Origin of the sequence: Salinigranum salinum, from assembly GCF_009176545.1 — an archaeon.
GTDB classification, from domain to species: domain Archaea; phylum Halobacteriota; class Halobacteria; order Halobacteriales; family Haloferacaceae; genus Salinigranum; species Salinigranum salinum.
Map to the genome: position 1 here is coordinate 281,558 of NZ_VTOJ01000001.1, position 113,451 is coordinate 395,008.

Sequence of the window (113,451 nt, forward strand, 5' to 3'; positions counted from 1 at the left end):
GCCTGTCGGAACCAGTCGAACGACTTCGGAAGCGGGTCGGGGTCGGTCACGTACGCCTCTGCCGAGGCCGGCCAGTACGCGGAGAGGTACATCCCGTGGACGGTCCCCGTGAGGTGGTGTTGCGAGACGGCCACGGCCTGTTTGTCGTCGTGTGTTCCCGAGAGGAAGTCGGGATCACCGATCATCGCCGACGTGTCGTCGACGGCGTAGACGAACGGGAGGCCCGCATCCCACACCCGAACGGCGTCTGCGACACCGGCGAACCGACGCTTGTTCGCCCCGGCGTCGTCGTTCGTGTCCGCTTCGCCCAGCAACACGAAGACGAGCAAGTCACGGTCGACGGCGGCTCGGAGGTCCGCTTCGATGTCGGGGAAGACGGGTTCGGGGACGGCGACGAATATCTCGTGCTCGGCCCCCGAGATGGCGCGATGGAGGCGTTTTCGGGCCGTCTCACGCGACTTCACGATCTGTATCTCCGGCTCCCGTGGGGCCGCCGCTTCGAACCGGTCTTCCAGCGACGGTGCGAGGGATTCGAGCCGCTCCGAGAGCGACGCGATGGCCTCCCGCGGTGGAACCGCGCGGACCGTCTTCGGCGAGGCGTACTCCCGGACCTGGACGAGCCCGCGCCGTTCGAGGCGGTCGGCGATGTTGTAGACCGCCTGCTGTGTGACGCCCGCGTCCTCTGCGACTGTCCGCGTGGTCGCCTCCCCGTGGGGGAGGAGAGCGAGATACGTGTCGACCTCCGCGTCGGAGAGCCCGAAGAGACTCAACTCCGCTCTGAGCGTCGCGTCGTCCGGCGACTCTGTGTCCGTCATCGATGCCCGTCCCTTGTCGGTCAGTGGTGATAGTTCGTACCGGTCATCCGCGCGGCACCAGGGGTCGATCCTCGACCGATCGGCCAGCCGGTTGATCTGCCGAGGGACGCCGCGGTTAAACGGCGAGTTGTCCCCACGCAGCCGTCTCGATCCATCCGTCGCATGGCACTTTCCCCTCGAGTCTAAAATCTTATTAAATCTCTTGTTTAAGATTTTTACATTCAAGTGGATAGCCCCCGTCGAGTGAGCCAGACGAGGATCGAACGTCCTCGAACACCACCATGAACGACATACGAACGACCGCACCGCGGCCGACCGACCGACCCAGGAGGAGCGACGACGGGTGAGCCGAGCACTCGGGACGACGGCTCGGGAAGAACGCACCTGGTGGAAGGAGGCGGTGGTCTACCAGATCTACCCACGCAGCTTCAACGACTCGAACGGCGACGGGGTCGGCGACATTCCGGGCATCACCGAGAACGTCGACTACCTCGACTCGCTGGGGGTCGACGTCGTCTGGCTCTGTCCGGTGTACGACTCCCCGAACGTGGACAACGGCTACGACATCCGCGACTACCGCGCGATCCTGGACGAGTTCGGGACGATGGCCGACTGGGAGGAGTTGCTGTCGGCGTTGCACGCGCGTGACATCCGACTCGTCATGGATCTCGTAGTGAACCACACCTCCGACGAACACGAGTGGTTCCAAAAGTCGCGCCGTCGAAAAGACGGCTACGAGGAGTACTACTACTGGCGCGACGGCGCCCCCGACGAGCCACCGAACAACTGGGAGTCCATCTTCGGCGGGTCGGCGTGGTCCTACGACGAGGTGCGCGAGCAGTGGTACCTCCACCTCTTCGACGAGCACCAGCCGGACCTGAACTGGCGGAATCCGGACGTCCGAGACGAGGTGAAGGAGCTGGTCATGTGGTGGCTCGAGAAGGGAATCGACGGCTTCCGGATGGACGCGATCAACTTCCTCTCGAAGGCAGACGGGTTGCCGGACGGGGACCCGGAGCGCCAACTCGTCGGTTCCGAACACTACCACCACGGCCCACACATCCACGAGTACCTTCAGGAACTGCACGACGAGACGCTCGCACGGTACGACGTCATGACCGTCGGCGAGATGGGTGGAACGAGCATCGAGGAGGCCGCCGACTACCTCGCCGACGGCGGTGGGAGACTGGACATGGTGTTCCAGTTCAACCACCTGACCGTCGACTGGGGAGCCGACGGCCAGTGGAGCCTCGACGGCTGGGGGGAGTGGGATCTCACGACGTTCAAGAAGGTCGTCACCCGGAGCCAGAACGACCTGGCCGGGGAGTTCTGGGACGCGCTGTTCCTCGGAAACCACGACCTCCCGCGAATCGTCTCCCGGTTCGGTGACGACGGTGCCTTCCGTCGAGAGAGCGCGACGCTCATCGCCACGTTCCTGTTGACGCTCCGTGGCACGCCGTACCTCTACCAGGGAGACGAACTCGGGATGACGAACACGGCGTTCGACAGCCTCGACGAGGTCGACGATCCCATGACGACCGGCATCGTCGAGGAACTCCTCGCCGAGGACGCCGTCGACTCCTTCGACGAGGTCACGGATCTCGTCGATTACATGAGCCGCGATCACGCCCGGACCCCGATGCAGTGGTCGGGGGACGAGAACGCCGGGTTCACCGATGGCGAACCGTGGTTCGCGGTCAACGAAAACTACCCCGACATCAACGCCGAGACCGCGATGGCGGACGAGGAGTCAGTCTGGCACCACTACCGAGAGCTGATACAGCTCAGACACGACGAGGAGACGCTCGTCTACGGCGAGTACGACCTCCTCCTGCCCGACGACGAGCAGTTCTACGCCTACACGCGTTCGCACGTGAGGGAGACGCTGCTCGTCGTCCTCAACTGGTCGACGGAGTCGGCGCGCTTCGACTGCCCCGGTCTGGATACGGACGGCGCAGAACTGTTGGTCAGCAACGATCCGGACACGCCGGCGAACCCCGTCGAACGCGAGTTCCGTCCCTACGAGGCGGCCGTGTACCGGCTCGACGGAGGTGAGTCGTGAACGGCCGCACGGAACGCGGCTGACACTCCCATACTGACGGCGACCATCCGGCGCCACGGACGAATCGGACGATCGAACACACGACACACGACACGAGCTCATGACGCACGACAACAACAGTACACGGAAGAACAGCACCAACGGCACCACCAGCACTCACTCGGTTTCGCGGCGGCACTTCGTCAAGGCGGCGGGCGCGTCGGCGACAGCGGTCGGTCTCACCGGATGCGTCAGCACCGGTGGGTCGAGCGGCTCCTCCGCGGGGAGTGCGGGCACGGACGAACCAGTCGACACCAGCGAACCGACCGAGACGGTCACGGTCTCGTGGGCGGTCGGCCCGCGCGAGAAGAACCGGAGAGACGCGGTGGTGGCGGCACTTCGAAGCGCGGGCCTCTCGGAGAACATCGAGCTCGAGATGCTCGCCGGGTCGAACCTCACGGACAACCGGCAGTCGCGCTACACGCAGTGGCTCTCCTCGGGCCGCGAGAAGCCAGACCTCCTCCAGTTCGACAGCGGGTGGACCATCCCGTTCATCCAGCGCGAACAGCTGGCGAACCTCTCGAACGTCCTGCCCGAGGAGATGCTGATGGACGTCCGGGAGAACTACTTCGACGCCTCCCTTCGGACGGCCTCACACCCACAGACGGGTGACCTCTACGGCGTGCCGCTGTTCCCGGACTTCCCGACGGTACAGTACCGCAAGGACCTGCTCCGCGAGGCCGGCTACGGCGAGTCGGACTTCAGCACGTGGGCCACGGAGTCGATGTCGTGGGCCGAGTTCTCGCAAGTAACGAAGCAGGCGATGGAGGCCAACCCCGACGTCCAGTACGGGTTCTCGTTCCAGGCGAACGCCTACGAGGGGCTGTCGTGCTGTGACTTCAACGAGTTCATGACCTCCTGGGGTGGTGCGTACTTCGGCAACCCCGAGGAGAACCTGTTCGGCCCTATCGGCGAACGGCCCGTGACGGTCGACGAACAACCCGTCGTCGACTCCATTCGGATGATCCGCACGTTCATCCACGGTGCGGACGACCCCGAGGCACTCTCGAGCGACGACTTCGCGGGCAACATCGCCCCCGAGGCGGTCCTCCAGTGGACAGAAGAGTCCTCTCGCAAGCCGTTTACCAACGGCGACGCCATCATGCACCGCAACTGGCCGTACTCCATCGGCATCAACGGCGCGGAGGACGCCTTCGGCGAGGATCTCGGTGTCATGCCGATCCCGTACGGAGTGCCCGCCAGCGAGGCGAAGTACCCACAGACCGGAGGGCCGGTCGCGGCACTGGGTGGCTGGCACAACGCGCTGAACCCCAACTCACAGAACAAGTCCGCCGCCGTGCAGGTGATGCGGACGATGATGAAACCGGAGTTCCAGCTCGAGATGTTCGACCTGCTGGGGTACACCCCACCCAGAACCGAGCTGTTCGGCTCCGACCGTGCCCGGGAGGTCGCCCCCTACGGTCGGTACATGGAACAACTCCGGATTGCAGGAGAGAACGCGATCCCACGACCAGTGACGACCATCTGGCCGACCCAGTCCATCCGCATCTCCAGGCGTGTCAACGAGAGCTACGCGCAGGAACGGGCGCCAGCTGCGGCGATGAGCCAACTAAAAGAGGAACTGGTGGGAACCGAAGAATCGGCTTGAACACGGACCGGCTCACGAGACGTGGCGGACTTTCCCTCTCTCCTGCACACCGACCACCCTCCGGTCCACCACGTGTGAAACGCTACAACGGTCCCCTCGACACCCGTCAGGGGCCGTCCTCGCGTGCGACCCGGTCGAGCGCCACGTCGACGCCGGCGAGGACGCTCCCGACGACCGCGCCGACGAGGAGGGCGGCGACGCCGCCCACGACGAGGAGTAGTGCGGCGAAGAACGGGTTCGTGACGACCAGCGCTGCGACGACGACACAGGCCAACAGTGGAAGACCGGTCACGGCACCCCACCGTGCGCCCACGCGGATCGTCGCCGCCACGTCTTCGAAGTCACTCGTCGCCAGGTACCGCCGGTTCGACCACCACGTCGACCCCCACAGCACCGAGTAGAGGCCCACCCCGACGAGCGTGTCGAGTCTCCCCAGCACGCCGCCGAGCGCGACCGGCGCGACGGCGTGTACCAGCGCCAGCGGGACGACGATGAGGACCGCGGCGTGGAACGACGCGAGCGCCCACGCGAACAGGGGGTCGATGCCGGGGTCGTCGTCAACGGACGATTCGACCGGCACCTCCGATGCTTCTGACGCCTCGGACGCTTCCGACGACTCATCCATGCGCCAACACCGCCGCGAGTGTGAGCAGGGCGACGAGACCAACCGCGGTCGCGCCGTACGCGCGCCGAAGCGTCCACTTCGTGGCCGGATCGGGCGACGGCGGGAGGCGAGCGAGGAGGCGGAGCCGGACGACGGAGGCGACGAGCACGACGACGAACAGCCCGAGCTTCACGTCGAGCGTGGTCCGCCAGCGGCCGCCCGGCAGCGTCGGTGCGAACGCGCCGAGGTTTCCGACCCCGGTCATCACGAGCGTCCCGACCGCCGCCCAGAAGAGCCACTCGTAGGTGCGAGCGACGGTCACGACGGCTGGCGGCGCGTCCGGTGGCCCGGGACTGCCGAGGTCGATCCGGAGGAGCACCCACGTCAGGACGCTCCCTCCGACGGCGACCGTCGCCGCGAGGACGTGGAGCCACCGGACGGCGAGGCTGGTGAGAGTGAGCGGGGACGCGGTCAGAGCGACGCCCGTCGGGTCCGGTGGCAGCGGGGACTGACCGCCGGGGAGGAGGGCGTGGAGGGGGAGCGGCTGGACGAGGGTGAGACCCATACTCGGGGCTACTCGGCGGGACGTGATGAGTGTCGGGGTCGCGACACGATCGGCGTGACCGACGCGACCGGACGCCGGCTTTTTTACGCGCTCGGCGCGCGCGACCGGGTATGAAGACGACCGGCGGGAGCGACGAGGCGAAACGACGCGCGGGCGACTCCGCCGCTGCGCTCGTCGAGGGAGGGACGACCGTCGGCCTCGGCACGGGGAGTACGGCGGCCCACGCCATCCGTCGGCTCGGCGAACGGGTCGCCGACGGCGTCGACGTCGTCGGCGTCCCGACGTCGTTCCAGTCGCGCGAACTCGCCCGGAACGTGGGCATCCCGCTCCGCGCGCTGGACGAGGTCGACCGGATCGACATCGCGATCGACGGTGCCGATCAGGTGGCCGGCTTCGACCTCGTGAAGGGTGGTGGCGCGGCGCACGCCCACGAGAAGGTGATCGATTCGTTCGCCGAGCGGTTCGTCGTCGTCGTCGACCCCTCGAAACGCGTCGACGTCCTCTCGCACCCGGTGCCGGTGGAGGTGCTTCCGGCCGCCCACACCGTCGTCGCGCGGTCGGTCGCGGACGCGGGCGGCGAGGCGACACTCCGACGCGCCGAGCGCAAGGACGGCCCGGTCGTGACCGACAACGGCAACCTCGTGTTGGACTGTGACTTCGGGTCGATCCCCGACCCCGACGCGCTCGCGACGACCCTCGACGCCGTGCCGGGCGTCGTCGAACACGGCCTCTTCGTCGGGCTGGCCGACGAACTCCACGTCGGCACCGAGACGGGCGTGACGGTTCACGAACGCTGACGGCGGAGTCCCCCGGGGTGTCCTCACCCCGTCCCCTCGCCGGACGTGCCGAGGGACGGGATCTCCTCCTCGATGACGTCGCGCTCGAAGTAGAGGAGTTCGACGCCGAGCACGACCGCGGCAACGACCAGGACGGTGTAGAACGTGTTCCGTTCGGCGCTGTACAGGTGGAGGAACATGAGGCCGAAGAAGAGCGTGGCTCCGACGGTGCCGACCGCGGGCCACAGCGCGTCGATCCCCTCGGCGTCCCGCTGCGTGAACGCGAGATAGCTCGTCCCGCCGAAGACGACGATGAACGCGAGCGACGCGAACGAGGTGATCGCCGAGAGGCTCCCGGCGGCGCTGAACGCCGCGGTGACGACGCCGAGGAGCAGTACCGTGCGCGTCGGGACGCCGCTCTCGCTCGTGTCGCCGACCCGGTCGGGCAGGAGGTCGTCCGAGAGCAGCCCCTTGGCGAAGTAGCCCGTCGAGAACAGCGTCGCGTTGATCGCGCTACCCGTCGAGAACAGCGCCGACAGTGAGATGACGACGCCACCGACGGACGCCAGACCGACCGCGCCGGTCATTGTCGAGGCCGCCCGCGCCAGCGCCGTGTGCGGATGTGACTGGAGCGCCTGCGGCGCGAGGTTGTACGTCGCCACGGCCACGACGACGTAGATCGCGATCGCGACCGGGATCGAGATGTACACCGCCGTCGGAATCTGTTCCCGCGGGGACTCGAAGCTCTCCTGGTCGTAGAAGAGGAGCTGCCACCCCTGGAAGGCGACGAACGCCACGGCCGCCGCCATGATCGGGCTGAACGACGCGATCTGCGACGTGCCGACCTGGACGGGCTCGGACGTGGCGAGGAGCGCGTACGCCACTCCGCCGACGCCGAACGCCACGAGCACGACGACCTTCACCGCGACGAGGACGTTCTCTGCCGACCCGGTCGCGCGTGTGCCGAGGAGGTTCAGGCCGACGAAGCCCGCCACCGCGAGCACCGACACCACTGGTCGGAGTGACAGCCCTGCGACCGACTCGGGGACGAGCGGCAGCGCCACGGTGAACTCGCCGAACGCGAACGCGTACATCGCCATCGACCCGACGTAGCCGACCAGCAGCGTCCACCCGGCCATCCCGGCGAGCGTCGAGTTGCCAGTGAACGACTGGACGAACGTCACGGCACCGCCACCGCCGCCCTCGTCCCCGTCGGCGGCGACGAGTTCGTTCAGCCGCACGAACGAGTAGCCGGCACAGACCGCGACGACGCCCGCCAGGACGAAGGCGAACCATGTCGCCGCGCCCGTGACTCGGCTCACGACACCGAGTACGGCGTAGATACCGCCACCGATCATCCCGCCGAGACCGATCGAGACGGCCTCCACCAGTCCGAACTCACCTTCGCTCATCGGTCACCCGTTCCGGCTCGAGCACACAGTGTGTCTCCCTTGCAGGCGCAAGCGGTCGTACACGCCGCTCACGCGGGTTTCCTCGCCGGTCGGCGCGGTCGTCGGACCCCGATCCGTCGGTCGTCGAGGTGACGGCCGTCGCTGGACGGTTGTGCTCGAAAAAATCGAAGACGCCGCGCTGGTCGGTCTACAGGTCGCGCGGCTGGACCGTCTTGCGGTCGTTCTCTTCGGCTCGGCGGGCGGCGTCTTCGAGCAGTTCCTTCACTTCCGCGTCCAGCGCGTCGTAGAAGTCCGAGGCTACGTTCTTGTCGCTAAGCGCTTCCTTGACGGCTGCCTTGACGATGAGGTCTGCCATACAACATACCATACTAGCCCCTTATTAATAAGATTTCCCCAAATGACGCTCTCTGCCGGTGTATCGGTCGAATATGGCTTTTGCAGGGGCTGGATTTATATATGATGCCGGCGAACGGCCTCATCAAGCGGGATTGGACCGCGATATCACGCCCGGCTCACCCCTCTCTCGAGTCCCGACTATCACATTCGTTACAGTAACTCGCCGCCACTCACACCCTCGACGGTCGCTGGCTGCGCGCCGCGACACGCGACAGCCGTCAGTGTCAGCGTCGCCGTCGACGGGGAACGACACATATGTGCCGGACGAGCGCCGACCATCGGATATGCGAGACATACTCGATGCAGTCGCGGCCGGCGATCTCTCGCCGGCGGCGGCGGAGGCACGGCTGCGCGGGTACGCGACGACGGAGGCGGGCCGCTTCGACGCGGCCCGCGAGACCCGGCGCGGCGTTCCCGAGGCGATCCTCGGTGAGGGCAAGTCCCCCGTAGAAGTCGCTGATCTGGCCGCGACGGCGGTCGAGACGACCGGTCGCGCCATCGTCACCCGCGTCGACGACGAGACGGCGACGGCCGTCGACGACGGCCTGCCCTCTCACGTCGCCGTCGAGCGTGACGAGCGCGCTCGGACGGTCGTCGCGCACACCTCCAACTTCGATCCCCCGTCGCTCGCCGCCACCGTCGCGGTCGTCACGGCGGGCACCTCCGACGCCCCCGTCGCCGGCGAGGCGGCCGTCATCGCGCGAGAGATGGGCGCGACCGTCGAGTGGATCGAGGACGTCGGCGTCGCGCATCTGGGGCGGATCGTCGACGTCCTCGAACCGATCCGTGCCGCGGACGTCGTCGTCGTCGCCGCCGGTCGCGAGGGGGCGCTCCCGACGGTCGTCGCGGGACTCGTCGACACACCGGTGATCGGTCTCCCCGTCTCGACGGGGTACGGCTTCGGCGGGGACGGCGAGGCAGCCCTCGGCGGGATGCTCCAGTCGTGTACCGTCCTCTCGGTCGTGAACGTCGACGCCGGCTTCGTCGCGGGGGCGCAGGCCGGCCTGGTCGCCCGCGCGGTCGACGGCGGGCGTTCGGGGTAGTCGATCCACGGGTGTCTGCCCGACCGCGCCGGTCACGGGCCAGTTCTGTACGCCTATCGAGAAAGTCTCGATGCAACTGGACGTTCGTAGCCTCCTCGCGCGTGCGCGCGAAGCCCTAATACAGTGGACTCCTAACGCGATACACCGGCACTGGTGGTTGCCGGGCGCGAGCAATGCCAACCTGCGACCACTGCGGGTCGCACGTCTCCGAGCGCTTCGCACGCGTGTTCGCCGACGAAGTCGGGCGAGTCCTCGCCTGTCCAAACTGTTCGGCGAACGCGGGAATCGCGGAAGTCGCGCGGAACCGGACCCGCAACGCATGACCGCTGAGTCGTGGACGACCACCACGCGAAGCCACTTCTTCCGGGCGAAGGATTGACCACTCCCCCGCCCGCCCGTTCCGTCGTGCACTACGCGTACCTCCTGGCCTGTGCGGACGGCACGTACTACGCGGGGTATACGACCGATCCACGGCGGCGCGTCGACGAGCACAACGACGAGGTTGGCGCGAAGTACACTCGTGGGCGGACCCCCGTGGAGCTGGTCCACGTCGAGCGGTTCGACTCCCGGTCGGCGGCGATGTCGCGGGAGTACGAACTCAAGCAGCTCTCGCACGACGCGAAGGCGCGACTCGCGGCCGGGACGGACGTCGCGGCGGTTCTCGACCACGACGACCGGGAGCGGGGCTGATCGGACGTTCGACCGTCGTCGCTCCATCGACCAGCGGTCGAACGGACGAACCGAACGAGTCTTGCGCCGCCGCCACCAAGGGAGATCGATGCTCGGCCTGCGTTACTACGCGTGCGATCGGTGCGACGCGGTCCACGCCAGCCCTGCCGTCCCCCCGTGGTGTAGCCGGTGCGACGGCCGCTCGCTCCGCGAGATCACCCGCGACCTGCAGGCCGACGCGTACTTCTGGCGACCGGTCACGGACGACCGGCCGTCGCCGGTCGACGACGACCCCTGACCCGCCGAACGTCGGCCCGAGGAGAGGAACACGTCCCGCTGCACGGCGGTGAAGCCGGTCGACTGGCATACTTTTTATTCCGGTCGTGCGCAAGGTGCGGTATGGACGCTATCTCCTTCGGCACTGACGGCTGGCGGGCCACACTCGACACGTTCACCGACGACCGCGTGCGGATCGTCGGACAGGCCGTCGCGGACTACCTCCGCGACGAGGGGTTCGACGACCCAGTCGTCATCGGCTACGACGCGCGGGAGTCGTCACCCGGCTTCGCCGACTCGCTCGCCGAGGTCATGTCGGGCAACGGGTTCGACGTGATCCTGCCCGAACGCGACTGTCCCACCCCCGTCGCCGCGTACACCATCGTCGACCGGGGTGCGTCGGGCGCGCTCATGCTGACCGCCTCGCACAACCCGCCGGAGTACAACGGCGTGAAGTTCATCCCGAGCGACGGCGCGCCCGCGCTCCCCGAGGTGACGGAGCGGATCGAAGCCAACCTCCGCGAACCCGACCTCCTGCCCCCCGAGGAACACGGCACGGTCAGCCGCGAGGACCTCGTCACCGTCCACGCCGACCACGCACGAGAGCTCGTCGACGCCGACCTCTCCGGCGTGACGGTGGTGTACGACGCGATCCACGGCTCCGGCCGCGGCGTCACGGACGCGCTTTTGGAGTCGGCCGGTGTCGAGGTGATCCGTCACCGCTGCGAGGACGACCCTACTTTTGGAGGAGCCCACCCAGAGCCGAGTCCGGAGAACCTCCGCGAACTCGAATCGCTGGTTCGCGAACACGACGCCGACCTCGGTGTGGCCAACGACGGGGACGCCGACCGGGTCGCGTTCGTCACGCCCGAACGCGGCAAACTCGACGAGAACCTCTTCTACGCCGCCCTGTACGACTACCTCCTCGAATCCGACTCGGGTCCCGCAGTCCGGACGGTGTCGACGACGTTCCTCATCGACCGCATCGCCGAGGCACACGGCGAGGAGGTGTTCGAGACCCCCGTGGGGTTCAAGTGGGTCGCCCAGGGCATGCAGGAACACGACGCGCTCGTGGGCGGTGAGGAGTCCGGCGGCTTCTCCATCCGTGGACACATCCGGGAGAAGGACGGCGTCCTCATGGGGCTTCTCGGGGCGGCGATCGCCAGCGAGGAGCCGTTCGACGCCCGCGTCGACCGCCTCCTCGACGAACACGGCGACATCGTCGCCGACAAGATCTCGGTCGACTGCCCCGACGCCGAGAAGGAGCGTGTGCTCTCGGACCTCGAGCGCGAGCTGCCCGAGACCGTCGCCGGCCGCGAGATCGCGAAGGTCGTCACGCTCGACGGCTTCAAACTCCTGCTCGACGACGGCTCGTGGCTCCTCGTCCGCCCCTCGGGGACCGAGCCCGTGCTCAGAGTGTACGCCGAAGCGTCGAGCGAGGAGCGCATCGAGGCGCTCCTCGACGCGGGCCGCGATCTGGTCGAGCCGCTGGTGTAGGCTTCGTCCGCGGTGTCGATCCCGCGCCCGCTTCCGGTGTCGATCCCGCGCCCCCTCCGAGTTTCGGTCGGTCGTCCCGCCCGTCCTCCCATCTACGAGACACCACGCCGAGAAACGTATTTACCGGCCAGTGTCGTATCCAGGGTCGGTCTCCTCCGCCGATGACTCCCGCTTCCTTCGACGGTCGCCACGGACCTGTTCACCCGTTCCCGAGAGCGTTCGTCGGAGTCACCACTGGTTCGTTGCCGACCGGCGTCGCCGGACGCGTGGTCGACGGACTCCCGATCGATCTCCGACGCGAGTACGCGGGTGGTCGCCGATGAGTTCACCGTTCGGAACGACGTCGGCCGACGCGGCTCCGATCCGCGTGCTCCACGTCGACGACGACCCGGCGTTCGTGGAGACGGCCGCCGAGTTCGTGCAGTTGGCGGACGACCGCATCACCGTCGAGACGGCGGACAGCGCGGGGACGGGGCTAGCTCGACTCGCCGAAGGCGGCTTCGACTGCGTCGTCTCCGACTACGACATGCCCGGCACGAACGGGATCGAGTTCCTCGAGGCCGTCCGTGCCGACTATCCCGATCTCCCGTTCGTCCTGTTCACCGGTCACGGCAGCGAGGCGGTTGCCGGCGACGCCATCTCCGCGGGCGTCACCGACTACCTGCAGAAGGCACACGGGATCGACCAGTACACCATCCTGGCTCACCGAATCGCGAACGCGGTGGCGGCCACCCGGTCCACGCTCGACGCCGAACGGTCCCGACGCCAGCTCGACCACATCCTCAGAACCGTCCCCGCCTGCGTCGTCTACCTGGACACGGCGGGCCGGTTCGTCTTCGCGAACCAGCGCGCCACGGCGGTGCTCGGTCTGGAACGCGCCGAGGTGACCGAGCGCACGTACGACGCCCCCGAGTGGGACAACAGAGACCTCGACGGCGACCCGATCCCGGACGAGGAGCTCCCGTTTCGACGGGTACTCGACTCGGGCGAACCGCTCTACGGCTTCGAGCAGAGCATCCGGTCGCCCGACGGAACCCGCAAGGTGTTGCTGATAAACGGCGTCCCGCTGTTCGACGACGCCGGCGCCGTCGAAGGCGTCCTGTTCGCGCTGACCGACGTGACGGCGCGTCACGAACTCGAATCCGAACTGGCGACGCGGGCCGACCAGTACCGGACGCTCGTCGAACACTTCCCCGGCGGCGGCGTCTTCCTCTACAACGAGGCGTTCGAGTGTGTACGTGCGGGCGGCCGCGGACTCTCGGAGGTCGGACTCTCCCCGGCCGATATCGAAGGCGACCGGCCACGCGACCGGTACCCACCGGCGATCGCCGACGAGATCGAGGAACACCTCGGTGACGCGTTCGAGGGTCGGGAGAGCGACTTCGAACAGTCGTACAGGGGTCGGCAGTACCGCGTCCGGACTCTGCCAGTCAGGGACGCCGACGGCCGCATCGAGCAGGTGATGGCCGTCTCACAGGACGTGACCGAACAGCGACGTCGCGAACGGGAACTCTCCCGACAGAACGAGCGCCTCGACGACTTCGCCGACGTCGTGAGCCACGATCTCAAGGGGCCGCTGGGCGTCGTTGCGGGGCGGCTGGAACTCGCGCGGAACGACTGTGACAGCGAGCATCTGGACCACGCGATGGGCGCGCTCGATCGGAGCCGGCTTCTGATCGACGACCTGCTCGCGCTCGCCCGGGAGCGCGACGGCGTGAGCGAGGTGGAGCCGGTCGAACTGACGACGCTCGCTCGCTCCTGCTGGGACCACGTCGAGACGGACGGCGCGACGCTGGTGATCGAGACGACCCGGACGGTCCGTGCCGACCCGACTCGGCTCCGACAGCTGCTGACGAACCTGTTCCGGAACTGCGTGGAACACGGTTCCACAGACAGTCGGCTGGAAGCCGACGACCTCGCCGAGCACGGGTCCAGCGACGGTCAGCAACCGGCTGGCGGCGCGGTCGAACGCACCGGGGGAGCGGTGACAGTCACGCTCGGCGACCTCGAGGGCGGGTTCTACGTCGAGGACGACGGGCCGGGAATCCCGGCGGCCGAACGCGAGCGCGTGTTCGAACGCGGCTACTCGCGGAAAGTCGACGGAACGGGATTCGGGCTGAGCATCGTGCGAGACGTCGTCGCCAGTCACGGCTGGCAGGTCGCCGTCACCGACGGCGTGGCTGGCGGGGCACGGTTCGAGTTCAGCGACGTCACGGTCGTCTGACTGCGCCGCGTCGAGCGACCGGTGATCGGCCACGCCTGCCGATCACCGAAATCGCTTCTTGAGTGCCTCGATCTCGACCCCCCGTGACTCGTCGAACGGCCGCACCGCCTCGCGGAACGCCGCCGTGAGCCGCCCGGTCTCGTCCAGTGCCACCTCGACCAACGTCCGTCCGATCCCCGTGCCACGCCGGTCGGGGTGGACCGCGATCGCCTCGACGTGGTCGCCGTCGCGGACGAGTGCGCCGACGACCCGTCCGTCGCGCCCGGCGACGAGCACCTCGTCGGATTCGGTCCACCGGCGGATCTGGTTCGCGCCGACGTCCACCGTCATCCGCTTGAGTATCCGGGGGACGCGGAAGCCAGCAGTAACGCGCGGATCGAGGCGTTCCTCGACCCGGTCGAGCCGCTGGCCCGAGACTCCCTCGTCTCGCCGCCTTCTGCCACGCCCGAGGTTGCGCCGACTGAGTCCGTGTCCGCGCCTCCACGACGGCGTCGTTCGACACGCCCACGCGTCAGCAGACGGAGACTCGTCGGCTGTCTCGGTCCCGGGCGTCGTCGACCACTCAGGAGAGCCGCGAAACGATGGCCCGAACGATCGGGAGGACGACTAGCTGGAGCGTCGGAATCGCCGACGCGATGGCCAGTTTACCGACGGATTCGATGTCGGAGGGCCAGGTACGGATGCTTCTCGTCGCGTCGTGTAGCCGGTCGAGCCGATCCAGTTCGACCGTCACGTCAGGCCCTCGTCCGGGGTCGTCACGCCAGCTGCGGACGGCCTCGTCGTACTGCTCTTCGACCTCGATCAGCCGTTCGCGCTTCGTGGTCTTCAGCTTCGTGTGAACCATCCAGATCGGGGCGAAAAACATCGCGAAGCCGACGACCGTGAACAGCACGACCGTCGACAGATACCCGGACGGGTCCGGATAGAACGGAACGTTGGGTGGCGATTCGACCAGCCGCAACGCGACGTCGAGTACGGCGACGGATACGAAGCTCCCGTCGCCCGACTCGACGGACGGAATCAGGACCAGATAGTAGAGGTAGACCAAGTAGAGCGTCACGAGCGCGAACCACCCGGTCGATGCCCTCGTCCCGAACCGCATGAGGGGGTCGAACGTTCGAGCTGCGGAGTGGACGCTCCGTAGCTCCAGTCGCAGCACCGATCGCACGAGCAGGAGGTGTACAATCACGAAGTATACGATCACTGTCGTCGCTAACACGACCGCGGCGTTTATGACGAAGAACAGGGAGTGAGAGCCGCTGGTGAACGGGTCGAGTTTGTGAACCCAGAACGGGATCGTGAGGTTGTAGGCGGCGAAGAGTACCAGCACCGGTCTGAAGTCGCGCTGCCAGCCGAGCCACCGGTTGATCCGTCGCCGAGCGGCCGTCTCGTCCGCGAAACACGTGGCAACCTGGTCCCACGAGGTCCGGCCGTTCGCGATCCAGTGTGCGATGACGACGAGTTCGATCACGAGCATGACACTGAAGAAGTACGCTGCGCTCCCCAGCACCGCCGTCGGGTCGGCGTACTCGGTCTGGAGACCGAACAGGACGGAGACGAGATAGAGGAACGCGAACCACAGAACGGTGGCGACGACAGAGAGCGCCGCCAACGTCCCGAAGTCGCCGGCAGCGACCTTCGAACCGAACTGCGCCGTCACCGACTGCGCGTTCGGACGCCGACGTACTGGGTCCGTCTCCGGCTGCTCCTCCTCGGATCGTGGGACCACGACAGTAAAACGTCACGAACTGTAATAGCTTGCGCGGCACCCCGTCAGCAACGGCCGCGCGCGTCCGTGCCAGGCGCTCCCGTGGGGAGCGGCTCTCCCTCGCTGGCTCCGTTCTCGGACGTCTCATCCGCCACTCTCTGCGTCCAGCGTCCCGGTCGGTCGTGTCGAATCTGCACGCTCTCCTTCGTGACCACCGCGTCCGCTCGTGCGATATTGTGTTCACTCGATCCGCTCGCCCCAGAGTCGCTCGTCGCGCTCCTCGACGTCGAACCCGAGTCTCTCGTAGAACGGCCGCACCTCCTCGCGGAACGCCGCCGTGAGCCGCCCGGTCTCGTCCAGTGCCGCCTCGACCAACGTCCGTCCGATCCCCGTGCCACGCCGGTCGGGGTGGACCGCGATCGCCTCGACGTGGTCGCCGTCGCGGACGAGTGCGCCGACGACCCGTCCGTCGCGCTCGGCGACGAGCACTTCTTCCGATTCGGTCCGCTGGCGGATCTGGTTCGCGCCGACGTCCAGCATCGCCCCCTCGAGTACCCGGAGGACAGCGAGCAGGTCACGTTCGGTGCCGTTGCGGATCGTCGGACTGCCTCCGTCGCAGGTACGCCCGTCCCTCTCGTCGGTACGCCCGCCCCGCTCGCCGGCATCTCTCGCTCCGCGTCCGTCGTTCGCGTCGGTCATGACTCGGCGTCGTCGGCTCTCCGACCGCTGGCGACGAACAGCGTCCCGTCGGTGAACTCCCGGACGTCGACGTCGACGAACCGGTCGCGGACGGCCGCCGGGACGTTCGCCTCGGGCTCCCAGTTCGTGGTCGCCCTGAACAGGGGGACGAGCACGAGGTTCAGCAGTTTCATCGGCCAGTGCTGGAACGGCTGGGCGTCCAGCACGGCGAGCTGCCCCCCCGGTCGGAGCGCGTCGTGGGCCGCCGTCACGCCCCCGACGGGGTGGGGCATCGCGCTGAGCGACATCGCGGCGTACACTGCGTCGAACTGCTGGCCGATCACTGGGGGTCGCGTCGCGTCCCCCCGGATGGCGTGGACGTTCTCCCACCCGTGAGCTCGGATTCGATCCGTCGCCCGCTGCGTCATCCCCGCGCTGGCGTCGACGCCCACCACCACCCCCCCGTTCCCGACGCGGTCGTGGAGTTCGGCGAACGCGTTCCCGGGTCCGGAGCCGAGTTCGAGCACGCGATCGCCGGGTGAGAGGTCGAGCGCCTCGACCGCACGCCGCCGTATCGACGCCTCCCGACCGGCGAAGACGACGGTGTAGAAGGCGTCCAGCAGTCGCGGGTGGCGACTCCACCAGTCGTACACCCCTCCTCCGTGCCCACTGTCGGTCGGCCGGTCGGTCATCACCACGACTTCGACCGCGCGACTGAAATACCCGTGGTGGTCCCCGGTCGGGGGGCGAGGCTGCCACGGCGACGGCTGCCGCCGTCAGCTCGGGGTTCCAGTAAACACTATCAGGGCTCCAGCACGACGCGGAACCGGGCCTCGTTCGCCATCATCCGGTCGTAGGCCGTGTCGACCGCGTCCAGCGGGTAGGTCTCGATCTCCGGGGTGACGTCCCGGAGCGCGCTGAATTCGAGAGTGTCCTGCGAGTCGCGGGCGTGCCCCGAAGCCCACCCACTGACCGCTCCCCGGGTCATCACGAGGTGCTGGACGTCGACGCCCGCGGGTTCGTGCGGGACGCCGACCACCACGAGTTCCCCGTCGGTGCCGAGGCCGCCGACCACGCTCTCGACGGCGGCCGCCGACGGTGCGGTGCCGAGGATTACGCGCGCACCGCCGAGCCCCTGCAACGCCGCGGCGGGGTCCTCCTCGGAGGCGTCGACGAAGTGGTCCGCGCCGAGTTCGAAGGCGAGGTCGCGCTTGTCGGGGCTGCGCGAGAGCGCGACCGTCTCGAACCCCGCGGCGTGGGCGTACTGGATTCCCAGGTGACCCAGGCCGCCGATGCCCTGGACGGCGACGAGGTCGCCGGGGCGGGCACCGCTGTTCCGCAGCGCGTTGAACGTCGTGATGCCGGCACAGAGCAGCGGCGCGGCGTCCACACTGTCGAGCTCGTCGGGGATGCGCGCGAGCGCCTCGGCGGGAACCGCGGCGTACTCCGCGTAACCGCCGTCGAAGGTGAGACCGGTGATCTCCCCGTTCTCGCACTGCTGGAAGTCCCCGCGCCGACAGGGGTCGCACGTGAAGCAGTGGCCGCCGTGCCACCCCGCTCCCACGCGATCGCCCTCCTCCCAGGCCGTGACGTTCTCGCCGACGCTGTCGACGCGGCCGGCGATCTCGTGGCCCGGGACACGGGGGTAGTCGATGCCCGGGAAACTGCCCTCCTTCACGTAGCTGTCGCTGTAACAGATGCCGCAGGCGTCGACGACGACTCGGACCTCCTCCGGCCCCGGGTCGGGAACGGGTCGCTCGACGAGTTCGAACGATCCACCTGGCTCGGAGACGACGACCGCCCGCATGGTGTCGGACATACGTCTCTCACTGGGACCGACGGCTCAAGTCTCGTTCGGTGGGTCGTGTGTCCCGCACGGCCGTCCCGCCGTGGATCATCTCGTGCGGCGGTAGGTACATGACCACCCCGCCACTACCGTCCACCGATGCGACGCCGTTCGCTGCTCCGTGCCCTCCTCGCGACCGGCGGTTCGAGCGCGTTAGCCGGCTGTAACGGGCTGTTCGATCCCACGTCGTCACGGCCGACGCCGATCCCCCCGTCGAGTCGGACCCCTGGAGACGAGCGTGGACGGACGACGACCCCTCCATCATCAACGCCGTACCGTGCGCCGGATGCGTCCGCCGACGCCGTCCTCGAGCGGCCACGCGGCGTCCACCTGCGCAATCTCACTTCGACCGACCGGTTCCTCACGGTCGTCGTCACCGATGGCGACCGGGAGGTGTTCGTCGACAGCACGACGGTCCCTGCACTCGATTCCGTGTCGTTCCCCGACCTGGTCGCGACGGCGACCCGCTACGAGGTGCTCGTTGAGGTCGCCGGGGGCGACCGCCGTCGGTACGACTGGACGGTGCGCGCCGACCTCGACGACCTCTGGGTGGATCTGACCCCGGACGTCGACTTCCACCGTCCCCTGCTCTGTCTCGGCGACTGCGCGTTCGCCACCGCCGACGACGAGCGGACCCTCGCCTACGACCTCCCCCCGAACGTCGGGGTCGGCGAGGCGCTGGGGTCGACGCCCGCGCTCGCGCTCGACAACGACACGCCCGAACGGCGACGAGCGACGCTCCGCGTCTGGAACCGCGGCGAACTTCGGTTCGCGTCGAGCTACGACCTCCCGCCGGACGTCCGGGTCCTCGTCCCGGTCCTCCCGGCCAGTCTACGGTACGACGTCCTCCTCCGGACGGACGACGGCGAGACGACGTACGACTGGCAGCCGAGCGTCCGGAACACGCTCTACGCGTCGCTTGCCGACGGGCCGGCGTTCCGGTGTGGGTACGCGAACCACGACCTCCGCGTCCGGAACGAGACCGACACCGCTCGCCGGATCGCCGTCCGGGCGTTCACCGGCGAGGAGGCGCTGTTCGAGCGGACGTTCGCTCTCGACGCGAACGACGTGCGGACGGTTCCGTCGGCGATCGATCCGGCCGGACCGCTCCGGTTCGAGATCGAGACCGCCGACGGACGCTCCGAGGAGTACAACTGGCTCCGGTGTGCCCCGAACGGACCGATCACGGTCGCGGTGAGCGACGACGGCGTCTACGTCTCCGTCCGGCCGACGCGGGGGTCGTCGTGACGCGGTCGTGATGCGGGGGTCGTCGTGACGCGGTCGGTGGAGCGCAGTCGGTCGCCGGAAGCGGCCCGCACCGACCCTTCAGGCGAGTTCGGCCGTGACGTCGGTCGACGACACCATCCCGACGTAGTCGTCGCCGTCGACGACCGGCAGGTGTTTGATGCCGAAGCTGGTCATCATCGCGGCGATCTCCTCGATGAGCAGGTCGGGCGGCACCGACTCGACGCCGGACGTCATCACCTCCCGGACGGTCGTCTCGTCCGGGTCCAGCCCCTGGGCGACGGTGTCGAGCACGTCCGTGCTGGTGACGATCGCGGGTGGACTGCTCGTCACGACGAGCGCGCTGATGTTGTGGTCGCGCATCGCCACGGCGGCGTCGGTAACGGACGCCGACGGCGAGATGGTCTCCAGCGGCGTCGACATCACGTCCTTGACGCGCGTTCGTTTGTCGCGTTTCATACCGGTCGCACGAGGGCCGCCGGTATTGGTTTTGCGTTCGGCCCCGGCGCGGTCACCGCTCCCCGCCTTTCACCAGCCGGAGCACCCGGACGTCCTCCCGTTCGGCGTCGACGGGCCGATCCTCGGGGACGGGCCGTCCGTCGACGAGCACCGTCACCTCGTGGACGCTGTAGCCCACCGCGCGGACGAGGTCGGCGTACGTCGCGTCGGGGGCGAGCTCGACCTCTCGAGGGTCCTCGCCCACGACGTCGACCGTGACGTGCATACCGGACGGTGGGCATCGAGGTCGAAAGCCGCTTCGCTTCCCGCCGTCTCGGGGAGTTTATGAGGCGAGGTCCCCCTCCATCTCACATGAGCGAGGCCTCTCGGGATTCGGGTTCGAGATCGTCACCGGGCCGCGAGATCTGGATCGAGAAGTACCGGCCCCAGTCGCTGGCGGAGATCCACGGCCAGGAGGACACCATCCAGCGCCTGCAGTCGTACGTCGACCGCGACGACCTCCCCCACCTCATGTTCGCCGGGCCGGCCGGCGTCGGGAAGACCACCGCGGCCACGGCCATCGCCCGCGCGCTGTACGGCGACGACTGGCGCGGGAACTTCCTCGAACTCAACGCGTCGGACGAGCGCGGCATCGACGTGGTCCGCGACCGCATCAAGAGCTTCGCACGGTCGTCGTTCGGCAACTACGACTACCGGCTGATCTTCCTCGACGAGGCCGACTCGCTGACGAGCGACGCACAGTCGGCACTCCGCCGGACGATGGAGCAGTTCTCCGACAACACCCGGTTCATCCTCTCGTGTAACTACTCCTCGAAGATCATCGACCCCATCCAGTCGCGGTGTGCCGTCTTCCGCTTCTCCCCGCTGTCGGACGCGGCCGTCCGCGCACAGATCGAGGAGATCGCCGCCGCGGAGGGGATCGAGACGACGGACGCCGGAGTCGACGCGCTTGTCTACGCCGCCGACGGCGACATGCGCCGCGCGATCAACGCGCTGCAGGCCGCGGCGACGACGGGCGAGGTCGTCGACGAGGAGAACGTGTTCACCGTCACCTCGACCGCCAGACCCGAGGACGTCCGCGAGATGGTCGAGGCCGCGGTCGACGGCGACTTCCCCACCGCGCGGGCGAAGCTCGCGACTCTCCTCGAGGACGTCGGGATGGCCGGCGGTGACATCATCGACCAGCTCCACCGGTCCGTCTGGGAGTTCGACCTCTCCGACCGGAAGGCCGCGCGGCTGATGGACCGCATCGGCGAGGCCGACTACCGCATCGCCGAGGGTGCCAACGAACAGGTCCAGCTCGAGGCGCTCCTGGCCTCGCTCGCGCTCGACGACTGACGGATCACTCACTGCCGATCCGACGCGGACGGTGACTGCCGGTGTTCAGCCGTTCGGCCGCCACAGTCCGCCCAGCTCCCCGCGCTGGAAGTCCATGAACTCGCCGTCCTCGAAGACGGTCACCCGGCCGGTCTCCTCCGAGAGCGTCACCGCTGCGAGCACCTCCTCGCGGACCGAGGATTCGACCGCACTCAGGTGTTTGGTGCCCATCCAGTCGGCGTACTCGATCTCGTCTCCGTCGTCGATCGTCCCGGGCCCCGGGCTCTTGATCCGGACCATCTGTTTCTGGATGGTCCCGTCCGCGCTGACGATGACGGCGCCGTCGCGCTCGAACGCGACCGACTCCGCCGCGGCGACGAACGAGTCGAGGTCCTCCGTGACGACCCGGCAGACGTCGACCGGCCACGTGTTCTCGCCCAGCGGGTCGGCGTACTCGCGCGCGTGAGTCCCCGAGACGATGACGAAGTAGAGGCTCGGCCCGCGGACGTACGGCTCGTCCCACCGGTCGAAGCCGAGGCTGATGCTCTCGACGATGTAGGTGACGAGTTCGATGAGTTTCGGAACCGTCGCGTAGTCGACGTGGAGCGACTTCGGGGCCATATTCTACTCACCTGTGGGGCCACGGACAGTTAAAAACGCTCGTCCCCACACGCTCACGCGGTGTCGACGCCCGTCAGCTCGAACCGCGCGCCGCCGGCGGTACCGTCCGTGATCGTGAGCGCCCAGCCGTGTTCGGCGGCGATCTCCTCGACGATTCCCAGTCCGAACCCGATCCCGTCGTCGGCCCTCGAGTAGCCCACCTCGAGCACCCGCTCGCGTTCGGCCGCGGGGATCCCTGGTCCGTCGTCCTCGACGTAGAATCCCCCCTCGAGGTCGCCGACGGTCACCGTGACGGCCACCTCGGCTGGCGATCCGTCGGTGAGAGGGTCGTCAGTCGTCGCCCCGCCGTTCGTGGACTTCGGTCGGCCGCGTGTCTCGCGATCCGGCGCGGACGAGCCAGTCCCCCCGCTCTCGCCGGCAGTGTCGGCTTCCAGCCGACTGTTCGTGGAACCGTGTTCCACGCTGTCATCGCGAGCGTGCGAGCGGTGAGTCGTCGAGCCATGCTCGACGGCATTCCGAAACAGGTTCTCCAGCACCTGTCGGAGCCGGCTCTCGTCGGCCAGCACGACGCGGTCGGTGTCGACGACGAGCCGCGCGCGTGGCGTCTCGACGGTCCGCCACGACGCCCTGGCCGCCGCCGCGAGATCGACGGCTGTCGCCTCGGCCACCGTCTCGCCACCTCGTGCCAGCCGCAGGAGGCTCTCGACGAGTTCGTAGATCCGGTCGTGTGCGACCTCGATGCTGTCGAGGTGGTCGGGCTGGTTCGTCTCGCGTGCGAGCCGCAGGTGTCCGGCGGCGACGTTCAGCGGGCTGCGGAGGTCGTGTGAGACGATGTCCACGAACCGGGACAGCCGTTTGTTCTGCCGTTCGAGCCGGTGTTCGCGTCGGCGCAGTCGCTGTTCCCGCTCGACGCGGTCCATGGCCGCCCCGAGCGAGTCGACCAGGATGTCGACGAGCGCCCGGTCGGTCTCGTCGTACGCGTTCGGCTCGGGCGCCGAGACGACGAACACCCCGTGGTCGCCTACCGTGTGGATCAGCACGCTCCCCGCCGGCGTCGACTCGTCAAGCGGTTCGTACGCGTCCGTGTCGGGGATGTGGAGCGACACGCCGCGCTCGAACGCCTCCCAGACGACGGCGGCGCGGCTGCCCGGTTCGGCGTCCTTCGGATACGACGGAGGAGCCTCGAACAGGTCGTCGACCGACTCCGCCATGACGCCCGGCTCGAGCGCGTCGCCGGCCTCGTTCAGCACGTGGAACCCGCTGAGCGGTGCGCCGATGATCTCGCTCGCGGCGTCGACGGCGATCCGTGCGGTCTCGTCCATCGTCGTCGTGTGCATCAGCGCTCGCGACCGCTGGCGGAGCTGGTCGAGCTTCCGCTCGTGCTCGATCCGCTCGGTGACGTTCTGCGCGACGGACATCCCGGTGGTGACCTCCCCATCGGCGTCCCGGAGCGGGACCGTCTGGACGTGGTAGTGGCTCCCCTCCCACTCGTACTCGAACGACCGTGCCTCGCCGTCGAGCGTTGCCCGGTAGTGCGGTTCGAGGGGCTCGATCCCGTCCGGTGAGAGCACCTCGTAGATCGTCCGACCTTCGAGTTCGGCGGGATCCCAGCCGGCGCGCTCCAGTTCGGCCCCGCCCGCGGCGCTGATCCGCAGGTCGTGATCGAAGCGGAAGACGCCGCCGGGGAAGTTGTCGACGAGCGTCCGGTACCGCTCTCTGCGCTGCTGTAGTTCGCGCTCGCGCTCGACCCGCTCCGTAATGTTCTGCGCGACGGCCATCCCGGAGATGACGTCGCCGTCGACGTTCCGGAGCGGGATCGTCTGGACGTGGTAGTGGCTCCCCTGCCAGGCGTCCTCGAACGAGCGTTTCTCCCCGGCGAGCGCCGCGCGGTAGTGCGGCTCCAGCGTGGCGGCGTTCTCCGGCGGGAACACCTGTCTAGGTGTCTTTCCCACCATCGCCTCCGGCGACAGCCCGACGCTCGCGAGTTCGTCGCCGCCGACGGTCGTGTACCGCAGGTCGTCGTCGAAGAGGAACACGCCGCCGTTGGGGAAGTGATCGACGAGCGCCCGGTACCGCTCGCGCGAGCGCTGGAGCTGCCGCTCACGCTCGTTCCGTTCGGTGACGTCGCGCGCGAACCCCTGGACGAGCGCGACCTCGTCGGCCCGGCGGACGGGGCTGGCGCTCACCTCCACGTCGAACGGTTCGCCGTCCGCGTCGACGAGCGTAAGCGCCAGCCCGCGGACGATCTCACCGCCGACGACGCGCCCGATCCCCTCGGCCGCCGTCTCGACGCTCTCGGCCGCGACCAGCCGGTCGAACCGCGACCCGACGAGCTCGTCGGCAGAACGACCGAGCAGCGCCTCGCTCGCGGGCGACACGTACGTGAACACCCCGTCCGTGTCCGTCCGGAAGATCCCGTCGGGGCTGAGTTCGGCGATCTCGCGGAACCGCGCCTCGCTCTCGCGCACTCGCTCCTCGGCGTTCCGCCGGTGGATCGCGGCCCCCAGTACGTTCGCCACGCTCCGGACGAACGTGACGTCGTGGTCGGTGAACTCCCGACGATCGGTCGAGTGCGCCCCCAGCACCCCCCACGGGTCGTCCGCCGAGCCGACGACGACGCTGATCCCGCTTTCGATCCCGTGGTCGACGAGGAGTTTCGGGCCATCGAACCGCGTCTCCGTCTCGAGGTCCGTGACGACGACCGGGTCGGTGCTCGTCAGCGTGTACCCCGCCTGTGAGTCCGCCCCCGCCGACACCGTCGCAGTGCCCACCAGCCCCTCGTCCCACCCGACGCCCGCGACCAGCGCGAGTTCGCCGCCCTCCTCGGAGCGTTCGAGCAGTTTCGCGTAGCCGGTCCCGAGTCGGTCGGCGACCAGTCGGACCGCCTCGTCGAACAGCGCTGCGAGGTCGGCCGTCTCGAGCGCCCGCTGGCCGAGCGTGGCGACCGCCCCGTGCTGGTCCGTCCGGCGTTCGAGGTCGGCTTCGGCCCAGTGTCTCTCGGTGACGTTCACGATCCGATTGGCGAGGATGGTGTACTGGTCGGTCCCGTGTTCCTTCTGGAGGTAGTCGGTCACGCCCGCCGAGACCGCGTCGCTGGCGATCTCCTCGCTGCCCTTCCCGGTGAAGAGGATGAACGGGAGGTCGGGGTAGTCGGCGCGGACGGCCTCGAGGAACTCGATCCCGTTCGTGCCGGGCATGTCGTAGTCGGAGACGACGCAGTCGATGTCGTCCGTCGCGAGCCGTTCGAGCCCGTCGCTGGCGCTCGTCTCCGCGACGACGCTGATCCGTGACTCGTTGAGTTCGAGGAACTCGGCCGTCAACTCGCCGAACGCCGGGTCGTCGTCGACGTGGAGCGTCCGGATCGTGGTCTGTGACGCGACGGTCGACGACGCACCCGTCCTCGCCGTCATCTCGTCCACCCCCCCGCACCACCGGCTCTCCGACGTCCCACACGGTCGGCGTGGTCGATTCCCCACCCTTCGAACTGAGCCCCTGTCATGTGGTCGTTCCGCGTCCCCTTCCTGCGCCGACGATCCCGAACGGCTACCGCACGTCCGGTTCTTCGACGCCCCCTCTTCTCTGCCCCGACGTCAGGTCACTGCGGGAGTCGCGTCTCCCGATACAGAAGCAACTCGCCAGTAAATAGCTGTCGTCACCCCGACCCGACGCTGTCCGCGGTCGTCTCTCGTCGAACCGCGGCCCCGCTCGATCCGGGGCTGTCTCAGAAACGGACCTCGAATCGAGCGCCGCCGTCGTGCCCCTCTGTGACCGCGAGCGACCAGCCGTGGGCCTCGACGATGCCCTTCACGATGGCCAGCCCGTAGCCGATTCCGTCGTCACTCGTCGTCTCCCCGGCCGCCAACACCGCCGTCCGCTCGTCCGGTTCGATTCCGGGCCCGTCGTCCGAGACGGCGACCCCCGTGACCGTGTCGCCCTCGGCGTCGTCGGCCGACTCGAGCGCCTCGACGCGAACCGTTACGTCCGTGCCGCCGTGTTCGACGGCGTTCCGGAACAGGTTCTCGAACAGGGCGAGCAGTCGACTCTCGTCCCCGTCCGCGGGCAACGATTCGGGCAGGTCGAGCGTCGCGTCCGCCGTCTCGACGCCCGCCCACGCCTGTTTCGCGACCGTGGCGAGGTCGAGCGCCGTCGTCTCGCCCACGACCTGTCCCTTCCGGGCCAGCGACAGGAGGTCCTCGACGAGTCGGTCCATCCGGTCGAGCGACTCCGCGACCCGCTCGAACGCCTCGGGGTCGCCGCTCTCGGCCGCGAGCTCGAGGTAGCCCGAGGCGATCGACAGCGGGTTGCGGAGGTCGTGCGAGACGATGTTGGCGAACTCCTCGAGCCGTTCGTTCTGTCGACGCAGCTCCCGTTCGCGCTCCCGACGCGCCGTGATATCGGTGTAGATGGCGAAGCCGGCGACGTTCTCGCGACCGAGTTCGAGCGGGACCACCTGCAGAATGAACGCCCGGACGCCGTCGGTGGTCCGCCGTCGACACTCGGTTCGGATGCTCTCTCCCCGCTTGAGACGGGTGTTCAGCGCCGCGGCGTTCCGCTCGGTCTCGTCGTCTGGCGGGACGATGTACTCGTCGAGGTTCTCGCCGACGAGTTCCGCCTCGTCGAAGCCGAAGACGCGCTCGAACGCCGGGTTCACCGCCCGGACGTACGGTTCGTCGTCGACCAGTTCGTACGAGACGGCGGCGTCGGGGACGTTCTCGAACAGGGCACCGAGCCGGTCTCGCTCCTCGCGCAGTTCCGTCTCGGCGCGGAGGCGCTCGCGGGTCGCCGTGACGTGCGAGGCGAGCAGTTCGGCGAGCTCGAGGTCGAACTCGTCGAACGTGTCGGCGTCGCGGGACACAGCCTGGAAGACGGCGTCGTCGCCCAGGGGGACGCTGATCCCTCCCCCGGAGACCGACTGCGTCGGCTCGGCGCGGTCGTCCGCCTCGAAGTTCCTGACGAGGAACGACTCGCCGGTCCGGTACGTCTCGCTCGCGACGCCGTGGTCCAGCGGGAGGGAGTCGACGGGGGCGTGGTCGGGGTGGGTCGCCTGGGCGGCCGGGACGAACCGGTCGCCCTCGACGACGAGGACGTACGCCGTGTCGAATCCGAGGACGGCGCGGGCGGTCTCGACGCTCTCCTCGTACAGCGCCGCGACGTCGTGACAGCGGACCAGCTGGACCGTGTGTGCGTGGAGCCGCGCGACCCGCTCGCGCTGGTCGCCGAGGTCGGCCTCCGCCCGGAGCCGGGAGAACGTCTCGGTGACGTGGCCTGCGAGCAGCTCGGCGAGTTCGAGGTCGTCCGCGTCGAACGCGCCCTCCTCTTCGGAGACGGCCTGGAAGACGCCGTACTCGCCGAGCGGGACGCTGATACCCGACCGGTACGCCGGGTGTGACGGGGTGGCGTTAGACCCCTCGACCCGTTCGAGGAGCCGTGACTCGCCCGTCCGGATCGTCTCCCCGGCCAGCCCCTCGGAGACGTCCATCGATCGGACCGCGTCCGGTGGTGCGCCCGACGACACCGCGTACGGGACGACGGTGTCACCCTCGCGGACGCCGACGTAGCAGGTGTCGAACGAGAGGATTCGCTCGGCGAGTTCGACCGCCACCTCGGCCGCGTCGCTCGTGGTCTGGACCGCCGCGAGCGCGGCCGTCCCCTCGTGGAGGCTCTCGACGAGGTCGCGTCGCTCCGCGATCGCGGCGGCCGAACGGATGCGCGCGAGCGTCCCCTCCGCGTACCGGACGAGCAGTTCCGCCAGGTCGCGGTCGCGCCCGGTGAACGCGTTCGGCTCGTCCGCGATGACGACGAAGACGCCCTCGCCGCCGAGCGCGACGGCGACGCCCGAGCGGTGGGTCGGACGGACCGGGTCCGCGCGTGGCTCCGCGGCCGTGTCGCGGACGAGATACGTCGTCCCCGTCTGGTACGTCTGCCCGACGATCCCGTGGTCGATCGGCAACGCCTCGTCGGTCACGTCGCCGACGCCCGCGCGCTTGACCAGCAGACCGTCCTCGGCGACGGCGATGTAACAGCTGTCGAAGTCGAGCAGGTGGCTCGCGATGTCGACCGTCCGCTCGAACAGCTCCGCCTCCGTCTCCACCTCGATGAGACTCACGGTCCCCCGGTGGAGCGTTCCCAGCCGGTCGTCCGCGGTCGTCCCCGTCCGATCGTGCGCGGTCGTTCGATCGTCCGCCACCGTCTCCGCCGTCTCTGCCGTCTCCGCCGTCTCCGCCTCGTCGCTCTCGAAATCCCGGTCACGCCGTCCGACGTGCCAGCGGATCTGGTCGCACAGCGCCTCGACGTCGCCGGCCCGGGCGTAGCCCGCGAACCCCGCTCGGTCGTTCGCCACGTTGGGACTGGCCGCGTAGAGGATCACGGGCACGGTCCCTCCGGTCGACGCCGTGCTCGTGGTGTCGTCCTCCCGTGCGGCGTCCGCTCCGACGACGAGACAGTCGACGTCGCCGGCCGGCCGCGAGCCGTCCACGACGGTGAAGCCGCGGCTGGCGAGCGACTCGGCGGCCTCGGTCGGTTCCGATCCCAGGAGCCGAACGCGACACGGCTCGGGGTCGGGGGTCGTCGGTTGGTCTGTTTCGTTCGACACTGGTCCTCGGTGCACCCCGGTCACGGCCCGGCGGCTTCGCCCTCGTTCGCGTGTTCACGCCACGTTCGCCCAGCGTGCTCACGCCGTGTTCGGGTGGGGATTCTCCCGTGGACGGTATAGCCGTATCGCCCCTTTATCGCGCGTGAGAACCCGACGTAGCGCCGGTCTCCGTGGTTCGTTCACTGGTCCCGGAACTGTTTTACCCGGTCCTCGGCCAAGGGAAGGACAATGAGCGAACTCGAAGAGGAGTACCGCCTCGACTACTTCGAGGAGGAGGGCTTCTACCGGAAACAGTGCCCGGTGACGGGTGTCTGGTTCTGGACCCGCGACCCCGACCGCGAGACGTGCGGGGAGCCGCCGGCGGACGACTACTCGTTCATCGACAACCCGGGGTTCGACGAGGAGTACACGCTGGAGGAGATGCGCGAGGTGTTCCTCTCCTTCTTCGAAGAACGGGGCCACGAACGCATCGACCCGTACCCCGTGGCGGCCAACCGCTGGCGTGACGACGTCCTCCTGACGCAGGCGTCGATCTACGACTTCCAGCCGCTGGTGACGTCGGGGCAGACACCACCGCCCGCCAACCCCCTCACGATCAGCCAGCCCTGCATCCGGATGCAGGACATCGACAACGTGGGCAAGACCGGGCGGCACACGATGGCGTTCGAGATGATGGCCCACCACGCGTTCAACACGCGCGAGGAGGCCGCCGACGACTACGCCTACGAGGGCGAGGTGTACTGGAAGAACGAGACGGTCCAGTACTGCGACGAGTTCTTCGAGTCGCTGGGGGCGAACCTCGAGGAGATCACCTACATCGAAGATCCGTGGGTCGGCGGCGGCAACGCCGGCCCCGCCATCGAGGTCCTCTATCGAGGCGCGGAGCTCGCCACGCTCGTCTTCATGTCGATGGAGCAGGACCCCGACGGCGAGTACGAGATGAAAGACGGCAACCGGTACTCGAAGATGGACACGTACATCGTCGACACCGGCTACGGCCTCGAACGCTGGACGTGGGTGTCGCAGGGCACTCCCACCGTGTACGAGGCGGTCTACCCCGAGATGATCGAGTTCCTCAAGGAGAACGCCGGGATCTCGCTCACCGCCGAAGAGGAGGAACTCGTCCACCGCGCCGCCAAACTGTCGGGGTATCTGGACATCGACGAGATCGACGACCTCCGGGGGGCCCGTGCCGACGTGGCCGACGAACTCGGCGTCGACGCCGACGAACTCACTGCGCTGTTGAAACCGCTCGAGGAGGTGTACGCCATCGCCGACCACTGCCGCGCGCTCGCCTACATGTTCGGCGACGGCATCGTCCCCTCGAACGTCGGGACGGGCTACCTCGCGCGGATGGTGCTCCGCCGGACGAAACGCCTGGTCGATTCGGTGGGCGTGGACGCCCCGCTCGACGAACTGGTCGACATGCAGGCCGAGCGGCTCGGCTACCGGAACCGCGACACGATCCGCGACATCGTCCGCACCGAGGAGCGCAAGTACCGGGAGACGCTCGAACGTGGCTCCCGGAAGGTGCAGCAGCTGGCCGACGAGTACGCCGGGAGCGACGAACCGATCCCGACGGCGGCACTGATCGAACTGTACGACTCCCACGGCATCCAGCCCGACATGGTACGGGAGATCGCCGAGGAACGCGGCGCGTCGGTCGCGGTCCCCGACGACTTCTACTCGCTCGTCGCCGAGCGCCACGAGGGTGCCGGCGACGCCGAGGCTGCCACGGGGCACGACGACCGCGTCGCGAACCTCCCCGAGACGGAGAAGCTCTACTACGAGGACCAGGATCGGACCGAGTTCGAGGCGGTCGTCCTCGACGTGTTCGAGCGCGAGTCGGGCTACGACGTCGTGCTCGACCAGACGATGTTCTACCCCGAGGGCGGCGGGCAGCCCGCGGACCACGGGACGCTCTCGACCGACGACGTCACCGTCGAGGTCGAGGACGTCCAGGTCCACGACGGCGTCGTACTCCACCGAACCGACGAGGACCCGGGCAAGGGCGAGTTCGTCCGTGGCCAGCTCGACGTCGACCGCCGTCGCCGGCTGATGCGCCACCACACTGCGACGCACGTCGTCGGCTTCGCCGCCCGGCAGGTGCTGGGCGAACACGTCCGGCAGGCCGGCGCCCAGAAGGGGACACGCCGCGCCCGGCTCGACGTCCGCCACTACGAGCGCATCACACGCGAGGAGGTCAAGGAGATCGAGCAGGTGGCGAACGACATCGTGATCCGGAACCTGAAGGTGAAACAGGAGTGGCCCGACCGTCACGAGGCCGAGGAGAAACACGGGTTCGACCTCTACCAGGGGGGGATCCCACCGGGGAAGAACATCCGGCTCATCCACGTCGGCGACGACGTGCAGGCCTGCGGCGGCACGCACGTGAACCGCACGGGCGACATCGGTGCGATCAAGATCCTGACCACCGAGCCGGTCCAGGACGGCGTCGAACGCCTCGTCTTCGCGGCCGGCGACGCCGCCATCGAGGCGACCCAGCGGACGGAGGACGCCCTCTACGAGGCCGCCGACGTGCTCGATGTCTCCCCGCCGGACGTCCCCGACACGGCCGAACGGTTCTTCGAGGAGTGGAAGGCTCGCGGCAAGACGATCGACCGGCTGAAGCGCGAACTCGCCGAGGCGCGCGCCGCCGCCGGGAGCGAGGAGATCGACATCGGCGGGACTCCGGTCGTGGTCCAGCGGCTCGACGGCGACGCCGACGAACTCCGTGCGACCGCCAACGCCCTCGTCGACGAGGGGAAAGTCGCCGTGCTCGGCTCTTCCGCCGGAGGAAGCGCCCAGTTCGTCGTCGGCGTCCCCGACAGCGTGGGCGTCAACGCCGGCGAGGTCGTCGGCGAACTCGCCGCGAAGGTCGGTGGTGGTGGCGGCGGGCCGCCGGACTTCGCGCAGGGCGGCGGTCCCGACGTGGACAGCCTCGACGACGCCCTCGACGACGCGCCGGACGTCCTCAAGAAGGTCCTCGACGCCTGAACGGTCCCGTCCACGGACTCGACGGCTTTCGGACGCGAGCGAACTGATATCACTCTTCAGGCCGACTATATGTAGTATCGGGTATATATCTCAGGAGGAGATATCAAATGAGTAATCTGACTGAGATCGGCTCGACCTCGCGACGGACGTTCCTTCGAAACGGTGTCCTGATCACGGGCACCCTGGCCATCGGGATTCCCACACTGTCGGGAACAGCGGTTGCGAAGCCGCCCCGCAGCCCGGGATCCGTCCCGGTGTTCCCGTCAGATATCGACGGCGACGACGCCGTGTTCTACCGCGTCGCACAGGACGGAGCCGCCGCCGACGAGTTCGTCAAGGGACCGGACAAGGCCCCCTTCGGATCGGGGAGCGTCGAGTTCACGACGACCGGTCCCGCCGATCGCCTGTTCTTCTACAACTACGACTGGGGAACGTTCGACGTCGGAGCCGGCACCGAGTCGAACGAGGGAGTCGCGCTCGCGGACGTCACGGAACTCGAGTACAGCACGTACACGAACGACGACACGCTGGTCCCGGCGCTGAAGATGGAGATCGATCCCGACGGCCCGGACGCGTCGGGCGTCGACGACTACGCGACGCTCAACTTCGAGCCGTACTACAACAACGATGTCACGCCCGACGAGTGGCAGACGTGGGACGTCCTCACGGCGGACGCGGGCCTGTGGCTCACTGGCGTCTCGGGCGAGGGCAGCATCTCGGACCCGGTGACCTGGGACCGCCTCCTCGAACTCTACCCGGACGCGACCATCCGCTTCGGGTTCGGTGTCGGCGTCGGCTCCGGGTGGGACGCTCCGTCGTTCGCCGGCAACGTCGACGACCTGCGGATCGGTGTCGACGGCAAGACGACCCGCTACAACTTCGAGGCGCGCGGCAACAGCGGGAAGTAGCCACTCCACGCGATACACCCGCCAGACGGGTCGATAGTGGCGGACCGGCCGTCGGCACCGGTTCGGGCCGGCGCTTCTCGCCGCCGGTCGACTCCTCGATTCCACTCACTGCACCGGGTCACCCCGTCGGTTCCCCGTACACGACGCCGAACACGTCACCGCTCACGAGGCCGGCCCGCCGTCGAGCCGAGCACGTCGCCGTTCGAACTCCTCGTCGTCGACCTCCCCGCGCGCGTACCGTCGTCGGAGGACGTCGAGTGCGCCGTCGTCGTCGTCACCACCGCCGTCGCCGGCACGCACGTGGCGCAGGAGGACCACCGCGGCGGCGACGACAGCGACGAGGAGCGCCAGGATCAGGAGCCACCACAGGAGACCGAGGCCGGTGCCGCCAGTGCCCCAGGGCATCATCCCGGCACCGGACCAGCCGCTCGGACCCATCGGTCCCTGTGGACCCATCGGACCGTGCGGTCCCCGGTGAGGCCCCCACTGCAGCAGAAGTTCGGGTAGATGTGTCATCGTATCACCTCTATCTCACGTATCGGTGGCATCCGTCGTAAACACTGAAACCGATTCCAAGCGGCTGAGAAACGGGTCGCTCATCGACCACCGCCGACACGCCGTCCCGCTGGTCGTCCCTCTCGGACCGTCTTCGTCCGCTCGGATCGTTCTCGCCGCCCGAGCAGTCGCTCTCACCGTCCGGACTGGGCGCTTGTCACACCCCCGACACGCCGTCACACATAAGTCGGCTCCAGTCCGTACCTTGTCCTCGAGGAGCCAGTCCAGCGCATGGTCGGAGAGACGGAGGAACTCACGGAGACGATTCCGAAGACGTGCCCTCGGTGTGGGTGCGAAGCGCTCGCCGTCGTCCACGACACGGGGAAGGCCGCGGCCGTCTACGAGGTCCACGGAACGTACTGCACCGTCGACGGGAACGAGGTCGACACGGCGCTCGTGCGCGACCGACTGTTCTACGTCCACGACTGAGCCTTCTACGTCCACGACTGACCCGCCCACCGGCCGCCGTCGACCGGAACCGAGAGGGGTATCGAGCGCGTCCGACCGGATATGCCCTTCGCGACGAACGGCGACGTCTCCCTCTACTACGAGTCGACGGGGACGGCCGCGGACACGGTGGTCTTCGTCGGCGACATCGGCTTCGGAGCCTGGCAGTGGGCGTGGCAACACCGCGCCGTCGCCGGCCCCTTCCGGACCGTGGTATTCGACCACCGCGGCGTGGGCCGATCCGACGCGGTCGACGGCCCGTGCTCCGTCGCGGCACTCGCGGACGACGTCGCGGCAGTTCTCGCCGCGGCCGACGTCTCTCGCGCGCATCTGGTCGGTGCGGGCCTCGGCGGTCTCGTCGCCCTCGCGCTCACACACGAGTCGGGCCGCGTCCGGAGCCTGACGCTCCTCGGGAGCGGCCTCGGGGAGGCGGACCCGATGGCGGGATTCGCACCCCGCGACGATGCGACGGCGCTCCGAACCTCGACCGAACGGCTCCTCTCGGCGGCGTTCCGCGACGAACAGCCCGAGGTGGTCGAGCAGGTCGTCGCGTGGCGGGGCGACGAGGACGCGCCCCGCCACGTCTGGGAGGCACACACGGCCGCCGTCGACGGCTTCGACCCCCCGCCGCCGTACGAGGTGACGACGCCGGCGCTCGTCGTCCACGGCGGACGCGACGACCAGTGGCCCGTCGAGGGTGCGCGCGCCCTCGCCGCCGACCTCCCGCGCGGGGCGTTCCTCGCGCTCGACGGCGCGGCCCACCTCGTCGGCGTCGAACGCTCGCGGATCGTCAACGACCGGCTCATCGGTCTCGTCGAGTCGGCGTCGGGCGAGTCGTGATCGGCGTCGGACGAGTCGTGATCGGCGTCGGACGAGTCGTGATCGGCGTCGGACGAGTCGTGATCGGCGTCGCCACGACCGAGTTCTCGTGACGAGCCGCGACCGAGAGCGCGGCAAAGTCTCGTCGGAGCACAACGTCTTTGTGACTCCCTCTCTTTCAGAGAGGTGATAGATGGATAGAACCCGTTTCGCACTGCTGGACGCCTCTCACGGCTCGCTGCACACCCCCCGGAACTTCCGACGCGAACTGGACGCCAGCCTCGCGGAGTTCGACGTCACCCAGGGTGAGCTCCCGGAGACGTTCGACTACGACGGCGTCGTCATCACCGGGTCGCGCGCGTCGGTCTACTGGGACGAGCCGTGGATCCGCTCGCTCGTCGACTGGACTGCCGACGCCGCCGCCCGGGGCCTCCCGACGCTGGGCGTCTGTTACGGCCACCAGGTGCTCGCGGAGGCGCTGGGCGGCCGCGTCGCCGCCCTGGGCGAGTACGAGATCGGCTACCGGACGGTCGAGCAGACGCGCACGGACGCCGACCTCTTCGGGGGTGTGCCCGAGGCGTTCACCGCGTTCACGACGCACTCCGACCACGTCGTGGATCTGCCACCGGGGGCGACCCTGCTCGCGGAGAACGAGTACGGCGTCCACGCCTTCAGGAAGGGTCACGCGTTCGGCGTACAGTTCCACCCCGAGTACGACCCCGAGACCGCCGCGACGGTCACCCGCGGGAAGGACGATCAGCTCTCCGACGAGCGCATCCAGCGCGTGCTCGACGGGATCACCGACGAGCAGTACGCGGCGGCGTGCGAGACGAAACGGCTGTTCGGCAACTTCGTCGACTACGCGCGGCGCGTCCGCGACGGTCCGGCGGCGGCGGCCGACTGACGCTCGTCCCCGGTAGCGGCAACGCTTGCGAAGGCTTTTGACGCGGCACTTCTCACTCCCTCCATGCTCGACTTCGTGGGCCTCGAGGACGATCTCGACGAGGAGGAGCGGATGATTCGCGACACGGCTCGCCGGTTCGTCGACGAACAGGTGCGCCCGGACATCGGCGACCACTTCGAGGCGGGGACGTTCCCCCTGGAGCTCATCCCCGAGATGGGCGAACTCGGTTTCTTCGCGCCCAACCTGGAGGGGTACGGCCTCCCGGGCGTGAGCGAGACGGCGTACGGCCTCCTGATGCAGGAACTCGAAGCCGGCGACTCCGGCGTGCGCTCGGCGGCGAGCGTCCAGGGCGCGCTCGTGATGTACCCGATCCACGCGTTCGGCTCCGACGAGCAGAAAGAGCGGTGGCTTCCGGATCTGGGCAGAGGCGAGGCGGTCGGCTGTTTCGGTCTCACGGAGCCCGAGCACGGCTCCGACCCGGCGAGCATGGAGACCCGCGCGGAACGCGACGGCGACGGCTACCGGCTGCAGGGGTCGAAGACGTGGATCACGAACTCGCCGATCGCCGACGTCGCCGTCGTGTGGGCCCGCGACACGTCTTCGGAGGGCAAGCCCGTCCGTGGCTTCCTCGTCGAGACCGACCGCGACGGCGTCACGACCAACGAGATCAAAGAGAAGCTCTCGATGCGCGCCTCCGTGACGGGCGAGATCGGGCTCTCGAACGTCTGGGTCCCCGAAGAGGACGTCCTCCCGGGCGTCGAGGGGATGAAAGGACCGCTGTCGTGTCTGACACAAGCCCGCTACGGCATCGCCTGGGGCGTGGTCGGCGCGGCCCGCGACTGCTTCGAGACCGCCCGCGAATACGCGCTCGACCGCGAGCAGTTCGGCGGCCCGATCGCCCGGTTCCAGCTCCAGCAGGAGAAGCTCGCCGACATGGCCACCGAGATCACGACCGCACAACTGCTCGCTCACCGCCTGAGTGAGCTGAAAGAACGGGGCGACCTCACCCCACAGCAGGTGTCGATGGCCAAGCGGAACAACGTCGCGATGACCCGCGACGTCTCGCGAACGGCGCGGGAGATGCTCGGCGGCAACGGCATCACCACCGACTACTCGCCGATGCGTCACCTGGCGAACATCGAGACGGTGTACACGTACGAGGGAACCCACGACATCCACTCGCTGATCGTCGGTCAGGAACTCACCGGGATTCCAGCCTTCGAGTGACTGGGGTCGCTCGTCCGGTGGACTCGCGGTGAGGAACACCGGGATTCCGGCCTTCGTGTCGTGATGACCCGCCCCGCGCGGTTTCGGCCGTCCCGCCCTGCGGACGTCCGAACGGCTCCCTGTGACCCAGTACGTGACCAACAGCGTGACTCGGCTCTGTTCTCAGTTCCGCTCCGTGTGCGTTCGTGCCGTCAACCCATTCGTCTCACTGTCACGTTTCGGTCACGAGATCGGTGGACGAAGGCGGCGCAACCCCCCGATACCGAAACATAATTATGTCAGATGTCCGTAGGAGTAGCCGAGGAACTGCGTCGTTACTCCCCTCTCCCCCCCACGCCGTGGTTCCTCCCTTTTGTGCACCGGACGTCGTGGACGGAGAGCGCCGCAGCGGCGCGAGTCGGCCCCAGCGCAAGTGGCCCCAGCGCGTATCCCTCGCGCGGCGAACACGCTCCGACGGTGGGGTCAGTCGTCGCTCGACAGCGCCGGCCGTCGACACCGACTAGGTAGTCACGAAGGCTTCCGGGTCGGGAGTTCGGCGGCCTCTCACACGTGGGACGAACCAGCGGGGCCATCGACCCGGCGTGGGGGCGCATCCGGAGTGAGCCGTCGGACCGCGCGGACTCACCCGATTCGGGCCGCCAGCCGTCGCCTGGATCGCGGGACGACGTCCTACAACGCGTACACCAGTCGCTCGCCGACCTCCAGCCCGTTTCGGAGCGCGGCGTGGAGCCGCGCCTCGCCGGCGACCCAGTCGCCGACGCAGTAGATACCGGCCTCCCGTGCGCGCTGGAGCGGCCCGGCGACCGCGCCCGTCTCCGCGAGCGCGTACCGCCACCCCTGGTGGTCGGTCCAGTCGGGATCGGTGAGCCGTTCGTCGTTCATTATCGCTGCTGTCGCCTCGGCGAGCGCGGCCACGTTCTCGTCGGCGGGGTCGTCGTAGCGGTCGACGGCCCACTCGTGGTTCGACTGGACGACGAGGAGGCTCTCGCCGTCGGGCACGTGGCCCGGCTTGCACTCCTCGCGGGAGATCCAGCCGACGTCGTGTTCCTTGTCCGTGTTGACGAGGGCGTAGTAGGGGCGGTCAATCTCGAACGGGTAGTGGAGGACGGCCGTCCAGACGGTGCGGTAGTCGACGCCCGCGACCGCCTCCACGAGGGTGTCGCGGCGGTCGTCGTCCCACGCGGCCGAGCGGAGCAACTCGGCCGTCTGCGGCGCCGGGGGGTTCAAGACGACCGCGTCGAACGGTCCCCACGTCTCCCCGTCCGTGTCCGTCAGGTGCCACGTTCCGTCTTCGCCCCCGGTCCCTGGCGGGTCGCGGGCGAGGTGGTCGACGCGGGTGCGGCGGTGGACCGTCGCGTCGGTCGCGCCGAACAGCCGCTTCGCCACCTGCGTCAGCCCCGACTCGTAGCTCCACTTGTGTTCGTCGGCGTCGCGTCCCGGCGAGACGGCTCCTTCGCGGTCGAACGTGTACACCGGCTCGGTCACGTCGACGAGGCCGTCGGTGCCGAGCACCTCGTGGACGAGGTCGTTCACCCGTTCGTCGTCGGACTTCAGATAGTTCGCGCCGTAGTCGTACGTCACCTCGCCGTGTCGTCGGGTGGCCGCCCGGCCGCAGACGCCGCCGGACTTCTCCAGCACGGTCACCGTCGCTCCCGGGAGCGCCCCGTCGAGCACGTACGTGAGCGCCGCCGCGGCCGCCCCGGCCCCGACGACTGCGACTCGTGTCACGGCCGGAAGTCGGGAATCCAACGGTGTGAAGTCTCCGGCCGCGACTCGCGGCAGTCGCGGTCGTCACCAGCCACGGGGGATCACGCTCCCACATCGACGACAGCGCCACCCGTCGTCCACCCGGTCGAAGGCGACGCCTCGCTGGGGGATTCCACACTCGAACCACTCGTGACCACAGCGTGGGCAGGCGCGCAACGGGCGTCGCTCGGCCCGCGGCAGCACCGGGTGGTCGTCCCGATCCGTCTCGCACGCGTCCGGTCGTACTGCCATCGCTCGTCGGTACGGGACGGTGCCGGAACGGTGTGGGGGCGTGATGGTGCGGTGTTTCAAGTGCGCTCGGGCTCGCGGGACGCCCCTCACGGGGCGAGGAACTCGTCGACGAGTTTCGCCTGGGCGTTCGCGAGGTGTTCGGCGAACGTCGAGTCGGCGATATCCAGCGCCGCCGCGACCTCGCTCGCGTTCGCGCCGCCGCGGTACTCGAAGTAGCCGTGTTCGTACGCCACCCGGAGCACCTCGCGCTGCCTCGGCGTCAGCCGTCCGCCGTCGACGACGGTCGCACCCGGTTCCCCGCCGTCCCCCGGCGTCTCGGTGACGCTGCGGACGAGACAGCGGACCTCGACCCGTTCACCCAGCGCGTCGAGTTCGGCCACGACCTCGCGGAGTCGCTCGACGTCCGCGAGGTGGAGCGTGAGCACCAGCGTCCCGTCGACAGCGTGGACGTCGGCGATGGGACAGCCGGGCCGTTCGACCGCCTCGCAGACGCACGCACCGTCGGCCGCGTCGACGTCCTCGTCGCCGGTCCCCGGTGAGTCGCGGGTGAACTGATAGACGCGTTCGTCTCCGAGCGTCATCACCGGATCGGCCTCCGCGAGCGCCCCAGAGTCGGCGGTCGTGACGGTCTCGTCGACGCGGATCTCCTCGACGACCCGTCCGCCGGCCCCCCGCGTCCACGTCACGTCCCTGATCGGTGGCGTCTCCGGATCCACGCTCTCCGCCGCGTCGGCGGCCGAGAGCGCGGCGACCGGACACTCCGCCGGTGCGTGAACCGCCAGCGTCGCGCGCACGCCCTCGCTCATCGGGCTCACCTTGGCCTTCCACGGCAAGTCTCCTGTGGTTCCGGGCGCGTCTCCGGCCACCGGGACGCTCGTCTCGCTTCGATCGGTCGTCACCGCGCTCTCGGGCGTCTCGTGGTCGCTTCCGCCTGTGGACGATCCGCGCCGCGACCGATGTCGCTCTCCACCGAGACGTTCACAAGACTGCTTCGGTCGTGTGCACGCTCCCCGTCAGCCGCGAACAAGCATTTACCCTCGAAGCCCCTCCGTAGAAGTGGAGGCATCCCCATGACCACCCCAACCCACAACCGCCCTGCGTCGTTCGATCTCTCCCGCGAGGAGGCGTGGGTGCTCCACACTGCCCTCACCTCGGCCCTCGACCGGGCGCTCGACGCCGGCGAGACGCCCCGCTACGCCCGCGCGCTCGTCCTCCAGCTCGAATCGGGCGAGACGGAGTTCGACCTCACCGCCCGTCGGTTCGTCGCGGACGCCCTCGCGACCTACCTCGAGGACGTCCCGGACCGCGACGCGGCGATCGCCGCGCGACTCCTCGATCGGCTTCGCGACACGCTCTGACCCGTCCCGTCCGTGCCCTCTCCCGTGTCACTCCTCGTCGCGCCAGTAGTCGACGGTCGCGTCCCTCGGGAAGTAGCCGTCGACGACGCGGTCCTCGGAGTCGCCCCCCGGCGGTGAGCCCGCGTAGACGCCGATCTTCCCGGAGTCGGGGTAGACCGTGACGTCGGGGTCGCGCATCGTCGACACCACGAGGAACCGGAGCGGCTCGTCGCCGTCGTTCTCGACGCGGTGGGCGCTCTCGGGCCCCGCCGGGAGCGCCACGTAGTCACCGGCGCGGAGCGGGTGACGTTCGTCGGCTGTATCCCTCTCTCCGTCGCCGACGCGAAGCGTCCCCTCGCCCGAGACGACGTAGATGGCCTCCTCGTTGCCCGTGTGGTAGTGGTACGGCCACGACTTCCCGCCTGAAGGGAGCTCGTAGAGGCTCGCCCCGAGCCGTTCCCCACCGGCAGCGTCGGCGAGGCGTTTCCGGCGGAAGTGGGTCGGTCCACGCTCGGTTTCGGTCCACTCCAGTGACGACTCGTTGACTGGTCCCATGGTCGACCGTGCTCGGTGGTGACGTATAGAGTCACCGGCGGTTCGACACTCGTCCCCTCACCCTCTCGTGACTGTCTCCGCCGTCCGGAACTCCCCGCACCTGCCGCCGTCCGTAGCTTCATGTCGTCTCGGGACGACTTCCCGGATATGTCCGAAGAGGTCACTCGCCTCCTGCGCAAGGCGTACCAGGACGAACACGAGACCGTGATGAACTACATGACCAACGCGATCGTCCTCGACGGCGTCCGCGCCGAGGAGATCAAGGAGTCGCTCCAGACCGACATCCAGGAGGAACTCGGCCACGCCGAACAGCTGGGCCAGCGGCTGAAGCAGCTCGACGAACGACCGCCCGCCTCGGGCGAGTTCGAGGCGCACCAGCACTCGCTGCAGCCCCCCGAGGACTCGACGGACGTCCTCTCCGTGATCGACGGCGTGCTCGACGCCGAGGAGGACGCCATCGCCACCTACCGCGCGCTCATCGACGCCGCGGAGGAGGCGAACGACCCCGTGACGGAGGATCTGGCGGTGACGATCCTCGCCGACGAGGAGGCCCACCGGACGGAGTTCCGCGGCTTCAAGAAGGAGTACCAGCGCGACTGAGCGGCCGTCACGACCCGCGTTCTCGGGGACGTCGTCTCCTCACCCCTGTCGAAGGACGACGTTCTCCACCGCTGATCGTTTCGGTCGTCTCAACTGTCTGTAATGTAAACGAGAATATGTAATTATTTGTTGCCTGCAGGATGACATTACACTGCCATGCAGGCAGTGGTACTCGAGGAGTTCAAGGAACCGCTGGAAGTACAGGACGTCGACCGCCCCGAACCGGAACCCGACGGGGCGGTCGCCGAAGTGATCGGCTGTGGCGTCTGCCGCTCTGACTGGCACTGCTGGCAGGGTGACTGGGACTGGTTCGGCTACCGGCCCGACCCGCCGCACATCCTGGGCCACGAACCGACCGGTCGCGTCGTCGCCGTCGGGGAGGAGGTCGAGCACGTCGAGGAGGGCCAGGAGATCGCCATCCCGTTCAACTTCGCCTGCGGCACCTGCGACCTCTGTCGCAACGGACGCGAGAACATCTGTGAGAACCACGTCGGGCTCGGCTTCATGAACCGGGCGCCCGGCGCGTTCGCCGAGGAGGTCCACATCCCCAACGCGGACATCAACGCCGTGCCCCTGCCCGACAGCATCGACGCCGGGGCCGCCGCCGGCTGTGGCTGTCGGTTCATGACCTCCTTCCACGCGATGGCTCACCGCGCGCCCGTCACCGCCGGCGACGACGTCGTCATCCACGGCTGTGGGGGTATCGGGCTCTCCGCGGTCCACATCGCGAACGCGCTCGGCGGCAACGTCATCGGCGTCGATCTGATGGACGAGAAACTCGAGAAGGCCGAGGAACTCGGCGCGGTCGCGACGGTCAACGCCCGCGAGGTCGACGACCCCGCCAAGGAGGTGCGCGACATCACGAACGGCGGGGCGGACGTCTCCGCCGACGCGCTCGGCATCGCGGTGACGTGTCAGAACGCGGTGAACAGCCTGAAGAAGGGCGGCACGCACGTCCAGATCGGCCTGACGACGAGCGAGGAGAAGGGGATGGTGTCGCTGCCGACCGACGAGTTCGTCGCCAAGGAGATCGACTTCAAGGGGTCGCTCGGTCTCCAGCCGTCGCGGTACAGCGAGATGCTCGACATGATCGAGTCCAGCAAGCTCGACCCGACGGCGCTCGTGGAGGACACCATCGACATCCACCAGGTGCCCGACGAACTCGCGGCCATGAGCGACTACGACACGATCGGCATCCCGGTCTGCACCGACTTCTCGGGCTGAGCGGCCGCACCCCCCCGGCTCTCGCGCCGTCGTGAGTCGCTCGCTGTCGGGTCGATTCCCGACCGCTCCCCACGTACGATAGCGCGGAGGGACAAGACTGATGCCGCTGTTGTCGCCACTGCCACCCGTGCCCTCCCGACGGACGGTCGTGTCTAGCGCTGCCGCCGCGGGCGTCACCTCGCTCGCGGGCTGTCTCGACGACGTCCGCCGCGTCGGCGGCCTCGACGCCGTCGGTGATACGACCGTCGAGTCGTGGTCCCCGCAGGCTGGAACGTGGCCGCTCGACCGCTACGACCTCGCTGGCACCGCGCACGACCCACACGCCTCGCCACCCGACGACCCGCGGATCGCGTGGGCAGAGACGGTGGCACCGGACCCGGTGTCGACGCTCGTCGTGAGCGACGACTCGGTCGCCGCCGCCGGTTCCGATCGGGTCGCGCTAGTCTCGACCGACGGGGCGATCCGGTGGCAGCAGTCGATCGGTGGCGAGGCAGGGGCGTGGTACGACGGCGTCCTCTACCTCGCCGGAACGGGTCGCGTAGCCGCGCTCACCGCCGACGGGAGCGCCGCGTGGGGAGCGCCGACGTCGCTCGACGGCGACGGTCGCGGGTACGGTGTCGTCCCGACCGCCGACGGCGTCTACGCGGGGGTACACGGTCGCGCGGTCGCCCTCGACCGCGACTCGGGGGCGCTGCGGTGGACACGATCGTTCCCGAACGGCTTCGGGCGGAACGGCGTCTGCGTCGCCGACGGCCGCGTGTTCCACGCCGGGACGAGTGGCCTCGCCGCGTACGCGTCCCGGCCCGTCGACGCGGCGACCCGACACCTCGGCCCCCGCGTGGTCTGGTCTACGACCAGCGCGGTCCCCTCGTTCCCGTCGAGTCCGACGGTCGCCGGGGAGACGCTCTCCGTCACCGAATCCGGATCCGACCCCGGGGGACGCGTGTACGCTTTCTCGACCGCCGACGGCTCGCTCCAGTGGCGGACCGAGCCGCTCGGTCGGTACGGGGAGGCGCCGGCTATCGCGGGCGACCACGGGTTCGTGGGCGTGGCACGTGGCGGGGACGCGGAGATCGGCTCCGTCGTCGCACTCGTGCTCGACGACGGTGCTGTCGCGTGGCGACACGACTTCCCCGCCGAGTCGTGGGTTGGCGACGTCGTCGTCGGGGGCGACGTGGTCCTCGCCGCAGCGAGAACGTCCACCGGCTCCGACGGCCAGCGCGGCCGCGTCGTGGCACTCGACCCCCTGGCTGGAGAGACACGGTGGACCGTCGACTTCGACGCCCCCGTGGGATCTCTCGCAGCCGTCGACGATCGGGTGTACGTCGGCGGCGACGGGTTCGTCGCGGCACTCGCACCCCCCTGAGTCGCCGACTCAGGCCACGTCCCGTTCGTCGGTATGGTCGGACGTCCCACCACCGCCCTCGTCGTCGCTCTCGGCGGTGTCAGCCGTCCCACCACCGCCCTCGTCGTCGCTCTCGGCGGTGTCAGCCGTCCCACCATCGCTCCCGTCGTCGCTCTCGTCGTCGCTCTCGGCCTCGTCCGTTCCCGTCGGCTCGCCCGACGTCTCGACCGTCGCTGGGGTGAACGCCGCCGGCGTCGGTACCGGAACGAGTCGCGCGGAGACCTTCGCCGTCGTATCGATCGTGCCGTAGTACCGTCGCTGGTGGTGGGCCTCGCTCGTGTCGACGCGGAGCCGTGACTTCCGCGTCTCGTCTTCCGTCTCGGTCTCGCTGACGCCGAAGGAGAGGTCGAACTCCACGTCGACGGTCGCCTCGCTGAACTGGTAGCGCGTCGGCGTGAGCCCGAGGTCGAGCAGCGACCGTTCCTCCGTCTCCGCCGGCGTGTGAGTGACGGTTCCGTCGTCCTCGATGGTCCGTGTGACCCGCGGCACGACGTCGACCTTCGTCTCGGCGAACTCGACCATCGACGCCGCCAGGTTCCGGTCGAGTTCGGACTGCGCGCTGGCGACGCTCGCCGCCGTCCCGTAGATGAGGTCGCGGAAGTCGATCTCGTCCATCCGACGGACGAGTTCGCGGCCGGCGTCGCCGTCGTCGTCCCCGCCGTTCTCTCCGGTCGACATCAGTTACTCACGGCCCGTGACCGGCCGTGACCGGCGTTTCTGGCTCACGAGTCGTTCCCATCGTCCTGTTCCTCGCCGGCGGGTGTCGGATTGGTGGGGTTGCCGTCCTCGTCCGTCGTCGTTCGCTGGTCGTCGGTGTACACCTCCGGTTCGATGCGCTCCGGCGGCGGCACCGGGACGAGTTTCGTCACGAGGTGGCTGGTCCCGTTGACCTCCTTGCCGAACTTGCGGTTGTGCTCGACGTCCGTCCTGATGCTGGCGCTGTACAGCCCCCACCCGGCCTTCGCCTCGGCACCGACTTTGACACTGGTGTCGGTCTGTGACGTCGTCTTGATGTCCATCTTCACGTCGATCGTCGCCTCGCTGAACTGGTAGAACGTCGGCATCAGCCCCATCTGGAGCGGGCTCATCTCCGCGGTGTACGACGCGTACGTGACCCCGTCGTCCGTGATCGTCCGCTGGATCGCCGTGATCACCTCGACGTCGTCGGCGTCGTTCAGCGCCTTCAGCGTCTCGATCGAGTTGTCGTCGAGCGCGCGCTGTGCGTCCGCGATACCCAGTCCGAGTTTGGCGACCATCGACGGCAACGGGACGTCGAGAAGCTCTTGTCCGACTGACATTATTTGTTACCTCGCTGTCTGTATGTCAGGTGTACACATATCTGTTTGTATGACATACGAGAAGATACGTATTTTCGAAGTATCATGTGTCCGGGGATCGCGCTCGGCGATCGGGTGCGACGGACGGGTCGGTCACTGCCGGCGGTCGGTCTCGTCTCGGTCGGTCTCGTCGCGGACGGTGACCGTCGGCGTCGGCAGTCGCGCCGGATCGACCGACACGCCCCCCACGTGGTCGACCATCGGGTGCGTGCGGAGCGACTGGGCGGTCTCGTACGCCGTCGCGACGACGACGAACCCGCCCGGAGCGTCGAGCTGGACGTACTCCGGCCCGCCGATGGCCGTCGCCACGGTCCGTCGGAACGCCGCGTGGTCGACCGACGGGTGACGGCGTACGAAGAAGAGGCCGACCTCGCCGGCTCCGAGCGAGACGTCGACGGTCGCGCCGAACCGGTCGGCGAACTCCATCTACGACTCCTCCTCGCCGTCGACGATGATCACCACGCTCGACCCTCTCGGGGCGACGGCGAACGCCCGTGGCCACTGTTCGACGACCGTCCCGTCGTCGTCGCCGTCACTGTGGACGCCGAACCCTTCCTCGCGGAGTTCCGTCTCGGCCTCGTCGGCCGACAGTCCGAGCACGTTCGGCACCTCGACGGGTGGACCGCTCGGCGGTTCCGCCGTCTCGGTCGTTCCTTCCGGAGCCCCGGTCGGTGGTGTCCCCGTCTGAAGCACCCCGCCGCCCGGTGTCAACGAATCCGGTCGCCCGCGGTGACGGAGCCGTCCACGCCGGCCGACGCTGAACGAGACAGTACTCAGTCGGTCGGCGTCGATCTCCTCGTCCGGGTCGACGAGCCGGAGGTCCAGCCCGTCCTGCGTCCCTCCACCCGAGACGTCCGCGCGGAGCGTGACGTCGAGGTCGCCGACGACGACGTTGCTCCCCGCGAGGTCGTCGTTGGCCTGCTGGAACGACCGGCCGACGCTCGCGAGCAACGCGTCGAACGCGAACTGCCGTCGTTTGAACGCCTCGTTCTCCGAACTGAGCTCCTGCCTCTTCGAGTCCAGTTCGTCGACCCGACGCTGGAGTCGCTCGACCTCGTCTTCTAGCTCGCTCTTGTCGCGTTCGGCCTGCTTGAGCTGTCGTCTGAGCGACTGGATCCGCTCGTCCCGCCCGGGGAACAGCCGGGAGAACCACCCGCCGCCACCGCGGTCGTCGGCACTCTCGTCGTCCTCACCGCCGTCGGTCCGTGGCCCCGTTCGGTGGCCGAGCGAGTCGTGGCTGCTCATTCAGTCCCCGTGTTCTGCGCTCTGGTGTCTCCGTCGGTCGCGTCTCTCCGCGTGGTGGCCGGCGGCGTGACGGGGACGATGCGGAAGTGGATCCGGCTCGATCCACCCATCTCCCGCTCGGAGAACGTCGATCCGGACGGGGCTGCCGGGGTGGCGACCAGGCCGTACCGGGCGGTCGACTGCGAGACGTTCCCCCGCTCTTCGGCGATCCGTCGTGCCCGATCCGATGCCTGATTCGTGAGGTCCTCCCGTTCCTCGAGCGTGTGGAACTGTAGCTGCAGGTCGACCTCGACCTCCGCGAAACGGTACCACGGGGTCTCCCAGTCCAGTAGTCCGTCGTCACCCTCCCGCCGATACACCTTGTGCAACTCCTCGTCGAGGTCCTGTTGACCCTGCGCGACCGCCAGGCCCACGTCACGAATGACGTCCCCGAGCGGGCGCGTGATCCGTTCCACGTCGTCCCCGTCGCTGTTCGGCATGTCAACTGAATTCAACGTGATCGGAGATAACCCTACCGTCGGTGTGTTTTGGATCGATTAGGGACTCGTGAGATCCGCGTGCGGGTTCCACGCCACCTCCCACAGGTGACCGTCGGGGTCGGCGACGTAGCCCGAGTAGCCGCCCCAGTCGGTCTCTCGCGCCGGCTGGGTCAGATCGCCGCCGGCCGCGACGAGTTCGTCGAGGACCGCATCGACGTCCTCGGGGGAGGCGACGTTGTGCGCGAGCGTGACGCCGTCGAACCGAGCAGGGGAGGGATCGACACCGGCGTCGGCGGCGAGCGCCTCCCGTGGGAAGACGGAGAGCCACGCGCCGTCGAGTTCGAAGAAGGCGGCGTCGCCCCAGCGTTCGACGGGGAAGCCCAGTGCCCGATAGAACGCGACCGCGCGGTCGACGTCGGCGACGCCGAGGGTGACGAGGCTGATGCGGGGGTCCATGGAGTCGGGACGCCTCTCGTGAACAAACCCGTTGCGCCGCGACCGTTCACGCCTCGTCGGCGAGGTCGACAATCCACGTCTCCACGGAAACCGTCACCCGCACCTCGGCCGGGATCGCACCCACGTTCTCGCAGAGGACGACCCACTCGCCCGCCGGGATCTGACTCACGGTCCGACGTCGCTCGTCGTCGAGCCACGTCGCGAACGCGTGTTCGTCGCTCTCGGGGACCGGTTCGCCGGCCGCGTACGCCTCGTACCCCGCCGGAGTGAGCGTGGTACACCGGGCGTCACCCGCACGCTCTTCGAGGTCGAGCCACCCCCGCCGGTCGTGGTCGAGCGCGAACCGCCACGCGGCGTGGTCGTCGACCGGAACGGTGGCCGTCGCGTCGACCGGGCGGCGAACCCGGGGCTCGACCACGCCCGCGTTACAGCCCGCGAGTGCGCCGGCTCCGGCGACGAGACACGCGAGAACGGAACGACGACCGAGGGGAGCCGACACGGGAAATCCGGCAGAGGGAGAGGGCATCGAACGACGGTACGAGACGGACGAGGAAGAGCCTTCTCGGAGCGTCAGTCCGCCGCCGTCGGCGACGTCCCCGCCGTCTCGGTTCTCGCACCGGCGTCGAGCGCCTCCACCACGAGTTCGCTCACGTCGACGATCTCGAGGTCGTCCTCGAAGCCGCCGGTCTTGCGGCCGTCCTCGTACATGGTCGCACACATCGGGCAGGCGACGACGAACTGTTCCGGCATCCGAGTGGTGTCCTCCGTGGCCTCTCTGAGGCGCTCCTCGCTGGGTTTGGTGTGCTCGTCGTGGTCCAGCCAGAGGCCGCCGCCGCCGCCGCCACAGCAGAACGAGTCGTCGCGGTTGCGCGGCATCTCCACCAGGTCCGCGCCGGTCGCCTCGACGACCGCGCGCGGCGTCTCGAACACTTGGTTGTACCGACCGAGGTGACACGGATCGTGGTAGGTGACCGTTCTGTCCACGCTCCCGAGATCGAGTCGGCCCTCCTCGACGAGCGTCTCCAGCACCTGCGTGTAGTGGAAGACGGGGTAGTCGAAGTCGACGTCCATCTCCTCGACCATCTCCGGATACTCGTTCACGAACGTGTTGTATGAGTGGGGGTCGGTGCAGACGATCTTCTCGAAGTCACACTCCGCCATGAGGGAGGCGTTCTCCTCGACCAGCATCTCGTACAGCCCCTCCTCGCCGACACGACGGACGTCGTTTCCGTCGTTGCCCTCGTCCTCGTAGAGGATGCCGTAGGAGACGCCGGCCTCGTCGAAGATCCGGGCGAGCGCGCGCGCCACCCGCTGGTTGCGCTCGTCGAACGAGGGGTAGTCACCGACGTACCAGAGGAACTCCACCGACTCCTCGCGGGCGTCGGGCACCTCGAACTCCAGCTTCTCGGTCCAGTCCGCGCGCGTCCGCTGGGGGTCGCCGAAGGAGTTGCTGTTCTGGAAGATGTTCATCATCGCCTCTTGGACCTGTTCGGGCTGCTGGCCCGTCTCGGTGAGCCGGCGGTTCATCTCCGTGAAGTGCGTCAGGTGCTCGATGTCGACGGGGCAGGCGTCCATGCAGGCCATACAGGCCATACACGACTCCATCGACTCCGCGGCGATCACCGGCGACCCGCCGTCCGCGACGATGTCGACCTCGTCGCCGCCGGCGTCCACCGACTCGCGGTACGTCTTCAGGTCGAGGATCACGTCGCGCGGGTCGAGGTTCCGCCCCGACGCTTTCGCCGGACACGCGGACGAACACCGTCCGCACTTGGTACAGGCGTCCATGTCGAGCAGCTGCCGCCACGAGAAGTCCTCCGAGGAGGTGTAGCCGATCTCGTCGGGCGCGAGATCCGCGGGCACCTTCGGGAGCCGGCGGCCCGACTTCTCGTCGTAGGTGACGATGTTGGCGAACGACGAGAGCATGTGGAACGGCTTCGCGTACGGGATGGCCGCGACGAACACGAGCGCGAGGATCGCGTGCGACCACCACGACCACGTGTACAGCGCCTCCGCGAGGCCCGCCGACATGCCGGCGGCGTCGAAGACGAGCGCGACGAAGTAGCCGACGAACGACACCGTCTCGAACGACGGGAAGCCGGTGCCGACGATGCGAAGCCCCTCCGTGACGTAGCCGCCCACCCCGAGGAGAAAGAGCGTCCAGACGAAGGCGTCGTCCTCGAAGCCGGTGTGTTTGCCCCACAGTCGCTCCTCTCTGACCTGGTACCGCCGGTAGAGCGCCATCCCGACGCCGACGACGAACAGCAGTCCCATCGCGTCCATGATCAGCGAGTACGAGAGGTAGAAGTCGCCGACGAAGAACGAGGTGCCCGTGAGCCGGCGGTAGATGTCGATGTCGATGGCGAGGATCGTCGTGCCGATGAGTAGCGTGAGAAACCCCCAGACGATGAACGCGTGCATCACGCCCGCGTAGCGGTCGCGGTCGAACTGTGCCTCGTTCGAGACGAGCATCCTGGTCGCGCGTCGCAGCCGTCCGGCGAGGTCGTCGAGGCGGTCGAAGGGGTCGTCGGTGCCGCGGGCGTAGCGGGCGAACCGCTCGTAGACGCCGTAGCCGAAGACGAGCACCGCGACCGCCGCGAGGAAGTAGAAGACGGCCTCGCCGACCGGACCGATGGTCCAGAACGTCTCGCGCGTCACTGTCTGGAGTAGCATACCTACTCTCCCGGTTGGCGTCTTGTTAATCGTTGTGCCGTCTCATGCGCCGGTTTTTTCAACCCGTGCGGCGGTTCGCCGGCGACGCACTCACAGCAGCGCCGTCAGCGCCAGGAGCACGGAGACGACCAGCACGGGGTAGTCGTGCCGCGAGAACGACAGCGGGGGGAGCGTCGGGTTCCACGAGAAACAGCGCGCCCGGAGCGCCAGCGCCAGCCTGTCCGACCGGAGGAACACCCGCCGGAGGCCGGTGACGCCGACGAGCCTGATCCGCTCGGCGAGCGACCGCTCCGTCCCGAGGCGGGCCGCCATCGCCCCTCTGATGGTGGCGAGATCGCGGCGCATCAGGGGTAAAAAGCGGAGCACGAAGCCGACGCCGGCCCCGAGCAGGACGCCGACACGACCCGGCAGGAGGTGCTGGATGGCCGCCCGCGACTCCCTGACGGGCGTGGTCCGGATGTACGCCGTCGACACCAGCAGGAGCAACACCACGCGGTAGGAGGCGAGCGCGGGCCCGACCGCGTCCTCGACGACGAACCACGGCGCGCCGAGCGTCAGCCCCTCGACGACCGGGGCGGCGACGATGAAGGGCAGGAAGGCGCGGTACGACCGGAGGCTCTCGACGACGGGCGTCGCCGCCAGCGAGAGGAACAGCAGGGTCACGACAGAGAGCGCGACCAGTCCACCCGGTGTCGTGTGGGCGACCGCGGCGACCGCGAACCCCGCCTGGATGGCGAGTTTGGTTCGGGGATCGAGGCGGTGGGCGAGCGACTCGCCCGCGACGTACGAGAGCGTCACGGATCGGTTCCGGCTCCTTCCTCTCCCTCGTTTCCGCCGTTTCGCCCTTCGACACCCCCACGGTCGCCCGCGCGGCTCACGGCGGGCGGACCCCCAGGTCGGCCAGCCGGTCGGGGTCGACGTCGGCTGGGTCCGCCTCGAGCGCGATCCGCCCCCGCGAGAGCACGACGACGCGGTCGGCTCTCGACACGAGGTCCCGGAGGTCGTGGGTGACGACGACGACGCTCCGACCCGACGAGTGGAGGTCGTCCAGTCGCTCGAGCACCGCCTGTCGGGCGGGCCAGTCCAGCCCCGTGAAGGGCTCGTCGAGGACGAGGTGGTCCGGATCCATCGCGAGCGCGCCCGCGATGGCGACCCGTTCGCGCTCGCCGCCGGAGAGTTCCTCGATTCGCGCGTCACGTTTCCCCGCGAGTCGGACGGCCGCGAGCGCGTCGTCGACGCGACGGTCGATCTCCTCGTGTGAGAGGCCGAGGTTCTCGGGACCGAACGCCACGTCGGCGCCGACGGTGGCGGCGACGAAGCCGTCGCGGGGATCCTGGAACACCATCCCCACGGCCGTCCGCGCGGCGACGACGTCCTCCGCGACCGGACGACCGTTCACCTCGACCGTGCCGGCGTCGGGGTCGAGGAGCCCGTTGAAGTGCCGGACGAGCGTCGTCTTCCCGGAGCCGTTCGGTCCCGCCAGGAGGAGGAACTCCCCATCGGCGACGTCGAGCGAGACGTCCTCGACGGCGGCGACGCCGCCGCCACCACTGCCACTGCCACCGCCGCCACCGCCGTCACTCTCGCCGCTGGAGTCGCCGTAGCGGTGGGTGAGGGTACGGACCCGGATCACGGGGAGTTCACCGGGCGACGATGGCGTCGCTGCGGACGATGGCGACCGTCGCGGCGGTCTTGAGCGCGGCCACCGGCAGGAACGGGACGACGACCGCCGAGACGCTGGCGAGGAGGCCAATCCCCTGGACGAGCGAGAAACCGACCGCGCCGGCGGCGTAGACGACGGCACTCCCAGCGACGAGCGCGGCGACCATCCGGGGGACCGCCACCTCGTCGAGGGGGTCGATCCCGTCGACTCCGTGCGTGACGAGGCCGATGGTGACGGCCGCGAGTGGAAAGCCGACGAGGAAGCCGCCCGTCGGTCCGAGGACGACTCCCAGGCCGGCGTTCGCGCCCGCGAAGACGGGGAGGCCGACGACCCCCGCGAGCAGGTAGAGCAGGAAGGCGAACCCGGCCCAGATCGGTCCGAGGACGATCCCCGAGAGGTAGACCCAGAGCGTCTGGAGGGTGATCGGGACGTTCGGTGCGAGCGGGTGGACGAGGTCGACCGGGGCCGTCGCCGCGGTGGCGGCGGCGAACAGCACCGCCCGGGCTACGTTCCCGACCACCTCGTCGCCGACGAGTTCGACCGACTCCGTGTTCGTCGCCATCTGTGTTCGTGGGTGTCTCGTAAACCGTAATCAATGTTCGGTTGACGACCTGCAGCGGCGGCGCCGACGGCGACTCGCTCGGTCGTATCGCGGCGCGACAGCAGGCTTTTCCGCCCGCGAGGTGTACCACAGCCCTGATGGACGAGAAGACCGAGGCGCTCCGAGACATCTTCATCGACGCCACGGGCTCCGATACGGTCACCGAGCGTCAGGAGGAGACGCCGGGATCGCTCGCCGGGGGCGACGACACGGTGCCGGACGCGCGGCTCGCCGGCCTCGTCGCCACGATGCGCGAGCGGTTCGAATTCAGATCCGGGCTCTCGGACGAGACGCTCGTCGGGGTGCTTCGGGGGTTCTTCGACGGCGGGACGGACGCCGACCTCGCAGCGAGCCTCGGGCTCTCGGAACGCGAGGCGTTCGACGCGCGGATGGACCTCCACCTCGTCACCGACGCCGACCGGACGCCCGTCGACGACGCGGTCCGTCGGCTGGTCGTCGATGGCGCCGACCTCGACGACTGTCTCGAGGCCGTCGACGCCGACCCCGGGACGGTCCGCCGGGCGTACCGGGTCGTCGAGAGCGAGATGGCTGCCAGACGGGCCAGCCACCGCTTCCGTGACGAGTTCGCCGACCTCCTCTCGGACGAGGACATCGCGACCCGACTCGCGTCGGACGCCCGGCGCGACGGGCTGGAGGACGCGACCGAAGACCTCGAGACCGACGTCTCGCTCTGACCCTCCCGATACGCCACGGCCACGTCCACGGCGGGTAACGAACGACACCAGGACCGGTCGCGACCTCGGCTGGGGACTCGACGTCCGCGTGACGAGAGGCTATCACGGAACTGCACGACCCTCGGAGCACGCACACGCGACCCCGATGTATTGCAAAAATCTTGCTATACCACTTGTCGGTTTCGACGACGACACGTTCCGAGGCGCTCCCCGTGGTGTCCGGGGTGTTCCGCGGGACTCTGCCCTCTCGTCCTCGATCACAGCCGTTTCGCGCGACCGGAGCCACGTCCAGTCGTCCCACCCCACGGACGCGAAGCGGTCGCCGCTCCCCGTCTCGCTCGCGTCCGGGCCTATTCCCTCGTGTCTCCTCCGGCCCGCCGACCACGGTCCCGAGCGGGTATGTATTGGGTGAAATGCACAATATTTATTACGGCGCACAATATACCTGTGAGTGACGATGGACCCAGACGACTTCCCGACTCCCGACGAACCGGTCGACGAACTCTCCCCTCGAGAGCTCAAGCGACGGGTCGACGCGGGTGAGGACGTGACGATCCTCGACACGCGGATGGAGAGCGATTTCGACGAGTGGCGAATCGACGGCGACTCGGTCGAGATCGAGAACATCCCGTACTACGAGTTCCTCGACGAGGTCGACGACGACCTGCTCGAGCGTGTCCCTGTGGGCGACCCGCTGGTCGTCCTCTGTGCGAAGGGTGGCGCCAGCGAGTACGTGGCCGGCGTCCTGGCGGAGGCGGACCGAGACGTGGTCCACCTCGACGAGGGGATGAACGGCTGGGCGCGGCTGTACGACCTGGTCGAGATCGAGAGCTACGACGGTCCCGGTTCGGTGTACCAGTACCAGCGCCCCTCTTCGGGCTGTCTCGCGTACCTCGTCGTCGACGGCGACGAGGCCGCCGTTATCGACCCGCTCCGGGCGTTCACCGACCGCTATCTCGCCGACGCCGAGGAGATGGGTGCGACCCTGAAGTACGCGATCGACACGCACATCCACGCGGACCACCTCAGCGGCGTCCGCGAACTCGACGACGAGGGCGTCAGAGGTGTGATCCCGGCGGCCGCCGAGGGTCGAGGCGTGACCTACGCCGACGTCGTCGAGACCGTCGCGGACGGCGACGTCCTCACCGTGGGCGACGTCGACATCGAAGTGGTCGCGACGCCCGGACACACGACCGGCATGACCTCGTACCTCGTCGGCGGCTCGCTGTTGGCGACCGGCGACGGCCTCTTCACCGAGAGCGTCGCTCGGCCCGACCTCGAGGAGGGCGACGAGGGCGCGCCCGAGGCGGCCCGGATGCTGTACGAGTCGCTCCAGGAGCGCGTGCTCACGCTGCCCGACGAGACGCTCGTGGCTGGCGCACACTTCAGTGACGCCGCCGAACCCGCCGCCGACGGGACCTACACCGCGCCGCTCGGCCGCCTGGTCGAGCGGATGGACGCGCTGACGATGGACGAAGAGGCGTTCGTCGAGCTGATCCTCTCGGACATGCCGCCGCGTCCCGGCAACTACGAGGAGATCATCGCGACCAACCTCGGTCTCGAGACCGTCGACGACGACGAGGCGTTCGAGCTCGAACTCGGCCCGAACAACTGCGCAGCCAGCCAGGAGTCGCTGGCGGGCGACTGAGACGGAGCCGACGGCCAGTTCGCTTCTCCTCTCTGCTGGAGTCTCCGGTCGATACGAGACGAGGACGATCGACTCGTACTGCCGATCGGCTCTGTTGACCTACTCGCATCCTGCCCGGAACGGCGTGCTGCATACAGAGGGTGTATGCAGCAGGACGTCTTGTCGGGAGTGACCGCTCTCCGGCCGTGGTAGCCACGTTGACCGCGGTCCCGCACCTTCTCGGGGACGGCACGTGGGGCAGTGCCCTTGCCGAAGTCGGACTCATCCGTCGGTAGAGTAGGCTCAGTTGACCTGCCCAGACAGTTCAGCACCGGCCTTGAATTTCACTTCGTTCGAGGCTTCCTCGTCGACCAGATGGAGAACGGGTGCGTCTACCGCGAGGTGCGTCATCGTGTAACCATCCTCTTCGACCAGCCGTCGCCCGCCCGGCTTCTTTCGGATGAACGAGTCATTCGCCTCTTTACCCTCCTCAGAGAGCACTTCTCGTTCGACTAGTTCATCGATAGGCCCCATATCGAGTCGCGCCCCCCGGCGACGACGCATGACAATTCGCCGTCGTACATCTCTCCCACCAGCCACATCCTCGAACGTCGCGGTGAGGTCAGTACTGTCGATACCGACGACTGGCGCAGCGTCGGCCATCGACAATACGGTAAACGAACCCTCGTACAGCGCAGCATCATCAATGACCCACCCACCCGTATACACGAGCTGTCCGTCACTCTCACACCGCTGGACGTAGAACAACGCCGGGAACGGCTCCGGACACCGCGGCGGCTGCACCATGAGCTGATAGACCGACACACCGGTCGACGAACCAGACTCCGTGGTCCGCGCCCAGACGCCCGGTCCACACGGCTCGTCATCAGCCGAACAGCTCGTATCAGAACCATCACCGTCGGGTCCAGCAACGAGTGGGTCTGCGGTAAGAGTCATCTGCATCTCTACCTGCATCTCTAATCCCTCGGTCGACGCCCTGTTGCCCGACTGCAGGAACACTGCTCCGTCCTCCGCTCGAACGACTTCCAGACTCCCGCCCGTTGACACCGGTCCCGTCACGTCCGCGACGAAGTGCGGCGTCGTCCCACACACCGCCGGGTAAATGCGGGGGTCGTCGTCGTCACAATCGCCACCCCCGTCCGAGTCACCCGGACCAGTCTTTGGTGTTCCCCACGAGTACACTCGCCCACCAGCATCGGTCTCGCCCGTGAGATACGAGAGAAGCCGCTCCGGTGTCACTGCTTCCTCGATACTCCCGTTTCCGCCCGGCACCTCCGCATCCGGGAGACAGACCGTGAACCGCTCGGCGACCATCGCCTCGCCGCCCAGATACTCGTAGATGAGGCCCAACTCCTCATCGTCCTCTTCAGTGCCGTCGTCAACGCCGTCGTCGTCGGCATCACCATCGAATGCCACTCCCGCGCTCGTTCTGTTGCTCCGTGAGGAGTTGTGGTTCTGCGCCATGACCGGAGACGACGTAACCCAGCCTTCCAACTCGACGCGCTCGGCCAGCGTTGGAGTCAGCCGACTCACGTGCGGCTCACCAACTACGAACTCGCCTGCACTCGCCCCTTGTGTCCCCGAGAACACTGCTGCGGGCGACGCTCCCGTGTTCGTCACCGCCGAGGCCACTCGGCTCAGGCACCCACTGAGCCCGGCACAAACGACGGCACCACCTACGGCAAGCACGCTACGGCGGCGAATTGGCGTATCGCCCGTGTCGTCTGCACTGCTCCCCGGAGGTGGTGAGTTCATCATTTAGTAGAGAATGTCACACAATTATATAAGTCTTTTTTTATTATCAACACGTAGTGATTGCATCCGTCTCTGAATAGGTGCGGCTGGGTCGTTTTCGGGCACCGAATAGGGGGATAGATGCCTGATAGGCGCCCTGTATTCAGCACGGCCTCGAAAAACGATCAACAGCGGTGGGTGTCGATAGAGCCTGCCGACTGTCCATCCGTACTGAATTTGGACGTTCGGTGTCGAACCTCCCCGAGAGTTACTGCTGGCAGTATCACGGCGCACGCAGTCCGACGACCTCTCCGAGAGACGACTCAGGATCCCCGTCCACCCCGAAGTAGTCGTAGACCGCGTTCGCGGACGCGAGGCTGGCCGTCCAGACGCTCTCCTCACTTGGCGTGAACTCGAGGAGGCCGAGCGTCCCGTCCGGAATCGGGAGCGAAACCGTGTGGTGTCCCTCCCGTTCGGTTCGGATCTCGCGCGTCTCCGAGGCGTCGAGGTACGTCTTCGCGATCGCCTTCACGTAACTCATCAGGTCCGTTATCTCGTTGTCCCTGTCCACTTCCAGACGTAGCCCGAGGACGGCGTCGTTGAACGTGCCATCGCCGTGGTCGAACGCGTGAATCGGGTTGTTGTTGAGGACGCCCCCGTCGACCCAGAGCCCGTCGTAGCGCGGTTCTTCGTGAGAGACACGGACCGGTTTGAAGACGAGCGGGAGTCCCATCGAAATCCGCACGCCGTCGGCGACGGTCATCGCCCCGAGCCCGTGTCGATCGGACAGGTACGCTGCGCGGCCCGTCCGCAGGTTCGTCCCCGTCAGCACCAGGTCGATGCCGCTGCGTCGTCTGTGCTCGCCGAAGGTGACGTGTTGTTCCCCGATATCGGAGCGCTCCGTACGAGGATCGTCCTGCCGAGCGAGAAACGGGCCGTCCCGGATACTGGTCTCGAGGAAGGACTGCCCGGCACACCCCGAAAACAGCCCGTAGTCGACCCAGAGGTTCTGCAGATGCCCGACCGGGTCGGCGACGAACTGACGAACGGCCGGGTTCGACGTGAGACGCGCGGCCAGTTTTCCGAGCGGACCGTCGACCGCCGCACTCATTCGGCCAGTGTCGAACCGTCGCAGGAACTCACCCCGGTCCTCGACGAGACAGTTCGCTGGATGTGACGACCCGCCCGTCTCCGGGGACGACTCCTCACCACCACGCAGCGCGACCGGCACCGTGCGGTGCGTGGGTCCGGCGGGATCGAAGAAGCCCGCGAGCGCCGCTCGGTCCGAGACGACGTCCTCGTACAGCGCGCGGACACCCCACCCGCTCGCGAGCAACGCGGCGGTGATGGCGCCCACGGACGCGCCGGCCACTCCTTTGATCCCGAACTCGTCCGCGCTGGTCCACCGTCGCAGGTGGTAGTCGTCTGTCGCTGCCTCGTGCTGGAGGAGTCCGATTTCGGGGTGGGCGAGGGCGGCCAACGCCCCGAGATAGGCCGCTCCCTTGCCGCCCCCTCCCTCGAAAGACAGGTAGTGGACGTCCGTCGCCGAGAGCTTCCGTGGTCTGGTGTTCATGTGAGGTGTCGATGACTGGTCGCGTTCCGTCTCTTCGTCGAGTCGGTGTCACCGATCCGATATGACGATCCGACGGGCCAGACGACCACTTCCGATCGTTGCATCCGAGACACGTACCACGCGTATCTGCTTAACATCGCGTCCTCTGGCTCACGGACCGGCTCGTCGCGACCGAGTCGGACGACGGTACGCCCGACGGTCACGTCGCTCCTGGTCCGCTCGAACCCGACTGTCGGTGACGCCGTCCGTGAACAGTCGCAGCGGTCTCGTCTCTTCGTCGTTCGGCACTGAACCGAACGAGCTCGTGACGATCGACCGGCTCGAGGGTCGCACTCGGGCGGCCCCCCGATCGGTTACGTCTCACATCGCGAACAAAACTTCGGAGTAAGTTACACATCACCACCGGTCGGTTAGCGGAATATAGTATTGCACAATAAACCCAAAACTGTTATCTACTCCTGCGGTGTAGTGTGATCTGTGCAAGAAACCGCAATGAGTGCAAGACTCCAACGAGGTGACCGGTGATGTTCGGGATCGAATCGCTCTCCGGGAACGCCCTGGCGGCCGCGCTCGTCGGCCTCGTCCTCGTCGAGGCGGCGGTCCTCTACGTCGGCTACGGCGCGCTCGAGCAGCTCGTCGGGAAGTACGTCGTGGGACTGCTGCGGGGTGAGTGACGATGGAACTGTTCGGTGTGAGCGTCGCCCTGCTCGCGATGTTCAGCGGCTTCGGTCTCCTCATCGGCATCCTCTTCGGCTTCTTCGGGATGGGCGGGTCGTTCCTCGTCACGCCCGCCCTCCTGGTGATGGGGTACGAACCCAACGTCGCCGTCGGGTCGGGCCTGGCGTTCGTCTTCGGGACGAGCGTCATCGCCACGCTGAAACACCGTGACCTGGGGCAGGTCGACTACAAGCTCGGGGTCTCGATGATCGTCGGCACCACGCTGGGTATCGAAGTCGGCAAGATCGGACTGGAGTACCTCCAGCACATCGGACTCGCCGACAGCGTCGTGAGCGTCGCCTACGTCGCCCTCCTCGGCGGGATCGGCGCGTTCGTCACGCGCGAGGCCCTCCGCGGTGGCGGCGGCATCAGCCACGACGTAGAGGAGACAGAGGGAGCAGACGAGGGCGACGACCACGACATCCCCGACGTCGCGAAGAAGATCCAGTCGTACCACGTCCCGCCGATGATCTCCCTCAGGGGCGGGATCACCGTCTCGCTGTGGATGGTGTTGATCGTCGCGTTCTTCACGGGGCTGCTCTCGGGCTTCCTGGGCGTCGGTGGGGGCTTCATCCGCATGCCCGCGCTCTTCTACGCCATCGGCGTCCCCGTCCCGGTCGCGGTCGGGACCGACCTCTTCGAGATCGTCTTCTCGGGCGGGATCGGCTCGTTCCTCTACGCGCAGTCGGGCGCAGTCGACCTCTCGATCGTCGCTCCGCTGCTCGCTGGGAGCGCCCTCGGCGCGCGACTCGGTGCGGCCGCGACGAGCCTCGTCGACGAGGAGGGTATCAAGATCTACTTCGGTGTCATGTTGTTGCTCGGCGCGTTCGCCGTCGCCATTCGCCAGGTCGGCAACTTCCTCGGCATCGACGTGCTCAACACGGTCAGTCTGATCGTCATCCTCGGTGCCGCGTTGCTCGTGAGCGGGGCCGTCGTGGTGAGTAGCGTCCGCGAACTCCGCGCCGAAGCCGAGACCGACTCCTCGGTTCGTTCGACCGCCGACTGAGCGACGCGATCCGAGACGTTTCTCCCGCTCTCTCCGTCTGCTCCGACCGCGACCCGTCGCTTTTTATCGCCCTCGTCCCATGTCCGCCTGGCAGTGACGTGAAACGGTGGCTGGCGGATGGGCGACTCGGCAGTGCCCTCCAGGTGAACGGTTCGAACAGCGATATGAGCGCCACCGTTCCCTCCGTGGCGAGGGTCCCGCCGAACGGCTCTCCGGCGAACGGCGAGAAGGCCGCGACGTTCGTCCCGAACTCGAATTCGAGCACGAGTCCGGTCACGGTCCCGACGACGAAGCTGACAGCGCATATCTTCGTCCAGAATCGTCCCAGCCGTTCGCACACCTGCGGTCCACCCGAATCCCCGTCCAGGTGGCGTAGACGAGAACGGGCGCGAGCCCTACGCTCGTCACCGGGAAGACGATGTGGATTCGTGGTAGGTGCGGACTGGAGCCGGCTTGCGACGACTGGGTCCACGGTGTGAGTCTCCCGACGAACGGCGTCGCCGACCGTCTGTCGTTGCCTCGGGACCGTGTGGCCTGAGAGGCGTCTTGACGAGTGACGATCTCCCGGTTCTGTCGACCTCCTCTCTCTCCGTTCTCGTTGTATTGGGTACATCACACAACATTAGTAGCTGCGACGCGAACGGTGAGACATGCGAATCGTCTTCGCGACGGACCTCTCGGACGCGAACGAGGTGGCCATGCGGTCGCGCACGTGTCTCGAGTGTCTGGACAACATCGGCGTCACGGAGGTGCACCTGGTGACCGTCATCCCCGACAACGTGTCGAGCGGACTCCCCGGGATGGAGATGGTGACTGATCGGAACGAGGCGCTCCGGACACAGCGCGAGATCTTCGAGTCGGAGGGGTTCACGGTCGAGACCCACGTCGCTCGCGGGACGCCACACCGACGCATCAACGGGTTCGCCGAGCGACTGCGGGCGGACATGATCGTCGTCGGGTCCCGCGGGCAGAGCCCCCTCGAGAACCGCCTGATCGGGAGTACGGCCCGCAACGTCGCCCGGACCGCCGTCCGTCCGCTGCTCGTCGAACGGATCGCGAAGGAGGGCTCGACGCACGCCGTCGTGAAAGAACACCTGTTCCAGGACGTCCTCTTCGCGACCGACTTCTCGTCGAACGCGCGGCGGGCGTTCGAGTTCATCCCGCGCCTGCAGGGTGCCACACAGCGGGCGACGCTGTTGCATGTCCGTGGGCACGAGCAGACGGACGACGACTCCGAACGGACGGCCCGCGATCGTCTGGCCGAACTCGCGGACGAACTCGAAACGACGATGGGCATCGAGACGTCGACGAGCGTACGGAGCGGTGGCGTCGTCGACGAGATCCTGGCCGAGGAGACGCGCGTCGGAGCGACGGTGACGGTGCTCGGCACCCGCGGGCGGAGCCGCCTCCGACGGCTCCTCCTCGGGAGCACGTCGGAGTCGATCGTGGCCCAGGGTAACAACAACGTCCTGCTCGTCCCGCCGGCGTCCACGACGCCGCGGTGACGACGCACCACGGTCCGACCGCGTCGCTCCCCTGAGGACGGTCGACTGGACACGCCTCGGCGCGAGCAGCGCTCTGGAGACGGTCGCCGTGGTCGACCGCACTGTCGGCGACATGGGCCATCCCTGTGAGGTCGCCAGCCGAAAATCGATTCCCGTGGACCGTCACCTCGCCGTCGGCGTACGCTCCGGGTGCGCTCTCCTGTCGGTAGACCGTCTCACACCGGCTACAGCTCGGCCAGGCGTCCGCATCGTCGACGGTGGAGTTCCTGGACTACGAGTTCTGACCGAGCGCGGGTGGGGACTCGACGACGACGGGCCGTTCGAGCGGGTCGTGGACGTAACCACGTCGACGACGCACCGAACCGCGACCGCGTGGCCGAAAGCGAGAGAATCCGAGATCAGACCAGCAGCTGAATGTCGGCGTCGACCATCTTCTGGAAGGCGGTTGCCGCGCCGACGCCGACCGTCACGCCGTCGAAGAAGTCGTCCTCGTCGTAGCCGAGGAGGTCGATAGTCATCTGACACGCCTGCAGGTCGACCCCGCTGTCGAGCGACAGCTGGACGAGTTCCTCGATCGTGGCGACGTCGTTGTCGGCGATGCGCTTGCGCATCATGCGACTGCTGATCTCGTCCATCCCCGGCAGGGCCGCCACGACGTTCGGCATCGGCATGTTGGGGTTGCCGACCGAACTCAGTTTCAGCTTCGACGCGTGTTCCTTGTGGAGGATCTCTAGCCCCCAGAACGTGTGGAAGACCGTGACGTCGTAGCCGAACGCGGCGGCCGTCGACGCGAGGATCAGGGGCGGGTACGCCATGTCGAGCGTCCCTTTCGTCGCGATGATCACCATCTGCTTCGGTCCCTCTTCGACCTCTGTCCGGAGCGCCGCGAGCTCCTCCTCGAGGTCGTCGATGCGGGCGCGAAGCTCGGCGTTCGACGGCGCGTCCGGCTGCGATGGGGTATCCGTGCTCATCGCTCGTTCACTCGGTCTTGCGCACGTAGTGCGTGTAGACGCCGTCGCCCTCGACCTGGTCGACGAGTTCGACACCGGCGGTGGACTCGGCCCACCCCTTGATGTCGCTCATGCTCCCCGAGTCCGTCGCGACGACTTCGAGGACGTCGCCGACGGCCAGTTCGTCGACGGCCTGCTTCGTCTTGATCACCGGCATCGGGCAGTTCTGTCCTTTCACGTCGAGCGTCTCCGTTACGTCGATGTTCGAGCTCATCTGTGTTCCTCGCCTTTCTGTACCGGCGGCAGCGTGAAAAGGGTATCGGTTGTTGTGCTCAATACATGCATCTCTCTCCCGTCGCCATAACCGTGACCTCCTCGCGACAAGATCTTCGGAAAGAGCGATGTATCGGGGCATAGGCGGTTAGAAGACCGTAACGTGTCTGATCTGTCGACTCCGCACGACGGAGTATATCCGAATCTTTATTGCAGTACATGCGCAAGATATACTCGAATGATACACACTGCGTCTACGTGCATCGGCAGGCGTCGGACGTCGAGTCGGGGGACGGGGACGAAATGACTGGTCTCGCCCTCCAGCTCGCGGCCGAACTGTTCCCCCGTGGCGTGACCCAGTACCTGGTCGGCGGGGTGATGGTCGCCGCGGGCATCGCCGTCATCTACCTCGGCACCGCCATCATCCCGGGGAACAGCACGTTCCTCGAGACGACCCTCTCGTACGTCTCGAACCTCTCGCGGTTCAACCAGCCCAAGTACCTCGCCTCGCGCGACTGGCGCGTCGTCTTCGCGCTCAGCATCGTCGCCGGCGCGGCCGTGTGGGGGCTGCTCCTCGACCCCGGCGTCTTCACGACCGAGGTCCAGCCGTGGCGGCTGTTCGGCGGCGGCGTCCTCGTGGGTATCGGGACCCGAATCGGCAAGGGGTGTACCGCCGGCCACGGCGTCTGTGGGCTCGGCTCCGCCTCGCGAACCTCGCTCGTGAACGTCGTCCTGTTCGTCGGCGTCGCCATCGTCACCGCGGCCGTCGTCGCGGCCCTGGGGGTGACGCCATGAGTACGACGGAGTCGAACGCCAACGGGCGACACCCACTGTTCATGCCGCTCGTCGTCCTCGGTGGCCTGATCCAGGGGTTCGGCCTCGCGTACAGCGGGATGGCTCGCCCCGAGGTCGTGCTCGACTTCCTCCAGTTCGACGACCTCGGGCTGGTGCTCGTCATGGGCGGCGCGGCGGTCGTCTCTGGACTCACGTTCTTCATCGCGACCCGCTTCCTCGACCGCGCCCCGCTGACCGGCGATCGGTACGGCCGTCGCCTCAAATCGATGGACCGCAACGTTGCCGTCGGCGGAGTGGTCTTCGGCGTCGGCTGGGGTGTCTCGGGCATCTGTCCCGGCGCGGCCTACGCCAGCGTCGGCATCGGCAACCTCCCCATCCTCTGGGCCATCGCCGGGATGTTCGTCGGCGCGTACGCCCAGGGCTACTGGCGCTCGCGGAGCGAGACCGCCTCGCCGGAATCGGTCACGGCCGACGACTGACGACACTGGTCGTCGCAGTCGATTCCCCGCCTCGTCACCCCACTCTCGCTGTCGACGTCCCCGGACGCGTCCCCGACTCTCTCACCCGTTGTTTTTGAGAGTATTGTGCTATTTCCAAAAGACTTTTTGACTACGTGGCACTACCGATCGTCATGAGTTCGGACGGCGAACGCGACGACGGAGCGGACGACGAGCGTCCGGGTGCGGATTCGACGTCGGAGCCGCCGCCCGACCCACCGGACGCACGGGTCGGTACGGGGCTCCTCGACGCCGACATGGGGCCGAGTTCGGCGCTCGCTCACCTCTACCGGGGCGAACTCCACCGGATGACACTGTGGCGCGAACGGCTCGACCGCACCACCAACTGGGCCGTCCTGCTGATGGCCGCACTCCTGACGTGGGCCTTCTCGAACGCGACGAACCCTCACTACGTCATCCTCGTCGGCAACGCCGCCGTCGGACTGTTCCTGAGTATCGAGGCCCGCCGGTACCGCGCGTACGACAGCTGGCGGAGCCGGGTCCGTTCCCTCCAGCGAAACGTCTGGGCACCGGGGCTCGATCCGTCTCTCTCCCTCGGTGACGCGCGGTGGCGTCAGCACCTCGCGGCCGACTACGTACAGCCGACGCTCAAGATCACCACCGAGGAGGCGATCGCCCACCGGCTCCGGCGCGTCTACCTCCCGCTGTTCGCGATCCTGAACGGCGCGTGGCTGCTCCGTGTCACCGCGTTCGCGGCCGAGACGTGGCCCGCGAGCGCGCGGGTCGGGGCGGTCGACGGGAGCGTCGTCACGGGAGTCGTCGCCCTCGTCATGCTCGGTGCGCTCGTCGTGAGCATCCGGCCGCGCACGTGGCACGCGAGCGACGAACTCCGCGAGGAGGACCTCCGGCGCGACCGGGCACGCCGGAGCTGAACCGGCGTCTCGGACCAGTCCGTCGACGATCGACGTTCGGCGTCCGACGACCCGCTGGTTGTTCGAGAATTGCACAACACTTTTTCGACTGGAGCGCGTATTTTCGCCCAAGATGCCGGATTCGATGAGCGAACAGCTGCGACAGGACATGGCGTGCGAGAGCCTGCTCGAGTGTTTTCACGGGCTGAAGGCGCTCGACCGCGAGGTGTTCCAGTCGATCGTCGGCCACGACGGTCGACTCACGATCGACGAGATCGCCGACGCGGTCGACCGCGAACGCTCGACCGCGTACCGATCGGTCCAGCGCCTGCTCGACGCCGGATTCGTCCGGAAGGAACAGATCAACTACGAGAACGGTGGCTACTACCACGCCTTCGAGGCGGCCGACACCGACGAGGTCGCCGACGACATGCAGCGGATGCTCAACGACTGGTACGCCAAGATGGGGCAGCTGATCGGCGAGTACCGCGAGAAGTACGACGACGTGTCGACGCCAGCCGCGTCGGCGGAACACTGACGATCTGAACGCACTGTCGCGTCTACCCCGGCAGGTCCGCACCGGCACGTCCGCCACTCGCTCGGCTACGCTGCTCGCTCCTCCTCGAGCGCTCCGAGGACCTCGTAGGCGTCCACGGCGTACGTCATCGCGGGACCGCCACCCATGACGACGGCGATCTTCAGCGCGTCGACCACCTCGTCGTGCGTCGCTCCCGCCTCGAGCGCCGCGTCCGTGTGCCAGAGGATGCAGTGGTCGCACCGCACGGCGACGCCGATCGCCAGCGACATCAGCTCCTTCGTCTTGTGGTCGATCGCGTTGGTCGACTCGGCGGAGTGAATGAAGCCGGCGAACTGCTCCAGCTCCGGTGCCTCCTCGATCAGTTCTCCCATCGTGCCTTTGAACTCGGCCAGGTCACTCGTGTAGGACATCGTGCGGACGATGGCCGGGTGAGATCAAGAACCGGCGGTATCGTCCCCACTCCCCGAGAACGATCTGGGTCATTCGATCGAGGGGACGGTCCGGTGATTCGACGACGGTGACGGGCAGGGCGTCCGCCTCGCTACTCGTGCGAGACGGGGAAGTCGCGCTCGCCCGCTCGGATCGGGACGTCGAGCCAGTTCTCGATCGGGATCAATGGACACTCGTACGCGGGGTTGTACGCGCACGTCGGGTTGTACGCCCGGTTGAAGTCGACGACCCACCGGCCGTCGTCGGTCCTGTGGTGGTCGGGTTCGAGGTCGAGATACCGCCCGGCCCCGTACGTCTCGTCGCCGCTGGTCTCGTCCCGGAAGGGGAGCCACAGGCGGTCGCTTCCGTCGCCCGGGCGGTACGCCTGCAGGCTCACGTCCTCGCCTTCGACGGTCAGGCGAAACTCGCCGTACCGCTCGTACTCCTGCTCGCCCTCGGCGGTCGTCTCGACGGTCACCCGTTCCGGATCGTCGTACCGGTGGAGTTCGAGTTCGTAGCGGTACGCGGGGTCGGGGTCGTAGTAGTCGAGCCCCGGGAAGGACTCACCTCTGCGCTCGGGCGACAGCGGCGACCGCGGCCCGTCCCTGAAGAACCGCTCTTTCTTCTCCCGCTCCCCTTCGACCGCCTCGAGCCAGCCGTCCGGCGCGTCTGTCGTGCTCATCGTGGTTTCGTTGGTGTGACAGTCGGTTTAGTGATTCGTTCGGTGGCAGTCGTCGGCTCCACAGGTTGTATTGGGGATTATATACACTACTATCTTTCGGACGGGCGAGCCGGGGGACCGATATTTATGATCGCCGCGTGATGGACCGACGAGTGATCCCCGGTGCCGGCGTCACCCCGCCTTCGACTGTTCACGCTCGCCGCGGCCGTGCTCGTCGTGGCCGGCGTCGCGAGCGTTCCCACGCCGCCGACGCTGACTCCCACGGGACAGTTCGCGCTGGCGACGATGGCGTTCGCGGCGATCCTCTGGATCACCGGCGTGATCCCCCTCGCGCTCACGGCGCTGTGCGTCCCGATCCTCCTCACGCTCCTCGGCGTCTACCCCTCGTTCGGTGACGCGGTCGTCGGCTTCGCCGACCCGGTCATCTTCTTGTTGTTCGCGGGGTTCGTGCTCGCCGAGGCGCTCCAGCACCACGGCGTCGACCGCCGGATCGCCCTGACGCTCATCGTGCGGTTCGGGACGTCGGCCCGCGGGCTCGTGCTGGGTGCGATGGTCGCGACCGCCCTGCTGTCGATGGTCGTCTCGAACACCGCGACCGTGGCGATGATGGTGCCGGTCGTGCTCGGCGTCGTCGCGAGCGTCACCACCCTGACGTCGGTGGACGACGCCGCCGACACCAGCGCCACTATCGACACCGGCGACCACCCCGAGGCCTCGAACTTCCAGCTCGCGATGCTGCTCGGCGTGGCGTACGCGGCGAGCATCGGCGGCGTCGGCACCCTCATCGGCACCCCGCCGAACGCCATCGTCGTCGGCCAGCTCCGGGAGTTGCTCGGCGTCGAAATCACCTTCGTCGACTGGCTCGTCGTCGGGCTCCCGCTCGTGGCGCTCACGCTCCCGCTCGCGTGGCTCCTCCTGACGTACGTCGTCTACCCGCCGGAGGCGTACGACGTGCGCGCGGCCCGCCAGCGCGCGAGGGACGAACTCGGCTCGATGGGGCCGCTCTCGCCCGCGGCCCGGCGAACCGTCGCGGTCTTCGCCACGACCGCGTTCCTGTGGCTCCTCGGCGGGTTCGAGTTCGTCGTCGCCGACTGGCTCCCGCCGGCGTGGCGCGTCACGCTCTTCGGCGGCGCGGGCACCACCGTCCTGGGGACGACGGGGCACCAGGGCGCGCTCTACTTCGTGCTCGTCGGCCTGCTCGCCGTGCCGGCGCTCGTCGTGAGCGGTTCGGTGCCGTGGGACGACCTCGTCGACGTCGACTGGGGGACGCTGCTCCTGCTCGGCGGCGGGATCTCGCTGGCGAACGCGCTCGCCGACACCCGTGCCACGACGTGGCTCGCCGAGGTGACACTCGGCTCGCTCGAGGGGGCACCGCTCGCGGTCGTCGTCCTCGTCGTCGTCGCGGGGACGGTGCTGGTGGGTGAACTGGCCTCGAACACGGCGATGGCCGCGATCCTCGCGCCGCTGCTCATCAACGCCGGCCCCGCGTACGCCGACGTCCTCGGCACCGCTCCCGAATCGGCGTCGGTGATGCTGGCCGTGACGGGTGCCGTCGCCGCTAGCTACGGCTTCGCGCTCCCGGTCGCGACGCCGCCGAACGCCATCGTCTTCGGTGCCGGCTACATGAAACGCGAGCACATGCTTCGCGCGGGCGCGCTGCTGGACGCGGTCGTGGTCCTGCTGACGACCGGTGCCGTGCTGGTGCTGATCCGCGTCGTCTGGCCGAGCGTCCTCGGGTGAACGGTGCTGGCTCTCTCGTCGCCCGACCGTGCCACCGGCCTACTGACGGTCTCGTTCGCCGATCCGCCTCACTGACAGCTTCGCTCACCCTACCGATCGTCCCGTTCGCCGGTCCGCCTCACCGATCGTCCCGTTCGCTCGTCCGGGACACCTTTTAGGTGGCACTGACACCCACGACACGCCATGACTGCCGGCTGCCGACAGCGACCGTCGACCGATCGCACGCTCCACGGTGTACTCCCCGTCGACCGCCACCCGCCGTTCGCGTGGTCGTGAGCTCGATCCGCCGTCGACTGTCCCGCCTCCTCGGGAAGGCGGAGGTGCGCTCGATCGCTCGCCGGTACTTCGTCTCGAACGGGTTCGACGGCACGCTCACGGGCATCGGTGTCGTCGTCGGCTCCGTGCTCTCGGGTGTGCCCGACGGCGTGACCGTCGTCAAGATCGGCCTGGGTGCCGCGGTCGGGCTGGGCACGTCGGCCGTCTGGAGCGTCTGGGAGATCGAACGAGCCGAGACCAGAGCCGACATCGGCCGACTCGAGCGGGCGATGCTCACCGACCTCGACGACACGCGACTCGAGCGGGAACGGTCGAGCGCCCGGCTGTTCCACGCGACGATGAGCGGCCTCGGTCCGCTCATCGGTATTCTCGTCCCCCTCGTCCCGTTCCTCTTCGAGGGGACGGTGTTCACGCTCGCCGAGGCCGCGGTCGTCTCGGTCGGCATCGGCATCGGGATCCTGGGCGTGTTCGGCGCGTACATGGGCTCGATCTCGGGACAGCGGTGGTACGTCGCGGCGCTCCGCATGGCGCTCGCCGGGCTCGTCGTCGCCCTGCTCAATCTCGCGCTGCCGGGGTGAGCCGCACCGGTCGCTCTCATCTCGCGTCGCACGCGACGACGGCTCGATGCTCGCCGTCCCCGTCGGCCGCGGCTCCCTTGTCACGGCCCGGGAGGAGGTGTGACCTCCCTCTAAGCGAGGTGCGACCTCCCTCTATTTATTCGCGGGAGAACTGTCGTCTCACATGCCCGTCACCGTCGGCCGCGTCCGCCTCACTGACTGGCTCCGGGCTCACCGGCTGGCCGGGTTCTTCGTCCTGACGTTCGCGCTCTCGTGGGGTGTGCCGGTCGCGTTCCTGCTCGCCGCGCCCGTCCTGCCCGTCGCCGTCTCGGTGTCGGGCTACTCGCCGCTGGCCTTCCTCGCCGTCTGGGCACCGGCGCTCTCGGCGTTCACCGTCGTCGGGCTCACGGACGGACGTGCGGGTCTGCGGGCGTACGCACGCCGCGTCACGGCGCTCCGGGGGCGGTGGCCGTGGTACGCCGCGGTGCTCGTCGGCGTCCCGCTCGCGTACCTCCTCTCGGCGCTCGTCGCGAGCGCGACCGGCGGCCCCGCGCTCGCCGTCGAATCGGGGTGGCTCTCGACGTTCGTCGTCGTCGCGCTCCTCCGCGCGACGCAGGGGCCGGTCGAGGAACTCGGCTGGCGCGGGTTCGCGCTCCCGCTCCTCCAGCGTCGGTACAGCGGCCTCGCTTCGGCGGTGTTCCTCGGACTCGTCTGGGCGCTCTGGCACGCGCCCGCGCTGGTGATCTCGACCGCCGAGTTCGCGCGCGTCGGTCCGCTCCTCCCGGGAGTCGTCCGGCTGTTCGTCGTGCTCGTCGCCACGTCGGTCGCGCTCACCGTCGTCTTCAACGGCTCGCGCGGGAGCGTCCCGATCGCCGTTCTCTTCCACTGGCTGACGAACCTCGACTACCCGTGGGAGTCGACGTCGACGGTGCCGATCGCACAGGACGTCGTGTTCGTCGCCGTGGCGACCGTCGTGGCGCTGACGGTCGGTCGGCAGTACCTCGGCGACGCCAACCTCGCGACGGACGTCCTCGCCGGACGAGACCGGGCCGGCTCGGAACGGCGCACGACTGCCTCTGGTTGATCGGAACTATCCTGAGTTCGAACAGAACCGGACGCGCGCCCGGATCGGCGGGAGGTTTTTTCGGCGCCGGGGCCCCGCTTCGAACCGGAATGAGCTGCATCTTCTGCCGCATCGTCGACGGCGACCTACCGAGTCGCACCGTCCACGAGACCGACCAGACGCTCGCGTTCCTCGACGCCAACCCCCTGGCACCGGGCCACACGCTCGTCGTACCGAAGGAGCATTACGAGACGGTGGGCGACCTCCCGCCGGAGGCCGCCGGCCCCGTCTTCGAGACCGTCAGCGCCGTGACGCCACGGATCGAACGGGCGGTCGACGCCGACGCGACCACGGTCGCGGTGAACAACGGCACGGCTGCGGGCCAGGAGGTCCCGCACACGCACGTCCACGTCGTCCCCCGGTTCGACGGCGACGACGTGGGCCCGATCCACCGCCTCTTCTCGGCGCGACCGTCGCTCTCCGACGCGGAACTGGACGAGATCGCCGCGGAGATCCGCGGGTGAGACGCGTCGGCGGGCCGTCACTGACTTCCCGACCGCGACCGGGCCGGTTCCGCCGCGTTCGTGACTCCGGGTCGTCGACTCCGTGACCGCTGGTCGCCCGCTCCGTCGTTTCGGACCGCCCACCCCGTGACTCCGACCTCGTCGGTCCCGTGCAGCGTCCGAGCGCAGTCGGTAGAGTCCCCTCGCTGCACCGCGATCTCGAGTTTCCGTCACGGTACTATCCGCCGTGGACCGATTCCGCCGGTGTCGCCGGGTCGTCCACGCGGTTTTCTCGTGCCGGGAATCGACACATCGGTTATCTGAGTCGCGCGCCTCTCGTCAGCCATGACGATCGACGACCTCGGCGACGACGGCATGGTTCGGATGACGGACGAGGAGATCGACGGCTACCTCGCCAGCCAGAGCGTGGGCGTGCTCGGACTCCCAACTGACGGCGCACCGAGCATGCGCCCGATGTCGTACGGCTACGACGGCGACTCCCGGCTGTACTTCCTCTACCTGATCGGCTCCGGGAGCCGGAAGGACGAACTGACCCGGCAGGCGGAGACCGCCCGATTCCTGGTCTACAGCGCCGAAGCGACGTTCAACTGGCGAAGCGTCCTCCTCACGGGACGGCTCCGTGAGGTGCGCGACGCCGAGCGCGAGACGGCAGAGGCCGCGCTCGAGGGCGCGTGGCGCCCGGACGTGCTCGAACGGGCGCTCGCGACGCAGGCGACCAGGCTCTACGAGTTCGAAATCGACGACCGGACGGGGATCAAACACCTCGGGCTCCCCGAAGGGTTCGACGAACTCGACGAGTCTGACGAGGAACGCGCGGACTGATCGCCGACTGACCGTTCACCCGGTCACCGGGCGTCGGCCCCGTCCCTGGTCCCGTCGGTGTCAGTGTCGGCCCCGTCGGCATCGACCGACGGGACGACGTGGACGGGGACGTCCGCGTGCGTGACGACGTACGCCGTCACGCTCCCGAGCAACCGGCGCGCGAGGCCACCCGCGCCGCGCGTCCCCATCACGACGAGGTCGACGTCGTGATCGGCGGCGTACGCGAGGATAGCGCGCGCGGGCCTCCCGACCACGACGTCGGCCGTGATCGCCGGGACGGCCGTCCCCTCGGCCGTTCGGAGGAGCCGGTCGAGGTATCGCTCACCCTCCCGTTCGAGGGGTTCGACCGCACTCTCGATGGAGGTGTCGTACCGCCGCGTGTCGATCACATGCAGGACGGCGAGTTCGGCCCCGACCGTCTCCGCCAGCCCGATCGCGTGTTCCATCGCCGCCTCGGCCGATTCGCTCCCGTCGGTCGGGACCAGGATCCGGTCGTACATGCATCTCGAACGACACGATTCGAGATGAATCTACCTCCTCCTGGTTCGCCAGTCCGCGGGCGGGACGTAGGGTGGTCGTCGCCGTGGTTCAGTGCTGATGGCCGTCTCCGTGGTTCAGTGTCGGCGTTCGTGACTCCGGATCGCCCGATTCGACGAGTGGAACCGTCGCCGAGGACCGTTGCGTGTCGACGCCCGGCGATCGATCCACGCGGGACACGGGCCCACGACGAACGCGCGAACGTCTTCGGGAACACGGCGAACGACGTGTTCTCCTCGTAACGCCCCCGCTGACCACTGTTCACGAACATCACAATTTCACCACGGACCCACCCGGACGACGACAGACACCACTACGTCCTGCCGGCAGACGAACTCGCCGTCGACGACGCCGGCGCGGTCGTCTACGAACGCGAGAACGTGATCATCTCGTGCCCGTGGCACGGGTGGGCGTTCGACGTCCTCACCGGCGACCATCTCGGCGGGACGAAGAAGCGACTCCTCACGTACGACGTCCTCGAGATCGACGGCGACCTCTCCGTCGGACTCTGACCAGCGTTCGTGAACGCCAGCGATCGAGCCCGTCCCGGCACTCGACGCGAGCGAGCCGTCCGTCGCGGTGTCCGAGACGATTCGCGTGGCCGACGCTGCTCGTCGGAGAGGACCGGCCCCGGATTCGTCGGCGCGTTCCGACGGCGGGTCCGGGCAGGAGAACACGCACGGTTGTGCGCGTGAGCGTCGATCGATCGAGCGCAGGCGATCCGGGGTATCACTCACGAGAGCCACGCCCGAGCACTTTTGAGCGGCGCCGCGACAGGTCGATCATGACGTACACGACGGCGGCGCTCGTCGGCGCGACCGGCGGCGCGGGGACGACGCGAACGACGCTCGAGATCGCCGTCGTGCTCGCGGCCGACGGGGCCGACGTGGCCGTGCTCGACGCGGCGTACGCGACGCAGGGACTCGGCGGCTACCTCTCCGGACGGCTCGATCCGGATCTGACGTCGCTCGTCACCGACCGCCCGGAGACGCCGCTGTCGGCGGGGCTGGTCGAGTTCGAGACGGGCGGAGCGGGCAGTGTCGCCTGCTGTCCGGCCGACGCCCCGTTCGAGCGGCTGGCTCGCGCGAAGACGGTCGAGTCGGCCCGGCGGTTCGAGGCGCGGATCGAGGAAGCCGCGACGGCGTTCGACCACGTCCTCGTCGACGTCCCGCCGCTCGCGTCGAACCCGGCGGTCGCCGCAGCCACGGGTTGTGAGCGCGTCGGACTGGTCGCACCGGACGGCGACCGCGGCCGGGACGCCACCGCCCGCCTGCGCGAACGGCTCGCCGACGTCGGAACCGGGGCCGACGTCCACGTGGTGACGCGTGGCGATGCCGACGAACCCGGCGTCGACGTCGTGCTCCCGGGGACGGAGGCGTCCGCTCCGGCCTGTCTCACGGACGAGCGGTACGGACGCTCGGTGGCGTCGCTCGCGGCGCTGCTCGTCGAACGTGACGTCGGCGACGCGGTGGCGTCGGACGGACTGCTCGGCGGCGTCGGCGAGATGATCCGTCGGCGGTAACGCTCGGACACCCGGCGTGGCTCCGAAGCCGTCGGAGCGTCGAGCACTGTCCAGTGGAACGCGACAGAGCGGTCAGACGAAGTCGGTCGCGTCGGTCATCGTCTCCGCGAGCGCCTCACGTTTCGCGACGCTCGCGTCGCGCTGTGGTGTGAGCGCCGCTTCGGCTGCCTCGACGAGATCGGGGACCGGACCGTGGGATTCGATGTACGCGGCGAGAGCGAACTCCGTCTCGTCGGCGCCAGTGAGCGTGACGGCGTCGGCACGGGAGATCTCGCCGGCGAGCCAGTCGCGGACGACACGCCGTGCCGTCGGACCCAGCGGCGAGATCCCCGGTTCACCGCAGCGATGGAGCGTCTTCGCGGCGGTCATCGGCGCGACGTCCGCGCGACGCGCGACCGTGCCGATGCTCGTCCCGCGCGCGTACGCCTCGAGCACCGTCGCCGCGGCGGCCGGACTGCACGGAAGCAGCTCCGCTCGCGACGCGAGCCGGTCTTCGAGATCCGACTCGGTCCCGTCGACGGTCGGGATGCCACGGTCGTGCTGTTCCGTGGTTACCTCGATGCCGGCCGCGATATCCGACAGAGCCATGCGCCTGATCTGGCGGCATCGGTGATAAATCCTCTCCCAAATTATTGAATATGAAAACAAAACGTACCGGTCACCGGTACGTACAAACGGCGCGCAAAGCGGTTCAGACTCGGTTTTCTCACGTGTTTAAATATCCGATCACGACCGATATTCGAATATGAGTACGGCAACCCAGACCGGCTGTCCCGAATGCGACGGACGTCTGACCACGGACGCGAGCGAGACCGTGTGCAGCGACTGCGGCCTGGTCGTGGCGGCGGACCACATCGACCACGGTCCGGAGTGGCGCTCCTTCCCGGAAGGACCGTCGCGCGAGCGAACCGGCGCGCCGCTGACTCGATCGCGGCACGACAGAGGGCTCTCGACCGAGATCGGTCGATCGACGCGGATCAAGGGTCGGAAGCGGCGGCGACTGGCTCGGATGCGCGTCCAGCACAACCGGGCACAGATCTCGACCAAGCGCGAACGGAACCAGGTGTACGTCTTCACCGAGATCCGGACGATCACGTCCGGGCTCGGACTCCCGACACACCTCCGGGAGATGGCGTCGACGCTCTTCCGATCGGCGCAGTCGGAGGACATCGTCCGGGGACGGTCGCTCGAGGGGTTCGCGGCCGCGTGCGTCTACGCGTCGTGTCGCGTCCAGCAGATCTCGCGGACGGTCGACGAGGTCGTCGCGGAGGCGCGGGCCGACCGGGCGGAGCTGCGAGCGGCCTACGACGCGTTGAACCGCGAACTCGGGCTACCCACCGGCCCGATCGCTCCCGTGGAGTACGTTCCACGGTACGCTAGCCGACTCGACGTCGACGCCGACGTCGAGCGCCGTGCCAGAGAGTACGCTGCCGACTGTACCGAGTCGGGAGTCGCGTCGGGACGGAACCCGAGCGGCGTCGCTGCGGCCTGCCTGTACACGGCGTCTCGCGACCTCGATGGCGACGTGACGCAGGCGACCGCCGCCGACGTGGCCGGCGTCACGCCCGTCACCGTCCGGAACACCTACGTCGACCTCCGGGACGAGTAGACCGCGTCCGTCGTGACCGGATGACCCCCGAGCCGTGCCACCGCGGGAGCCACGCTCGACTGTTCTTCTCTCCGACGGACCGCCGACGACTGGCGACCGACGATCGACTGCCCGCGGTTACGACCGTCCTCCCGACAGGCACGGCCAGCGATCGACGACCGGCGAGCGACGATCACGACCGGCGACTCACCGCAGTCGACCGACCCACGGGCGAGCGACCTCCGGCCAGTCAGGCCGGTGTCGCGTCCACCACGTCGTCGGCCAGCCGTTCGAACCGGGCGGCGACCGCGCTCCGCGGAGCGGAGACGACGACCGGTCGTCCCGTCTCGGTCGACCGCGCGAGCGCCGGATGCGTCGGGAGTGGCGTGACCGGTGCTCCCAGGACCCGTTCGAACGGCTCGACCTCGTCGGACGAGTCGGCTCGATTGAGCACGACTCCGACCAGTCCACAGTCGAGTTCGCGGGCGAGTTCGCGCGTCCGGACCGCGTCTTCCAGCGCGAATCGATCGGGCGAGGCGACCAGGAGACCGGCGTCGGCGACCGCGAGCGGGACGCCGGCGTCGGCGCGCATCCCCGCCGGACAGTCGACGATCACGTGACCGTACTCCCGTTCGACCGCGCGCATCGCGTCGTCGAGCAGGGCGAGATCGGCCGCGCGTGCGCCGGCGAGCGATCGGCCGCACGGCAGGACGTGGACTGGCCCCACACGGACGGCCTCGACGGGACAGGCCCGCCCGGCGAGGACGTCGTGCAGATCCGGTCCCCGTCCGAACGGGAGGTCGGCCATCCCGAGGTCGGCGTCGACCACCACGACACGGGCGGACGTGTCGGACGGTGACACACCGTCCCCACGGGCGTCGAGCGTCGCACCGAGGTTGTACGCGACCGTCGACTTCCCGACGCCGCCCTTCCCGCCTGCGACGGCGAGAATCACTCTTCTGCCCCTACGTCCGGTACGTCCGTCTCGTCGATCCGATCCGCGAGCGTGGTCGCACGGGCGGCGACGGTCCGGAGCGCCGCCGCGTCCCCGTCGAGCCGCGACGCGAGCGTGTCGACGCCCGCCCGTCCCCCGAGCGACGCGAGAACCGGCGTCGCCTCGCGGACGTCACCGCCGAGTCGGTCGGCCGTGACGAGTCGAGCCTCCACGGCCTCGAACCACGCTTCGACGGTCGCCGGGACGTCAGTCGCCGACGAACCGTCGGCGTCGACGACGCCGGTCGCACCATCGACGACTCCGGTCGGTGCGTCGTACGTCCCCTCGTGGCTCGTGGCTCCTGTCGCGGGATCGGTCGAGTGTCCACTGGAACCGGTCGCGTCCCGGTCGGAGTCGAGGAGACGTTCGTCGCCGCGCTGTCGTTCACTGTCACCGATTCGGCGTTCGGTGCCACCGACACGTCCGCCAGCGTCGACCGGGCGCTCGCGTGACGTAGTCGGCCGCCCGACGGAGTCGTCCACCCGATCGCCTGCGTCGATCGGGCCGTCCGTCGAGTCGGCTTGTCGGTCGATCGTCTCACCGGCGTCGCCCTCGGGTGAGACCGTGACCCTCTCGCGTGGATCGGATCCGTCGTCGGGGAGCGCCGCCCGCGGGGGTGCGAACGCACCGAGCGACCGGAGTGCCCGCTCGACGGTGGCGGTCTCGGCCTCGTCGCCGCCGTCCGACGGCTCGTCGTGTACGGTGACGGGTGGCGTCTCCGGTGGTGCCTGACAGGCGTAGCCGATCGACAGCGTCTCGGCACCGGGAAGGAGCCGCGTCACCCCGTCGTCGTCCCACCCGGCTTCCGGGACGCCGTGACGACGGGGCGGCGCGACCGGTCCGTCGAGCCGGTTGTCGAGTCGAACCCGTCGCGGCCGCTCGGTCGTGTTCTCGACCCGAACCGTGACGAGCGTCGTCGCCGCCACGTGAGAGACGTCCCAGTCGACTGCGAGCGCGGTAGTCGTGGTCGATCCCCGGTCACGCCGGGACGACGCTCGAGCCGCTCCCCCCGCTTCGTTCGCTCGTGCCCGCCCGTGCGCCCGGGCTCGATCACGTTCCGATGCTGGCGTCGTCATGCGCGTCGTGGCCGCCGCTTCCTATATGAACCAGTGGGTTGGTCGTTCGGTCCGGCCGGTCAGACTCCCTCGCCGCATACGCGGACGACCGGTACGCCGAGTCGAGCGGTCGCCTCGGCAGGCGATCCGAACCGCTCGGCAGCGAGGACGACTGGGGCGTCGAACCGGGCGAGACGCGCGACGGCGAGTGCGGCGGTCGTCCGGTCGCCGGCGTACTCGGCGGGACGCGTTCCGGGATCGGCATCACCGGGGAGCGTCTCGACGGTGGCGGCGAAGTCGTCGTACACACACGCGACGAGGTCGCGTCGGATCCGTCGCCGGAGGTTGTCGACGCGATCGCCCAGTCGGAGCCGCCGCTGCCGTCCGTCCCGGGTGGCGCGAGCGGCGCGTTCGGCCCGCCTGAGTCGTTGCTCGGCGGCGATCCGTTCGGTCTCGACCTCCGTGAGCGACCGGACGGCCTCGGCGAGTTCGGTCTCGACGGCCGCCGTGTCCGCACCCACCTCTCGGAGCGCCTCCAGCCGTCCGCGGAGGGTCGCGACCCGTTCGTCGAGTCGCCGTTCCGCCGCCCCCGCGTCGGCGACGCGGCGTTTCGCCGCCGCGCGGTCGACGTCGGCCGTCGCCGCCGACACCTCGGCGAATTTCGCGCGTGCCCGTTCGAGCCGACGTACCGCCGGCACGACGACGCCGCGGGACCGGGCGACGGCGACGAGCGCGTCGTAGAGGTCGAACGACTGCGGCGGGATCCGACAGACGTGTCCGTGGACCATACCGCCGGTACCGCAGTCGACGCGAACCGCCGGTCGCGGGACGGAAACTGGACCGGGGGTCGCCGCCTCGCGGACCGCATCGACGAGTCGTTTGGTCGCGACGTCCATGTCACGGAGATCCACCGCCCGTCCTCGGAACCGGACCCCGTCGACGGTGACCACGACCGTCCCGGGGCGACGCGGTGGTGCCGGGACGCGGGTCGGAACGAAGCTCACAGCTCACGCTCGCGGAGCACCGACGGTGACGGGTGGTCCGTTCCGCGGGCGAACGCGGAGTAGGGCGTACTCGGCGACTCGCGCGCCTCGTACGCTGTCACCGCGTCCCGGATCGGTTCGGGCACGTCGACGAACTCGTTGAGAGGGCGGGTCACCTCCACGTGGACGTCGGCGCCGTGTTTCTCGACCAGGCGGAGCGCGAGGAACGCACCGTGGTGGGTGTCGTCGAAGAGCGCGGCGCGGCCGAACCGCCTGACGACCGTCTCGTCGTGCGTCCGGCAGGCGTTGCGGAGCGAGGTCCGCGCCGCGCGCGAGTGGGTCACCACGAGCAGCACAGCACGGGAACGTCCGGAGCGGGACAAAACTCCCCCGCCGTGGCTCTCAGTCTCGATATCTGGCGCTCAGCCGAGTCGGTCGACGCCGGCGACGACCACGCTCTCGTCGTCGAGCAGGTCGCGGATCCGCGCTTCGGCCTCGTCGGGAGAGGCGGCGACGACCACCAGGCCGTCGACGCGGTCCTCGCCGCTGGCGCGGTAGGCGGCCAGCTCCTCGTCCTCGAAGTCGGTCGCGTACGTCCGGAGGACGTTCACGACCTCCCGTTCGGTCGTCGCCAGGTCGGCCTCGCCCCGCTCGAACGCCCGCAGGGCGTCCTCGACGTTCCGGAGGGCGGAGATGCGGTCCATGCCACGACGTGGTCGGGGAGAAATAAATAGCTCAGTTTCGTTCCCGTCCGCGACCGTTGCGGGCGGTGGTCTCCACGGTATCTGTTTATACGAGTGCACCGGCGACGAACACCACGAGGCCGGCGAGTGCCTGCGTGGTCGCGAACGGGTCCCGTGCGAACGTGAAGTCGTGGAAGTCGCCTTCCATCCGCTTCAGCTGCTGGCGTTCCTCGTACGTCGGGACGTTCATCTTCGCCCACTCCGGGGCGTTCTCCTCGGCCGTTCCGACGTTGTAGACGTACAGCTGTTTCGACCCGATGTCGGTGACGGCCAGCTCCTCCCAGTTCGGAAACGTCTCGCCTCTCCGGCGGACGTTCGCCGGTTCGATGACACCGACGACCCCGTGGTCCGGGCTGCGGAGGCGTGCACGGGCGGGCGCTCCCGCGACGAGGGTGACGAGGTAGTTCGCCGGCGCGACGAACAGGAACCACCCGAGGATGATCGCAGTCAGGATCAGTATCCAGACGCTCTTTAGCAGGGAATCGAGCGGGCGTGCGACGCGGTCGAGGTGCGCCTCCCACCACGAGTCGGTCGGCTTCCTGGCCAGCTCCGCCGCGCTGAACGCGTACATGTGCATCGCGAGCGCGTCCGCACACCCGCCGAAGTAACTGACCGGATCGGCCGACACGAGCGGTAGACTGAGCTGTTCGACGGAGCTCCAGGCCTTGCTGACGAACGCCGTTCCGATCGCGATGAGCGCGCCGTTCGCGAGATACCACGCGACGTAGTCCATTCCGAGCACGTACCTGAACACGGCCCAGTCGAACAGGAGCAGTCCCGGTATCAGTGAGTAGTAGACGACGTACCTGCGGAGTGGGTACTTACGCTTCGATGACACACATTTGATCGTTACAAAATCAGATAAACGTTGCCGCGAGCCACGGCCGTCGACCGCGGATTTCCGTCCACCTGGCCGAGCACCCGACTCAGAACGTTCCATCGGTCGGTTTCGAACGCTTCTCTGCCGGTAGCGATCGAGGAGTCACGAGTGCGGGCCACACGACGGTCGGGGGCGGCGACGGACGACGTCGCTCAGTCCGCGTCGATCATCACTTCGGTCGCCTTGATCACCGCGTCGACCGCGCTGCCGGCCTCGAGACCGAGCCGGTCGGCCGACCCGCTGGTGATGACCGCGGTGACCGTCTCGCCGCCGTCGAGTTCGACGACGACTTCGGCCATCAGCCCACTGGTTTCGACGTGTTGTACGGTGCCGGAGAGCCGGTTGCGAGCGCTGAGACTCATACGCTCGGGGAGACCGTCCACGGAGATAACGATGACGCGACAGGTCGTCGCACGCGGACTGGGCCTCTACCCCGTCGTCCGCAGGTGCCCTTGCCGGGGCTCGTACACCTCGCCCTTGCGGCGGAGTTTCTCGATCTCGCTCTCGGCCTTCGACCGGTCGAGGTCGAGTTCCATCTCGGCCTGGTCGAGCACCTCGTCGATCGGAGCGCCGTCTTCGTACTCCTCTTGGAGGTCCGAGATGAGGCCCCTGATGCTCTTGATCCGGTCGCGCTGGGTCTTCGACCGTCCCGTCTCGATAATGTCCGCGTCGAACTCGCCGGTCTCGGGATCGACGCCGATGGCCTCCAGACAGGAGCGGACGATGCCGATGACGCGTTCGGCGTCCTCGGCCTCGACGGTGTCGGAGTGGCGGACGCGCGCGGAGGCCTCCGCGAGGCGGACGAGCGCCTCGAGTTTCCGGGCCGTCACGGGGACGGGGTCGCCTTCCTCCGAGCCCCGCGCCCGGAGGTCGACGTAGAACTCGCGGATGGCGGCGCGTGCCTCGTCGGTCATCGTCGGGAAGCAGTTGCGTCGGGCGTGGGCGATGTACTTCCGCAGGAGTTCGGCGTCGATCACCGGTTCGACGTCCTCGCTGGCGGCGTCGACCTGCTCCTGTGAGAAGTCCGGGTTCGTCATGTGCGTCCGGTGGGTGTGCAGTTCGCCCGCGTAGTTCGTCTGGAGGATGTGATCGGCGAGATCGGCGTCCTTCTCGGGGTCGGGCTGGTCGGTGATCGTGAAGATGAGGTCGAACCGGGAGATGAGCGCGGGTTCGAGGTCGATCTGTTCGCCGATCGACTCGAACTGGTCGAACCGGCCGTACTTCGGGTTCGCGGCACCCAACAGCGAACAGCGGGACTTGAGCGTGGCGTTGATGCCAGCCTTCGAGACCGAGATCGTCTGCTGTTCGAGCGCCTCGTGCATCGCCGAGCGATCCTCCGGGCGCATCTTGTCCAGCTCGTCGACGGCGGCGATGCCCTTGTCCGCGAGCACGAGCGCGCCGGCCTCGAGCGTCCACTGCTGGCCGTCGCCGAAGTCGTCCCTGACCGCCGCGGCCGTGAGCCCCGCCGAGGACGACCCTTTCCCGGAAGTGTACACCGACCGTGGCGCGATATTTCGAACGTATGACAGGAGTTGGGACTTCCCCGTGCCGGGGTCCCCGATCAGGAGCATGTGCAGGTCGCCGCGGATCCGCGAGCCGTCCTTCAGGCGTTTGGTCACGCCCGAGAAGAGCTGGAGGATCATCGCGAGCTTCTCCTGCTCGTAGCCGTAGATGGAGGGGGCGAGCGAGCCGATCATCTTCTCGTAGATGTCCGGACTGTTCGAGAGTTCGAGGATCTCGAGCACGTCCTCCTCCGTGATCTCCATGTCCTCGAACTCCTCGTCCTCGACGGTGATCGAGACGCCGTCCATGTAGAGGTCGAAGATGGGCGTCTTCTCGTTGTTCGAGGTCTGCTGTTCGATGTGGAGGACGCCGTTGAGCGTGACGTGGTCGCCCGCGGTCACCTTCCCCGTGACGTCGTCTTCGAGGTTGACGTCGATGCTCTGGGGGGTCTCTCCGCCCCTGAGCCCCTCCGGCGACTCCTGGACCCGGATCTTCTGGGAGTCGACGAACTCGCTCTGGTCGAAGTTCACCCTGAACGGCCCCTGCCGCTCGCAGCCCTGACACTCGTGCGGCTCCTGGAACCCGCTGTCCTGCTGGGGGATGTACGTCATCGTTCCGCAGCGCTGGCACTCGAAGGCGGCCTCCGTGATCTTCGGGCGGACGTCCGTGGCCTTGCGGACGATCCCCTGGACCGACACCAGTTTGCCGATGTGGTCGTCGTGGACGCGGATGTTCCGAATGTCGATGGTGTCGGGGATGTTCGTGAGGCGGACGTGCGCTTGCCCGAGGCTCACGTCGGCCGGCAGGTCGTAGAGGCGAAGCGCCTCCTCGGCGTATCGCTGGAACTCGTCGGGCCGGGCGAGGTAGTCGTCCGCGAGGTCGTGGTCGAACGTGGAGAGGTCGTCGTAGTCGACGTGCAGCGAGCGCTGTTCGTTGGGGAATCGCTGGGCGAGCTTCCCGATCGCGTCGCGGTAGTAGTTGCGATAGAACTGGATGAACCGGTCCGTGAGTTCATCGTTCTGCGGGGCCTGAGCCATCGCACATCCATTGTGCGTACTCGACTAAAGAGTCTTGGCAACCGGGGCGGAAGTGGATCGGGTCAGCGGGCGTCGGCGCAGACTACGCGTGTTCGGTCAGGAACTCCCGGACGGATTCGCCACAGCTCGCCGGGTCGTCGAGCCAGGGCAGGTGACCGACGCCGACCTCGTGGAACGCCGCGTCCGGGAGGTACGCCGCACCCCGTCGTCCCTGTTCGACGGTCCCAAACGGGTCGTCACGACCCCAGAGGAGCAACACGGGCGGACGGATTCGCCGCAGGTCGGCGGACGTGAACGCCGCCTCGGGGCGCGCGCCACGGAGCCGGAGCGCGCGTCTGAGGAGGCTCGTCCACGACCGGTGGGCTGTCGGGAGCGTCTCCATCCGGAACACGGCCTCGTCGAACTCGCGAGGGAGTCGCGTGGCGGTCTCGTCCGGGTGGCCCAGGAAGCGCCACGCCTCCCGAGCGTCGGTCGCGTCGTCCGGTTGCATCAGCCGGGCGACGAGGACGCCACCGAGGACCGGCAGCGACATGAGTCGCATCGGGAACGGCGCGCTCGTGTCCGGGAACAACGCCGGACAGCCCAGCAGGACGATCGCCGACACGCGATCGGGGTGTGCGAGCGCGAACCGGAGCGCCCACAGTCCGCCCATCGAGTTCCCGAGTATCGGTGCCGCGTCCAGGTCGAAGTGGTCGAAGAGCGCTCGTGTCGAACTGACCGCGACCGTCTCCAGCGGGAACGCGCGATAGTCGATGCCGTCGCTGAGCCCGCCACCCGGTCGGTCCACGACGAGGAGCCGGTAGTCGATCAGTTCGGGGAGGAGCGGTGCCCAGAGGACGCCGTGGCCGATCCCACCCTGTATCGCGACCAGCGGCGGCCCGGTTTCCGTGCCGGTCTCTACGGCCCGAACACGTCGATCCAGCTCCGGAACGTCGACCGTGTGTTCCGTTCGCTCGAGCCCGTAGTGCTCGTAGACCCGTTTCTCGGCCGCGGCCGCGGCTCGTACTCGGCGGCTGCCCCGTTCGAGCGATTCCGCGGTGTACCGCCCGCCCCCGTTCGACCGCTCTACGTGCTGACCCATGACGTCCCTCCTGCGTACCCTGTGTGACTGTGTGTCATACCAGCATAACGATTCCGTCCGTTCGGCGGGTACCCCACGCTCCGGGTACCGAGAGTGCCGGCAGCGACCCCGTGGTGCTCCAGACGAGCCGTCCGCGGCGCGTGGACACCCCTCTGTACTCTCGACACACTGGTGCGGGCGGAGAGACGCATACGTCCTCTCTCGTGGATACCGTCCTCGTCTCGTGGCGGGGCCGAATGCCGGGGTGGAACAGAGGAGGTCGACTCGGGAGCGGGCATCGACACCCGGCGACGTCCCCGAGACCGACACCGACATCGTCGTCATGGCCGATCACCCTGCCAGGGTCGTCGACGTCGACGACACTCCCGCGAGATCCGTTCTCGGCGGTCGGGCACGGCCGTCACACCACCGCTGGATACTTGTTGTAGTGTGTTTATTGTACAATATGAACAATTTTACTGAACCGGTCGAGATCGCGTTTCTGGACGCCTCGGTGGGAGAGACGCCCGCCGAACGGAACGTCAGACGCGAACTCGACGCCGACGTGCGAGCGTACAAGGTGAGCGAAGGTGAGTTCCCACCCCACGTCGACGCGGACGAGTTCGGGTTCGACGCCGTCGTCGTCTCGGGGTCGCAGGCGTCCGTGTACGACGACGAGCCGTGGATCGCGGAGACCGAGGCGTGGGTCCGCGAGGCGGTCGAGACGGGGCTTCCGGTGCTGGGCGTCTGCTGGGGCCACCAGTTGCTCGCGCAGGCGATCGGGGGTGACGTGGACCCGATGGGGACGTACGAACTCGGCTACGAGACGATCGAACTGCTCCCCGCGGCCGAGCACGACCCCCTGTTCGACGGCGTGGACGGGTCGTTCGTCGCCTTCGAGACGCACGCCGACGAGGTGACACGACTCCCCGGCGACGTGTCGATCCTCGCGGAGACGGATCGGGCGCTACAGGCGTTCCGCGTCGAGAACGCGTGGGGCGTGCAGTTCCACCCGGAGTACGACCTCGACACCGCCCGGTGGGTGACCGAGAACAAGCGCGGGTGGCTCGACGACGCGACGGTCGACGCCGTCCTAGAGACCGTCACCCCCGAGCGCCACGCGGCGACAGCCGACGCCACCCGCGTGTTCGAGAACTTCCTCGCGTTCGCCGCGCGGACACCCGCTCCGCTCGGGTGGTAGGCTCACGTATCTGGCGGTATATTTGTCGCTATAATGTACAATACACACAAAACTATTAAGCCGGTCGACGACCAACCTGGCAGTGTATGTCAGATGCAGTATCACGGGCCACGGACGTCCCGATTCACGTCGAGTCGGTCGCCCAGTTCGAGGAGTTTACCGGACAGGACGGCGTCGTAGTCGTCGACTTCTACGCCGACTGGTGCGGTCCCTGTACGATGCTCGAACCCGCGATGGAGGCGATCGCAGCCGAGACGAACGCGACCGTCGTGAAAGTCGACGTCGACGCCCACGGCGAACTCGCCGCGGCGTTCGGCGTCCAGGGCGTGCCGAACCTCGTCTTCTTCCGCGACGGGGAGCCGAAAAAGCGCGCTGTCGGCGTCCAGGGCCGCGACGCGCTCGTCTCGGTCGTCGAGTCGCTGTCCGCCTGATCGATCGATCGAACGGGCGGATCCTCCTGACCGCCACTCTCCAGTGTTTCCTGTCTCCTCGATATTGTATACTCGTCACAATCTATTTGCCGAACCGACGAGTACAGTCACGTATGGACCCGATCGTCATCGTCGGTGGCGACGCCGCGGGGATGAGCGCGGCCAGCAAGCTCAAACGCGAGCGGCCCGAGCGCGAGGTGATCGTCTTCGAGAAGGGCGCGTACGTCTCGTACGCCGCCTGCGGGATGCCGTACTTCGTGAAGGGTGCGGTCGACTCGCTCGACGACCTCGTCACGATCACGCCCGAGGCGTTCGTCGAGGAGCGCGGCATCGACCTGCGACTCCACCACGAGGTCGTGGGGATCGATCCGGAGGAACACGCGGTCGTCGTCGAGGGCCCAGACGGCCGGACCACACAGTCGTACGACCAGTTGCTCGTCGCGACGGGCGCGCACGCCGTCGTGCCACCGTTCGACGGGATGGACCTCGACGGCGTGTTCACGATGCACTCGCTGCCCGAGGCCGACGCCGTCCGCGACTACCTCGCGTCAGCGGAGCCGGAGTCGGTGGCGGTCGTCGGCGGCGGCTACGTCGGGATCGAGATGGCCGAGGCCTTCCACGCACACGACGTCGAGGTCCACCTCTTCGAGATGCTCCCGCACGTCATGGCCCCGTTCGGCGAGACGGTCGCCGACCACGTCGAGGAACACCTCCGCGAGCAGGGCGTCGACCTCCACCTGAACACCGCGGTCGAGCGGTTCGTCGGCGACGACCGCGTCGCGGGCGTCGACGTCGGCGACAGGGTGTTCGACGCCGACCTCGCGCTCGTCGGCGTCGGCGTCGCGCCGAACACGGACCTCGCCGAGTCCGCCGGTATCGAACTGGGTGAGACGGGTGCCATCGCGACCGACGCGTACGGGCGGACCTCTCGGTCAGGGGTGTTCGCGGCGGGCGACTGCGCCGAGGCGCGCCACGTCGTCACGGGCGAGCCCGACCACGTCCCGCTCGCGCTCACGGCGAACCGGGCAGGCCGCGCCATCGGACAGACGATGGCCGGTGACGAGACGCCCGTGGGCGACATCGCGGGCACGGCCGTCGTGAAGGCGTTCGACCTGACGGCGGCGCGGACGGGCGTGATCGACGAGGAGCGCGCCCGCGAGGCGGGGTTCGACCCCGTGTCGGTCACGATCACGGCGTCGTCGCGAGCGCACTACTACCCCGGCGCGGAGGAGCTCACGATAACGCTGCTCGGCGACCGCGACACGGGGCGCGTCCTCGGGGCGACGATGGTCGGTCGCGAGGGCGTCGCGAAGCGGATCGACACCGTCGCCGTGGCACTCCACGAGGGAGCCACTGCGGAGCAACTGTCGTACTACGACCTCGCGTACGCACCGCCGTACAGTCCGGTGTGGGATCCCGTGTTGACCGCCGCGAAGGTGCTCGACGGGAACGTCGGGTGACGCGACCGCGAGTCCCGCGGGCCGGGAGGGCCGGGAGGGCGCGGGGAGCGGCTTTCACGTCCGGTCGTCGGTGGGGATGGTGGACCGAAGTGGACGGTGTGGAGCGGCTCGAAGCGTGGTCGGTGGAGGGCCGAAGTGTATCGCGGGCTCCCGTCAGCCGGAACCGAACCGCGAGCGGAGCGTCCAGACCGCGAGGACGACCCCTCCGACGAAGAGGAGCTGGGCGGTCAGCGGTGCCGCCCCGACGTCGTCGCCCATCGCCCGGACGCCGTCGTCGACCGCCGTCTCCCGCGCCCCGGGGAGGTAGTCGGGGACCGGCGGTGCCTGCGACGTCCCGACGTACGTCGCCAGCCACTCGTCGTGCGGGTCACCGGCGGCGTCCGCGACGAAGCTCGCGAACGCCGTCCGGTCGACTTCGCGGTCGTGGGCGTTCATCGCCGCGACGACCGCACGCAGGGTCCGGTCGCCGTCGCTCGCCTCGCGGATCTCGGCGTCGAGCGCGGCGAGCACCCGCATTCCCTTGAAGTAGCTCGCGTCGTCGTCGACGCTCTCCGTCTCGGCCAGCACGGCGTCGCGCTCCTCGTCGGTCCGGACATGGTCGTAGAACGCCTCCCGGGAGACGTGGCCACCCTCGTACGCGAGCCACGCGGCGTAGTACTCCGCACTGGCGTCGTCGAACCACGCCATGCCCGGTGCGGTCTCGTACGACTGCCGGCTGTGGACGTACTCGTGGAACCACGCGTTGTCGGGCGTGTCGAGCGGCTCGTCGGCGGCGACGTACACGTCCTGCCGCCCGTCGACCTCGGCGCGGGAGAGCCGTCCCGACGCGTCGATGGGGTCGGGGGCGACGAAGACGGTCAGTCGCTCGTTGCGCGCGCCGACTCGCAGGTCGTCCGAGGCCGTCGCGAGCGCGGCGAGCACGGCCCGCGGCGACTCCGCCATCTCCGTCGCCTGCGGGACGACCAGCCTGATCGTCTCGCCGTCGACCGTCCGCGAGTAGGTTTCGGACGGGCCGAGGTACGCGTAGCCGGGACCGACGACCCCCTCGCCGGCGGCGTGGCCGCGCTCGACGACCACCGGTTCGGGGGTGTCATCTACCCGTTCGTACCGCCACTCGACGTCCGCCGTCCGCCAGTTGAACAGCGCCCACTCGCCGGTGCTCGCCGCCTCGCGCGTCCCGTCGTCGGTCCGGTCGACGTTCACGACGTAGCTGACCGTCGGCCGGTCGGTGTCGGCGTCCGAGCGGTCCCAGATCCACGCCGTCTCGCCGTCGTCGCCGGTCCGCTCGTAGCCGTCCGTCTCGACGACCGTCGCGTTCTCGGGCACCTGGATCGCGACGCTCGTGACGTGCTCGGGCGCGGTCGTCTCGACCGTCACGCGCACGTCTCCCGGTCGATCGGGCAGCCGCTCGAACGTGTGGTCGAACGTCAGCGCACCGGTCGTGCGGTTCGCCGTCGTGGCGGGGTCTACGCCCCCTGCTGCCGACGTCTCGTCGGTCGCTGCCGCGCTCGCGGGGAGCGGGATCGCGGACGTCACGGCCAGCAGTGCCAGCCCGCCGACGAGCAGCGTCTCCCGAGCGTCTCCGCCGACGGTTTCGCTCGCCACGTCGCGGAGCCGAGCGATCATTCGCGGTCACCCCCCAGGACACCGCCGCGGCCGAACGCCTCACAACAGAGCCCGCCGACGAAGCCGACGGCGACGAGGACGAACAGGACGGTGAGCACGGGGAACCCGCCCACCAGCGCCCCCACGAGGCACACGCCGCTCGTGAGGCCGCCGCCGAGCGTCCGCAGTCGGCTGCCGAGAACGTCGGTGCGCGACCGGGATCCGTCGGCGCTCCAGTCCGCGTCGCCTCCGACGTCGACCCCGGCGTCGACCGCGGCAGCACTCTCGGCGTCGCTTGGTTCGTCCGTCGTGTCCGCCGTCGCCTCGGCCGACTGGGTGGCGGCCGTCTTTGTCGCCCCGGTCGACGTCGTCCCCGTTTCGTCGGCCGGTTCTCTCGACTCGGCGGTCGCCGTGTGCGTCGCGCCCGTCTCCGGTTCGTCCGCCGTCGGCTCGGCCGCCGTCGACTCGTCGACCGCTCTCTCGTCTGTGGTCCGCGTATCGTTCATCTCCGGGACCTCGTCCGGGAGTACGTCGTCGGTGTAGCCGGCAGCGTCCCACTCGCGGGCGAGTGTGAGTTTGCGGTCGGCCGGGAGGTACTCGTACTCCGGCGGGAGCGACTCGACGAACGCCAGCCGACGGAACAGCCCGTGGCCGGTCGTGTTCTGGATGCCCAGCCCCGGCCGGACGTTCACCTCGAGCACCTTCGGCACGTTCCCTTCCCCGAGCACGACATCGACGCCGGTGTAGCCGAGGCCGGAGACCGCGGCCGCCTCGACTGCCGTCTCGAGCACCGCGTCCCAGTTCGGCATCCGGAAGTCGGTCAACGACGCGCCCGTGTCCGGATGGGCGTCGAGGTCGCGATCCCGCGACTGCTGGTACGCGCCAAGCGGCGTCCCGTCGGCGACCGAGAGGCCGACGCCGACCGCGCCGAGGTGGAGGTTGGCAGCCCCGCCCGACTCTTCCGTCGGCAGGCGCGTCATCGCCATCACCGGGTAGCCCTGGAAGACGATGACCCGGACGTCGGCGACGCCGTCGCCGTGGAGGTCGCGCATGAACTCCGCAGGGCGGAGCTTCTCCTCGACGATCGCTTTCCCCTCGGATTCGAGGCCGCTGTACTGACCGTCGACGATGCGTCTGGCGTGGTCGACGAGCTCCCGTGCGGTCATCGACCCCTGCGACGTGTCGTAGCTGTCGCCGTCGCACCCGGAGACGACCACGATGCCCTCGCCGCCGTACCCCTTGCTCGGCTTGATCACGAACTCGTCTCGCTCCTCGACCACACGGCGTACGGCGTCGAGATCGGCGGTGTCGTCGACGACCGCGTACGTCCGCGGGGAGTCGACACCGACGCCCGTGAGCCGGCGGTTGACGTGTGCCTTCTCGTCGGCCGCGGGGCGGAGGTGAGGCGGGTTGTACGTCTCGATGTACCTGTTGCGACGCTTCATCCCGAGCACCTCCGATGCCGATATCTCGGGCTCGTCCACCTCGCGCCCGGCCAGCCGGGCGAGGCTGCGGGTGAGCCGACCGGCGCGGAGGCGGCACCGCGTCGCCGCGACCGACAGCGGCCCGAGCGACCCGTCGAAGTGGCCGCCGAAGCGACGGTACTCGGAGAGCCGGAAGCTGGGGCGCGAGCCGAGGTACGCGACCGCCAGGAGGGTGACGCCCCACGCGACCGGCGTCGTGACGAACCAGTCGACGAGCGCCTCGTTGGCGATGACTGCGTACGCGAGCACGACCGCCACGAGCGTTCCCAGCAGGCGTTTCGCCGGGACGGTCCAGCCACGTTCTTCGACCTCCGTGGCCGCCCGGTCGGCGTACCATGCGCTGATGATCGTCGGGAAGAACACCGAGCCGGAGCCGTCGAACGCCGGCAGCAGACCCTGCCCGGCGGCCGCGAACGCCAGCGCGGTCGCAATGCCGGCGACCGACAGCAGCACGGCCACCCGTGGAGCCGTCCCGAGTTTCAGCGGGTCGAGCGCGCGATGGCTCACCAGCGTCACCACCAGCACGTTCACGAACAGGACCAGGCCCCAGAACGGACCGGCACCGAGCATGATGAACGCGATGACGACCGGCGCGAACAGGCCGTACGTCCGGAGACCGACCTCGTTCCTGAGCACGGCCATCACGGCTCCCGCGAGGACGATCTGGAAGAAGATCCGCGAGCCGTCGAGCGCCGTCGTGAGACCGACCGTCTGTCCGATCAACACACCCGCTGCGGTGAGGAACGCCGCGAGGGCAGCGAGCGGGCCGAACGTCTCCACCTGCCGGTCGAGCCACCCGCGTGCGGCGGTCAGCCACTCGCCGTCGTCCGTCTCCGCTTCGCCGCCGTCGGTCTCCGCTTCGCCGTCGTCCGTCTCTGCGTCCCGTGTGGGGCTGTACTCGGTTCGTCCACCGTCGTCGTGGGCCATACTCGAGCGTCCGCCCGAGATAAAAAGGGGTCTCTCGCAAACGCGTCCAAAGGGTGGGGGGTGGCCACCCCTTGGAGCACCTCGGCCCGGCCGACTGTCTCCGAACCCGACATCCGGAACACATTATACGACAGACTCCAACCCGGCGGTGAGTAGTCCCCATGCGCGCACTGCCTGTCCTCCTGGTCGTGGCGTTCCTCCTCTCCACGCCCGGTCTCGCGGTCGTCGCGGCCGACTCCCCGGTCGACTCCGCCGACGACACGGTTTCGTCGGAGACCGACCACCCCACGTTCTCCGCCCAGGAAGAGGATGGGTCGACCGCGACGCCGACTCCCACCCCGACCGCGACACCGACGCCGACCGCGACGCCTGACTCGGATTCGGATTCGGACTCGGACTCGGAGACGACGTCGGACGGCGATTCGTCGGATGGATCCGCGACGCCGACTGGTTCGGAGGAGACCGAGACGGAGACTGAGGCGTCGGAGGAGACCGAGACGGAGACTGAGGCGTCGGAGGAGACCGAGACGGAGACTGAGGCGTCGGAGGAGACCGAGACGGAGACTGAGGCGTCGGAGGAGACCGAACCCGAGACCGAGACGTCGGAGGAGACGGAGACCGAGACGTCGGAGGAGACGGAGACGGCTTCGGAGGAGACCGAACCCGAGACCGAGACATCCGAAGACGACGGTGAGAGCGAGACGTCGGAAGAGACAGAGACGACAGAGGGAGAGGCCGAGGACGCGGACGATGCTGAGGACGCCGACGAGGCCGAGGAGACGGAGACGTCGAACGACATCGCGGCGGGTGCGGATGGAGCGGGCGACGCCGATCCGTCGTCGGACTCGGGTTCGGAGTCGGACGCCGACTCGAGTATGGATTCGGACTCCCCCACCGGATTCGGCCCGTCGGCCGGTGCGGGCGTCGCGGTCGGTGCGGGCGCGCTCGCCGCCGGCGCGGTCGCACATCGCGTCCTTCTCTCGGGGTCGACCAGTGGGACCGCCGCGGCGACGAACGTCGCCTCGACGGCCGCGACCACGACACCACGTGGGTTCGCACAGCTGGTCGTCTCCGCGGCCTCGGACCTCGTCCACCGGGTGCACACGACGCTCGCCGACTGGTACGGCCGGCTCCTCGGCGCGGCCGGCTACACGAAGTGGGCCGGCGACGAACCGCTGGAGCACGACACCCGGGCGGAGCTGTACGACCACCTTCGGGCCGAGCCGGGTACGTACCTCTCGGCGCTCGACGACGCGCCGGCCGTCGACGCCTCGCTCGGCACGGTCCGCTACCACCTGAAGATCCTCGAACGCGAGGGGCTGATCACCTCCGAGAAGGTGCGTGGCAAACGGCGATTCTACCCCGTCGGGACGTCGCCCGACGCGCTCGACGTCGCGCTGGAGCACGAGTCGACCCGTGCGATCCTCGGTGCGCTCACGGAGTCGCCCGACAGCGTCTCCGGACTCGCCGACCGGGTCGACCGCGACCCGAGCACGGTCTCACACCACCTCTCTCGACTGGAGGAGGACGGCCTCGTCGAGCGGGAGCGAGACGGCCAGGCGATGATCAACCGCCTCACGCCGGGAGCCGAGACGGTGCTCACACGAGGACCGTTCGCCGGGGCCGAGCAGACCGACGCCGAGCGGTCCGCAGCCGACGACTGAGCGGTTCGTCACTGGACGCGGCGCTCGCTTCCCGGACCGTGAGCGGGTGTTCGAACCGGGTGATGCGCCCGATCTGACGACGATTCGCGGCACCGACCCCGTCACCGATCGCGGACGCAGGTGCAAGCACAACCCTCTGGCCTCGCGTGTCCCTACTCGAGACACACGATGAGTGACAGCCAAGCGGACCCACAGCCGACCCGAACGACGGCGTTCGTCGAGCGAACGATCAAACAGCCGGTGAAGGAGGCCGTGAGAGAGGCGCTGGCGGAACACGACGCGGACCGAACGGCCGACCGGCCGGAGGCGGACGACGGGTCGGGTGCGACCTCCGACTCGGAGGAGTCGACTGCGACCGACGCGGACGACGACGCGGGGTCCCGTGACTCGAGTACTGTCCGGCTCCTCCTGCTCGCCGGTGCCCTCGGCGGTGCCGCGTACGCCGTCGTCCGGCGTCGCGGGAGTGAGGACGACGGTAGCGCGGAGACCGAATCGTCGTCGGGAACCGCCGGCGACACGGACGAGACGGCTACCGACGACGAACCGGACGACGCCGACGAGGCCGACGACGCCGACAGCTCGTCACGACGGGACGTCGACGCCGACAGTGACGGCCAGATCCCAGACGGTGACCGGCCCACGGCCCCGGCCGAGGACGCCACGGCGAACTGACGGCGAGCAGCCGATCCGTCGACCACCTGGTCGACGTCGCCAGGCGCGATATTCTCCGACGCCCGTCCCATGACCGAGTGACGACGCCGAGCGAGCAGCCGGTGTTCCCGTCCACGTCCGCCCGCCACGCTCACGGTTCGACGCTCTCTCTGGGCCGACCCAGATCGCTCTCCGCCGTTTCGGCGACGTGGCGTGGCCCGTTGAGGACGACTGTCGGCGGAAAAACGCGGTACGGTCTCGTCCCGGCTACAGGAGGAGCGAGACGACCGCCAGGACGAGGAACACGACGACGAGTATCTTGGCGATGCTCATAGTGATCCCGGCGATGCCACGGAACCCCGCGATGGCGGCGATCACCGCGACGATGAAGAACGTGATGGCCCAGCCGAGGAAGTCGCCCGAGAACTGCAAGGGCACCAGTCCGACACCGGTCGGCGTCATCTCTCACCCCGCCGTGGCTCCGTTTCGTCTCTCCGCGCCCGCCTGCGCTGTCGCTCGGTCGCCCATCTCTCGTCGTGTCGGTTCACGTGCTCGGTACGACTGCTCGATGTCGTTCGTCTCGGTTGCATCACTCGTACGAACACCGGTCACGACCCAGGCCCTTCTGCTTGCACACTACCCCTTCTCCCGGCGTGCTCCGACCGTAACTCCCCGACAGCGACGGCGTAAGTGACGCGTCGTCCCGTCGACCGGGTTGCTCGCAGGGCTACGCTTTTCACCCGACCCGTCCAACCGTCGTTCATGTCAATCGAATTCGAACGCGAGAGCCAGGAGGCGACGTTCTACAGCCCGCTGGAGGACTTCGAACAGACGACCGTCGAGACCGAGGTCAGGGTCGATCCGCTGACGGGTCGAACCGCACGAGTCGTCACGGACAACTTCCTCGTGCCCGACTCGCCCGAGATCGCCGACGAGGTCCTCGACAGCGAGGGCTGTTTCTTCTGCCCGGGGACGGTCGAGGAGGCGACACCGACGTACCCCGACTGGGTCGGGCCCGACCGCGGGAAGGCGGGCGAGGCGACGTCGTTTCCGAACCTGAACCCCTACGGCGCGCACTCGAACGTGGTCGCGCTCACCGAGGACCACTACGTCCCCATCGACGAGTTCACCACCGACCAGTTCGCCGACGGCCTCTGCGCGGCGCTGCAGTACGTCCGCGACGTCTTCGACCACGACGACGACGCCCGGTACGCCTCGGTGAACATGAACTACCTCCGCCCGGCGGGGTCGAGCCTCATCCACCCGCACATGCAGACGCTCGTCGACGGCCGCGGGACGAACGAACAGCGCCGCGTCGCCGACGCCGCCCGCGCCTTCTACGAGGAACACGACGAGGTGTACTGGTCGGAACTCGCGCTCGACGAGCGCGGCGGCGACCGATACGTCGCGGAGATCGGCAACGTCCACTGGCTCGCCCCGTTCGCCCCGAAACACCACCGTCACCTCGTCGGTGTGGCCGCACAGATCCACTCGGGCGTCCCGGACCCCCGCGGCGACGTCGCCCACGACTTCGTCCAGGGACTCGTGAACGTCCTCCAGTACTACGCCTCCGTCGGGCTGAACAGTTTCAACGTCGCGCTGTTCCTCGAACGCGACGACCCGGCCCTGCCCCCGCTGCTGAACGTCACCGCCCGCTCGGTGTTCGACGAGTACTACTGGAGCGACGCGACCTTCTTCACCTCGCTGCACGACGAGGGCGTGGTCGACGTCGCGCCCGAAGAGTACGGCAAAGAGGCGCACACGTTCTTCTGAACCGCGTTCGGTCTCGTTCGACCTCTAGTCGTGTCCGACTTCTCGACTTCCCCGCTTTGGCCACTCGATGACGCCCCTGGACCGCGACGGCACCCCGCGTCGTCCCGTCGTCAGATCCCGTCGTCGAGGTAGAACGCGATCACGGCCCCTTCGACCGTCCCGTCTTCACCCCACAGCGGCGAGCCGTACACGACCAGCCGCTGTTCGGTGCCGCCAGCCGTTCGGAGGAGGTAGCGTTCACCTTCGAGGCGAGACGCGGTGTCGACGACCCGGCGGTACGGCAGATCAGGTTCCGTCACCGGATCGCCCGCCTCCGTCAGCAGCTCCCAGCTCGCCTCCGGATACGCCCGGCCGTCGAGTTCGTCGGTCGGTGCCGCGAGGATCTCGGTCGCCCGGTCGTTCCGGAAGATCACGTCGCCCGCGGCGTCGTGGCCGACGATGCCGACCGGCGTCGCCTCGAGGATCCACTCGCGGATGCGGCGCTCGCGCTCGACCTCGCGTCGACTCCGGACGCTCTCGACCGCGTTCACCACCCGGTTGGCCAGCAGGTCGTACTGTTCGGGCCCGCGCTTCTGGAGGTAGTCCGTCACGCCCGCCGTGATGGCGCTGCTCGCGATCGACTCGCTCCCCTTCCCCGTGAAGAGGATGAACGGGAGGTCGGGATCCGACTCGCGAACGCGCTCGAGGAACGTCAGCCCGTCCATCTCCGGCATCTGGTAATCACTGACGACGGCGTCGATCGGCCGGTCGGCGAGGACCGAGAGCGCCGCCTCCGTGTCGGTCTCGGTGCGGACGCTGAACCGCCCGTCGTGTTCGAGATACGCCGCCGTCACGTCGAGGAACGACCTGTCGTCGTCGACACAGAGTACCCGTATCTCGTCCTCGGTGCTCCCAGTCACGCCTATCCCTGATTACGTCGAGACTGACGAGTAAATCTACACTGGCTATCACTCGTGACTGAATCGATCACGCTTCGGGCTCCTCCGGCGTCGCGACGACAGACGCTGGAGCCGACGGTCGGAACGGCGACCGGGGCAGTGCTGTCGACGGGGTCGGCACGGGCGGCGCGGATCGACGGGTCGAGCCCCGTGACTGCCGGACGCTACCCGGTCCGATCGGCTCGGGAGCGCGTACGTGTTCGAACGAACGGGCCGACCGCACTCAGTTGCCCACCAGCGTCCCGAGCGCCTCGCCGACTGCGGCCTCGTACGCTCCGTCGTCGTAGCCGAGTCGCGCGACCCACACGTCCTGGTACGAGGGATGTAGAACCGGGAGCAGGGAAATCCCGAGCGATGGGAGTTCCTCCGGCTCGAGGATGCGCTCGACGAACCCTTCCAGCTCGCGTCCCTCGAACGCGAGCATGGTCGCCGTCGCGTGCCTTCCCGTCGCGACGACGACGTCGGGATCGACGAGCGAGAGTTCCCGTTCGAGGTGCTCTCGACAGTTCCGTCGTTCGTCACCGGTGGGTTCACGGTTCGACCCGTCCGCTCCCTCGGGGAAGCACTTCACGGCGTTGGTGTAGTACGGGTCGTAGCCGAGGCGGGCGAACAGTCCCCTGATGCGACGTCCCGAGTGGCGCGTCGTGTACGCCATCCCGGTGTGATTGCCACCCCGCCACCGCTCGGCGTCGGGATCGCCCGCCCCCGGTGCCTCCCCGACGACCATCACGGGTGCGCCGGTGGGGCCGGTCCCCCACGAGATGCACGCCCGAGAGTCGACGAGCGCCGGACAGCGCCGACAGTCGGGGAGGAGAACGTTCCGCGTCTCGCGTTCGGGGAACAGGTCGTCGTCGGTCACGGTCGAACGGTTACTCCGTCGATGGGAGTGCGATGTCTAACACGGACGGCACAGCGGGCGGTAGCACGACGTCGAGCGCCTTCCGGTCGAACGCGAGAGGAGTGTTCCCACGCCGGGAGCGGCCCGAGACGAACCGATCCGCCAGTCTCGTCACGCATCCCGACGAGACGCATCGCGCCGAGGAGCGTGCCGTGTTTCGTCGTCCGGACGCAGTCGATGTCTCCGTGTGGGTCGGTCATGTGTGTCGATGATGCCACGACGGGTGTAGCTCTTGTCGTCGACCCGCGTCGTGTCCCCGAGCGGCCGTGACACCGCGTCGACCCGCCGCCGGCCGCGACCGATCGAACTCCCGGAATAACCTGATACGTATTATTTCATAGGGTATAAGTGACGCCCAACTCACATACGGCTGGACGGTCACCCATCCGAAGCGACCACTCGGAGAATATCATCAGATATGAGATTTTATCGGCAGGGAATCGTCCTCGCGCTGGTGGTCTCGCTCGTCGTAGCCGGGGCTGCCCCGGTCCACGCCGAGCTGCCGACCACGCGGGACGCCGACGACACGGTTCGGTCGGATACGACGGGCACCCCACGCCCCGACACGGGGACAGCGACGACGCGTACGGCAATGGAATCGACTGACGCCACGACCGGGCCCGCACCGACTGCGACCCAGGTAGACGGATCGGAGATCAGCGAGTGTACCGAAATCGACACGCCCGGCTACTACACGCTCACGTCGGACATCACGGTCGACGCCGCGCCCGAGGACGAGGTGACCTGTCTCGAAATCACGGCGGACGACGTCGTCATAGACGGAAACGGGCACGAACTGAGCGGCAATATCAGCATCCGGGGAACGTACGCCACTATCTTGACTGGTGGGACCGCGATCAGGGCAGACGGGGTATCGAACGTCACCGTCCGCAACATCCACCTGCGCACGTGGGAGCGCGGAGTCGACTTCCGGAACGTCTCGGACGTACTGCTGGAACTCTCCGCCTCGGAGTACGCTGCCTTGCGCGTGGTCGGTGCCGACGACGTGACCGTGCAGGACAGCGTCCTCGAGTCGGCTGGAACCGACCTCGAAGCCGACAATGTCGTGTTCCGTCGGAACGAACTGGATATGGGCGTGACCCCATTCCGGAGTCCGATCGGCGTCAATGGGACTAACGCCGTCATCGTTGACAACACCATCGACGTCGCAGAGAACCGATACAGTCGCAGAGGTGGCCGACGAACCACGTACATCCGGGGGACCGACCACCGAATCGTGGACAACTACATGTTCGGTGGCAACCCCACGAGGGCAGACCCGAACCAAGCAGAGGGAAGCGGGTTCGTAATTGCAGGGAACGACCACACCTTCGTGAACAACACGGTCGTCCGGACGTTTACCGGGTCGTCGATAAGCGGAACCAATCACACTATTACGGACAGTTACCTCCCGACAGGACTCAGCGGTGATTTGCGTTCATCCCGTATCACGGACTCGGTCATCGGACAAGGCCTCAATCCGGATGGATACGGGCACCGGCTCAGCGCTAGTGGCTCCAACAATACCCTACGGAACATCACGAGCAATTGGGTTAGCCTCGGCGGGACTAACTCGAGCATCACCAACTCACAGTTATCGTCGCTTGATCTTCGCTCGAATGCTTCCGCGGTAAACAATACAATCACGTCCGGAGTCCGGTACGAAGGCTCTAGTGCTGTCTCGGTACGACTCAGGGGAACGAATATCACTCTGGCCGAAAGCCGCGTCCATCAGCTGACCGCCGGTGCGGCGAACAGCACGCTCCGCGACGTCACCGTGAGCTCTGACAGCCGGTCGGGGAGCGTTTGGTTCCGAGGGTCCGGCAACACGGTCGAAAACGTCACCGCAGGGAGCATCACTCTCGTCTCGTCACCGAACAACACGATTCGAAACTCGACGGCGGAGAGTATCAAACTCAACTGGGTGGTGGGCGAAGAGATCTTCCCGGACAACAACACGCTCGTCGGAAACACGGCCGACGAGATCGTCCTCTCCAACAACGCTCGAAACAACACGATCCGCGGTAACGACGCCACAGTGCGCGTCGCCGGGACCGAGACGTTCGACAACCGGATCGTCGGCAACGACGCGTCGGGATCGACGGTCGGGATCGAGATCGACCGGGCCAGTCGAACGACGGTCCGCAACAACACGGTGACGGGGAACGACCGCGGCATCGTCCTCGTCGGCGCGACGGACAATCGACTGGCGAACAACACCGCTGTCGGGAACGCCGAGTGGGACTACTACTCCGCGAGCGCGTCGACGAACAACACGGTGACGAATCTGACAGTCGGCCCGACGCTCTCGTTCGACAGCCGCGACGTCGCGATCCGGGAGGCGGCCGACCCACCACGGCTCCCAGCGGGGATCGCCGGCGTCGGCGCGTACGTCGTGGTGAACGGCACGAGCGTCGACTCGTGGGCGGACCTCACGGTCCAGTACGCCGACTCGGACACCGTCGGCGTCGACGAGGAGAGCCTGCGACTGTGGCGGTACGCCGACGGTAGCTGGGAGCCGGTCGGCGAAGAAGACCGGCTCGACGTCGCGCTGAACCGGGTGGGCGCCAACGTCAGCGGCTCCGACTTCGGTGTGGTCGCCCCGCTCGGGAACGCGACGGACGACCAGCAACCGTACGATGGAACCGCTCCCGCACTTCCGGGCGAGATCGACGCGTCGCACTTCGACACCGGCGGCGAGGGCGTCGCGTACCACGACGACGAACCAGCACGCCGTGACGACAGCGGGTTCCGCCCCGAGGTCGGGGTCGACATCGAGTCACCGTCGCTGGGCGGGACGGGCGACGGGTCGATCGGTTACGTCGAACCCGGCGAGTGGGTCGAGTACACCGTCGACGCCGAACCAGGCACGTATCGGCTCGCCCTCGCCGTCGCGAGCAAGCGGGACGGTAAACTCACCGTGTCCGTCGACGGTCGCGAGATCGGGGCGGTCACGAAAAACACGGGCGGATGGTACAACTTCGCCGAGGTCGATGTCGGCGAGTTCACGATCGAGGAGGGCGGCAAGCACACCATCCGGATCGAATCGACCGAGGGCCCGATCAACTACGACAGTCTCGTCGTCGAGGAGGCCGACTCCACCCCGACTCAGCAGGCCTACGGCGGGACGGCTCCCGCACTTCCAGGCGAGATCGACGCGTCGCACTTCGACACCGGCGGCGAGGGCGTCGCGTACCACGACGACGAACCCGAACGCCGTGACGACAGCGGGTTCAGATCCGACGTCGGGGTCGACATCGAGTCGCCGTCGCTGGGTGGCACGGGCGACGGGTCGATCGGCTACGTCGAACCCGGCGAGTGGGTCGAGTACACCGTCGACGCCGAGCCGGGGACGTATCGGCTGTCGCTGGCGGTCGCGAGCAAGCGGGACGGTAAACTCACCGTGTCCGTCGACGGTCGCGAGATCGGGGCGGTCACGAAAAACACGGGCGGATGGTACAACTTCGCCGAGGTCGAGGCCGGCGAGTTCACGATCGAGGAGGGCGGCGAGCACGTCATCCGGATCGAATCGACCGAGGGCCCGATCAACTACGACAGTCTCGTCGTCGAGGAGGCCGACTCCACCCCGACTCAGCAGGCCTACGGCGGGACGGCTCCCACCCTTCCGGGTGAGATCGACGCGTCACACTTCGACACCGGCGGCGAGGGTGTCGCGTACCACGACGACGAGGCTGCACGCCGTGACGACAGCGGGTTCCGCCCCGAGGTCGGGGTCGACATCGAGTCGCCGTCGCTGGGTGGGACGGGCGACGGGTCGATCGGTTACGCCGAGGAGAGCGAGTGGGTCGAGTACACGGTCGACGCCGAGCCGGGGACGTATCGGCTCGCCCTCGCCGTCGCGAGCAAGCGGGACGGCGAACTGACGGCGTCGATCGACGGCCGAGAGATCGGGGCGGTCACGAAAAACACGGGCGGATGGTACAATTTCGCCGAGGTCGAGGCCGGCGAGTTCACGATCGAAGAGGGTGGCGAGTACACTATCCGGATCGAATCGACCGGACCGTTCCTCAACCTCGACAGCCTCGTCGTCGAGGAGGCCGACTCCACCTCGACTCAACAGCCCTACGACGGGACGGCTCCCGCACTTCCGGGCGAGATCGACGCGTCGCACTTCGACACCGGCGGCGAGGGCGTCGCGTACCACGACGATGAACCCGAACGCCGTGACGACAGCGGGTTCCGCCCCGAGGTCGGGGTCGACATCGAGTCTCCGTCGCTGGGTGGGACGGGCGACGGGTCGATCGGTTACGCCGAGGAGGGCGAGTGGGTCGAGTACACCGTCGACGCCGAACCAGGCACGTACCGACTGTCGCTGGCGGTCGCGAGCGAGCGGAACGGCGAACTGACGGCGTCGATCGACGGCCGAGAGATCGGAAGCGTGGCGAAAAACACGGGTGGATGGTACAACTTCGCCGAGGTCGAGACCGGCGAGTTCACGATCGAGGAGGGCGGCGAGCACGTCATCCGGATCGAATCGACCGGACCGTTCCTCAACCTCGACAGCCTCGTCGTCGAGGAGGCCGACTCCACCCCGACTCAGCAGGCCTACGGCGGGACGGCTCCCGCGCTTCCGGGCGAGATCGACGCGTCGCACTTCGACACCGGCGGCGAGGGCGTCGCGTACCACGACGACGAGGCTGCACGGCGGGACGACAGCGGGTTCCGCCCCGAGGTCGGGGTCGACATCGAGTCGCCGTCGCTGGGCGGGACGGGCGACGGGTCGATCGGCTACGCCGAGGAGGGCGAGTGGGTCGAGTACACCGTCGACGCCGAACCAGGCACGTATCGGCTCGCCCTCGCCGTCGCCAGTGAGCGGGACGGCGAACTGACGGCGTCGATCGACGGTCGCGAGATCGGGGCGGTCACGAAAAACACGGGCGGATGGTACAACTTCGCCGAGGTCGAGGCCGGCGAGTTCACGATCGAGGAGGGCGGCGAGCACGTCATCCGGATCGAATCGACCGGACCGTTCCTCAACCTCGACAGCCTCGTCGTCGAAGAGAGTGGAACCGATCCGGCTCAACAGCCCTACGATGGAACCGCTCCCACCCTTCCGGGCGAGATCGACGCGTCGCACTTCGACACCGGCGGCGAGGACGTCGCGTACCACGACGACGAGGCTGCACGCCGTGACGACAGCGGGTTCCGCCCCGAGGTCGGGGTCGACATCGAGTCACCGTCGCTGGGCGGGACGGGCGACGGGTCGATCGGTTACGTCGAACCCGGCGAGTGGGTCGAGTACACCGTCGACGCCGAGCCGGGGACGTACCGACTGTCGCTGACGGTCGCGAGCGAGCGGAACGGCGAACTGACGGCGTCGGTCGACGGCCGAGAGATCGGGAGCGTGGCGAAAAACACGGGCGGGTGGTACAACTTCGCCGAGGTCGAGGTCGGTGAGTTCACGATCGAAGAGGGTGGCGAACACACCATCCGGATCGAGTGGATTGGGCCACCGATCAACGTCGATCGTCTCGTCGTCGAGGGAGCAGAGGGGACGAGCGCGGTTCGATCGTCGATCGAACCGGACACGAGAATCGACGCTCCGGACGCCTTCGGGACCGCCACGCTCGCGCCCACTGTCACGACCGACGTCGGCCCGCTCACGCCCGGAGCAGCGTCCGATTCACGGGGCACGTCCGCACCGACGGGAGCGACGCTGGCAGCGCGGACGTCGCGTTCGAGCGTCTCGGTCCCGTAGTCGCGTCCTCGCTCCCGGACGCTCACTCCGTCAGCGGCAGTGCGATCCCGAAGACGAACGGCACCAGCAAGAGGAGCACGACGCCGAACGCCTCCAGGTCGAAAAAGAGCGTGTGTTCCCACGCGGGGAGCGGGCCGAACACTACGGGGGCGACGAGTTCACCGAGCAGGCCGACGACGAACAGCGTCGCGCCCGCGAGCATCCCGAGCTTCGTGACGCGCGGGTAGTCGATGTCTCCGTATCTTCCTGGCATCGGCAATGCGTCTCTCGGCGGGCGATATAGGCTTTTTCGGTGAGAGGGGCCGTTCGCCCGCATCACCGTGGTCGTCGTTTCCATGGGAGAGACCGTTCACCCGGTCGGCTCGACGTTCTGGTTCCCGCGGAAGAGGTTCTCCGGGTCCCACGCGGCTTTGATCTCGGCGAGCCGGTTGTAGTTGTCGCCGTAGGCGGCCCTGACTCGCTCTCGGCCCTCGTCGTCGGTCAGGAAGTTCATCGCCACGTCGCCGGTCGTGTACGGCGCCATCGCGTCGTGGAACGCGCGCACCCACGTGAGGTGTTCGTCGTCTCGCTCGGACGCGTCCCACCGTGCCTCGATCAACAGGTGGTGGGCGGCGTCCCGGTGGGCGTACGCGGTCGCGTCCGACGGTGGCTCGGTCTCCGCACCGCCACGGGGCGAGACGAACACCGTCGCTCCCGGAGACGGAGCGTCCTCGGCGTACGCGACGAGCGTGTCGATCGCGGGATCGGACAGCGTCGCCAGGTACTGGCTCCGCAGGTCGGTTCGTCGCGAACCCTGGCTGTCGCCGGCCCGCTGGAACGCCGCGTAGGGACGTCCGCGCAGGCTGTCCATGAGGGGGTCGCCCCGTGCCCGGAGTGACGCGAGCACCTCTTCGCCTTCCGCGGGTGGCCCGGCGTAGAAGGCGACGATGATGGCGACACGAGTGTCGTGTATCGCCTCGGGGAAGTACGGCTTCGCGGGGAGGTGCATGCTCCCGAATAGGAGTCGCGCCTCGGGCGGTGCGTCGGCCACGAACTCCCGGTAGTACCGGGCGACTTCGCGGGTTTCCCCGGCAGGGTAGATGAGCGATCCGGCGAAGACCTCCGGGCCGACCGCGTGGAGCTGGAACTCGAACGAGGTGACGACGCCGAAGTTCCCACCGCCGCCACGGAGTGCCCAGAACAGATCCGGGTGGCTCTCGGCGCTCGCGTGGACCAACTCGCCCTCGGCCGTGACGACGTCGGCCGACAGGAGGTTGTCGCTCGTGAGGCCGTACTTCCGCGAGAGCCAGCCCACGCCGCCGCCGAGCGTCAGTCCGGCGACGCCGATGTTCGGGTCCTGTCCGCCGGGAACCGCGAGGCCGAACGCCTGTGTCTCGTGGTCGACGTCGCCCCAGGTCGCCCCCGCCTCGACGCGAGCCGTCTTCGTCTCGGGGTCGACCCGGATCCCGTCCATCGGTCCGAGGTCGATCACCAGCCCGTCGTCACAGACCGCCGCCCCGGAGACGTGGTGACCGCCACTTTTCACCGCGAGACGCAGGTCGTGCTCCCGAGCGACGTCCACGGCGGCGACGACGTCGGCGACACCGGTACACCGGGCGATGGCCGCCGGTTCGCGGTCGATCCGCGCGTTCCACACCGTCCGGGCGTCGTCGTACCCGTCGTCACCGGGACGGAGCAGCGCACCGCGAAGTCGCTCACCGAGTGCTCGGTACGCGTCGTCGGGGTGATCAGTGGTCGTCATGCTGTCCGGCCGTGATTCGGTTTCGACGGACGGGATCAGTAAGCAAAAGCGTTGACCGCCGGTACTGGCGTCGTTTTTGTCGACGTTCGACGTTCGACGATCGATCAGCGCGCTCGACGTTCTCTGCATCGAGTTCTGGATCGCCACGACGAGACGCGAGAATCGACCGCTCGCCCCGTCAGGTGGGCAAATCCATCCCTTCGAAACCCGATTTCAATTCGTGATATCCAGCGCCGAAGATTTATTCCCGTCTCTCGTCTCGAACAGGGCAGATGGCCACGCGAGTGAACTACAGTGGCCTCGTCATCGCCGGTGTCGGGTTCTTCCTCACACGCTTTACCGTCACGCTCGCGCTGTACGACGACCCGGTCCGCTTCTACCTGGCCGGCGTCGTCCCGCTGGCGCTCGGACTCGGGTTGGCGGCGTTCGGTGTGGCGCTGACCGTCGCCGACGTCGACGCGTCGCTGGTCCGGACCACGGCGCTCTGGTGTGTCGTCGGTGCCGGCACGATGCTCGTGCTCGTCGTTCTCACGCTGCTGGGGTCGACGACGGGCGACCTCCCGACGCTCGCGTCGCTCAGCTCCCGGGCGTACTTCTCGAACTTCCTCATCGGTGGGAGCGTCGGCGGGACGCTCACGGGACTGTACGCGTCGCGCACGCGACGACAGCGTGGTGAACTGCTCCAACAGACCTACCGGCTCGAAGTGCTCAACCGGCTCCTCCGCCACGAGGTGCTCAACGCCGTCACCGTCATCCGGGGGTACGCCACGCTCGACGTCGACGAGGACCCCGCCGCCGAACGGGTGATCGAAGAGCGGTCGGCGACGATCGAACGGACCATCGAGGAGGTGAAGTACCTGACTCGGAGCGCGGGCCGGGGACCCGCATCGGGGGGCTCGGTCGATCTCGATCGGTGTCTCTCGGAGAGCGTCGAGGCGGTGCGGAACCGGCACCCGACCGCCCGTATCTCGATCGACACCACCGCAGAGGCGGTGACGGTGCGGGCGAACGAACGGCTGGAACAGGTGTTCGTCCACCTGCTGGAGAACGCCGTCGTCCACACGCCGGCGTCCGAGCCGGCGGTCGAAGTGTCGGTGTCGGCGACGGCGACCGCCGTCCGGGTGAGCGTGACGGACGAGGGGCCGGGTCTCCCCGAGACCCAGCAGGCCCTGGTCGAAACCGGCGACATCGGTGAGTTCGACGACCCCAGCGCTGGGTTCGGTCTGAACGTCGTCCGCTTCCTCGTCGAGAGCTACGGCGGGAGCATCGACGCCGACACGGGGGAGTCGGGCACCACGATCAGCGTCGTCCTGCAACGGACGGACGTCGAGGACACGGGGCTGGGGACGATCAATCCGGCCACGGGTGTTCGACCGGCCCTCCCACACCTGTTCGTCACGCTCGTGGCGGCGCAGCTCGCGGGCGTCGCCTACGGCGTCACGGCGGAACTCCTCGGCGGGTCCGTCGCGGCCATCGGCGTGTTCTACGGGATCCAGAACGAGGTCGTCGGCTGGTACACCCACCAGTTCCACAGCGTCGTCTTCGCGTTCGTCTTCGCCGGTCTCGTCTCGCTGGTGCCGACGCGGTACCGCAACCACACGCCGACGTACGCGCTCGTCGGGCTCGGCTGGGGAGCCTTCATCTGGCTCGTCGCAGCCGGCGTCGTCGCCCCGGTCTGGCTGCGACTGCTCGGAATCCCGGCTCCCGTTCCGAACGTCTCGCTCACGCTGCTCGTGAACCACCTCGTCTGGGGGGGCTCACTCGGCGTACTCACGGCCTGGGGGTACCGGCACGTCGCACCCCAGGTGGCCCGTCTCGGTCGACGATCGACCGCTGGCTCCGAACGAACGTGATCGGTGCTGACCCCGTCGTGCGACCGCCGTCGGGGTGACCGAGCCGCGGATCGGATGCGCCACGGACTGTCGGGATGGTAGGTATTAGACCGCTCGGTCCCGTAGCCGGACGTATGCCCGACACGTCCCTCCGCCTCCGTCGCGCGACCGCCGTCGACGCGCTCTCGGACGTCGAGACGCTGCTGGCGGAACACGGCCTGCCGTCGGCGGACGTGCGATCCACGCCCGACGCGTTCTACGTGGCCTTCGAGGGAAGTGAGCGGGTCGGCGTCGGCGGCCTCGAGCCACACGGGACGGACGGGTTGCTCCGCTCGGTCGTCGTCGAGCCGTCGGTGCGTGGGGAGGGGTACGGAGGTGACCTGTGTGCGGCGCTGGAGGCACGGGCGTGCGCCGACGGGATCGACACGCTGTACCTGCTCACGACGACCGCCGCCGACTTCTTCGGCGCTCGCGGCTACGAGCCGATCGACCGTGCCGACGCCCCTCCCTCGATCCGGTCGACGACCCAGTTCGCCGACCTGTGTCCGACGACGGCGACCTGCATGCGAAAACAGCTGTGACCTGTCCCGCGGGACGGCTCTCGTCGCGTGAGGGGCAGGGATCGCCCACGGAGTCGCTCACAGCACCCCGACGAGCGTCGGCGCGACGCTGACGGCGCTGACGTCGCGTTCGAGCGTGTCGGTGCCGTACACTCGGGCGACGCCGGCGGCCTCGAGCCGTGTCCGGGCCGCGCGCGCCAGGAGTGGGTGGACGCAGACGGTGAAGATGCGGTTCGCGTCGCGCTCGCGGAGGACGGCGACGGACTCGGCCATCGTCGACCCCGTGGCGATGATGTCGTCCGTGATGACGACGTCGCGGCCCGCGACGGCGGCGTCGGAGGGTTCGACGCTCACCTCGGATCCCGAGTGACGCGTCTTCTCGAAGTAGTCGACGTCGCCGCCGCCGTAGGCGTCGCGGACCGTCGTCGCGATGTCGACCGCGCCGTCGTCGGGCGAGAGGAACAACGGCTCTTCGAGCGGCGTCTCCAGTTCCTCGAGCGGGACCGCGAGCCGACTCGCGGCGTCGACCACGTCACAGGGGACGTCGAAGAACTCCGCGATCGACGCCTCGTGCGGGTTCACGAGGACGACGCGGTCGGTGCCGGTCGAGACGGCGCGAGCGACGGCGCGCGCGGAGATCGGATCGCCCGGCTCGAACGCGCGGTCCTGCCGGGCGTACCCCATGTACGCGAGGACGGTCACCACCTCGTCGACGCCGGCCTCGCGGACGGCGTCCTGTAGCTGTAACAGCTCGACGTACGCGTCGTTCGACGGCGTCGCGGCGACGATCACCGCACGCTCGGCGTCCACGGCGTCGGGGACGGCGGCGAACGTCTCACCGTCCGGGAACCGGTCGAACGCCGGGACGGCGAGACTGTCGTCGAGAGCGGCCGCGAGCGACGCCGCCAGCGCCTGCGAGCGCGAACCTGGCACGATCATGTGCGATGGTCTCTCAGTGCCGGGTTAAACCCGTTTTCGTCTCCGTTTTCGCCCCGGATCGGTTCGCGTCGCCGCCGCGCCCGTCAGGGGACCGCGATGCCGCCGACCCCGCGGAGGCCGAGCGCCTGCGTCCGCGGGCCGTCGCCGGCGTCGACGAGGAACGTGCCGTCGCCGGTCACGGTGCAGACGAACCCGTCGCCGTAGGCGAACCCCACTGGGGGCCCGTCGAGCGGGAGGTCGACGGCGCGCCACTCCCCGCCGTCTCTCGCCTGCCGACGGCGGACGCCGGGCACCCCGGCGGCGTGGGCGCGCTCGCGGTCGGGGGTCGCGTCGACGACGTCCCACTCGCCGGCTTCGATCTCCATCCAGCCGTTCCCGAGGTAGAACAGCCCCTCACCCGTCGCCGCGAACGGCCCGGCGGCGGCGACGTCGCGGACGTCCGAGAGCCCGGCCGGGTGGAGGTCGCCCCCCACGATCCGGCGGACACCGTCGGCGGTCGCGACGAGCAGGGCGTCGACGCCACGGGCGCCGTCGACGCGGCCGACCGTCCGCCACGGGCCGGCGTCCGCGTCTGTCCCAGTCCCGGTGTCTGCGTCCGCATCCACGTCCGTCTCCACGTCCGCGTCACCGTCGGTACCAAGAGCCGACGCGAACGGAAGCGTCCCGACGCGACCGTCGTCGCCGACGGCGACGATCCGGTCGTCGGCGAGGCCGACCGCGGTCGCGGGCCCGAAGCCGGTCGCCTCGTAGCCCGGCGCGAGCAAGACGTCCTCGTCGGTCGCGACGGCGATCCTGCCATCTCGCCCGGCGACGTCCCGGGCGGTACAGCGGTGGTCGACGTGGAACCCGCCGACGCGGTCGTCGGAGACGTCGACGACGACCACGCCGACGGCCGCCGCGACGAACACCTCGGTCTTGCCCGATCTCGACGAGAAGACGCGCTTCTCGTCGATCGAGAGGTCGTCGTCGGTCATACCCGTACGTCGCTCGGCGCGATGGAAAGCGCTTCCGCTCGGGGCGGTTCTCCGTCGTCCTCGCGGTCGCGGGGACGAACACTCGGGGGTCGACCGACGTCCGTCAGGCCCGCCGCGACGACCGCTCTTCGATCAGAGGAACTCTCTCACTTCGGAGTACCACATGTCGTGGTGGTCGACCTCGCCGAGGGCCTCGGCGACGTCGACCGCGATGGCGTGCCAGCAACGCTGGTCGGGATCGTCCGGCGAGAGGTTGTACTCGGCGTCCTTGCAGGTGCAGCCGCCGTCCTCGACGACGTACTCGTCGTCGTAGCCGACGACGACGGTGAAGTCGCGGTACTGCTTGACACGACCCTCGGAGACGGCTTCGATGGCCCGCCGTCCCCGACTCCCGTGTGTCGAGACGATGGCGTCGACGACGGCGGGCGTGAGCCGACCCGCCGCGGCGAGCGACGCCCGCCAGCCGTCGGTGGAGTCGGGGACTGCGTCGCTCTCCTCGCCGCGATCGGCCTCGTCCCCGCGTCCGCTCCCGCGTTCGTCCCCACCGCCGTCGCGGTCGCGGTCGTCGTCGGCGTCCGTCACGGCACGCGGTTTGCCCGATGCGGGCAAAAGCCGTTCGGTCGTCGGGGGTTCGGCGACGTCGTCTCGGAGCCCCGGGCGGAACTGTCACACTCGTTCGCCGCCGCCGACTGGTATGGACTCGGACGGACCGGTCCGCGGGGAGCACGACGCCGACGTCGCGGTCGAGGCGATCGAAGACGACGAGCACGTCGAGTACCTGCCGGACGAGCGCGCCGTCCGGTACGTCGCCGGCTGGATCGCGGCGGACGACTCGTCCGGGCGCGTGCCGCGGTTCTCGACGACCCCGTTCGAGCGGTGGGCCGAGACGCGGTGTCTCCACGGGGCCGCGCGTGCCGCCGCCACCCACGCGGCGGCCGAACTCGACGTCGACGACGAGACGGTCTCCGGCGGGGTGACTGCCGACGTCGACGGCATCGACCGGGCGGCCGTCGTGACGGTCCGAACGATCCTCGACCGTGAGGGACGGGTCGTCTCCGCGCCGGCAGTGGCGTTCGACGCGCTCGTCGCGGCGACCCCTCGCACCGTCGAGATACGCTACCGGCTCGCCGACCAGATGTCCGAGCGGGACGTGCCGGTGTACGCTCGGTCGATCGTCGAACGGCTTGAGTGACTGCCGGGACGCACGGACGACCGGCGAACCACCCGCTCCGATCCGCGTACCGCGGTCGTATCAGAACCGCTTTGGGCCGCGCACACGGTCGGTCGATCATGCTCGTCAGCGAGGGCGGCGTCGAGGTCGAGGTGCCCGAGGCACGCGACGGCGCCTCGGAAGGCAGCGGCGGCGGTGTCTTCTTCAACCCGACGCAGGAACTCAACCGGGACGTCACCGTCGCCGTTCTGCGCGCCTTCGAAGAGCGCGAACCGCGTGTGGAGTCGTACCTCGACGCGATGGCGGCCTCGGGAATCAGAGGCGTGCGCGCCGGCCACGAGGGGTACGCGGTCACGTGTGCCGACGTCGACGCCGACGCGGTCGACCTCGCGCGGGAGAACCTCGCGCGCAACGGCGTCGACGGTCGGGCGGTCCACAGGGACGTCAACGCCCTCCTCCACGACGATGGCCCGTTCGACGTCGTCGACATCGATCCGTTCGGGACGCCGATCCCGTTCGTCGACAGCGCCTTCGCGAACACGCGCGACCTCGTCTGCGTGACGGCGACGGACACCGCGCCGCTCTGTGGCGCCCACCGCAACTCCGGGGTCCGAAAGTACGCCACAGTGCCGCAGAACACCGAGTACCACGCCGAGATGGGGCTTCGGGTCCTCGTCTCGGCACTCGTCCGAACGGCGGCGCGGTACGACACTGCCGCCGTCCCGATCCTGTCGCACGTCACGCGCCACTACGCGCGGACGTATCTCGAACTGGACCACCGCGCGACGAGCGCCGACGCCACTCTCGAGGAACTGGGCTACGTCCACCACTGCGACGACTGCCTCCACCGCTCCGCCGAAGCGGGCCTCGTCGCACACCCGCCCGACGCGTGCCCGAACTGCGGCGCGTCGACCCGGACGGCCGGGCCGATCTGGCTCGGATCGATCCGCGACGCCGACTTCACCCGCGCCGTTCTCGACCGGGTGACCGACGACATGGGCGCGGCGAAGCACGCGCGGTCGCTCCTCGAGACGCTCGCCGACGAGGTCGAGGCACCCACACACTTCGACCAGCACAAACTCTGCAAGGAGTGGGGGGTGCCCGCACCCGCGATGGACGACTTCGTCGACGCGCTCCGCGACGCCGGCCACGAGGCCTCGCGCGCACACTACCACGGCACGGCGCTGAAGACCACCGCGTCGGTCGCCGAGATTCGCGCGGCGACGGCGGAACTGTTCTGACGTCTGCCCCGCGACGCTCCACCGGCTGTTTCCCGACTCTCTCCCTGCTCCCCGGCCATCCATCTGTTTCCCGACTCCCTCCCTGTCCACTGGCTCCCCACCTGTCCCCGACTCCCTGCTTGACCCCGGCTCTCCACCTGCCCCCGCCACCATCCGACGCCGTCGACCGGAGGCGTCGTCTTCTTGTATCGGCGGATTGAACGCTCGCCCGAATGTCAACGCTCTCTCGGACGCAGACCGCGCGGGCCGTCGTAGATACGGTTCGCGACAAGGAGGTGACGTTCCTCGCTGCGGGTATCTCCTACTACATCCTCGTCTCGCTCGTGCCACTCCTGGTGCTGGCGCTCGTCGGCGCCGCGCTCGTCGGTGGCGAGGCGTTCAGCACCCGGGTGCTGGCGCTCGTCGACGCGAACCTCCCTGCGGGCAGGGGGATCGTCGCACAGGCGCTCGGCGACCGGGTGTCACAGGGCGGGCTGGGCGTCGTGAGCCTGCTGTTGACCGTCTGGGGGGCGCTGAAGGTGTTCCGCGGGCTCGACACGGCGTTCAGCCGGATCTATCCCGGCGACGCACGCGGGCTCGTCGCTCAGTTGAAAGACGGTGCGGCCGCGCTCGCGTCGATCGGTCTGGGCGTCGCTGGCGTCCTCGTCGTCGGCAGCCTCATCGCGCTCGTGGACCTCCCGCTCGTCGGCCTGGTCGGCCCGTTCGTCCTCCTGGCGACGCTCGTCGTCGCGTTCTTCCCCCTCTACTACATCCTCCCCAACGCCGACGTCTCTGTCAGGGAGGTGATTCCGGGGACCGTCTTCGCCGCGCTGGGGTGGGCGATCATCGCGACGGGTTTCGGGCTGTACGCCCAGTCGGCAGGGGGGAGCGTCGCCGGCGCGCTCGGGGCGATCCTCCTGTTGATGACGTGGTTCTACCTCTCGGGCATCGTCATCCTTACCGGCGCGGTGATCAACGCGGTCACCGGGGGCCGGACCGAATCAGACGGCGCGGACCGGCAGGTACAACACCGGGGAGACCGACGTGTCACATCGACAGAAATGAGCGAGGGCGAGACCGACACCGACCGACGCGAGACGATCGAACCGAGCGGTGCGCCCGACATCTCCGAACTGGAACACCGGGTCGAGGAGCTCCGGGCCGATCTCGACGACTTCGAGCGCGACGTCGACGAGCGGACCCTCCCCAAGGCCGACGTCGAGGCCGAGCTGAAACGGTACGTCCGTCGGCGGATGCGGCGGGGCAAGGCACGCGGCTGGGGGCCGTACCTCGTGCTCCTCTACGGCACGGTGATGACGCTCGGCGCGTTCTTCTTCCTCGACGGGCTCTGGGCCATCCTCGCCATGATCGTCCTGTTCCTCTCGACGCTGGGGCTGTACGCGCTCTTCCTCGTCGTCGGTATCGGCTTCAACGTCCTCTCGGTCCCCGGCAAGGCCGCCGACGCGGTGCGTGACCGCCGGAGCTGACTCCGAGGAGACGAGGAGACCGACCGTCGTCACGCCGACGAGTCCGACTCTCTTCCCGCTGACGAGACCACCCCTCGTCGCCCCGTCGTCCACCCCCCACCACGCCGCTGCGACGCTCGGCGGGTTCCGGGTCCACACCGTTATGACGGTCTCCGTCGAAGCGACACCGATGATCAAGCTCGTCGTCACCATGGACCGGCAACCGGGCACCACGACCGCGGCGTTCCGCCGCTACTACCGCGAGGAACACGCCCCGCTCGCCCGGCAACTCCCCGGTCTCGAACGCTACACCGTCTCGTTCCCGCTCGTCCCCGAGGACAGCCCACACGACGCGCAGGCCGAACTCTACTACGAGAGCGCCGAGGCGCTCGACGAGTCGTTCGCCTCGGCGACCAGCACCGACGTGAGAGACGACCTGGCGGCTTTCGCGGACACCGACTCAGTCACGCGGTTCGTCGCCGACGAGGAGGTCTTCCTCGAGTGAACAGACGCCGGTGACGTCCCGTTCGGATCGGTCGTCTCGTACCGTCGGCTGTCACCGGTTCGAGACGGTCGACACCCCGAGGTCCGAACCCGTTCACGGACCGACCGCCGACAGCCCACGGTGTCAGCCCACCGGCGTCACCGTCACCGAGACCACGTCCGCGACCGCGGGGTAGCTGAACCCGTCGTCGACCTCGGCGACGAGTCGGACCGTCCCGTTCTCGTCCTCGCCGGTGTCGGGCCCCGACTGCCGCGGTGCCTGGTTCGGCCCCGTCCCCGGCTCCTCGTTCACCTCGGTGCCGGCGTCCCACAGTTGGACCTGGTCGGTCACGTCACCGTCGACGGGCTCGTCGCCGTCGAACAGTGCGATCCCCTCGGGACCGGGCGCGTAGAAGAGGTCGTTCGACTGGATGAACATCGTGACGAACGACAGCCGCGCGTCGTGTCCGGCCGTCACCTCGAACTCGTAGGCGTCGCCGGACGCGATCGGTCCCGCCGATGACGCCCCTGCCGGTGTGTCGAACGCGTCGCCCGTCGTGGTCATCTCCATCCCGCCGAGCGACTCGACGAGCGTGGCGGGCATCCCGTCCTCGGCGATCCGTTCGAGCCCCTCGCTGGCGGGTTCGCCGGGCGTGAAGAGTACACCGGGATCGGTGTGGACGGCGAACGCACCCGGCGAGAGCGGGGCGGCGACGCTCCCGTCCATGGTCCGGAGCGTGTCTCCCGTCGAGACGTTCTCGATGCGGACCCGGAACTCCTGTGCCATCGACTCCCCGCCGTCCATGTCCGACTCGGTCATCGAATCGTCGTCCATCTCCGTCTCGGTCATGCCGTCGTCCATGCCCGACTCGGTCATGCCGTCGTCCATGTCCGTCTCGGTCATCGAACCGTCGTCCATCCCCGACTCGGTCGCCGTCGCCTCGCCGCTGCCGCCCTGTCCGGCACAGCCAGCCAGTCCAGCGAGCAGGACGCCACCACCGATCTGTACGAACCGCCGTCTACTCGGGGTACTGATACTGTCGTCGATCATTGACGTTTCACGTCTCGACCGTCGCCACCAGTCCGAATGAACATTTTTCAAACTTCGTATATATTGTCCACTGAATCCGGGACGACTCTCTGCCACTGTGCGCCGAATTCGGGCTCACTCTCTCCCAAATTCGACGTGACTCGACTCGATCCGACGCGAGTCGGCTCAACGGTCCGCCGACGAACCGGTGTCGTCGACTCCCGACTCCGGACGGCGTCCCCGGTTGGAAATTCAGCTACACGATCCCGACGATCGGACCGACGAGCACGACGACGCCGGCGACGCCTGCGGCGAGACCGACACCGCGCGCGAGCGTGTCGCCCCACGACACCGTCCGCTCAACCGAGAGCACGACGGTGATGGCCGCCATCCAGACGAGGTTCATCGTCCCAACGACGACCATGAACGCGAACAGCGCCCAGCAGCAGCCGAGGCAGAACCAGCCGTGTTCGAGACCCATCCGTGCCGCGCCCCGAACGCCGGGGTGGTGATGGGTCAGCAGGAATCCCAGGGGCGTCCGGCAGTGGCTGAGACAGCGGTCCTTGTACGGCGACAGCTGGTACGCCGCGAGCACGAGGAGCG

Annotated in this window: 110 protein-coding genes and 1 pseudogene (2 of these 111 only partly in view); 51 read left to right on the forward strand and 60 right to left on the reverse strand. The window is 68.5% G+C overall.

What is annotated here, in order from left to right; genetic code table 11:
• Positions 1–815 carry the 5' portion of a TrmB family transcriptional regulator gene (locus tag FZP69_RS01320; protein ID WP_152039595.1) on the reverse strand. Its footprint begins 253 nt before the window's first position, so 815 of the gene's 1,068 nt are visible here — the first part of the coding sequence; the start codon lies at positions 813–815; its stop codon lies off the left edge, out of view.
• 343 nt (positions 816–1,158) lie between these two features.
• On the opposite strand from FZP69_RS01320, the gene FZP69_RS01325 reads away from it, so the two are divergent.
• Positions 1,159–2,877, forward strand: a complete 1,719-nt coding sequence (locus tag FZP69_RS01325) for a glycoside hydrolase family 13 protein (protein WP_152039596.1) — start codon at positions 1,159–1,161, stop codon at positions 2,875–2,877.
• A gap of 100 nt (positions 2,878–2,977) precedes the next feature.
• The gene (locus tag FZP69_RS01330; protein ID WP_152039597.1) at positions 2,978–4,525 is read left to right on the forward strand and encodes a substrate-binding domain-containing protein; all 1,548 of its coding nucleotides are present in this window, start codon (positions 2,978–2,980) and stop codon (positions 4,523–4,525) included.
• Between the two features lie 106 nt (positions 4,526–4,631).
• Here the strand turns inward: FZP69_RS01330 and FZP69_RS01335 are convergent, their stop codons facing one another.
• Both FZP69_RS01335 and FZP69_RS01340 read right to left on the reverse strand, forming a co-directional pair.
• A complete protein-coding gene (locus FZP69_RS01335; protein WP_152039598.1) occupies positions 4,632–5,150 on the reverse strand; it encodes a hypothetical protein in 519 nt (172 codons plus the stop codon).
• Positions 5,143–5,694: a hypothetical protein gene (locus tag FZP69_RS01340; RefSeq protein WP_204959885.1), complete on the reverse strand. Its 552-nt coding sequence runs from the start codon at positions 5,692–5,694 to the stop codon at positions 5,143–5,145. The genes FZP69_RS01335 and FZP69_RS01340 overlap by 8 nt, the downstream gene beginning before the upstream one ends.
• A gap of 110 nt (positions 5,695–5,804) precedes the next feature.
• Between FZP69_RS01340 and rpiA the strand changes: the two genes are divergently transcribed.
• Entirely contained in the window at positions 5,805–6,491 is a 687-nt protein-coding gene (rpiA, locus tag FZP69_RS01345; protein WP_152039599.1) for a ribose-5-phosphate isomerase RpiA, read from the forward strand.
• A gap of 23 nt (positions 6,492–6,514) precedes the next feature.
• Here rpiA and FZP69_RS01350 read toward each other — a convergent pair whose 3' ends face one another.
• Positions 6,515–7,882, reverse strand: coding sequence for an APC family permease (locus FZP69_RS01350; RefSeq protein WP_152039600.1), 1,368 nt, complete (start codon positions 7,880–7,882; stop codon positions 6,515–6,517).
• Positions 7,883–8,069: 187 nt separating this feature from the next.
• Positions 8,070–8,237 (reverse strand): DUF1931 family protein, encoded by a 168-nt coding sequence (locus FZP69_RS01355; protein ID WP_103427114.1) that lies wholly within the window; start codon positions 8,235–8,237, stop codon positions 8,070–8,072.
• Between the two features lie 325 nt (positions 8,238–8,562).
• Here FZP69_RS01355 and larB point away from each other — a divergent pair, with 325 nt between their 5' ends.
• The 6 genes from larB (at position 8,563) to FZP69_RS01380 (ending at position 13,987) form a co-directional block, all read left to right on the forward strand.
• Positions 8,563–9,321 carry a nickel pincer cofactor biosynthesis protein LarB gene (gene larB / locus FZP69_RS01360; RefSeq protein ID WP_152039601.1) on the forward strand — a complete coding sequence of 253 codons (759 nt, stop codon included), beginning with the start codon at positions 8,563–8,565 and terminating at the stop codon, positions 9,319–9,321.
• 173 nt (positions 9,322–9,494) lie between these two features.
• Positions 9,495–9,644: a DUF7563 family protein gene (locus FZP69_RS23495; RefSeq protein ID WP_449329019.1), complete on the forward strand. Its 150-nt coding sequence runs from the start codon at positions 9,495–9,497 to the stop codon at positions 9,642–9,644.
• Between the two features lie 82 nt (positions 9,645–9,726).
• Positions 9,727–10,011, forward strand: a complete 285-nt coding sequence (locus tag FZP69_RS01365; protein WP_152039602.1) for a GIY-YIG nuclease family protein — start codon at positions 9,727–9,729, stop codon at positions 10,009–10,011.
• 88 nt (positions 10,012–10,099) lie between these two features.
• Positions 10,100–10,288 carry a hypothetical protein gene (locus FZP69_RS01370; protein WP_152039603.1) on the forward strand — a complete coding sequence of 63 codons (189 nt, stop codon included), beginning with the start codon at positions 10,100–10,102 and terminating at the stop codon, positions 10,286–10,288.
• 101 nt (positions 10,289–10,389) lie between these two features.
• Complete coding sequence (locus tag FZP69_RS01375) at positions 10,390–11,763, forward strand: phosphoglucomutase/phosphomannomutase family protein (RefSeq protein WP_152039604.1); 1,374 nt, start codon at positions 10,390–10,392, stop codon at positions 11,761–11,763.
• Between the two features lie 319 nt (positions 11,764–12,082).
• Positions 12,083–13,987, forward strand: coding sequence for a hybrid sensor histidine kinase/response regulator (locus tag FZP69_RS01380; RefSeq protein ID WP_152039605.1), 1,905 nt, complete (start codon positions 12,083–12,085; stop codon positions 13,985–13,987).
• Between the two features lie 42 nt (positions 13,988–14,029).
• On the opposite strand, the gene FZP69_RS01385 is transcribed toward FZP69_RS01380, so the two are convergent.
• From FZP69_RS01385 to FZP69_RS01405, 5 genes are all read right to left on the reverse strand, one after another.
• Positions 14,030–14,317, reverse strand: a complete 288-nt coding sequence (locus FZP69_RS01385) for a GNAT family N-acetyltransferase (RefSeq protein WP_152039606.1) — start codon at positions 14,315–14,317, stop codon at positions 14,030–14,032.
• 232 nt (positions 14,318–14,549) lie between these two features.
• Positions 14,550–15,716, reverse strand: a complete 1,167-nt coding sequence (locus FZP69_RS01390) for a hypothetical protein (RefSeq protein WP_152039607.1) — start codon at positions 15,714–15,716, stop codon at positions 14,550–14,552.
• Between the two features lie 219 nt (positions 15,717–15,935).
• The gene (locus FZP69_RS01395) at positions 15,936–16,394 is read right to left on the reverse strand and encodes a GNAT family N-acetyltransferase (RefSeq protein WP_152039608.1); all 459 of its coding nucleotides are present in this window, start codon (positions 16,392–16,394) and stop codon (positions 15,936–15,938) included.
• Entirely contained in the window at positions 16,391–17,065 is a 675-nt protein-coding gene (locus FZP69_RS01400; protein WP_152039609.1) for a class I SAM-dependent methyltransferase, read from the reverse strand. Before FZP69_RS01400 ends, FZP69_RS01395 begins: the two co-directional genes overlap by 4 nt.
• 110 nt (positions 17,066–17,175) lie before the next feature.
• Positions 17,176–18,192: an alcohol dehydrogenase gene (locus FZP69_RS01405; protein WP_394350142.1), complete on the reverse strand. Its 1,017-nt coding sequence runs from the start codon at positions 18,190–18,192 to the stop codon at positions 17,176–17,178.
• Positions 18,193–18,318: 126 nt separating this feature from the next.
• Here FZP69_RS01405 and FZP69_RS01410 point away from each other — a divergent pair, with 126 nt between their 5' ends.
• Positions 18,319–19,467 carry a hypothetical protein gene (locus FZP69_RS01410; protein ID WP_152039610.1) on the forward strand — a complete coding sequence of 383 codons (1,149 nt, stop codon included), beginning with the start codon at positions 18,319–18,321 and terminating at the stop codon, positions 19,465–19,467.
• Between the two features lie 78 nt (positions 19,468–19,545).
• Here the strand turns inward: FZP69_RS01410 and FZP69_RS01415 are convergent, their stop codons facing one another.
• Both FZP69_RS01415 and samp2 read right to left on the reverse strand, forming a co-directional pair.
• Complete coding sequence (locus tag FZP69_RS01415) at positions 19,546–19,923, reverse strand: CBS domain-containing protein (protein ID WP_152039611.1); 378 nt, start codon at positions 19,921–19,923, stop codon at positions 19,546–19,548.
• Between the two features lie 52 nt (positions 19,924–19,975).
• Positions 19,976–20,188 carry a ubiquitin-like small modifier protein SAMP2 gene (gene samp2 / locus FZP69_RS01420; RefSeq protein ID WP_152039612.1) on the reverse strand — a complete coding sequence of 71 codons (213 nt, stop codon included), beginning with the start codon at positions 20,186–20,188 and terminating at the stop codon, positions 19,976–19,978.
• An 86-nt stretch (positions 20,189–20,274) separates the two neighbouring features.
• Here samp2 and FZP69_RS01425 point away from each other — a divergent pair, with 86 nt between their 5' ends.
• Positions 20,275–21,261 carry a replication factor C small subunit gene (locus tag FZP69_RS01425; protein WP_152039613.1) on the forward strand — a complete coding sequence of 329 codons (987 nt, stop codon included), beginning with the start codon at positions 20,275–20,277 and terminating at the stop codon, positions 21,259–21,261.
• 45 nt (positions 21,262–21,306) lie between these two features.
• Here FZP69_RS01425 and FZP69_RS01430 read toward each other — a convergent pair whose 3' ends face one another.
• The 3 genes from FZP69_RS01430 to FZP69_RS01440 all read right to left on the reverse strand — a co-directional run bounded on the left by FZP69_RS01430 (position 21,307) and on the right by FZP69_RS01440 (position 28,453).
• Positions 21,307–21,861, reverse strand: coding sequence for a diadenylate cyclase (locus FZP69_RS01430; RefSeq protein WP_152039614.1), 555 nt, complete (start codon positions 21,859–21,861; stop codon positions 21,307–21,309).
• Between the two features lie 53 nt (positions 21,862–21,914).
• On the reverse strand, positions 21,915–25,271 hold the full coding sequence (locus tag FZP69_RS01435) for a PAS domain S-box protein (RefSeq protein ID WP_152039615.1): 3,357 nt from the start codon (positions 25,269–25,271) through the stop codon (positions 21,915–21,917).
• A gap of 311 nt (positions 25,272–25,582) precedes the next feature.
• Positions 25,583–28,453, reverse strand: a complete 2,871-nt coding sequence (locus FZP69_RS01440) for a GAF domain-containing protein (RefSeq protein WP_152039616.1) — start codon at positions 28,451–28,453, stop codon at positions 25,583–25,585.
• Positions 28,454–28,681: 228 nt separating this feature from the next.
• On the opposite strand from FZP69_RS01440, the gene alaS reads away from it, so the two are divergent.
• Positions 28,682–31,450 (forward strand): alanine--tRNA ligase, encoded by a 2,769-nt coding sequence (gene alaS, locus FZP69_RS01445; RefSeq protein ID WP_152039617.1) that lies wholly within the window; start codon positions 28,682–28,684, stop codon positions 31,448–31,450.
• A 107-nt stretch (positions 31,451–31,557) separates the two neighbouring features.
• Positions 31,558–32,358, forward strand: a complete 801-nt coding sequence (locus FZP69_RS01450; protein ID WP_152039618.1) for a hypothetical protein — start codon at positions 31,558–31,560, stop codon at positions 32,356–32,358.
• A 162-nt stretch (positions 32,359–32,520) separates the two neighbouring features.
• Here the strand turns inward: FZP69_RS01450 and FZP69_RS01455 are convergent, their stop codons facing one another.
• On the reverse strand, positions 32,521–32,874 hold the full coding sequence (locus FZP69_RS01455; protein WP_152039619.1) for an SHOCT domain-containing protein: 354 nt from the start codon (positions 32,872–32,874) through the stop codon (positions 32,521–32,523).
• Positions 32,875–33,144: 270 nt separating this feature from the next.
• Here FZP69_RS01455 and FZP69_RS01460 point away from each other — a divergent pair, with 270 nt between their 5' ends.
• The 4 genes from FZP69_RS01460 to FZP69_RS01475 all read left to right on the forward strand — a co-directional run bounded on the left by FZP69_RS01460 (position 33,145) and on the right by FZP69_RS01475 (position 36,310).
• On the forward strand, positions 33,145–33,342 hold the full coding sequence (locus FZP69_RS01460; protein ID WP_152039620.1) for a hypothetical protein: 198 nt from the start codon (positions 33,145–33,147) through the stop codon (positions 33,340–33,342).
• A gap of 81 nt (positions 33,343–33,423) precedes the next feature.
• Positions 33,424–34,200, forward strand: a complete 777-nt coding sequence (locus FZP69_RS01465; protein WP_152039621.1) for an alpha/beta fold hydrolase — start codon at positions 33,424–33,426, stop codon at positions 34,198–34,200.
• Between the two features lie 172 nt (positions 34,201–34,372).
• Positions 34,373–35,083 (forward strand): type 1 glutamine amidotransferase, encoded by a 711-nt coding sequence (locus FZP69_RS01470; protein WP_152039622.1) that lies wholly within the window; start codon positions 34,373–34,375, stop codon positions 35,081–35,083.
• A 63-nt stretch (positions 35,084–35,146) separates the two neighbouring features.
• Complete coding sequence (locus FZP69_RS01475; RefSeq protein ID WP_152039623.1) at positions 35,147–36,310, forward strand: acyl-CoA dehydrogenase family protein; 1,164 nt, start codon at positions 35,147–35,149, stop codon at positions 36,308–36,310.
• Positions 36,311–36,979: 669 nt separating this feature from the next.
• Here the strand turns inward: FZP69_RS01475 and FZP69_RS01480 are convergent.
• Both FZP69_RS01480 and FZP69_RS01485 read right to left on the reverse strand, forming a co-directional pair.
• Positions 36,980–38,038 (reverse strand): NAD(P)/FAD-dependent oxidoreductase, encoded by a 1,059-nt coding sequence (locus tag FZP69_RS01480; RefSeq protein WP_152039624.1) that lies wholly within the window; start codon positions 38,036–38,038, stop codon positions 36,980–36,982.
• A gap of 356 nt (positions 38,039–38,394) precedes the next feature.
• Complete coding sequence (locus FZP69_RS01485) at positions 38,395–39,114, reverse strand: helix-turn-helix domain-containing protein (protein ID WP_152039625.1); 720 nt, start codon at positions 39,112–39,114, stop codon at positions 38,395–38,397.
• Positions 39,115–39,378: 264 nt separating this feature from the next.
• Between FZP69_RS01485 and FZP69_RS01490 the strand changes: the two genes are divergently transcribed.
• Positions 39,379–39,666, forward strand: coding sequence for a DUF7853 family protein (locus tag FZP69_RS01490; protein WP_152039626.1), 288 nt, complete (start codon positions 39,379–39,381; stop codon positions 39,664–39,666).
• 27 nt (positions 39,667–39,693) lie between these two features.
• On the opposite strand, the gene FZP69_RS01495 is transcribed toward FZP69_RS01490, so the two are convergent.
• Positions 39,694–40,200, reverse strand: a complete 507-nt coding sequence (locus tag FZP69_RS01495; RefSeq protein ID WP_152039627.1) for a cupin domain-containing protein — start codon at positions 40,198–40,200, stop codon at positions 39,694–39,696.
• 147 nt (positions 40,201–40,347) lie between these two features.
• Here FZP69_RS01495 and FZP69_RS01500 point away from each other — a divergent pair, with 147 nt between their 5' ends.
• From FZP69_RS01500 to FZP69_RS01510, 3 genes are all read left to right on the forward strand, one after another.
• Entirely contained in the window at positions 40,348–40,800 is a 453-nt protein-coding gene (locus FZP69_RS01500; protein WP_152039628.1) for a ferritin-like domain-containing protein, read from the forward strand.
• A gap of 156 nt (positions 40,801–40,956) precedes the next feature.
• Positions 40,957–42,024 (forward strand): zinc-dependent alcohol dehydrogenase family protein, encoded by a 1,068-nt coding sequence (locus tag FZP69_RS01505; RefSeq protein WP_152039629.1) that lies wholly within the window; start codon positions 40,957–40,959, stop codon positions 42,022–42,024.
• Positions 42,025–42,151: 127 nt separating this feature from the next.
• Complete coding sequence (locus FZP69_RS01510) at positions 42,152–43,390, forward strand: outer membrane protein assembly factor BamB family protein (RefSeq protein WP_192918416.1); 1,239 nt, start codon at positions 42,152–42,154, stop codon at positions 43,388–43,390.
• A 9-nt stretch (positions 43,391–43,399) separates the two neighbouring features.
• Here FZP69_RS01510 and FZP69_RS01515 read toward each other — a convergent pair whose 3' ends face one another.
• From FZP69_RS01515 to FZP69_RS01565, 11 genes are all read right to left on the reverse strand, one after another.
• On the reverse strand, positions 43,400–44,107 hold the full coding sequence (locus FZP69_RS01515; RefSeq protein WP_152039631.1) for a hypothetical protein: 708 nt from the start codon (positions 44,105–44,107) through the stop codon (positions 43,400–43,402).
• Between the two features lie 44 nt (positions 44,108–44,151).
• The gene (locus tag FZP69_RS01520; RefSeq protein ID WP_152039632.1) at positions 44,152–44,727 is read right to left on the reverse strand and encodes a hypothetical protein; all 576 of its coding nucleotides are present in this window, start codon (positions 44,725–44,727) and stop codon (positions 44,152–44,154) included.
• Positions 44,728–44,859: 132 nt separating this feature from the next.
• Positions 44,860–45,192 carry a hypothetical protein gene (locus FZP69_RS01525; RefSeq protein ID WP_152039633.1) on the reverse strand — a complete coding sequence of 111 codons (333 nt, stop codon included), beginning with the start codon at positions 45,190–45,192 and terminating at the stop codon, positions 44,860–44,862.
• Positions 45,193–46,011, reverse strand: a complete 819-nt coding sequence (locus tag FZP69_RS01530; RefSeq protein ID WP_152039634.1) for a PASTA domain-containing protein — start codon at positions 46,009–46,011, stop codon at positions 45,193–45,195.
• On the reverse strand, positions 46,008–46,490 hold the full coding sequence (locus FZP69_RS01535; RefSeq protein ID WP_152039635.1) for a hypothetical protein: 483 nt from the start codon (positions 46,488–46,490) through the stop codon (positions 46,008–46,010). Before FZP69_RS01535 ends, FZP69_RS01530 begins: the two co-directional genes overlap by 4 nt.
• A 57-nt stretch (positions 46,491–46,547) precedes the next feature.
• Positions 46,548–46,946: a VOC family protein gene (locus FZP69_RS01540; protein WP_152039636.1), complete on the reverse strand. Its 399-nt coding sequence runs from the start codon at positions 46,944–46,946 to the stop codon at positions 46,548–46,550.
• 46 nt (positions 46,947–46,992) lie between these two features.
• A complete protein-coding gene (locus tag FZP69_RS01545) occupies positions 46,993–47,472 on the reverse strand; it encodes a hypothetical protein (protein ID WP_152039637.1) in 480 nt (159 codons plus the stop codon).
• Between the two features lie 44 nt (positions 47,473–47,516).
• On the reverse strand, positions 47,517–49,619 hold the full coding sequence (locus FZP69_RS01550; RefSeq protein ID WP_152039638.1) for a heterodisulfide reductase-related iron-sulfur binding cluster: 2,103 nt from the start codon (positions 49,617–49,619) through the stop codon (positions 47,517–47,519).
• Between the two features lie 90 nt (positions 49,620–49,709).
• Positions 49,710–50,417, reverse strand: coding sequence for an energy-coupling factor transporter transmembrane component T family protein (locus tag FZP69_RS01555; RefSeq protein ID WP_152039639.1), 708 nt, complete (start codon positions 50,415–50,417; stop codon positions 49,710–49,712).
• Between the two features lie 76 nt (positions 50,418–50,493).
• The gene (locus FZP69_RS01560) at positions 50,494–51,252 is read right to left on the reverse strand and encodes an energy-coupling factor ABC transporter ATP-binding protein (protein WP_152039640.1); all 759 of its coding nucleotides are present in this window, start codon (positions 51,250–51,252) and stop codon (positions 50,494–50,496) included.
• Between the two features lie 7 nt (positions 51,253–51,259).
• Positions 51,260–51,844, reverse strand: a complete 585-nt coding sequence (locus FZP69_RS01565; RefSeq protein WP_152039641.1) for a biotin transporter BioY — start codon at positions 51,842–51,844, stop codon at positions 51,260–51,262.
• Between the two features lie 137 nt (positions 51,845–51,981).
• Between FZP69_RS01565 and FZP69_RS01570 the strand changes: the two genes are divergently transcribed.
• Both FZP69_RS01570 and FZP69_RS01575 read left to right on the forward strand, forming a co-directional pair.
• Positions 51,982–52,578, forward strand: a complete 597-nt coding sequence (locus FZP69_RS01570; RefSeq protein ID WP_152039642.1) for a conditioned medium-induced protein 4 — start codon at positions 51,982–51,984, stop codon at positions 52,576–52,578.
• 457 nt (positions 52,579–53,035) lie between these two features.
• Entirely contained in the window at positions 53,036–54,226 is a 1,191-nt protein-coding gene (locus FZP69_RS01575) for an MBL fold metallo-hydrolase (RefSeq protein ID WP_152039643.1), read from the forward strand.
• A 282-nt stretch (positions 54,227–54,508) separates the two neighbouring features.
• On the opposite strand, the gene FZP69_RS22940 is transcribed toward FZP69_RS01575, so the two are convergent.
• Positions 54,509–55,690, reverse strand: coding sequence for a hypothetical protein (locus FZP69_RS22940; protein WP_240137416.1), 1,182 nt, complete (start codon positions 55,688–55,690; stop codon positions 54,509–54,511).
• 553 nt (positions 55,691–56,243) lie between these two features.
• Positions 56,244–57,533: a patatin-like phospholipase family protein gene (locus tag FZP69_RS01585; protein WP_152039644.1), complete on the reverse strand. Its 1,290-nt coding sequence runs from the start codon at positions 57,531–57,533 to the stop codon at positions 56,244–56,246.
• Positions 57,534–58,057: 524 nt separating this feature from the next.
• Between FZP69_RS01585 and FZP69_RS22255 the strand changes: the two genes are divergently transcribed.
• Both FZP69_RS22255 and FZP69_RS01590 read left to right on the forward strand, forming a co-directional pair.
• On the forward strand, positions 58,058–58,207 hold the full coding sequence (locus FZP69_RS22255) for a DUF7512 family protein (RefSeq protein ID WP_192918417.1): 150 nt from the start codon (positions 58,058–58,060) through the stop codon (positions 58,205–58,207).
• Positions 58,208–58,209: 2 nt separating this feature from the next.
• Positions 58,210–59,256 (forward strand): sulfite exporter TauE/SafE family protein, encoded by a 1,047-nt coding sequence (locus FZP69_RS01590; protein WP_152039645.1) that lies wholly within the window; start codon positions 58,210–58,212, stop codon positions 59,254–59,256.
• Between the two features lie 163 nt (positions 59,257–59,419).
• Here FZP69_RS01590 and FZP69_RS22945 read toward each other — a convergent pair.
• Positions 59,420–59,728, reverse strand: a pseudogene (locus FZP69_RS22945) (cytochrome ubiquinol oxidase subunit I); the annotation flags it as partial.
• Positions 59,729–59,906: 178 nt separating this feature from the next.
• On the opposite strand from FZP69_RS22945, the gene FZP69_RS01600 reads away from it, so the two are divergent.
• Positions 59,907–60,761: a universal stress protein gene (locus FZP69_RS01600; RefSeq protein ID WP_152039646.1), complete on the forward strand. Its 855-nt coding sequence runs from the start codon at positions 59,907–59,909 to the stop codon at positions 60,759–60,761.
• A 398-nt stretch (positions 60,762–61,159) separates the two neighbouring features.
• Here FZP69_RS01600 and FZP69_RS01605 read toward each other — a convergent pair whose 3' ends face one another.
• Together FZP69_RS01605 and FZP69_RS01610 are read right to left on the reverse strand one after the other, a co-directional pair.
• Positions 61,160–61,732, reverse strand: a complete 573-nt coding sequence (locus tag FZP69_RS01605) for a DsrE/DsrF/DrsH-like family protein (protein ID WP_152039647.1) — start codon at positions 61,730–61,732, stop codon at positions 61,160–61,162.
• A 7-nt stretch (positions 61,733–61,739) separates the two neighbouring features.
• Entirely contained in the window at positions 61,740–61,985 is a 246-nt protein-coding gene (locus tag FZP69_RS01610; protein ID WP_152039648.1) for a sulfurtransferase TusA family protein, read from the reverse strand.
• A gap of 302 nt (positions 61,986–62,287) precedes the next feature.
• Between FZP69_RS01610 and FZP69_RS01615 the strand changes: the two genes are divergently transcribed.
• The 4 genes from FZP69_RS01615 (at position 62,288) to FZP69_RS01630 (ending at position 64,686) form a co-directional block, all read left to right on the forward strand.
• Positions 62,288–62,779: a YeeE/YedE family protein gene (locus FZP69_RS01615; protein WP_152041478.1), complete on the forward strand. Its 492-nt coding sequence runs from the start codon at positions 62,288–62,290 to the stop codon at positions 62,777–62,779.
• A complete protein-coding gene (locus FZP69_RS01620) occupies positions 62,776–63,258 on the forward strand; it encodes a DUF6691 family protein (RefSeq protein ID WP_152039649.1) in 483 nt (160 codons plus the stop codon). Before FZP69_RS01615 ends, FZP69_RS01620 begins: the two co-directional genes overlap by 4 nt.
• 152 nt (positions 63,259–63,410) lie before the next feature.
• On the forward strand, positions 63,411–64,169 hold the full coding sequence (locus FZP69_RS01625; RefSeq protein ID WP_152039650.1) for a DUF2270 domain-containing protein: 759 nt from the start codon (positions 63,411–63,413) through the stop codon (positions 64,167–64,169).
• 112 nt (positions 64,170–64,281) lie between these two features.
• Positions 64,282–64,686 carry a helix-turn-helix domain-containing protein gene (locus tag FZP69_RS01630; RefSeq protein WP_152039651.1) on the forward strand — a complete coding sequence of 135 codons (405 nt, stop codon included), beginning with the start codon at positions 64,282–64,284 and terminating at the stop codon, positions 64,684–64,686.
• Between the two features lie 65 nt (positions 64,687–64,751).
• Here the strand turns inward: FZP69_RS01630 and FZP69_RS01635 are convergent, their stop codons facing one another.
• Complete coding sequence (locus FZP69_RS01635) at positions 64,752–65,096, reverse strand: carboxymuconolactone decarboxylase family protein (RefSeq protein ID WP_152039652.1); 345 nt, start codon at positions 65,094–65,096, stop codon at positions 64,752–64,754.
• Between the two features lie 131 nt (positions 65,097–65,227).
• The gene (locus FZP69_RS01640) at positions 65,228–65,797 is read right to left on the reverse strand and encodes a DUF1684 domain-containing protein (protein ID WP_152039653.1); all 570 of its coding nucleotides are present in this window, start codon (positions 65,795–65,797) and stop codon (positions 65,228–65,230) included.
• 162 nt (positions 65,798–65,959) lie between these two features.
• On the opposite strand from FZP69_RS01640, the gene FZP69_RS01645 reads away from it, so the two are divergent.
• From FZP69_RS01645 to FZP69_RS01665, 5 genes are all read left to right on the forward strand, one after another.
• Positions 65,960–67,537 carry an SLC13 family permease gene (locus FZP69_RS01645; protein WP_240137418.1) on the forward strand — a complete coding sequence of 526 codons (1,578 nt, stop codon included), beginning with the start codon at positions 65,960–65,962 and terminating at the stop codon, positions 67,535–67,537.
• A gap of 272 nt (positions 67,538–67,809) precedes the next feature.
• Positions 67,810–68,391, forward strand: a complete 582-nt coding sequence (locus FZP69_RS01650; protein ID WP_152041480.1) for a VIT1/CCC1 transporter family protein — start codon at positions 67,810–67,812, stop codon at positions 68,389–68,391.
• Positions 68,392–68,554: 163 nt separating this feature from the next.
• A complete protein-coding gene (locus tag FZP69_RS01655) occupies positions 68,555–69,454 on the forward strand; it encodes a CPBP family intramembrane glutamic endopeptidase (RefSeq protein WP_152039654.1) in 900 nt (299 codons plus the stop codon).
• Positions 69,455–69,543: 89 nt separating this feature from the next.
• Positions 69,544–69,957, forward strand: a complete 414-nt coding sequence (locus FZP69_RS01660) for an HIT family protein (protein WP_152039655.1) — start codon at positions 69,544–69,546, stop codon at positions 69,955–69,957.
• A gap of 324 nt (positions 69,958–70,281) precedes the next feature.
• Positions 70,282–70,779: a pyridoxamine 5'-phosphate oxidase family protein gene (locus FZP69_RS01665; protein WP_152039656.1), complete on the forward strand. Its 498-nt coding sequence runs from the start codon at positions 70,282–70,284 to the stop codon at positions 70,777–70,779.
• A gap of 23 nt (positions 70,780–70,802) precedes the next feature.
• Here FZP69_RS01665 and FZP69_RS01670 read toward each other — a convergent pair whose 3' ends face one another.
• On the reverse strand, positions 70,803–71,279 hold the full coding sequence (locus FZP69_RS01670; RefSeq protein WP_152039657.1) for a universal stress protein: 477 nt from the start codon (positions 71,277–71,279) through the stop codon (positions 70,803–70,805).
• Between the two features lie 417 nt (positions 71,280–71,696).
• On the opposite strand from FZP69_RS01670, the gene FZP69_RS22260 reads away from it, so the two are divergent.
• Complete coding sequence (locus FZP69_RS22260; RefSeq protein ID WP_192918418.1) at positions 71,697–71,828, forward strand: Rieske (2Fe-2S) protein; 132 nt, start codon at positions 71,697–71,699, stop codon at positions 71,826–71,828.
• Positions 71,829–72,100: 272 nt separating this feature from the next.
• The gene (locus tag FZP69_RS01680) at positions 72,101–72,838 is read left to right on the forward strand and encodes a ParA family protein (protein ID WP_152039659.1); all 738 of its coding nucleotides are present in this window, start codon (positions 72,101–72,103) and stop codon (positions 72,836–72,838) included.
• A 72-nt stretch (positions 72,839–72,910) separates the two neighbouring features.
• Here FZP69_RS01680 and FZP69_RS01685 read toward each other — a convergent pair whose 3' ends face one another.
• Positions 72,911–73,426: a DUF7858 family protein gene (locus FZP69_RS01685; RefSeq protein ID WP_152039660.1), complete on the reverse strand. Its 516-nt coding sequence runs from the start codon at positions 73,424–73,426 to the stop codon at positions 72,911–72,913.
• 157 nt (positions 73,427–73,583) lie between these two features.
• Here FZP69_RS01685 and FZP69_RS01690 point away from each other — a divergent pair, with 157 nt between their 5' ends.
• Complete coding sequence (locus FZP69_RS01690; protein WP_152039661.1) at positions 73,584–74,447, forward strand: transcription initiation factor IIB; 864 nt, start codon at positions 73,584–73,586, stop codon at positions 74,445–74,447.
• 229 nt (positions 74,448–74,676) lie between these two features.
• Here FZP69_RS01690 and FZP69_RS01695 read toward each other — a convergent pair whose 3' ends face one another.
• The 9 genes from FZP69_RS01695 to FZP69_RS01735 all read right to left on the reverse strand — a co-directional run bounded on the left by FZP69_RS01695 (position 74,677) and on the right by FZP69_RS01735 (position 82,702).
• On the reverse strand, positions 74,677–75,381 hold the full coding sequence (locus FZP69_RS01695; RefSeq protein ID WP_152039662.1) for a MinD/ParA family ATP-binding protein: 705 nt from the start codon (positions 75,379–75,381) through the stop codon (positions 74,677–74,679).
• Positions 75,378–76,496, reverse strand: a complete 1,119-nt coding sequence (locus tag FZP69_RS01700) for a DUF7857 domain-containing protein (RefSeq protein WP_152039663.1) — start codon at positions 76,494–76,496, stop codon at positions 75,378–75,380. Before FZP69_RS01700 ends, FZP69_RS01695 begins: the two co-directional genes overlap by 4 nt.
• Positions 76,497–76,555: 59 nt before the next feature.
• Entirely contained in the window at positions 76,556–77,386 is an 831-nt protein-coding gene (locus FZP69_RS01705; RefSeq protein WP_152039664.1) for a DUF7856 family protein, read from the reverse strand.
• 89 nt (positions 77,387–77,475) lie between these two features.
• Complete coding sequence (locus tag FZP69_RS01710; RefSeq protein WP_152039665.1) at positions 77,476–77,814, reverse strand: DUF7855 family protein; 339 nt, start codon at positions 77,812–77,814, stop codon at positions 77,476–77,478.
• A 66-nt stretch (positions 77,815–77,880) separates the two neighbouring features.
• The gene (locus tag FZP69_RS01715; RefSeq protein WP_152039666.1) at positions 77,881–78,162 is read right to left on the reverse strand and encodes a DUF7854 family protein; all 282 of its coding nucleotides are present in this window, start codon (positions 78,160–78,162) and stop codon (positions 77,881–77,883) included.
• Positions 78,163–78,247: 85 nt separating this feature from the next.
• Positions 78,248–79,039 (reverse strand): hypothetical protein, encoded by a 792-nt coding sequence (locus FZP69_RS01720; protein ID WP_152039667.1) that lies wholly within the window; start codon positions 79,037–79,039, stop codon positions 78,248–78,250.
• A 194-nt stretch (positions 79,040–79,233) separates the two neighbouring features.
• Positions 79,234–79,443 (reverse strand): TOBE domain-containing protein, encoded by a 210-nt coding sequence (locus FZP69_RS01725; RefSeq protein WP_152039668.1) that lies wholly within the window; start codon positions 79,441–79,443, stop codon positions 79,234–79,236.
• A 66-nt stretch (positions 79,444–79,509) separates the two neighbouring features.
• A complete protein-coding gene (locus FZP69_RS01730; protein ID WP_152039669.1) occupies positions 79,510–81,621 on the reverse strand; it encodes a minichromosome maintenance protein MCM in 2,112 nt (703 codons plus the stop codon).
• Between the two features lie 82 nt (positions 81,622–81,703).
• Positions 81,704–82,702 (reverse strand): alpha/beta fold hydrolase, encoded by a 999-nt coding sequence (locus FZP69_RS01735; RefSeq protein WP_192918419.1) that lies wholly within the window; start codon positions 82,700–82,702, stop codon positions 81,704–81,706.
• A 445-nt stretch (positions 82,703–83,147) separates the two neighbouring features.
• Here FZP69_RS01735 and FZP69_RS01740 point away from each other — a divergent pair, with 445 nt between their 5' ends.
• From FZP69_RS01740 to FZP69_RS01750, 3 genes are all read left to right on the forward strand, one after another.
• Positions 83,148–83,882 carry a type 1 glutamine amidotransferase gene (locus FZP69_RS01740; protein WP_152039671.1) on the forward strand — a complete coding sequence of 245 codons (735 nt, stop codon included), beginning with the start codon at positions 83,148–83,150 and terminating at the stop codon, positions 83,880–83,882.
• A gap of 86 nt (positions 83,883–83,968) precedes the next feature.
• Entirely contained in the window at positions 83,969–84,313 is a 345-nt protein-coding gene (trxA, locus tag FZP69_RS01745) for a thioredoxin (RefSeq protein ID WP_152039672.1), read from the forward strand.
• Positions 84,314–84,426: 113 nt separating this feature from the next.
• The gene (locus FZP69_RS01750; protein WP_152039673.1) at positions 84,427–85,773 is read left to right on the forward strand and encodes an FAD-dependent oxidoreductase; all 1,347 of its coding nucleotides are present in this window, start codon (positions 84,427–84,429) and stop codon (positions 85,771–85,773) included.
• A 153-nt stretch (positions 85,774–85,926) separates the two neighbouring features.
• Here FZP69_RS01750 and FZP69_RS01755 read toward each other — a convergent pair whose 3' ends face one another.
• Both FZP69_RS01755 and FZP69_RS01760 read right to left on the reverse strand, forming a co-directional pair.
• A complete protein-coding gene (locus tag FZP69_RS01755) occupies positions 85,927–87,399 on the reverse strand; it encodes a hypothetical protein (RefSeq protein ID WP_152039674.1) in 1,473 nt (490 codons plus the stop codon).
• Entirely contained in the window at positions 87,396–89,789 is a 2,394-nt protein-coding gene (locus FZP69_RS01760; RefSeq protein WP_152039675.1) for a sugar-transfer associated ATP-grasp domain-containing protein, read from the reverse strand. The genes FZP69_RS01755 and FZP69_RS01760 overlap by 4 nt, the downstream gene beginning before the upstream one ends.
• 161 nt (positions 89,790–89,950) lie before the next feature.
• On the opposite strand from FZP69_RS01760, the gene FZP69_RS01765 reads away from it, so the two are divergent.
• Both FZP69_RS01765 and FZP69_RS01770 read left to right on the forward strand, forming a co-directional pair.
• Positions 89,951–91,453 carry a winged helix-turn-helix transcriptional regulator gene (locus FZP69_RS01765; protein WP_152039676.1) on the forward strand — a complete coding sequence of 501 codons (1,503 nt, stop codon included), beginning with the start codon at positions 89,951–89,953 and terminating at the stop codon, positions 91,451–91,453.
• Between the two features lie 168 nt (positions 91,454–91,621).
• Entirely contained in the window at positions 91,622–92,125 is a 504-nt protein-coding gene (locus FZP69_RS01770) for a hypothetical protein (protein ID WP_152039677.1), read from the forward strand.
• A gap of 246 nt (positions 92,126–92,371) precedes the next feature.
• Here the strand turns inward: FZP69_RS01770 and FZP69_RS01775 are convergent, their stop codons facing one another.
• Entirely contained in the window at positions 92,372–92,566 is a 195-nt protein-coding gene (locus FZP69_RS01775; RefSeq protein ID WP_152039678.1) for a DUF1328 domain-containing protein, read from the reverse strand.
• 300 nt (positions 92,567–92,866) lie between these two features.
• On the opposite strand from FZP69_RS01775, the gene FZP69_RS01780 reads away from it, so the two are divergent.
• Positions 92,867–93,877 carry a hypothetical protein gene (locus tag FZP69_RS01780; protein ID WP_152039679.1) on the forward strand — a complete coding sequence of 337 codons (1,011 nt, stop codon included), beginning with the start codon at positions 92,867–92,869 and terminating at the stop codon, positions 93,875–93,877.
• Positions 93,878–93,987: 110 nt separating this feature from the next.
• On the opposite strand, the gene FZP69_RS22950 is transcribed toward FZP69_RS01780, so the two are convergent.
• Both FZP69_RS22950 and FZP69_RS01790 read right to left on the reverse strand, forming a co-directional pair.
• Positions 93,988–94,776 (reverse strand): response regulator, encoded by a 789-nt coding sequence (locus FZP69_RS22950; protein WP_152039680.1) that lies wholly within the window; start codon positions 94,774–94,776, stop codon positions 93,988–93,990.
• 262 nt (positions 94,777–95,038) lie between these two features.
• Positions 95,039–95,674, reverse strand: coding sequence for a uracil-DNA glycosylase (locus FZP69_RS01790; protein ID WP_204959887.1), 636 nt, complete (start codon positions 95,672–95,674; stop codon positions 95,039–95,041).
• A 1,288-nt stretch (positions 95,675–96,962) separates the two neighbouring features.
• Here FZP69_RS01790 and FZP69_RS01795 point away from each other — a divergent pair.
• Positions 96,963–101,432 (forward strand): carbohydrate-binding domain-containing protein, encoded by a 4,470-nt coding sequence (locus FZP69_RS01795; protein WP_321168812.1) that lies wholly within the window; start codon positions 96,963–96,965, stop codon positions 101,430–101,432.
• 22 nt (positions 101,433–101,454) lie between these two features.
• Here the strand turns inward: FZP69_RS01795 and FZP69_RS01800 are convergent, their stop codons facing one another.
• Together FZP69_RS01800 and FZP69_RS01805 are read right to left on the reverse strand one after the other, a co-directional pair.
• Positions 101,455–101,685, reverse strand: coding sequence for a DUF7860 family protein (locus tag FZP69_RS01800; RefSeq protein WP_152039682.1), 231 nt, complete (start codon positions 101,683–101,685; stop codon positions 101,455–101,457).
• Positions 101,686–101,781: 96 nt separating this feature from the next.
• Positions 101,782–103,173 carry an FAD-binding oxidoreductase gene (locus FZP69_RS01805; RefSeq protein ID WP_152039683.1) on the reverse strand — a complete coding sequence of 464 codons (1,392 nt, stop codon included), beginning with the start codon at positions 103,171–103,173 and terminating at the stop codon, positions 101,782–101,784.
• 272 nt (positions 103,174–103,445) lie between these two features.
• Here FZP69_RS01805 and FZP69_RS01810 point away from each other — a divergent pair, with 272 nt between their 5' ends.
• Entirely contained in the window at positions 103,446–105,026 is a 1,581-nt protein-coding gene (locus FZP69_RS01810; RefSeq protein WP_152039684.1) for a sensor histidine kinase, read from the forward strand.
• A 113-nt stretch (positions 105,027–105,139) separates the two neighbouring features.
• Entirely contained in the window at positions 105,140–105,586 is a 447-nt protein-coding gene (arsN2, locus tag FZP69_RS01815) for an arsenic resistance N-acetyltransferase ArsN2 (RefSeq protein ID WP_152039685.1), read from the forward strand.
• A gap of 57 nt (positions 105,587–105,643) precedes the next feature.
• Here the strand turns inward: arsN2 and prs are convergent, their stop codons facing one another.
• From prs to FZP69_RS01830, 3 genes are all read right to left on the reverse strand, one after another.
• Positions 105,644–106,504: a ribose-phosphate diphosphokinase gene (gene prs / locus FZP69_RS01820; protein WP_152039686.1), complete on the reverse strand. Its 861-nt coding sequence runs from the start codon at positions 106,502–106,504 to the stop codon at positions 105,644–105,646.
• An 83-nt stretch (positions 106,505–106,587) separates the two neighbouring features.
• Positions 106,588–107,478 carry an HVO_0234 family beta-propeller protein gene (locus FZP69_RS01825; protein ID WP_152039687.1) on the reverse strand — a complete coding sequence of 297 codons (891 nt, stop codon included), beginning with the start codon at positions 107,476–107,478 and terminating at the stop codon, positions 106,588–106,590.
• A gap of 132 nt (positions 107,479–107,610) precedes the next feature.
• Positions 107,611–108,060 carry a hypothetical protein gene (locus FZP69_RS01830; RefSeq protein WP_240137422.1) on the reverse strand — a complete coding sequence of 150 codons (450 nt, stop codon included), beginning with the start codon at positions 108,058–108,060 and terminating at the stop codon, positions 107,611–107,613.
• A gap of 112 nt (positions 108,061–108,172) precedes the next feature.
• On the opposite strand from FZP69_RS01830, the gene FZP69_RS01835 reads away from it, so the two are divergent.
• From FZP69_RS01835 to FZP69_RS01850, 4 genes are all read left to right on the forward strand, one after another.
• Positions 108,173–108,670, forward strand: coding sequence for a hypothetical protein (locus tag FZP69_RS01835; protein ID WP_152039688.1), 498 nt, complete (start codon positions 108,173–108,175; stop codon positions 108,668–108,670).
• Between the two features lie 98 nt (positions 108,671–108,768).
• Complete coding sequence (locus FZP69_RS01840) at positions 108,769–109,890, forward strand: tRNA (guanine(26)-N(2))-dimethyltransferase (protein ID WP_152039689.1); 1,122 nt, start codon at positions 108,769–108,771, stop codon at positions 109,888–109,890.
• Positions 109,891–110,102: 212 nt separating this feature from the next.
• A complete protein-coding gene (locus FZP69_RS01845; protein WP_152039690.1) occupies positions 110,103–111,356 on the forward strand; it encodes a YihY/virulence factor BrkB family protein in 1,254 nt (417 codons plus the stop codon).
• 169 nt (positions 111,357–111,525) lie between these two features.
• The gene (locus tag FZP69_RS01850; protein WP_192918421.1) at positions 111,526–111,840 is read left to right on the forward strand and encodes an EthD family reductase; all 315 of its coding nucleotides are present in this window, start codon (positions 111,526–111,528) and stop codon (positions 111,838–111,840) included.
• 123 nt (positions 111,841–111,963) lie between these two features.
• On the opposite strand, the gene FZP69_RS01855 is transcribed toward FZP69_RS01850, so the two are convergent.
• Together FZP69_RS01855 and FZP69_RS01860 are read right to left on the reverse strand one after the other, a co-directional pair.
• A complete protein-coding gene (locus FZP69_RS01855; RefSeq protein ID WP_152039692.1) occupies positions 111,964–112,869 on the reverse strand; it encodes a spondin domain-containing protein in 906 nt (301 codons plus the stop codon).
• 235 nt (positions 112,870–113,104) lie between these two features.
• Positions 113,105–113,451, reverse strand: the end of a protein-coding gene (locus tag FZP69_RS01860; RefSeq protein WP_152039693.1) for a DUF2182 domain-containing protein. Its footprint extends 472 nt past the window's final position; 347 of the gene's 819 nt are visible here — the last part of the coding sequence; its start codon lies beyond the right edge, outside the window; the stop codon is at positions 113,105–113,107.

Bases quoted from the DNA above. Each gene is read 5' to 3' on its own strand.
- FZP69_RS01375 (WP_152039604.1), top strand. From the start codon at position 10,390: ATGGACGCTATCTCCTTCGGCACTGACGGCTGGCGGGCCACACTCGAC.
- FZP69_RS01335 (WP_152039598.1), bottom strand. From the start codon at position 5,150: ATGGATGAGTCGTCGGAAGCGTCCGAGGCGTCAGAAGCATCGGAGGTG.
- FZP69_RS01600 (WP_152039646.1), top strand. From the start codon at position 59,907: ATGCGAATCGTCTTCGCGACGGACCTCTCGGACGCGAACGAGGTGGCC.
- FZP69_RS01660 (WP_152039655.1), top strand. From the start codon at position 69,544: ATGAGCTGCATCTTCTGCCGCATCGTCGACGGCGACCTACCGAGTCGC.
- FZP69_RS01530 (WP_152039634.1), bottom strand. From the start codon at position 46,011: ATGAGCAGCCACGACTCGCTCGGCCACCGAACGGGGCCACGGACCGAC.
- FZP69_RS01505 (WP_152039629.1), top strand. From the start codon at position 40,957: ATGCAGGCAGTGGTACTCGAGGAGTTCAAGGAACCGCTGGAAGTACAG.
- FZP69_RS23495 (WP_449329019.1), top strand. From the start codon at position 9,495: ATGCCAACCTGCGACCACTGCGGGTCGCACGTCTCCGAGCGCTTCGCA.
- FZP69_RS01340 (WP_204959885.1), bottom strand. From the start codon at position 5,694: ATGGGTCTCACCCTCGTCCAGCCGCTCCCCCTCCACGCCCTCCTCCCC.
- FZP69_RS01770 (WP_152039677.1), top strand. From the start codon at position 91,622: ATGAGTGACAGCCAAGCGGACCCACAGCCGACCCGAACGACGGCGTTC.
- FZP69_RS01715 (WP_152039666.1), bottom strand. From the start codon at position 78,162: ATGGACCGCATCTCCGCCCTCCGGAACGTCGAGGACGCCCTGCGGGCG.
- FZP69_RS01495 (WP_152039627.1), bottom strand. From the start codon at position 40,200: ATGGGACCAGTCAACGAGTCGTCACTGGAGTGGACCGAAACCGAGCGT.
- FZP69_RS01330 (WP_152039597.1), top strand. From the start codon at position 2,978: ATGACGCACGACAACAACAGTACACGGAAGAACAGCACCAACGGCACC.
- FZP69_RS01355 (WP_103427114.1), bottom strand. From the start codon at position 8,237: ATGGCAGACCTCATCGTCAAGGCAGCCGTCAAGGAAGCGCTTAGCGAC.
- FZP69_RS01755 (WP_152039674.1), bottom strand. From the start codon at position 87,399: ATGATCGCTCGGCTCCGCGACGTGGCGAGCGAAACCGTCGGCGGAGAC.
- FZP69_RS01635 (WP_152039652.1), bottom strand. From the start codon at position 65,096: ATGTCCTACACGAGTGACCTGGCCGAGTTCAAAGGCACGATGGGAGAA.
- FZP69_RS01550 (WP_152039638.1), bottom strand. From the start codon at position 49,619: ATGCTACTCCAGACAGTGACGCGCGAGACGTTCTGGACCATCGGTCCG.
- FZP69_RS01575 (WP_152039643.1), top strand. From the start codon at position 53,036: ATGGACCCAGACGACTTCCCGACTCCCGACGAACCGGTCGACGAACTC.
- FZP69_RS01810 (WP_152039684.1), top strand. From the start codon at position 103,446: ATGGCCACGCGAGTGAACTACAGTGGCCTCGTCATCGCCGGTGTCGGG.
- FZP69_RS01370 (WP_152039603.1), top strand. From the start codon at position 10,100: ATGCTCGGCCTGCGTTACTACGCGTGCGATCGGTGCGACGCGGTCCAC.
- FZP69_RS01855 (WP_152039692.1), bottom strand. From the start codon at position 112,869: ATGATCGACGACAGTATCAGTACCCCGAGTAGACGGCGGTTCGTACAG.
- FZP69_RS01775 (WP_152039678.1), bottom strand. From the start codon at position 92,566: ATGACGCCGACCGGTGTCGGACTGGTGCCCTTGCAGTTCTCGGGCGAC.
- alaS (WP_152039617.1), top strand. From the start codon at position 28,682: ATGAGCGAACTCGAAGAGGAGTACCGCCTCGACTACTTCGAGGAGGAG.
- FZP69_RS01395 (WP_152039608.1), bottom strand. From the start codon at position 16,394: ATGACCGACGCGAACGACGGACGCGGAGCGAGAGATGCCGGCGAGCGG.
- FZP69_RS01570 (WP_152039642.1), top strand. From the start codon at position 51,982: ATGGACGAGAAGACCGAGGCGCTCCGAGACATCTTCATCGACGCCACG.
- FZP69_RS22940 (WP_240137416.1), bottom strand. From the start codon at position 55,690: ATGGCGCAGAACCACAACTCCTCACGGAGCAACAGAACGAGCGCGGGA.
- FZP69_RS01470 (WP_152039622.1), top strand. From the start codon at position 34,373: ATGGATAGAACCCGTTTCGCACTGCTGGACGCCTCTCACGGCTCGCTG.
- FZP69_RS01685 (WP_152039660.1), bottom strand. From the start codon at position 73,426: ATGGCTCTGTCGGATATCGCGGCCGGCATCGAGGTAACCACGGAACAG.
- FZP69_RS01425 (WP_152039613.1), top strand. From the start codon at position 20,275: ATGAGCGAGGCCTCTCGGGATTCGGGTTCGAGATCGTCACCGGGCCGC.
- FZP69_RS01485 (WP_152039625.1), bottom strand. From the start codon at position 39,114: ATGAGCGAGGGCGTGCGCGCGACGCTGGCGGTTCACGCACCGGCGGAG.
- FZP69_RS01415 (WP_152039611.1), bottom strand. From the start codon at position 19,923: ATGAAACGCGACAAACGAACGCGCGTCAAGGACGTGATGTCGACGCCG.
- FZP69_RS01435 (WP_152039615.1), bottom strand. From the start codon at position 25,271: ATGACGGCGAGGACGGGTGCGTCGTCGACCGTCGCGTCACAGACCACG.
- FZP69_RS01500 (WP_152039628.1), top strand. From the start codon at position 40,348: ATGTCCGAAGAGGTCACTCGCCTCCTGCGCAAGGCGTACCAGGACGAA.
- samp2 (WP_152039612.1), bottom strand. From the start codon at position 20,188: ATGCACGTCACGGTCGACGTCGTGGGCGAGGACCCTCGAGAGGTCGAG.
- FZP69_RS01410 (WP_152039610.1), top strand. From the start codon at position 18,319: ATGCGACGCCGTTCGCTGCTCCGTGCCCTCCTCGCGACCGGCGGTTCG.
- FZP69_RS01610 (WP_152039648.1), bottom strand. From the start codon at position 61,985: ATGAGCTCGAACATCGACGTAACGGAGACGCTCGACGTGAAAGGACAG.
- larB (WP_152039601.1), top strand. From the start codon at position 8,563: ATGCGAGACATACTCGATGCAGTCGCGGCCGGCGATCTCTCGCCGGCG.
- FZP69_RS01535 (WP_152039635.1), bottom strand. From the start codon at position 46,490: ATGCCGAACAGCGACGGGGACGACGTGGAACGGATCACGCGCCCGCTC.
- FZP69_RS01465 (WP_152039621.1), top strand. From the start codon at position 33,424: ATGCCCTTCGCGACGAACGGCGACGTCTCCCTCTACTACGAGTCGACG.
- FZP69_RS01380 (WP_152039605.1), top strand. From the start codon at position 12,083: ATGAGTTCACCGTTCGGAACGACGTCGGCCGACGCGGCTCCGATCCGC.
- FZP69_RS01655 (WP_152039654.1), top strand. From the start codon at position 68,555: ATGCCCGTCACCGTCGGCCGCGTCCGCCTCACTGACTGGCTCCGGGCT.
- rpiA (WP_152039599.1), top strand. From the start codon at position 5,805: ATGAAGACGACCGGCGGGAGCGACGAGGCGAAACGACGCGCGGGCGAC.
- FZP69_RS01850 (WP_192918421.1), top strand. From the start codon at position 111,526: ATGATCAAGCTCGTCGTCACCATGGACCGGCAACCGGGCACCACGACC.
- FZP69_RS01700 (WP_152039663.1), bottom strand. From the start codon at position 76,496: ATGACGACGCCAGCATCGGAACGTGATCGAGCCCGGGCGCACGGGCGG.
- FZP69_RS01725 (WP_152039668.1), bottom strand. From the start codon at position 79,443: ATGAGTCTCAGCGCTCGCAACCGGCTCTCCGGCACCGTACAACACGTC.
- FZP69_RS01590 (WP_152039645.1), top strand. From the start codon at position 58,210: ATGGAACTGTTCGGTGTGAGCGTCGCCCTGCTCGCGATGTTCAGCGGC.
- FZP69_RS01490 (WP_152039626.1), top strand. From the start codon at position 39,379: ATGACCACCCCAACCCACAACCGCCCTGCGTCGTTCGATCTCTCCCGC.
- FZP69_RS01760 (WP_152039675.1), bottom strand. From the start codon at position 89,789: ATGGCCCACGACGACGGTGGACGAACCGAGTACAGCCCCACACGGGAC.
- FZP69_RS01780 (WP_152039679.1), top strand. From the start codon at position 92,867: ATGTCAATCGAATTCGAACGCGAGAGCCAGGAGGCGACGTTCTACAGC.
- FZP69_RS01630 (WP_152039651.1), top strand. From the start codon at position 64,282: ATGCCGGATTCGATGAGCGAACAGCTGCGACAGGACATGGCGTGCGAG.
- FZP69_RS01585 (WP_152039644.1), bottom strand. From the start codon at position 57,533: ATGAACACCAGACCACGGAAGCTCTCGGCGACGGACGTCCACTACCTG.
- FZP69_RS01665 (WP_152039656.1), top strand. From the start codon at position 70,282: ATGACGATCGACGACCTCGGCGACGACGGCATGGTTCGGATGACGGAC.
- FZP69_RS22255 (WP_192918417.1), top strand. From the start codon at position 58,058: ATGTTCGGGATCGAATCGCTCTCCGGGAACGCCCTGGCGGCCGCGCTC.
- FZP69_RS01640 (WP_152039653.1), bottom strand. From the start codon at position 65,797: ATGAGCACGACAGACGCGCCGGACGGCTGGCTCGAGGCGGTCGAAGGG.
- FZP69_RS01515 (WP_152039631.1), bottom strand. From the start codon at position 44,107: ATGTCGACCGGAGAGAACGGCGGGGACGACGACGGCGACGCCGGCCGC.
- FZP69_RS01730 (WP_152039669.1), bottom strand. From the start codon at position 81,621: ATGGCTCAGGCCCCGCAGAACGATGAACTCACGGACCGGTTCATCCAG.
- FZP69_RS01825 (WP_152039687.1), bottom strand. From the start codon at position 107,478: ATGACCGACGACGACCTCTCGATCGACGAGAAGCGCGTCTTCTCGTCG.
- FZP69_RS01690 (WP_152039661.1), top strand. From the start codon at position 73,584: ATGAGTACGGCAACCCAGACCGGCTGTCCCGAATGCGACGGACGTCTG.
- FZP69_RS01455 (WP_152039619.1), bottom strand. From the start codon at position 32,874: ATGACACATCTACCCGAACTTCTGCTGCAGTGGGGGCCTCACCGGGGA.
- FZP69_RS01625 (WP_152039650.1), top strand. From the start codon at position 63,411: ATGAGTTCGGACGGCGAACGCGACGACGGAGCGGACGACGAGCGTCCG.
- FZP69_RS01750 (WP_152039673.1), top strand. From the start codon at position 84,427: ATGGACCCGATCGTCATCGTCGGTGGCGACGCCGCGGGGATGAGCGCG.
- FZP69_RS01840 (WP_152039689.1), top strand. From the start codon at position 108,769: ATGCTCGTCAGCGAGGGCGGCGTCGAGGTCGAGGTGCCCGAGGCACGC.
- FZP69_RS01805 (WP_152039683.1), bottom strand. From the start codon at position 103,173: ATGACGACCACTGATCACCCCGACGACGCGTACCGAGCACTCGGTGAG.
- FZP69_RS01605 (WP_152039647.1), bottom strand. From the start codon at position 61,732: ATGAGCACGGATACCCCATCGCAGCCGGACGCGCCGTCGAACGCCGAG.
- FZP69_RS01405 (WP_394350142.1), bottom strand. From the start codon at position 18,192: ATGTCCGACACCATGCGGGCGGTCGTCGTCTCCGAGCCAGGTGGATCG.
- FZP69_RS01460 (WP_152039620.1), top strand. From the start codon at position 33,145: ATGGTCGGAGAGACGGAGGAACTCACGGAGACGATTCCGAAGACGTGC.
- FZP69_RS01845 (WP_152039690.1), top strand. From the start codon at position 110,103: ATGTCAACGCTCTCTCGGACGCAGACCGCGCGGGCCGTCGTAGATACG.
- FZP69_RS01620 (WP_152039649.1), top strand. From the start codon at position 62,776: ATGAGTACGACGGAGTCGAACGCCAACGGGCGACACCCACTGTTCATG.
- arsN2 (WP_152039685.1), top strand. From the start codon at position 105,140: ATGCCCGACACGTCCCTCCGCCTCCGTCGCGCGACCGCCGTCGACGCG.
- FZP69_RS01615 (WP_152041478.1), top strand. From the start codon at position 62,288: ATGACTGGTCTCGCCCTCCAGCTCGCGGCCGAACTGTTCCCCCGTGGC.
- FZP69_RS01740 (WP_152039671.1), top strand. From the start codon at position 83,148: ATGAACAATTTTACTGAACCGGTCGAGATCGCGTTTCTGGACGCCTCG.
- FZP69_RS01545 (WP_152039637.1), bottom strand. From the start codon at position 47,472: ATGCCCTCTCCCTCTGCCGGATTTCCCGTGTCGGCTCCCCTCGGTCGT.
- FZP69_RS01430 (WP_152039614.1), bottom strand. From the start codon at position 21,861: ATGGCCCCGAAGTCGCTCCACGTCGACTACGCGACGGTTCCGAAACTC.
- FZP69_RS01680 (WP_152039659.1), top strand. From the start codon at position 72,101: ATGACGTACACGACGGCGGCGCTCGTCGGCGCGACCGGCGGCGCGGGG.
- FZP69_RS01350 (WP_152039600.1), bottom strand. From the start codon at position 7,882: ATGAGCGAAGGTGAGTTCGGACTGGTGGAGGCCGTCTCGATCGGTCTC.
- prs (WP_152039686.1), bottom strand. From the start codon at position 106,504: ATGATCGTGCCAGGTTCGCGCTCGCAGGCGCTGGCGGCGTCGCTCGCG.
- FZP69_RS01795 (WP_321168812.1), top strand. From the start codon at position 96,963: ATGTTCGGTGGCAACCCCACGAGGGCAGACCCGAACCAAGCAGAGGGA.
- FZP69_RS01800 (WP_152039682.1), bottom strand. From the start codon at position 101,685: ATGCCAGGAAGATACGGAGACATCGACTACCCGCGCGTCACGAAGCTC.
- FZP69_RS01540 (WP_152039636.1), bottom strand. From the start codon at position 46,946: ATGGACCCCCGCATCAGCCTCGTCACCCTCGGCGTCGCCGACGTCGAC.
- FZP69_RS01385 (WP_152039606.1), bottom strand. From the start codon at position 14,317: ATGACGGTGGACGTCGGCGCGAACCAGATCCGCCGGTGGACCGAATCC.
- FZP69_RS01835 (WP_152039688.1), top strand. From the start codon at position 108,173: ATGGACTCGGACGGACCGGTCCGCGGGGAGCACGACGCCGACGTCGCG.
- FZP69_RS01400 (WP_152039609.1), bottom strand. From the start codon at position 17,065: ATGACCGACCGGCCGACCGACAGTGGGCACGGAGGAGGGGTGTACGAC.
- FZP69_RS01765 (WP_152039676.1), top strand. From the start codon at position 89,951: ATGCGCGCACTGCCTGTCCTCCTGGTCGTGGCGTTCCTCCTCTCCACG.
- FZP69_RS01520 (WP_152039632.1), bottom strand. From the start codon at position 44,727: ATGTCAGTCGGACAAGAGCTTCTCGACGTCCCGTTGCCGTCGATGGTC.
- FZP69_RS01565 (WP_152039641.1), bottom strand. From the start codon at position 51,844: ATGGCGACGAACACGGAGTCGGTCGAACTCGTCGGCGACGAGGTGGTC.
- FZP69_RS01450 (WP_152039618.1), top strand. From the start codon at position 31,558: ATGAGTAATCTGACTGAGATCGGCTCGACCTCGCGACGGACGTTCCTT.
- FZP69_RS01735 (WP_192918419.1), bottom strand. From the start codon at position 82,702: ATGGGTCAGCACGTAGAGCGGTCGAACGGGGGCGGGCGGTACACCGCG.
- FZP69_RS01475 (WP_152039623.1), top strand. From the start codon at position 35,147: ATGCTCGACTTCGTGGGCCTCGAGGACGATCTCGACGAGGAGGAGCGG.
- trxA (WP_152039672.1), top strand. From the start codon at position 83,969: ATGTCAGATGCAGTATCACGGGCCACGGACGTCCCGATTCACGTCGAG.
- FZP69_RS01670 (WP_152039657.1), bottom strand. From the start codon at position 71,279: ATGTACGACCGGATCCTGGTCCCGACCGACGGGAGCGAATCGGCCGAG.
- FZP69_RS01525 (WP_152039633.1), bottom strand. From the start codon at position 45,192: ATGGAGTTCGCCGACCGGTTCGGCGCGACCGTCGACGTCTCGCTCGGA.